This is a genomic window from Streptomyces sp. NPDC006733, assembly GCF_040636125.1.
In the GTDB taxonomy this organism is placed as follows: domain Bacteria; phylum Actinomycetota; class Actinomycetes; order Streptomycetales; family Streptomycetaceae; genus Actinacidiphila.
In genome coordinates, this window is sequence record NZ_JBEYJD010000018.1 from 1 (window position 1) to 115,343 (window position 115,343).

Genomic DNA, 115,343 nt, shown 5'->3' on the forward strand with positions numbered 1-115,343 from the left:
GCTTCCTTCGGTGCCGTTTCACCGGCGCCCTCCGGGCTTCCCTTCGTGTTTCCGACTCTATCAGACGCTTTCGTGTCCGATTCCCAGTCAGCGGGAGTTGTGCATTTCCTGCTCCAGCGTTTCCGCCTTTCGGCTTTCCCGCTGCACCCGACTTTAGCAGAAGCTTTCCATCGGGTTTACCAGCCAATTCGACTCCGACCTGGAAACAAACGTTTCCGCGGCACTCGTCGAGGCGGTTGTGACAACGTACTGGAGCGGGGCACCCGGATGCAAATCGGTTGCCCCGCCCCGGTGACTGTGCATCAGGTCCGTGCTCAGACCTCGACGACGACCGGCAGGATCATCGGCCGGCGGCGGTAGGTGTCGGACACCCACTTGCCGATCGCACGGCGGATGAGCTGCTGCAACTGCCGTACCTCGACGACGCCGTCGGAGGCCGACCGCGCCATCGCTTCCTCGATCTTCGGGACGACCGCGGAGAACGCGTCGTCATCGATGCCGGAGCCCCGGGCGTGGATGTACGGGCCGCCCACGAGCTTGCCGGTGTTGCTGTCCATGACCACGGTCACGGAGACGATGCCCTCTTCGCCGAGGATGCGGCGGTCCTTGAGGGAGGACTCCGTGACGTCGCCGACCGACAGGCCGTCGACGTACACGTAACCGGCCTGCACCTTGCCCGCGATCTTCGCGACACCGTCGATGAGGTCGACGACGACGCCGTCCTCGGCGATGACGCAGCGGTTCTTGGGAATGCCCGTGAGCTGTCCCAGCTCGGCGTTGGCCCGCAGGTGGCGCCATTCGCCGTGCACCGGCATCAGGTTCTTCGGCTTGCAGATGTTGTAGAAGTACAACAGCTCGCCGGCCGAGGCGTGGCCCGAGACGTGGACCTTCGCGTTGCCCTTGTGGACGACGTTGGCGCCCCAGCGGGTCAGACCGTTGATGACGCGGTAGATCGCGGTCTCGTTGCCCGGGATGAGCGACGAGGCCAGGACGACGGTGTCGCCCTCGACGATCCGGATCTGGTGGTCGCGGTTGGCCATCCGGGACAGGGCGGCCATCGGCTCGCCCTGCGAGCCCGTGCAGACCAGGACGACCTTGTTGTCCGGCAGGTCGTCGAGCTGCTTGACGTCCACGATCAGGCCCTGCGGGACCTTGAGGTAGCCGAGGTCACGGGCGATGCCCATGTTGCGGACCATGGAGCGGCCCACGAAGGCGACCTTGCGGCCACGCTGCTGCGCGCAGTCCAGCACCTGCTGGATGCGGTGGATGTGGCTGGCGAAGCTCGCCAGGATGATCCGCTTCTCCGCCTTGGCGAAGACCTGCTCCAGCGCCGCCGAGATGTCGCGCTCCGGCGGGATGAAGCCGGGGACCTCGGCGTTGGTGGAGTCGGAGAGCAGCAGGTCGATGCCCTCGTCGGCCAGCCGCGCGAAGGCGTGCAGGTCGGTGAGCCGGCCGTCGAGCGGCAGCTGGTCCATCTTGAAGTCGCCGGTGTGCACGACCATGCCCGCGGGGGTGCGGATGGCGACCGCGAGGGCGTCCGGGATGGAGTGGTTGACCGCGATGAACTCGCAGTCGAAGGGGCCGATGCGCTCGCGCTGGCCTTCGGCCACCTCGAGGATGTACGGCCGGATGCGGTGCTCCTGGAGCTTCGCCTCGATGAAGGCGAGCGTCAGCTTCGATCCGATGAGCGGGATGTCGTCCCGCTCGCGGAGCAGGAACGGGACGGCGCCGATGTGGTCCTCGTGGCCGTGGGTCAGCACGATGCCGACGATGTCGTCCAGCCGGTCCCGGATCGACGAGAAGTCGGGGAGGATCAGGTCGATACCGGGCTGCTCGTCCTCGGGGAAGAGGACACCACAGTCGACGATCAGCAGTTTCCCGTTGAATTCGAAGACCGTCATGTTGCGGCCGATTTCACCGAGGCCGCCGAGCGGTGTGATGCGCAGGCCGCCTTCGGGCAGCGCGCGGGGCAGGCCGAGCTCGGGGTGCGGGTGGCTCAAAGTTTCTCCTCACCACGCGCGCCGGGGTCCGGTGGACCACTGGCGCGCGTGACATTTCGTTGTCTGTCGGTTTGCGTGATGCGTGTACGTGGTGCTTGTGCGTGGTGCGTATGCGTGCGTATTCAGTTGTGAAGTCTGTGATGGTGAAGTCCGCGGGGGTGAGTCCGCGGGCCGCGAGCCCGGGGCTGCGGAAGTCTGCGACGAGAAGTCTGTGACTACAGGTGTACCCCGCCGGCGGCCAGATCCTTCTTCAGCTGCGCCGTCTCACTGCCGGACAGCTCCACGAGAGGCAGCCGCAGCGGCCCCGCGGGCAGTCCCAGCAGCTGGAGGGCGGCCTTGGTGGTCATGACGCCCTGCGTCCTGAACATTCCCGTGAAGACGGGGAGCAGGCGCTGGTGGATCTCGGCGGCCTTGGTGTTGTCCCCGGCCAGGTGGGCCTGGAGCAGGGCGCGCAGCTCCGGGGTGACCACGTGGCCGACGACGGAGACGAAGCCGACCGCGCCGATGGAGAGCAGCGGCAGGTTGAGCATGTCGTCGCCGGAGTACCAGGCGAGTCCGCTGCGGGCGATGGCCCAGCTCGCCGCGCCCAGGTCGCCCTTGGCGTCCTTGTTGGCGACGATGCGGGGGTGTTCGCCCAGTCGGACGAGGGTCTCGGTGTCGATCGGCACGCCGCTGCGGCCGGGGATGTCGTAGAGCATCACCGGCAGGCCGGTGGCGTCGGCGATGACCGTGAAGTTCTGGTACAGCCCCTCCTGCGAGGGCTTGCTGTAGTACGGCGTCACGGTGAGCAGTCCGTGCGCGCCGGCCTGCTCGGCCTGGCGCGCGAGCTCGACGCTGTGCCGCGTGTCGTTGGTCCCGACTCCTGCGATGACGAAGGCGCGGTCCCCCACGGCTTCCAGGACAGCCCGTACGAGCTGGCCTTTCTCCACGTTGCTGGTGGTCGGCGACTCGCCGGTGGTGCCGTTGACGACCAGGCCGTCATTGCCTGCGTCGACCAGGTGGGCGGCCAGTCGCTGCGCGCCGTCGAGGTCGAGCGCGCCGTCCGCGGTGAACGGCGTGACCATTGCGGTCAGGACCCGCCCGAAGGGGGTCGTCGGTGTGGAGGTCGGAGCCATGGGTCCAACGCTACTCGTTGTATGTCGGCGCGTGTCGCCTCGGGACCTGCGGAAAGGACTCCGGCGGCGCCTGCTCGGGGGTTCAGGCACTGCCGGAGTCCGTTTCCGCAGCCTAGATGAACTTCACGAATGCCTGCAATCGGGACACTTCAGACAATCGGCTGTGACGATCGCTACGGGGCGATGCGCCCGTTGCCGTTGAAGGCCGCGTGGGTCAGCGGCATGAGCTTCGCCCACTCGGCTTCCATCTTCTCGCCGACCATCTCGATCTCGCGCTGCGGGAAGGACGGAACGGCCGCCAGCTCGTGCTGGGTACGGAGTCCGAGGAAGTGCATGAGAGAGCGCGCGTTGCAAGTCGCGTACATCGACGAGAAGAGACCCACCGGGAGGACCGCACGGGCCACCTCACGGGCGATTCCGGCGGCCAGCATCTCCTGGTACGCCTCGTACGCCTGGCGGTACGAGGCCTCCATGGCCTCGGTGGTCAGCGCGTGCTGCTGGTCCGTGCCGTCCACGAACTCGTACTTGCCCGGACGGCCCTGCTGGACGAGCTTGCGCTCCTGCGCGGGCACGTAGAAGACCGGCTGCAGCTCGCGGTAGCGGCCGGACTCCTCGTTGTACGACCAGCCGACGCGGTGCCGCATGAACTCGCGGAAGACGAAGATCGGGGCGCTGATGAAGAACGTCATCGAATTGTGCTCGAACGGGCTGCCGTGCCGGTCGCGCATCAAGTAGTTGATCAGGCCCTTGGACCGTTCGGGGTCCTTGGTCAGCTCTTCCAGGGACTGCTCCCCCGCGGTGGACACGCGCGCCGCCCACAGCACATCCGAGTCCGCGGCGCTGTGCTTGACCAGATCGACGGTCACCTCACCGCGGAACTGGACGGCGGTCTCGGTGGAGGTCTCGGTCACCGTGGGTCCTATCTGTCGTCTCAAGGGGCGCGCCCAGCCTAGACGCTGGCACCGACAGGCCCGCTCACCGCCACAAACCCCACCCCGCCCACCGAATGGCGGACGAGGGTTGTTAGATTGGGAGACTTCCAGCAATTCGGACAGACGTCCGGACAGCCATCGGACAGTGGAGTGCCGCATGTTCCGCCGGGGAGAGCCCGTCCCGTTCGCCTTCATAGCCGAGGCGGAGAGCTTCCAGAGCAACGTCGCTCCCCCGCCCAGAACGCGTCCGAGCCGGCTCCGCGTCGCGGGACGCGCGCTGGGGACCGTGCTGGTGCTCGCCGGGCTGGTCGCCGCCGCTCTGCTCGGCGGTCCCGCGCTCGATCCGCACCAGCAGGGCTCGGTCGGCTCGCAACACGAAGAGGCCGCCAGGACCCGCTGAACTGGTCAGCGCGTCGGTCGGCCGATAACCTCACCGGTCAGAGCCCCACCTCTGCCGGTAAAGGACCACGCGCGTGCCCCTGCCCTTCCTCGCCACCGACGGCGTCCACGACCAGCGTGGGGAGTCCACCGCCCTGCCGCACACCCCGCAGGACCGCTGGATGCGCCCGTACCGCCCCGGCCCGTGGCGGGTCGCGACGGCCGCGCTGCTGCTGGTGCTCGCCTCGTACGTGCTCTTCGCCGCGCTGATCATCGCGGCCACCGGCGCGCTGCCCGCCGCCGGGCTCTGCCTGGCAGGCGGAAGCCTGGTGATCGTCAGCGCGCTGCGGCTGCTGCGCGTGGGCTTCTGGGTCAGCGGGCGCGGGCTGCGGCAGTCGGGCCTCTTCTACACGATCACCGTGCCGTGGGACGGCGTGGGCAGTGTGCGCACCGTGCAGCAGCCGGTGAAGGTGCTGGGGCTGCCGCGTACCGTCCAGGGCCAGGCGCTCGTCGTCACGCGCCGCAACGGCGAGGCGCTGCGGCCGCTGATGACCGACCACAACGCCGACTTCCTCGGGCGCACCGAGGCCTTCGACATGGCCGCCGACGCCATAGAGGGCTGGGCCACCGAACTGCGCTGAGACGCCCGCCAGGCACCGCGGCGAACCGTTTCAGCTCTTCCGTACCGGCTTGTCAGCTCGTACGGACAGGCTTGCCGTCGCGCAGCGCGATCGCGCGCTGCATGGCCTTGCGGGCCCGCGGGGTGTCGCGGGCGTCGAAGTAGGCGATGGCGAGCCGGAACCAGCTGCGCCAGTCGTCGGGCGACGCCTCCGTCTCGGCCTGGCGCTTCGCGAAGACCGCGTCGGCCGAGTCGCGGTCGATACGGCCGCTGGGGGTGCGGACGAGCTCGTCCACCGGCAGGCCGCCCTCGGCGTCCAGTTCCCGCGACAGCCGGTTGGCGTGCCGGGCGAACTGGGTGGTCTGCCACAGGAACCAGGCCCCGATGAACGGCAGCACCAGGACGGCGATGCCGAAGGGCACGGTGATCCACGTGCCCTCCTCCAGGAGCAGCACTCCCCGGCTGCCGACCAGGACGAAGTAGCAGACCAGCGCCCCGGCCAGCACGAAGTAGGTCACTTTGGCGCGCACGGCGATCAGTCCAGGTCCAGGAAGTGCTCAAGCCCGACGGTCAGCCCCGGGGTTCCGGTGACCTTCCGGGCGGCGAGCAGGATGCCCGGCATGAAGCTGCTGTGGTGCAGCGAGTCGTGCCGGATGGTGAGGGTCTCGCCCGTGTCGCCGAACAGGACCTCCTGGTGGGCGAGGAGGCCGCGCAGCCGCACCGAGTGCACCGGCACCCCGTCGACGTCCGCGCCGCGCGCGCCGTCCAGGCCGTGGGTGGTCGGGTCCTGCTGGCGGGGCAGCCCGGCGGTGTCGCGGGCTGCCGCGATCAGCTGGGCCGTCCGGGTGGCGGTGCCGCTGGGGGCGTCCGCCTTCCGGTTGTGGTGCAGCTCGATGACCTCGACGGTCTCGAAGTAGCGGGCCGCCTGCTGCGCGAAGCGCATCGTCAGGACGGCGCCGATGGAGAAGTTCGGGGCGATGAGCACTCCGGTGGCCGGGGAGCCCGCCAGCCAGCCGTTCAGCGCCGCCAGGCGCTCCTCGGTCCAGCCGGTGGTCCCGACGACGCCGTGGATGCCGTTGCGGACGCAGAACTCCAGGTTCGCCATCACGGCGTCCGGGTGCGTCAGCTCGACGGCGACCTGCGCGCCGGCGTCGGTCAGCGCCGTCAGCGGGTCCTTGCTGCCGAGCGCGGCGACCAGTTCCAGGTCGTCGGCCGCCTCGACGGCCCGCACGGCCTCGGCGCCGATCCGGCCGGTTGCGCCGATGACGGCCACACGGAGCTTGCTCATGCTGATCCGTTCCTCCGGTTGTGCGCCGCGGTCGCGTGCTGCGACCGCGGCGGTGAACGACCTGCCGGCCGCGGCTACGCGACCGACTCGTGCAGGCGCGAGGCCTGCTTGTCCTTCAGCGGGCCGATGACGGCCAGTGAGGGACGCTGTCCCAGTACATCGCGGGCGACCGCGCGCACGTCGTCCGGGGTGACGGCGGCGATGCGCTCCAGCATCGTGTCCACCGACATCTGCTCGCCCCAGCACAGCTCGCTCTTGCCGAGGCGGTTCATCAGCGCCCCGGTGTCCTCCAGGCCCAGCACCGTCGAGCCGGAGAGCTGGCCGATGGCCCGCCGCAGCTCCTCGTCGGTCAGACCGTGCTCGGAGACGTTGTTCAGCTCGTCCCGGCAGATCTTGAGCACCTCGGGCACCCGGCGCGGCTGGCAGCCCGCGTAGACGCCGAACAGGCCGCAGTCCGCGAACGACGAGGTGTACGAGTACACCGAGTACGCCAGGCCGCGCTTCTCACGGACCTCCTGGAACAGCCGCGAGCTCATGCCGCCGCCCAGCGCCGTGTTGAGCACGCCGAGCGCCCAGCGGCGCTCGTCGGTACGGGCCAGGCCCGGCATGCCGAGCACCACGTGTGCCTGCTCGGTCCTGCGGTCCAGCAGCTCGACGCGGCCGGCGGTGCGCAGCGTGCGGGCGCCGGAGCGCGGGTCCATCGGGACGGCGTCGGTGTCGCGCAGGGCGCCGGCGCTCTCGAACGCCTTGCGGACCTGGCGGACGACCGTCGCGTGGTCGACGTTCCCGGCCGCGGCGACGACGAGGTGCGTCGGGTCGTAGTGCCGCTTGTAGAAGCGGGCGACCTGGTCGCGGGTGAGGGCGTTGATGGTCTCGACGGTGCCGAGGACCGGGCGGCCCAGCGGGGAGTCGCCGAGCATCGCCGTGGTGAACAGGTCGTGGACCTGGTCGCCCGGATCGTCCTCGGTCATCGCGATCTCCTCGAGGACGACGCCGCGCTCGGCGTCGATGTCCTCCTGGCGGATCAGCGAGCCGGTGAGCATGTCGCACACGACGTCGATGGCGAGCGGCAGGTCGTTGTCGAGGACGCGTGCGTAGTAGCACGTGTACTCCTTGGCGGTGAACGCGTTCATCTCGCCGCCGACCGCGTCGATCACCGAGGAGATGTCGAGTGCGCTGCGTCGCTTCGTGCCCTTGAAGAGCAGGTGCTCCAGGTAGTGGGTGGCGCCGTTCAGCGCCGGGGTCTCGTCGCGGGAGCCGACGTTGACCCAGATGCCGAAGGTCGCGGAGCGGACCGTCGGCAGGGTCTCGGTGACGACGCGCAAGCCCCCGGGGAGCACGGTCCTGCGCACGGTGCCGATGCCGTCGGTGCCGGGAATCAGGGTCTGTGTGCGGACGGCCCGCCCCTTGGTGGAGGGGCGGGCCGTCACGACAGTGGTGCGAGAGGTCACGAGCCGGACTCGTCCTCGGGGTCGCCCGCTTCTTCACCCTCGATGACCGGGATCAGCGAGAGCTTGCCACGAGCGTCGATCTCGGCGATCTCGACCTGGACCTTGGAGCCCACGGCGAGGACGTCCTCGACGTTCTCGACGCGCTTGCCGCCGGCGAGCTTGCGGATCTGCGAGATGTGCAGCAGACCGTCCTTGCCCGGCATGAGCGAGACGAAGGCACCGAAGGTGGTGGTCTTCACGACGGTGCCGAGGTAGCGCTCGCCGACCTCGGGCATCGTCGGGTTGGCGATCTGGTTGATCACCGCGCGCGCGGCCTCGGCCTGGGAGCCTTCGGTCGCGCCGATGAGGACCGTACCGTCATCTTCGATGGAGATGTCGGCGCCCGTGTCCTCCTGGATCTGGTTGATCATCTTGCCCTTGGGGCCGATGACCTCGCCGATCTTGTCCACGGGGATCTTGATGCTGATGATCCGCGGGGCGTTCGGGGACATCTCGTCCGGAACGTCGATCGCCTCGTTCATCACATCGAGGATGTGGAGGCGGGCGTCGCGGGCCTGCTTCAGCGCGGCGGCCAGGACCGAGGCGGGGATGCCGTCGAGCTTGGTGTCGAGCTGCAGCGCGGTGACGAAGGTCTTCGTGCCGGCGACCTTGAAGTCCATGTCGCCGAACGCGTCCTCGGCACCGAGGATGTCGGTGAGGGCGACGTAGTGCGTCTTGCCGTCGATCTCCTCGGAGATCAGACCCATGGCGATACCGGCGACGGGGGCCTTGAGCGGCACACCGGCGTTCAGCAGCGACATGGTCGAGGCGCAGACCGAGCCCATGGACGTCGAGCCGTTGGAGCTCAGCGCCTCGGAGACCTGGCGGATCGCGTACGGGAAGTCCTCGCGGGACGGCAGCACGGGCAGGATCGCCCGCTCGGCCAGCGCGCCGTGACCGATCTCGCGGCGCTTCGGCGAACCGACGCGGCCCGTCTCACCGACGGAGTACGGCGGGAAGTTGTAGTTGTGCATGTAGCGCTTGCGCGTCTCGGGCGCCAGCGTGTCCATCTGCTGCTCCATGCGGAGCATGTTCAGCGTGGTGACACCCAGGATCTGGGTCTCGCCGCGCTCGAACAGGGCGGAACCGTGGACGCGCGGGATGGCCTCGACCTCGGCGGCCAGCGTACGGATGTCCGTCACGCCGCGGCCGTCGATGCGGACCTTGTCCTTGATGACGCGCTCGCGGACCAGCTTCTTGGTCAGCGAGCGGTACGCGGCGGAGATCTCCTTCTCGCGGCCTTCGAACTTCGGGAGAAGCTTCTCGGCGGCGATGGCCTTGACGCGGTCCAGCTCGGCCTCGCGGGCCTGCTTGCCGGGGATCGTCAGGGCCTGGGCGAGCTCACCGGTGACGGCCTCGGACAGGGCGGCGAAGACGTCGTCCTGGTAGTCGAGGTAGCGCGGGAACTCGGCGGTCGGCTTCGCGGCCTTGGCCGCCAGCTCGGACTGCGCCTTGCACAGGGCCTTGATGAAGGGCTTCGAGGCTTCGAGGCCGGCGGCCACGATCTCCTCGGTCGGCGCCTCGGCGCCACCCTCGACGAGCGCGATCGTGCGGGCGGTGGCCTCGGCCTCCACCATCATGATCGCGACGTCGCCGTCCTCGAGGGCGCGGCCGGCCACGACCATGTCGAAGACGGCGTCCTCGAGCTGGCTGTGGCGCGGGAAGGCCACCCACTGGCCCTTGATCAGCGCGACGCGGACGCCGCCGATCGGGCCGGAGAAGGGGAGGCCGGCGAGCTGCGTCGAGGCGGAGGCGGCGTTGATCGCGACCACGTCGTACAGGTCATCGGGGTTGAGCGCCATGATCGTGCAGACGACCTGGATCTCGTTGCGCAGGCCCTTGGCGAAGGACGGGCGCAGCGGGCGGTCGATCAGGCGGCAGGTGAGGATCGCGTCCTCGGAGGGGCGCCCTTCGCGGCGGAAGAACGAGCCGGGGATCCGGCCGGCCGCGTACATGCGCTCCTCGACGTCCACCGTGAGGGGGAAGAAGTCGAGGTTCTCCTTGGGGTGCTTCGAAGCACTGGTGGCCGACAGCACCATGGTGTCGTCGTCCAGGTAGGCCACGGCGGAGCCGGCGGCCTGACGGGCCAGACGGCCGGTCTCGAAGCGGATGGTGCGGGTGCCGAAGGAACCGTTGTCGATAACGGCCTCGGCGTAGTGGGTCTCGTTCTCCACTATGGGGATTCTCCTCATTCATGTCCCAGGGCGTATCCCGGGGACCTTCGGTGAGGGGAAGCGTCCCGCCAGGGGCCGGTCTTCGATCGAAGCCTTCGGGGAGTCCTGCTGCCCGGAGGCCACTACCGAGGACCGGCGTTCGTGGCTCATTAGGAGGACGCTCCTCCTCGTGTGTTACAGCGTGCTCACACCAGACTACAAAGAATCGCCGGTCGAGTACGCAAAGGGAGCGGCTCCCGGGTGGGAACCGCTCCCCCGTACAACGTCTTACTTGGCGCCGGCCGCACCACGGCGGATGCCGAGGCGCTCGACCAGGGCGCGGAAGCGCGTGATGTCCTTCTTGGCCAGGTACTGCAGCAGGCGGCGGCGCTGGCCGACGAGCAGCAGGAGGCCACGACGGGAGTGGTGGTCGTGCTTGTGCAGCTTGAGGTGCTCGGTGAGGTCCGAGATACGGCGCGAGAGCATCGCGACCTGCACCTCGGGGGAGCCCGTGTCGCCCTCCTTGGCACCGAACTCGGCGATGATCTGCTTCTTCGTCGCGGCGTCGAGCGGCATACGAACTCCTCAGGTGTTGGTTTGCCTCCGAGTGCCCCTGGACTGGAATCACAGGCGATCTTCGATAACTCTGGAGGCGAGGACGCGGTTCTTACACACACGTCCGTCGGCCAGGATACCAGCAGCGGAGGCACCGGTTCGCCGCGGCTGTGCGGGGCCTCGGCCGCCGCTGCGCGGGGGCGCACAGCGGGGGCGGGCCTGCCGGGGAACTGGCGCCGATGATTAGGGTGTCCCTGAGAGCGGCAGGAGCAGAAGAGGGCGTACAGCCCGAGTGGGGCAAGGCAAGGCTACTGCGGCACGCGGGGGAGGGATCGACGATGTCGACGATGAGGCACGCCGGGACGCCCGGTCGCGTCCGTGGCGTCCGTCGCGGGGACTGTCACGCGTCCGTCGACCGGTTCTGCGTCGAGTTCCGTGACGGGTGCCGTGACCGGTTCCGTGTTCCGTTCCGTGATCAGTTCCGGTTCCCAGCGGGCGGCCCGGGCCCCGCCGACCGTCCGTCCCTGCCGTTCGGATGCGTGTCAGAGATACACCAGGAGGCATTGTGAGCAGCGATCGGGACGAGAACCGCGAGGGCGGGGCCGCCCCTGTGGGGGAGCGAGGCGAAGCCGACTACACCGGCGAGTTCACCTTCGACTACACGCCGCCTGCCTGGTACATGCAGAACGCCGGTGGGGACGACAGCACTGACAGTGCCGACGGCGACGACGTCAGCGAGGGCGAGGGCGACGCTGACGGCGAGGAATCGGGCGGGACGCCCGCTCCCGCCGTGGCGGATGAGCCGGAGGAGCCGGATGAGCCGGAGGCTCCGAGCGAGCCGTCCTGGTCCGCGACGTCGGTGCCGGTCGTTCCGGCCCCGGCCCCTGCCTCCGCCCCTACCGCGGAGCCGGAGCCGGCTCCGGTGGCCGCCACTCCCGCCGTTCCGGCGTTCCCGACGCTGAAGCCCGCGGCCAAGCCCGAGCAGGACGACGACGAGCTGCCGGGCGCGGTACGGAGTGAGTCGACGGCACGGATCACGCCGGGCTCGCTGCGCCAGCGGCCGGGCACGTCCCGGCCCGAGAGCGCCCCCGCACCCGTGGAGCCGGACCCGACTCCGGAGCCGGAGCTGGACGCTCCCCCGCCCTCCACCGGTCCCGTGTGGGTGCCCACGTCGCCGCAGCCGCCGGTCGCACCGTGGTCCCCCGCCCCGCCGCAGAGCGCGATCCCGCCGCTGCCGCCGCAGTTCCAGGCCGCGGACGCACCCGCGAGCGCGCCCGGCGCGGACTACGCGTTCGCTCCCCCGGCCCCGCAGCGGTCCCCCGAGAGCGACCACAGCTCCCCGGCGGCGGTTCCGCCTCCGGCGGTCCAGCCCGCCGCACAGGGCGGCTCCGCCTTCCCGCAGCCCGCCGCCGACGCCCCGGCACCGGCACCGGCCGCCGCGGACCGTCAGGCCGACCCCGTTCCGGCGCCGCGACCGGCAGCACAGCAGCCCCCGCTCGCACCCGCGGCGACTCCGGCTCCGGCCCCCTCTCAGGCGGACCAGCCCGCAGCGCAGGGCGGCTACGGCTTCCCGCGCCCGGCGATCGACGCCCCGGCACCCGCACCGGCCGACCAGCCCGCCGCGCAGCGCCCGCCGCTCGCCCAGGAGGGCTACGGCTTCCCCCGGCCCTCCGACGCGCCCGCGCCCGTCCGGGAGGACGACACGCCCCCGCCGCCCGCGCAGGGCGGATACGGGTTCCCGCGCCCCGGCACCGAGGCGCCGGCACCGGCGCCCGCGGACCGTCAGGACGAGGTGCCCGCCCCGCGGCCCCCGCTCGCCCAGGGCGGCCCCGGCTTCCCGCCCCCGGCGAGCGACGCGCCCGCACCGCAGGGCGGCTACGGCTTCCCCCGCCCGGCGAGCGAGACCCCGGCACCGGCACTGGCACCGATGGACCAGCCCGCCGCACAGCGCCCGCCGCTCCCCCACGAGGGTTACGGCTTCCCCCGACCGGCGATCGACGCCCCGGCACCCGCACCGGCCGACCAGGCCCCCGCACAGCGCCCGCCGCTCCCCCACGAGGGTTACGGCTTCCCCCGCTCCACCGCCGACGCTCCGGCGCCCGCTCCGGCCGCTCAGCCGGCACCGCAGGGGGGCTACGGGTTCCCGCAGCCCGCCGCTGACGCGCCGGAGGACCGGCCCGCGACGCAGCGCCCGCCGCTCGCCCCAGGCGGATACGCGGTCCCGCGGCCCGCCATCGACGCACCCGCACCCGCACCCGCGGATCAGCCCGTGCCGCAGGCCGGCTACGGCTTCCCCCGACCGGCGATCGACGCCCCGGCACCCGCACCGGCCGACCAGGCCCCCGCGCAGCGCCCGCCGCTCGCCCACGAGGGGTACGGCTTCCCCCAGCCCGCCGCCGCTGACGCGCCGGCGCCCACACCGCAGGACGCCGTCCCGGCCCCGCAGGACCGGACGCCGCAGCCCGCGCCCTGGCCCGCGCCCCAGCCCCAGCCCCAGCAGCCCCAGCAGCAGTACGGGTTCCCGCCCGCCGGGCCGCAGCCGCAGCCTCCGCAGGCGCAGGCGCCGTGGCCGAGCCACGACCCGGCGGCTCAGCCGCAGGCGCAGCCGCAGCCGGGGGCGTTCGCGGCGCTGCCGCAGCCCGTGCCGGAGGAGCGTGCCGCTCCGCCCGCCGGGGCGCCCTGGTCCGGCAATCCGGCGCTGCCGCCGGCTCCGCAGGCCGGTTACGGTTTCCCGCCGCCCGCCGGGCCCGCGGCGCCGCTGCCGCCGGAGGCCAACCCCGGGGCGGCGTTGCAGCCGCTGCCGCCGCACGGCGGCTACGGCTTCCCGCCGCAGGGACAGCAGCAGCCCCAGGCCCAGCCGCAGCACCAGCCGCCGCCCCCGCAGTACGCGCAGCCGCAGGCGACCCCCTCCGAGGAGGCGTCCGCGGATCCGCGGACCGGCGGGTGGCCGACCGTGACGCCGGACCAGCGGCAGCGTTCCGTGCAGGGGGGCGCGCCGCTCGGCTACACCGCGGCCGTCGAGCTGTCGTCGGACCGGCTGCTGAAGAACCAGCCGAAGCCGAAGCGGCCGGGCGCCAACGCGACGCCGTCGCGCTTCAAGATCGGCGGCAAGAAGGAGGAGGCGGAGCGTCAGCGCAAGCTGGAGCTGATCCGCACTCCGGTGCTGTCCTGCTACCGCATCGCGGTGATCAGCCTCAAGGGCGGTGTCGGCAAGACCACGACGACCACCGCGCTGGGCTCGACGCTGGCGACCGAGCGCCAGGACAAGATCCTCGCGATCGACGCCAACCCGGACGCCGGCACGCTCGGCCGCCGGGTCCGCCGGGAGACCGGTGCGACCATCCGCGACCTGGTGCAGGCGATCCCGTACCTCAACAGCTACATGGACATCCGCCGGTTCACCTCGCAGGCGTCCTCCGGGCTGGAGATCATCGCCAACGACGTGGACCCGGCCGTGTCGACCGCGTTCAACGACGAGGACTACCGCCGCGTCCTGGACGTGCTGGGCAAGCAGTACCCGATCATCCTCACGGACTCCGGCACCGGCCTGCTCTACAGCGCGATGCGCGGTGTGCTCGACCTCGCCGACCAGCTGATCATCGTGTCCACGCCGTCCGTCGACGGCGCGAGCAGCGCCAGCACGACGCTGGACTGGCTGTCGGCGCACGGCTACGCCGAGCTGGTGCAGCGCAGCATCACGGTCATCTCGGGGGTCCGCGAGACCGGCAAGATGATCAAGGTGGACGACATCGTCGCGCACTTCCGGACGCGCTGCCGCGGGGTGATGGTCGTCCCGTTCGACGAGCACCTGGCCGCGGGCGCCGAGGTGGACCTCGACATGATGCGTCCCAAGACCCGGGAGGCGTACTTCAACCTCTCGGCCCTGGTCGCCGAGGACTTCGTCCGCGCGCAGCAGGCGCAGGGGCTGTGGACCGCCGACGGGAACCCGCCGCCGCACCTGGCACCGCCGGTCCCCGGCCAGCAGCAGCCGCCGCAGTACCAGCAGCCCCCGCAGCAGCAGTACCAGCAGCAACCGCCGCCGCAGGGACAGCCGCAGTACCAGCAGCAGCCGCCCCAGCCCGGGTTCCACGGCCACCCGCCGCAGGGTCCGGGACAGCCGCCGCAGGCACCGCAGCCCCCGCAGCAGTACCAGCCGCAGGCCCCGCAGCCGTACCAGCCGCAGCCCCAGCAGGGCTGGCCGCAGCAGCCGCCGCAGCAGGCACCGCCCGAGCAGCCGCCGGGCTACGGCTACCCGCCGCCGCCCCCGCAGCAGTAGCCGCGGCCGCAGCACTCGAAGGGCCCCGCCGCACCCGCGGCGGGGCCCTTTCGCGCGCCCGTGCGGAGCCGCGCGGTACATCGCCCGGTGTACCGCCGTTCCACCCCGGGTTGCAGCCGGGCGGGCGGGAGTTCCGCCTCCGGTCTGTCGTATCCGCCCTGGTCGGCGGCCTAGCGTGAAGGGACACCGCACACCCCGACCGCTACCGGCCACAGGGACGTTCCGATGATCGAAGCCCACGCACTCACCAAGCGCTACGGCGAGCGCACCGCCGTCGCCGACCTCAGCTTCACCGTGCGCCCGGGCGTCGTCACCGGGTTCCTCGGGCCCAACGGCGCCGGGAAGTCGACCACGATGCGGATGATCCTGGGCCTGGACGCCCCGTCGTCGGGCCGGGTCACGGTGAACGGCCGGCACTACGCGGACCACCGGGCCCCGCTGCACGAGGTCGGCGCGATGCTGGAGGCCCGCGCCATCCACACCGGGCGTACGGCGTACCACCACCTCCTGGCGCTGGCCGCGACGACGGGCATCCCGCGCCGCCGGGTCGACGAGGTGATCGACGTCGTGGGCCTGCGCGAGGTCGCGAGGAAGCGCGCGGGCGGCTTCTCGCTCGGCATGGGGCAGCGCCTGGGCATCGCGAGCGCGCTGCTCGGCGATCCCGCGACGGTCGTCCTGGACGAGCCGGTGAACGGCCTCGATCCGGAGGGCATCCTGTGGATCCGCAACCTGCTGCGGAGGCTGGCCGCCGAGGGCCGTACGGTCCTGGTCTCGTCGCACCTGATGTCCGAGATGGCGCTCACCGCCGAGCACCTGATCGTGATCGGCCGCGGCCGGCTCATCGCCGACACCTCGGTGGAGGAGTTCGTGCGTGCCGCGGCGGGCAGCTCGGTACGGGTGCGGACCGACGACGCGGACCGGCTGCGCGGGCTGCTGGCGGGCCCCGAGGTGACCGTGGGGTCGGAGGCGGCCGGGGTGCTGGAGGTGACCGGCCTGAGCAGCGACCGCATCGGCAGGATCGCCGCCGACCACGGCATCGCGCTCGGGGAGCTGACCCCGCGACAGGCCTCCCTGGAGGAGGCGTTCATGGAACTCACCCGGGACGCCGTGGAGTACCAGGCGCCCGTCGGCGCGCACCACGGCACCGAACCGCTCCGCGAAGGAAGTGCGGCATGACCACCCTCCTCGACCACCCGCCCGCCGCGGGCGCCCCCGCCGGCCGCGGCCACGTCACCCAGCTCCGCGTGCTGCACTCCGAGTGGATCAAGCTGCGCACCCTGCGGTCCACGATCGTCACGCTGGCCGCCGCCGTGGTCGTGATGATCGGCCTCGGGCTGCTCTTCTGCGCGGTCAGCGCGGACCGCTGGCCGCAGATGGACCGGGGCGAGCAGCTGCGGTTCAGCGCGGCAGGGGTGAGCGTGCGGGGCTTCCTGCTCGCGCAGCTCGCCGTCGGGGTCCTCGGCGTCCTCGTGGTCTCCGGCGAGTACGCGACGGGCATGATCCGCGCGACGCTCGCCGCCGTGCCGCGGCGCCTCCCCGTGCTGTGGGCCAAGGCCGCCGTGTACACGGCGGTGACGTTCGTCGCGATGACGGCCGCGTCGCTCGTCGCGTTCCTGGCCGGCCAGGCGATCCTGTCGTCCGAGCACATCGACGTGACGCTCGGCTCGCCCGGCGCCGCCCGCATGGTGTTCGGCGCCGGTCTGTACCTCACTGTCGTGGGCCTGCTGAGCGTGGCGATCGGCGCCCTCGTGCGGAGTACGGCGGGCGGCGTCGCCACCGTCTTCGGGCTGCTCCTGGTGCTGCCGCTGCTCGCCGACACGCTGCCGTCCACCTGGTCCGTCAGCGAGTACCTGCCGAGCAACGCGGGGCAGGCCCTGCTCGTGGCCAACCCGGAGCCGCATATCTTGGCCCCATGGACCGGGTTCGCAGTCTTCTGCCTCTACACGGTGGTCGCGCTGGCAGCGGCGGCGGTGGCGCTCAGGCGCCGGGACGCGTGAGGCCGTGACGCGGCTGCGGCAGACGGTGCGCGCCTGGGGCAACGCCCTGGGGCGCGTCCGGCTGCTGGTGCGCGGGAAGCTGCCGCCGTTCGCGGTCGACGCGGCGCTCACCGCGGCGCTGCTGTTCGCGACGGCGGGGCTCTCCCACCGCGATCTGGTCCACTCGACGTCCCTGGTGGTCTTCCAGTGGCTGCTGCTGGTCCCGCTGGTGTGGCGGCGGCGCGCCCCGCTGACCGTGTTCGGCGTCCTGGCGGCGGTCGCGTTCCTCCAGTGGCTGACCGGTGCGGCGCTGCCGGCCGACGTCGCCCTGCTCATCGCGATGTACACGGTGGCCGCGCACTCCACCCGGCGCCGGACGCTGCTGGCCTTCGCCGTGCTCGAACTCGGCACGCTGCTGGCCGCGTCGACCTGGGCGACGCACGGACGCACCACGCAGTCGTTCGTCGCGCTGTCGGCGATCGTGGTCGCCACCACGGTCATCGGCGTCAACATGCGCACCCGGCGCGCGTACCTCGCCGCGCTGGAGGACCGCGCCGGGCGGCTGGAGCGGGAGCGCGACCAGCGGGCGCAGCTGGCGGTGGCCGGCGAACGGGCCAGGATCGCCCGCGAGATGCACGACATCGTCACGCACAACCTGTCGGTGATGGTCGCGCTCGCCGACGGAGCGGTCTTCGCGCAGGAGCGGCATCCGGAGAAGGCGGTGGCCGCGATGCGGCAGGTCTCCGGGACCGGTCGGCAGGCCATCACCGACATGCGCCGCTTCCTCGGCGTGCTGCGCGCCGACGAACCCGACGCGCTGCGCCATCCCATGCCCGGCATCGCCCAGTTGGAACCGCTCGCGGAGCAGGTCCGCGCGGCCGGGCTGCCGACCCGCCTCAGCGTCGGCGGCGACCCGGACGTCGCCAACGCGGCGGCCCAACTCACCGTCTACCGACTGGTACAGGAAGCCTTGACCAACACCCTCAAGCACGCCCCGGCCGGCACCCGTGCCGACGTCCGGGTGCGCTGCTCCCCCGCCTCCGTCCACGTGGACATCACCGACGACGGCCCCGTCACGGCCGCGCCCGCGGCGCCCGCCGGGCACGGGATGGCCGGGATGCGCGAACGGGCGGCCGCGTACGGCGGGCAGCTGGAGGCGGGCCCGCTGCCGGACGGCGGCTGGCGGGTCTCGGCCGTGCTCGCCCTGGTCCCGCGCCAGGACGGGGCCGCACCCGACGGCGAGGGCGCGGTCCGGGCCGGGGACGGTGCCCTGTGACGATCCGGGTGCTCCTGGTCGACGACGAACCGCTGCTGCGGATGGCCTTCACGATGGTCCTCGACGCCCAGCCCGACATGGAACCGGTCGGCGAGGCCGCCGACGGCGCCGAGGCCGTCCGCCTCACGCGCGCGCTGCGGCCCGACGTGGTGCTGATGGACGTCCGGATGCCCGGCACGGACGGGATCGAGGCCACCGCGCGGATCGTCGGGACCTGCCCGGAGACCCGGGTGCTGATCCTGACCACGTTCGATCTGGACGAGTACGCGTTCGCCGGGCTGCGGGCGGGCGCGTCCGGCTTCCTGCTCAAGAACGCGCTGCCCGAGGAGCTGCTCGGCGCGATCCGGTCGGTGGCCGCGGGCGACGCCGTCGTCGCGCCCCGGATCACCCGGCGCCTGCTGGAGCACTTCGCCCACCAGCTCCCGGCCGGGACGGGCGCGGCGGACGGTGACGAGCGGCTGGGCCGGCTCACCGCCCGCGAGCGCGAGGTGCTGGTCGAGGTCGGCCGCGGGCTGTCCAACACGGAGATCGCCGCGGGGCTGCACCTCGCCGAGGCGACCGTGAAGACCCATCTGAGCCGGATCCTGGTCAAGCTGGAGCTGCGCGACCGTGTGCAGGCCGTCGTCTTCGCCTACGAGACGCGGCTGATCCGGCCCTCCTGAGGGCCGGCAGCCGACGGTCGGCAGCCCCGCCGGTCAGGGCCCCGCCCGTCAGGAGGCGGGCGTCGTCGCGTCGCCGATCAGTTCGCGGGACTGCTTGACGTCCTCGGCCATCCGGACCAGCAGCGCGTCGATCGACTCGAACTTCTCCATCCCCCGCAGGTACGCGAGGAAGTCGACGGCCACGTGCAGCCCGTACAGGTCGAGTCCGACGCGGTCGATCGCGTACGCCTCGACCGTGCGCGCCGTGCCGTCGAAGGTCGGGTTGGTGCCGACGGAGATGGCGGCGGGCATCGCCTCGCCGTCCACGTGCAGCCAGCCCGCGTACACGCCGTCCGCGGGGATCGCGGTGTGCGGCAGCGTCTCGACGTTCGCCGTCGGGAAGCCCAGCTCGCGGCCGCGCTGCGCGCCCCGCACGACGACGCCCTCGACGCGGTGCGGACGGCCCAGGATCTCCATGGCGCCCGCCACGTCGCCCTCGGCGACCAGCCGGCGCGTCATCGTGGACGAGAACGGCTCGCCGCCGCCCGCGGCGCCGCGCACGTACAGGTCCACGACGTCGACCTCGTAGTCGTACTTCAGGCCCATCGCGGAGAGGAACTCGACGTCGCCCGCGGCCTTGTGCCCGAACCGGAAGTTCGGGCCCTCCACGACGAGCTTCGCGTGCAGCGCGTCGACCAGCACCGTCCGGACGAAATCGCCGGGCGACAGCTTCGAGAACTCCGCGGTAAAGGGGAGGATGAGCAGCGCGTCGACGCCCAGGCCCGCCATCAGCTCGGCGCGGCGGTGGTGCGCGGACAGCAGCGGCGGGTGGCTGCCCGGCCGCACGACCTCGCTGGGGTGCGGATCGAACGTGACGACCACCGATCGGACGCCCAGTTCACGGGCGCGGTCGACGGCCTGCCCGATGATCAGCTGATGCCCCCTGTGCACACCGTCGTAGGAGCCGATGGTGACGACGCTGCGTCCCCAGTCCCCGGGAACGTCCTCCAAGCCCCGCCAGCGCTGCACCTTGACGCTCCGCTTCCTCGTCGTACCGAATAGCTGTGTATGCCTGTACGGGTCCAAGCCTGCCATGTCCCCGTCCCCCGCTCAGCCACCGGCCCCGCCGCCGCGCCCCCGGCAGGGGCTCCGACCGGCGGCCGGACGCCGGCGGCTAGGCGGTGGGGACGGAGAGTTGCTCGCACAGGCGGCGGGCGCTGGGGCCGATCACGGCGTCCCAGGCGCCGTCGGAGTCCAGCCAGCCGCGCACCAGCCGGGCGAAGCACGGCGAGGCGGCGGCCAGCTGCACCAGGCGCCGGTCGAAGTGCGACGCGCCTTCCGGGGTGCGCCCGAGGAGCAGGCCGAGGCGGTGCACGAGGTCGCGGGTGAGCAGCGGAGGACGGCGGGCGCAGCCGTCCGCGGCGGCGGCCAGCAGCGCGTCCAGCACGTCAAGGTCCCGTTCGTGCTCCAGCGCCACGTCGAGCAGCTCCTGGCGCATCGGCCGCGAGATGTGGCTGCCGGGGGCGGCGAGCACCGGGGCCAGCGCGCGCCGCACCTCCGGCGGGTGCTCCCGCAGCAACTCCACGACCAGCGGGAACAGCACCGCGCGGGCCGAGCCGCCCTGCTCCAGGCGCAGGTCGAGGAACTCGGCCGCGTGCACGGCGCCCTCCGGCCGCTGCCGCAGGTGGTCCCGGACGAGGCCGGCCGCGCGGCGGGCCAGCGCGGGGGTGCTCACCGCCGTCAGCTCGCGCAGCACCTCGGCGGCGCCGGCACCCGGCTCCCGCAGCCGCGCCTGGAACGCGGCGAGCACCGGCTCCGGGTGCGAGGCGAGCGCGGCGGCGAGGGCGCCCGCCGGGAACTGCGGGTCGCCCGCGGCGAAGTGCGTGAGCGCGGCCGGCAGGTGCCGCGAGCGGGTCGCCGGGTCCCGGACGAGGAGGGCCAGCGCCGCTCCGTGCAGCGTGCAGTCCGCGGTGCGGGCGAGCATCGCGAGCGCCGCGTACCGCAGCAGCTCGCGGTCGGCGTCGGAGCGTACGCAGGGTGCGGCACGCAGCCCGTACGCGGCCGCGGCGACGTGCCGGGCGGGCCGCTCGTCGTGCGCCCAGCGGTCGACGGCGCGGCAGACCGCCGACGGTTCGTCCTCCGCGAGGGCCCCCAGCAGCTCGTCGGCCCCGGGGTGGGCGGCCGTGACCAGCGCCTCCATCAGATCGTCCACGGCATGGTGGCGGTGGGTGTGCAGCAGGGCCTGGACGGCGGCGGCCACGGTCGGGCGCGGGCCGTCGAGGGACCGGTCCGACTGCAGCGGGCGGTCGTCGCCGAACCAGCCGCAGACCACGGGCAGCACCTCGCGCGGCGCGGCACAGAACAGGTCGCCGACGGTCGTCAGGAACCGCTCGGGGGGACCGGAGGGGCCGTGCGGACCCGGGGCCTGCTGCGGGCTCTGCGCGTGCTGCCCGTTCTGCGAGCTGTGCGGGCTGTGCGGGGGCGGTCCGTCGGCGGGCAGCAGGAGGCGCAGCAGGTCCAGCCGGTCCTCCTGCGGCAGGGCCAACCGCCGCCAGAACCACGGGCCGAACTCCGCCAGCCCGCCGAGCCCCTGGGGACCGAACCCGCCCCGTTCGATCGAGCGCACGGTGATGCGCTCCGCGAGCAGCCGCAGCACGCCCCGGTACCGGCTTGCGTCCGGCACCCGCAGCAGGACCTCACCCAGCAGGTGCGCGGCCCACCACACCGCGTCCGCCCGCCGCGCCGCCTCCGGCGCGGGTACGGGCGCCGGCACCACCGGCGGGTTCGGCGGCCTCGGCGGGCAGGGGTCCCCGGTCCCTCCTTCAGGAGCCTCCTCCGCCACCGAGCTCCGCGGCGGCGGCACCGTCGTCCGTCCGGCGACGGGCCGCCGGTTCGGGACCGTGTCGGCATCGAGATCGGCGTAGCCATCGGCATCGGCGTCGGCATCGACCGGATCGGCGCCGCCGCCGAAGGCGCGGTCCATCAGGCGGTCCGTGAGGGACGGGCCCGGGGCCGTCGGGTCCGCCGGTGTCCCGGGCGGGGACGGGGACGGCGACGGGGCCGGGTGCTCGTCCGGCTGCGGTGCGGGGGCGGGGGGCGCGGCGGCCCGCACCGGCGGCGCCGGGGGCGCCAGGCGGCTCGGCTCCGCGGCCTGCTGGTCGAGGGCGTGGACCAGCGTCTCCAGGTGCCGGGTGAGGACGTCAGGGCCGGACTGGCGGGTGGCGAGCAGCAGCGACTGGATGACGGGGCCGATGCGGTGCCGGGGCACCGGGAGGGCGTGCGGGGCGGCGGCCGGGCCGACCGGCGGGGCGGGCGGGACGGTCTGCCCGGGGGCGTGCCCGGCGCGGGCGCCCGGGCGCGACGGCAGCCGCACGGGGGCCTCGGCCGCGCCCGCCGGGGCGGCGAACCACCGGTGGACGAGGGCGAACAGCGCCTCGTCCAGGTCCAGGTGCAGTCCTTGCAGCCAGTCGGCGAACTCCTCGTGCGCGAAGCGGTAGCCGGACCCCGCCGGGACGAGGAGGCCCTCGGTGAGGACCGCGGAGGCCCATCCGGTACGCCAGGGGAAGAGGTCCTCGAAGGACTCGCGGTCCAGCTCGCCCTGCCCCGGCCCCAGGCAGCGGCGCGCCGCCTCGTGCACCTGCCCGGCCACCCGGGCGGCCAGCCGCCGGACGGCGGTCCCCCGGGCGGGGCTGTCGGCGCCCGCGGTCAGCCGGACGGCGATCCGCAGGCACACCAGGTCCAGATAGCCGGAGAAGATCTCCGTCCGGTCCGGCACGGCCGCTCCCGTACCGGGCGCGCCCGGCGCCTCGGCCTCCGGGAAGGCGGCGCGGATCTCGGCGAACAGCCGCAGGGCCAGCGGATGGGCGGCGTCGGCGTCGGCCAGCGCCCCGGGCGCGATGCCGTACCGGGTCCTGGCGCGGACGGCCTGCCGCTCCGGGAGGTCGCCGAGGCGGACGCAGGACGGCAGCGCGCGGGCCGGGGCGCCCGGCGGTACGGCCGGCGCCGCCTCGGGCGCGTGCAGCATCCCCGCGGGGAACAGGGCGCCGGCCTGCTCCCAGTACTCGGGGCGGCACGCCACGACCAGCCGGACGCCGCAGGCCCGCAGCCAACTCGCGGTACCGGCCGTCCAGTCGGGCAGCGCGTGCGCCAGCACGGGCGGCATCTCCTCGGGGCCGTCGAGCAGGACGACCAGCGGGCGGCCCGCGGAGCGCGCCAGGTCCGCGACCGCGTCCGGGGAGGCGACGGGCGCCTCCCCGCGGCCGTCGCCCGTCGCGGCCGAGACGATCCGCGCGGCGGTGCGCAGCGAGCGCTCCACCGCGTCCTTCAACCCGCCGTCGCCCGGCCGCAGTTCGGCGCCGCGCAGCCACACCGTGGGGGCGGGCTCGGCGCCCCGGGCGCGGCGGGCGGCCAGGGCCGCCAGTTCGGTGGTGCGCCCGCAGCCGGGGTCGGCGACCAGGCCCAGCACGAGCGGTCCGCGGTCCCCTCCCCCGTCGAGGAAGGCGCGCAGCTCGTCCTCCGTCTCCGGCCGGGCGACCGGCTCGCGCCATTCGCGCGGCACGGCCGCGGAGCCGACCGACGTGGCCGTCAGCTGCAGCGCTCCGGCGAGGTTCAGGTGCGGCCCGTAGGCGGGCACGGTGGCGGCGTTGCGGGCGAGCAGCTCGGCCAGCGGCCCCCGTTCGGCCCGCAGCGGGACGGCGAAGCCTGCGGCGCGGTGCCCGGCGTGCAGCGCGGTGGCGATGACGGCGAGCACCGCGCCGGTCTCGGCGTCGATCACGGGGCTGCCGGACGCCTGCGGGTGGACCCGCAGCACGTCCGGGGCGTCGAGGGCCAGTTCGTAGACCTCGTCCAGGAGGTGGAAGCGGTCGGTCGCGGTGTAGGTCACGGCGGCGGTGCCGACGACCACGGCGTCCGTCCAGCCGCCGGCGCGCAGCCGCACCCGGTGCTCCCGGTGCGCGGGTCCGGTGGCGGCGACCGGCAGCGGCCGCAGGGTGAGGCCTTCGGTGGCGACGAGCGCGAGTCCCAGTTCGGGCAGCGGCGTCACGGCGTCAGCGGCGACCAGGCAGACCTGGTCGCCGGGAGCGTGCAGCACCAGCCGGGCGAGGCCGTCGACCGCCTCGTGGCTCGTCAGGAGGGTGCCGCCGAGGTCCGCGAGGAACCCCGTGCCGCGCGGCCGTCCGGCCAGATCACACACGCGCACCAACGCGTCGTCACCGTCGCAGGGCCGCACCGCCATTCGCGTACCTCTCCGCTGGTCAACCGCCTTCCACGGTATGCCCACGATGATCGTCCGCTACGGGTCCGGCACCCAATGCGCCCCCGTACACCCCCGCGATTCACTCCGAGCGCCCGCCCATTGGGGTGAATTCGGGGTGCGGGGCGGATAGGTATACAGGGAGGAGGGGGATTGTGGAGCGGCCGTCCGCGCGGGGACGCGGACGCCCGCTCCACGATGACGGGAGCGGGCGTGGCGGGACGTGCCGGGGAGGTGCGTCAGACGAGGACGGCGAGGATCTTCGCCTGGCCCTCGCGGTCCTCGACCAGGGCCAGGAAGCGGCCGTCGGGGTCGAAGGCGGCGTGGGCGCCGGGGCCCATACCCGCGGACTTGATGCGCACGCCGTTGACGAGCAGGCGCGCCTGGTCCGCGTCCACGTCCCAGCGGGGGAACGCGGCGGCAGCGGCGTCACCGATCGGCAGGACCTGGAAGGCCTCCGCGCCGTCGGCCTGGTACGTCGCCTCCAGCTCGTCCACGGTGCGGGCGCCGCTGAGGTCGTACGGCCCGACCCGGGTCCGCCGCAGGGCGGTCAGGTGGCCGCCGGTGCCCAGGCCCGCGCCGAGATCGCGGGCCAGGGCCCGGATGTAGGTGCCGGAGGTGCACTCGACGGTGACGTCCAGGTCCAGGACGGCGGTGCCGTCCTCCGCCGTCGCGGTGCGGTGCTCGTGCAGCACGAACGCGGAGATCGTCACCGGCCGGGAGGCCAGCTCGAACTCCTCGCCCTCGCGCACCCGGGTGTACGACCGGACGCCGTTGACCTTGATCGCGCTGACCTTCGACGGCACCTGCAGGATGTCGCCGCTCAGCTCCGCGATCCCGGCCTGGACGGCCGCGAGTTCCACGCCGGCGGCGCCGGCGCTCTCGGTGACCTCGCCCTCGGCGTCGTCCGTCACGGTGCTCTGGCCGAGCCGGATCGTGGCGACGTACTCCTTGCGGGTGAGCGCGAGGTGGCCGAGGAGGCGGGTGGCCTTCTCGACGCCGATGACCAGCACGCCGGTCGCCATCGGGTCCAGCGTGCCCGCGTGGCCGACGCGCCGGGTGCCCGCGAAACGGCGGATGCGGGCGACCACGGCGTGCGAGGTGAGCCCGGCCGGCTTGTCGACGATCACCAGGCCGTCCGGGCCCTGCCCTTTGCGCTTCATGCGGTCGCGGAGCCCTTGCCGTCGTCGGCGGCGGGCGCTTCGTCCTCGTCGTCGTCGAGGTCCAGGTCGTCCTCGTCCTCGGCCGGCTTGCGGTACGGGTCCGCGTCGCCCGCGTACGAGGCGTCGGTGGCGGCCTTGCGCACCTGCTCGTCCGCGGCGCGGGCCCGGGCCAGCAGGTCGTCGATGGTCTTGGCGTTCTCCGGGAGGGCGTCCGCGACGAACGTCAGCGTCGGGGTGAAGCGCACCCCGAGCTGGCGACCGACCTCGGAGCGCAGGATGCCCTTGGCGCTCTCCAGGGCGGCGGCGGAGGCCGCGCGGTCCTCGTCGTCGCCGTAGACCGTGTAGAACACCGTCGCGTCCTGCAGGTCACCCGTGACCCGGGTGTCCGTGATCGTCACGTAACCGAGCCGCGGGTCCTTGATCCGCCGCTGCAGGGTTTCCGCGACCACGACCCGGATGCGGTCGGCCAGCTTGCGCGCCCGCGAGGTGTCGGTCACTTGTCCGTCTCCTTCTTCGTTACTGCTCTGGTCTTCCAGGCGCCGGCCGACCGCCGATCGGTCAGTCGTCGTCGCCGTGGATCCGCTGCCGTGCCGACAGCAGTTCCACCTCGGGCCGGGCGATCATCCATCGCTCGCACCGGTCGAGTACGTCCTTTATGTGCCCCAGATCCCCGGACACGACCGCGATGCCGATCTCGGCCCTGCGGTGAAGGTCCTGCTCGCCGGTCTCCGCCACGCTGACCGCGAACTTGCGGTGCAGCTCGGCGACGATCGGGCGGACGACGGACCTCTTCTCCTTCAGCGAATGTACGTCGCCGAGGAGGAGGTCGAAGGACAGCGTTCCTGCATACATGGGCGACAGGGCTAGCCGCCCTGGGGGGCCTCGTCGTGACGCCCCTGGTGACAGGGGCGATCCATGATGTGAACGGTACACGCAACGGCCGGGGCCGATCGACGGAATATCTCCGCCGACCGGCCCCGGTGAAATGCACTGCCCGTGCGCAGCACGGCCCACCAGGGGTGGTGGCCGGGCGGCGGGTGGGCGATCAGCCGCGCGGCTTCTCGCGCATCTCGTACGTCGCGATGACGTCGTCGACCTTGATGTCGTTGTAGCTGCCGAGGTTGATACCGCCCTCGTAGCCTTCGCGAATCTCGGTGACGTCGTCCTTGAACCGGCGCAGACCCTCGATGTTGAGGTTCTCCGCGATGACCTTGCCATCGCGCAGCAGTCGCGCCTTGGTGTTGCGCTTGACCTCGCCCGAGCGGATGAGGACACCGGCGATGTTGCCCAGCTTGGAGGAGCGGAAGACGTCGCGGATCTCGGCGGTGCCGAGCTCGACCTCCTCGTACTCCGGCTTGAGCATGCCCTTCAGGGCCGCCTCGATCTCATCGATGACCTGGTAGATCACCGAGTAGTACCGGACGTCGACACCCTCGCGCTCGGCCAACTGCGTGGCGCGGCCTTCGGCGCGCACGTTGAAGCCGATGACGATGGCGTCGGAACCCGATGCCAGGTTGATGTCCGACTCGGTGACCGCACCCACACCGCGGTGCAGGATGCGCAGGTCGACCTCGGCACCGACGTCCAGCTGCATGAGCGAGGACTCGAGCGCTTCGACCGAACCGGACGCGTCGCCCTTGATGATGAGGTTGAGCTGCTGCACCAGGCCGGCCTGCAGGGCCTCGTCCAGGTTCTCCAGGGAGAACCGGACACCCTTGCGGGCGAACGCCGCGTTCCGCTCACGGGCGGCACGCTTCTCGGCGATCTGCCGGGCCGTGCGGTCGTCGTCGACAACGAGGAAGTTGTCGCCGGCGCCAGGCACGTTGGTGAGGCCGAGCACCATGACCGGAGTCGAGGGGCCCGCTTCTTCCAGGTTGTTGCCACGGTCGTCGAGCATCGCGCGGACTCGGCCGTACGCGTCGCCGACCACCATGGTGTCGCCGATGCGCAGGGTGCCGCGCTGCACGAGCACGGTCGCCACGGCGCCGCGGCCGCGGTCGAGGTGGGCCTCGATCGCGATGCCCTGTGCGTCCTGCTCCGGGTTGGCCCGCAGGTCGAGCGAGGCGTCCGCGGTGAGGACCACGGCCTCCAGCAGGCTGTCGATGTGCAGGCCCTGCTTGGCGGAGATGTCGACGAACATGGTGTCGCCGCCGTACTCCTCGGCCACGAGGCCGAACTCGGTCAGCTGACCGCGCACCTTGACGGGGTCGGCGCCCTCGACGTCGATCTTGTTGACCGCGACCACGATCGGCACACCGGCCGCCTTGGCGTGGTTCAGCGCCTCGATCGTCTGCGGCATGACACCGTCGTTGGCCGCCACCACGAGGATCGCGATGTCGGTCGACTTGGCACCACGGGCACGCATGGCGGTGAACGCCTCGTGACCGGGGGTGTCAATGAAGGTGATCTTGCGGTCCTCGCCGTTGACCTCGGCCGCGACCTGGTAGGCACCGATGTGCTGGGTGATGCCACCGGCCTCGCCGGCCACGACGTTGGTCTTGCGGATCGCGTCGAGGAGGCGGGTCTTACCGTGGTCGACGTGACCCATGACGGTCACGACCGGCGGACGGGAGACGAGCTCTTCCTCGCCGCCCTCGTCCTCGCCGAACTCGATGTCGAAGGACTCGAGCAGCTCGCGGTCCTCCTCCTCCGGGCTGACGATCTCCAGGACGTAGTTCATCTCGTCGGCGAGCAGCTGCAGCGTCGCGTCGGGGACCGACTGCGTCGCCGTGACCATCTCGCCGAGGTTCAACATCACCTGGACGAGCGACGCCGGGTTGGCGTTGATCTTCTCGGCGAAGTCGGTGAGCGAGGAGCCGCGACGCAGGCGTACGGCGGCACCGTTGCCGCGGGGCAGCAGCACGCCGCCCACGGACGGGGCCTGCATGCTCTCGTACTCCTGGCGACGCTGGCGCTTCGACTTGCGCCCACGGGCCGGACGGCCGTTCGGGCCGCGGCCGAAGGCGCCCTGCGTGCCACCACGGGCGTTGGGGCCGCCGGGGCGACCGCCGAACCCACCGGGACGGGGGCCGAAGCCGCCGCCACCGCCGGGAGCACCGCCGGGACGCGGGCCGCCGAAGCCGCCGGGACGCGCACCGGGACCGGCCGGACGGCCGGCGAAGCCGCCGCCGCCACCACCGGGACGGGCACCGGGACCACCGCTGCCGCCACCGGGACGGGCACCGGGACCGCCACCGGGACGGGCGCCGGGACCGCCGGAGCGGCCGCCGGGACCACCGGACGGGGCGGGACGCTGCGGCATCATGCCCGGGTTCGGGCGCGGGCCCGCGCTCTGCGGGCGGGGCATGCCACCGGGAGCCGGACGACCGGGACCACCGGGAGCGCCACCGGGACGCGGGGTGCCGCCGGGACGCGGAGCGCCACCGGGACCGCCCGTGCCGGCGGGGCGAGCGGGACGCTCGCCGCCGGGGGCACCCTGGCCGCCACCGCCGGGACGCGGGGCGCCACCGGGGCGCTGCATCCCGGTGGAGCCACCGGAGGTGAAGGGGTTGTTGCCCGGACGGGGACCCGCCGGACGGGCGCCACCGGGACGGGGGGCGCCACCGGGCGCACCCTGGCCGGCCGGACGGGCCGGACGGTCGCCACGGGGGGCGGCGTCACGCTGACCGCCGTCACGGCGCTCTTCGCGCTGTGCCGGGGCCGGACGTGCCGGGCGGGGGCCGGGAGTGGCACCCGCCGGGCGCGGCGCGGCGGCCGGGGCCGCCGGGGCGGAGGCCGCCGGGGCCTGGGGCGCCTGCTGCGTCTGCTGGGCCGGAGCCGGGGCGGAGAACTCCGCGACCGGGACCGGAGCCGCCGGGGCGGGCTTGACCGGGGCCGGCTTCGGACCCGGACGGGGGCCGGCCGGCGTGGAGCCGGTGCCCGTGGCGGCCGGAGCCGCCGGGGTTACGGGGGCGTCCGCGGCCGGCTTGGGAGCCGGCGCAGCGGGACGGGCCGGCGCACCCGGGGTGGGGGCGCCAGGCTTGGCAGGCGTCGCCTTGCGGGGCGCGCCGGGCTTGGCAGCGGGCTTCGCGGCGTTTCCGCCACCGGGCCCCTGCAAAGCGTCAGTCAACTTGCGAACAACCGGCGCCTCGATCGTCGAGGACGCCGAACGTACGAATTCACCAAGTTCTTGGAGCTTGGCCATGACGACCTTGCTCTCAACTCCGAACTCCTTGGCGAGTTCGTATACCCGGACCTTAGCCACTTCGCTCCTTTTAGGTCCGGGGTGATCGTCCGCCGGACCGTCGCTACTTCATGCTCGTACTCATCGCGTACTCATCGAGTGGTGCTCATCGCAATCTCGACCTACTTCCGACTCGCGAGGTACCTGACCGCACGGATACCCGTGCCGTTCACTTACGGTGCCGCCACTTCGACGGGCTTGGTGTGCTGCTCGACGTACCGGCGGAGTTCCGCGGTGTCGAACGTCTCCTGGGTCCTGAAGGCCCTGGAGAAGGCCCGGCGGCGAACCGCCAGGTCAAAACAGACCAGGTCAGGGTGCAGGTGAGCACCCCGACCGGGCAGCGTACCGCGAAGATCGGGGACGCACGCGTCACCGCTCACCGCCACACGCAGCAGATCGTTCTTGGCCACCCGTTCCCGGCAACCCACACAGGTTCGCTCAGGGCACGCAAGGGAACGCGTCCGGCCAGACACTGCTAAGTCTACCTCCCCGCGCCGACCTCACCCCTTCGGGTTAATCGACACACGGTTGTTCGGTCAGTCGTGAGTTGACGTTCAGCCCTGCGGATCGTCCGTTTCGCCGGGCTTGGCGGCGTCCTCGGGCTCGACGTCGGGACGGATGTCGATCCGCCAGCCGGTCAGCCGGGCGGCGAGGCGGGCGTTCTGCCCCTCCTTGCCGATGGCGAGCGACAGCTGGTAGTCCGGCACGGTCACCCGGGCGGAACGGGCCGCCAGGTCGACGACCTCGACGCGGGAGACCCGGGCCGGCGACAGGGCGTTCGCCACCATGTCGGCCGGATCGTCCGACCAGTCCACGATATCGATCTTCTCACCCTGCAGCTCCGCCATGACCGCCCGCACGCGGGAGCCCATCGGGCCGATGCAGGCGCCCTTGGCGTTCAGCCCCGAGCGGGTGGAGCGCACCGCCATCTTCGTCCGGTGGCCGGCCTCGCGGGCGATCGCCTCGATGACGACCGAGCCGTCCGCGATCTCCGGGACCTCCATCTTGAACAGGGCGCGCACCAGGTTCGGGTGCGAGCGCGACAGCGTCACCGACGGGCCGCGCACGCCCTTGGCGACGCGGACGACGTAGGAGCGCAGCCGCACGCCGTGCTTGTAGTCCTCGCCCGGCACCTGCTCCTGCACCGGGAGGATGGCCTCCATCTTGCCGATGTCGACCAGCACGTTCTTGGCGTCCATGCCCTGCTGGACCACACCGGAGACGATGTCGCCCTCACGGCCGGCGTACTCGCCGAACGTGATGTCGTCCTCCGCGTCCCGCAGCCGCTGCAGGATGACCTGCTTCGCGGTGGAGGCCGCGATCCGGCCGAACCCGGAGGGGGTGTCGTCGAACTCGCGGGGCTCGGCGCCCTCGGCGACCTCGGACGGGTCCTCCTTCGCCCACACCGTGACGTGACCCGACGTCTTGTCGAGCTCCACCCGTGCGCGGCGGTGGCTGCCCGGCTCCCGGTGGTAGGCGATGAGGAGCGCCGACTCGATCGCCCCGACCAGCAGGTCGAACGAAATCTGCCTCTCCTGCACCAAACCCCGCAGGGCCTTCATGTCGATGTCCACGGCTACGCCTCCTCAATGCTCTCGTCGCTGTCGGTGTCGGCGTCGGCCGTATCCGCTGCGTCGACGTCGTCGTCCTTGTTCTTGCGGTTGAACTCGATCTCGACCCGGGCCTTCGCGATCTCCGCGAACTCCACCCGGCGCGGCTTGGGCTTGCGCCCCTTGACGCCCGGGACCTCCAGGTCGAGGCCCGTCTCGTCCAGCGTCATGATCCGCGCGATCAGTTCCTCGTGGTTGTTCAGGGTCAGCTTGACCAGCCGGCCCTCGTTGCGGCGGAAGTGCCGCGGCGTGGTCAGCGGCCGGTCGGTGCCCGGGGAGCTGACCTCCAGGACGTACTCGCCCTGGCCCATCGCGTCCGTGTCGTCGAGCACCTGGGCGATCTCGCGGCTCAGCTCGGCGACCGCGTCGAGGTGCACACCGTCGTCGGAGTCCACCACGACCATCAGCTGGCGCCGGCTGCCCGCGGAGGTCACGGTGACCTCTTCCAGATCCAGACCCGTCTTGGCGACGAGCGGCTCCAGCAATCCGCGCAGCCTCTCGCTCTGGGTGGTGCTCATCCCGGGTGACTCCTCGGCCGCGTGTGCTGTTGTATGGAAGGTCGCGTGTCGCCCCAAAGCCTATCTGTTCCGGCACCGGAACGACGATTCGGCGTGCGCCGCCCCCGGTGCCCGGACCGTGCCCGGCGCCGGGGCGGGCACGGGACGGAACGCCCGGTCCGGCCGGTACGCTCAGGTCGGTGATCAGGGGAGGGGGCGCGGTGACTGGCAGAGCGACGCCGGGCAGACGAACGGTACTGGCCTCGGCCGCGGGAGTGCCGCTGGCGGTCGGCGCGGGCGGGCTGGCGACGCTGGCCGGGCTCGCCACCGGCTGTTCGGGCGGGACCCCGGCCGCGGCGGACACCGCGCACCCCACTCCCCCGGCCGTACCGGGTGCGGCGCTGCGGGCGCGCGCCGCCGCGGACAGCACCGCGCTCCTCGCGCGCTACGACGGCCTCATCGCGTCCCGCCCGGAGCTGACCGCGCGGCTGGCGCCGCTGCGGGCCGAAGTCGCCCGGCACGCCCAGGCGTTCGGCGCCCCGGCGCCGAAGCCCGCCCCGGCCGGCACGACCGTCACCACCGTCCCGCCCACCCTCGGCACCCTCGCCGACGCCGAGCGCCGGCTAGCGGACGCCCGCGCGACCGCGCTGCTCGACGCGCCGCCGGAGCTGGCGCGGCTGCTGGCCTCGGTGGCCGCCGCCGGGGCCGCGCACGTGCTCCTGCTGACGGGGAAGGGCTGAGCAGATGGCGCAGCAGACGCTGGACGCGCTCCAGGCCGCGCTCGCGGCGGAACACGCCGCCGTGTACGCCTACGGGGTGATAGGCGCGCGGGTCGCGAAGCCGCGCACCGCCGACGCCCGCGCCGCCCACACCTCGCACCGCGCGCGCCGCGACGCGCTGAGCCGCACCGTGCGGGACCTGGGCGCGGAGCCGGTGCCGGCCGACGCCGGGTACGCGCTGCCGTTCCCGGTGACCGACAGCGCCGCGGCCGTGCGGCTGGCCGCCGTGATCGAGGACCGGGTCGCCGGCGTCTACGGTGATCTGGTCCGCGCGGCCACCGGGCAGGCCCGCCGGGACGCGGCGGGAGCCCTGCGCGAGGCGGCGGTGCGTGCCGTGCGGTGGCGCGGCGGCAGCGTAGCCTTCCCCGGGTTGGCCGAGCGGAGCGCACCCTGACAGCCGCCCCGTAAAGGGCCGCGCGTGGGCTGTACGGCCCGGCAGAACGGGAAGGCATCTCCGTGCGGGGAGGCTCGCCCGCGAAAGATCCACGGAGGGACAGCACGACCATGGCTTCAGCACCGCAGCCCGGCGGCCCCGGCACCGTTCCGCTGGATCCGCCCGACCGGCTGGTCCACACGATCGGCACCTGGGAGGGCGACGCGGGCCGGAAGTGGCTCGCGGAGCTGCCGGACCGGGTGGCCGGAACGCTGGAGCGGTGGGAGCTGCGGCCGGAGCGGGTTTTCACCCCCGGCGGCCGGATCAGCATGATCGTGCTGGTCAGGACGGCGGACGACACCCCCGCCGTGCTGAAGCTGGGCCTGGTCACCGCCGAGACGGAACACGAGCACGCCGCGCTGGCCCACTGGGACGGCCGCGGCGCGGTCCGGCTGCTGCGCGCGGAGCCCGCGCAGGGCGCGATGCTGCTGGAGCGGGCGCAGGGCGAAGTGTCGCTGCGCTCCCTGCCGGAGCCCAAGGCGATGCTCGAGGCGACGGCGACCCTGCAGCGGCTGTGGGTGGCGCCGGCCGACGGCCATCCGTTCACCTCGGTCGCCGACCACACCGCCGGTCTCGCCGACCGGCTGCGGGAGCTCGGTGAGGAGCCCTGGGCGGCGGAGGTGCGCCCGCTGGTCGACGAGGCGCTGGCGCTGCGCGAGCAGCTGCTGGCCACGGCGGTGGAGGACGTGCTGCTGCACGGCGACTACCAGCATGGCAACGTGCTGGCCGCCGAGCGCAGCCCGTGGCTGGCCATCGACCCCAAGCCGCTGGTCGGCGACCGGGCGTACGACCTGGCCTGGCTGGTCAGGGACCGGTTGGAGACGCTGGCCGCCGCTCCCGGGCCGCAGGCCGCCGCCCGCCGCCGGGTCGCGAAGCTCGCCGCCGCGCTCGACGTGGACCCGGAGCGGCTGCGCGGCTGGAGCTGCTTCCGGGCGGTCGACGCGGGCGTCAGGTCGCTGTCGGCAGGCGACCGCCAGACCGGCGAACTCCTGCTGGAGTTCGCCGGCTGGCTGTAGCCCGCACCGGCCGGCCGGGCCGCGTCAGCCGGTCAGCCGGGCCAGCGCCTCGTCGACCGTCAGCTCGACCCGCTCGCCCGACCGGCGGTCCTTCAGCTCCACGACGCCCTCGGCGGCGCGGCGCCCGACGACGAGGATCTGCGGCACGCCGATGAGCTCCGCGTCGGTGAACTTCACGCCGGGCGACACCCCGGCCCGGTCGTCGAGCAGCACCCGCACGCCCGCCGCGTGCAGCTTCTCCGCGACGTCGAGCGCCAGCTCGGTCTGCAGGGCCTTGCCCGCCGCGACGAGGTGCACGTCGGCGGGGGCCACCTCCCGGGGCCAGCACAGGCCCTGGTCGTCGGCGGTCTGCTCGGCGAGGGCGGCGACCGCGCGGGAGACGCCGATGCCGTAGGAGCCCATGGTCACCCGCACCGGCTTGCCCTGCTGCCCGAGCACGTCGAGCTGGAAGGCGTCGGCGTACTTGCGGCCGAGCTGGAAGATGTGACCGATCTCGATCGCCCGGTCCAGCCGCAGCCCCGCCCCGCAGCGCGGGCAGGGGTCGCCGGGCCGCACGGTGACGACGTCGAGGTAGCGGTCGACCTCGAAGTCGCGGCCGCAGACGACGTTGCGCGCGTGCTTGCCCGGGGCGTTGGCGCCGGTGATCCAGGCGGTGCCCCGGGCGATGCGCGGGTCGGCGAGGTACTCGATGCCGTGCAGGCCCTGCGGGCCCACGTAGCCGCGGACCAGCTCGGGGCGGCCCTCGAAGTCCTCGGCCGTGACCAGTTCGACGACGGCCGGGGCGAGGTGCTCGCCGAGCTTGCCGAGGTCGACCTCGCGGTCACCGGGGACGCCGACCGCGGTGATCTTGCCGTCGACCTTCACCAGCAGGTTCTTCAGCGTCGCGGACGCCGGGACGCCCAGGTGCGCGGCGAGCGTCTCGATGGTCGGGGTGTCGGGGGTGTCCAGCTCCTCGACGGGGCCGTGCTCCGCGCCCTCGACGGGCGGCACGACCGTGGTGACGGCCTCGGTGTTCGCCGCGTACTCGCAGGCCGGGCAGTCCACGAAGGTGTCCTCGCCGGCCTCGGCGGGGGCGAGGAACTCCTCGGAGGCGGAGCCGCCCATCGCGCCGGAGACCGCCGAGACGATCCGGTAGTCGAAGCCGAGCCGGGTGAAGATCCGGATATACGCGTCGCGGTGCGCCCGGTACGCCTCGGCCAGCCCCTCGTCCGTGGTGTCGAAGGAGTACGAGTCCTTCATCTGGAACTCGCGGCCGCGCAGCACGCCGGAGCGCGGGCGGGCCTCGTCCCGGTACTTCGTCTGGATCTGGTAGAGGATCACCGGCAGGTCCTTGTAGGACGTGCACTGGTCCTTCACCACCTGGGTGAAGATCTCCTCGTGGGTCGGGCCGAGGACGTAGTCCGCGCCCTTGCGGTCCTTGAGCTGGAAGAGCAGGTCGCCGTACTCGCCCGCGCGGCCGGTCGTCTCGTAGTGCTCGCGCGGCAGCAGGGCCGGCAGCAGCACCTCCTGGCCGCCGATGGCGTCCATCTCCTCGCGGACGACGCGGGAGACGTTCTCCAGGACCCGCTTGCCGAGCGGCAGCCAGATCCAGACGCCGGCCGAGGAGCGGCGGACGAAGCCGGCGCGGACCAGCAGCTTGTGGCTGGCGGTCTCGGCGTCGGCCGGGTCGTCGCGCAGCGTCTTGAGCATCAGACGGGACATGCGCAGGACCATGGTGGCTCTCCAAGGGGGCTTGACGGGGATTCCCGCGAGGATATCCAGCCCGCCCGCCGGCACGGAAACGCGTTACGCGGCGCCCCGGGGCCGGTCGGGCCGGCGCAGCGGCAGGGGCGCGCCCATCACCGCGTACGGGCTCGTCGCGCTGGGGAAGTGCACGGGGCGGGCCAGGTCCTGGTAGCCCAGCGCCCGGTAGAGGTGGCGGGCGGGGCTCTCCACGTCGATCGCGGAGAGGATGCTGCGCGGCTCGGCGGCCGTGTCGGTGATGGTGGTGATCAGCTGCCGTCCGATGCCCAGGCCCTGGAAGGCGGGCAGCACGTGCAGCTCTGTGATGACGAAGGAGCCGTCGAGCCACTGCTCGGTGCCGCGTTGGCGCATGTACGGCTGGACGACGGTGGACCACCAGTGCGCCCGGTCGTTGGGCATGCCGTAGACGAAGCCGACGAGCCGCCCGTCCTCGGTGGTGGCGCCCAGCGAGCGGGCGCCGGGGCAGGCGAGGTGGCGCAGCACGATCTGGCGGCGGATGGCGATCTCGTCGGCGTCGAGACCGAAGGCGAGGGCCTGTACGGCGAGGGCTTCGTCGACCCGTTCCCCGAGGTCGAGACGGCCGACCGCGACAGCTTCCATGGGACGCGACATTACGTCAGAACAGCACGCTCATGAAGGCTCCGACCTCGGTGAATCCCACCCTGCGGTAGGAAGCGCGGGCGGGTGCGTTGAAGTCGTTGACGTACAGGCTCGCGACCGGGGCCACGTCCCGCAGCGCGTAGTGCAGCACCGCGGCCATCCCGGCCTCCGACAGGCCCTGCCCGCGGTACTCCGGGGCCACCCAGACGCCCTGGATCTGGCAGGCGTGCCGGGTGACGGCGCCGATCTCGGCCTTGAAGACCACCCGGCCGTTCTCGATGCGGGCGAACGACCGGCCGGCGGTGACCAGCTCCGCGACCCGGGCCTGGTAGAGCAGCCCGCCGTCCCCCGCGAGCGGGGAGACGCCGACCTCCTCGGTGAACATCGACACGCACGCGGGCATGATCACGTCCATCTCGTCGCGCCGGACGCGGCGGACGAGGGGGTCGGGCGCGATGCCGGCGGGCAGCGCCCGGGTGGTCATCAGGGGCTGCCGGCCGCGGATCTCCCGGGCGGGGCCCCAGCTGGGTTCGAGCAGCGACCACAGCTCGGTGGTGGGCTCGGCGGGACCGACGATCGACGAGCAGCGGCGGCCCGCCCGGCGGGCCCGCTCGGCGAAGGCGCGGACGGCCTCGGGCCCCGCGCAGATGGGCACCAGGTTGGCGCCGGCGTAGCACAGGGAGGTGAGCCGGCCGCCGGAGTACCAGCCCCACATCTCGCCGCCGAGGCGCCAGGGGTCCAGGCCCGCGACGTTGACGCGGGAGGCGACGAACGCGTTGGACACGGGGTCGCGGTCGAGCACTTCGAGGGCGGCGTCGAGTTCGCCGGCCTCCAGGACCTTCGCGGTCGTCGTCGTCAACACGTGTGCGCCTCACCTACAGGCCGCGGGGGGCGGGGGCACCCCCGGCCGCGCGGCCGGGGGGAGATCTTCGCACTTTACCCCGCGGCGGCCGGTTTCGCGGAGGTGGCCTCCGGCCCTTTCCCCGCTCAGCTCACGTTGACCTGGGGTTCGCCGGACGCGATGCCGTCCGCCTCCATCTGCTCGGCGATCTTCATCGCCTCCTCGATGAGGGTCTCCACGATCTTGGACTCGGGGACGGTCTTGATGACCTCGCCCTTGACGAAGATCTGGCCCTTGCCGTTGCCGGACGCGACACCGAGGTCGGCCTCGCGGGCCTCGCCGGGGCCGTTGACGACGCAGCCCATGACGGCGACGCGGAGCGGGACCTCCATGCCCTCCAGGCCCGCGGAGACCTGGTCGGCGAGCTTGTAGACGTCGACCTGGGCGCGGCCGCAGGACGGGCAGGAGACGATCTCCAGGCGGCGCTGCTTGAGGTTCAGCGACTCGAGGATCTGCAGGCCGACCTTGATCTCCTCGACCGGCGGCGCCGAGAGCGAGACGCGGATCGTGTCGCCGATCCCCTCGGAGAGCAGCGCGCCGAACGCGACGGCGGACTTGATGGTGCCCTGGAACGCCGGTCCGGCCTCGGTCACGCCGAGGTGGAGCGGGTAGTCGCACTTGCTCGCGAGCAGCCGGTAGGCGTTGACCATGACGACCGGGTCGTTGTGCTTGACCGAGATCTTGATGTCCCGGAAGCCGTGCTCCTCGAACAGCGAGCACTCCCACAGCGCGGACTCGACCAGCGCCTCGGGGGTGGCCTTGCCGTACTTCTCCATCAGCCGGCGGTCCAGCGAGCCCGCGTTGACGCCGATCCGGATCGGGGTGCCGACCGAGGCCGCCGCCTTCGCGATCTCCTTGACCTTGTCGTCGAACTGCTTGATGTTGCCGGGGTTGACGCGGACGGCCGCGCAGCCCGCGTCCAGGGCCGCGAAGACGTACTTCGGCTGGAAGTGGATGTCCGCGATCACCGGGATCTGCGACTTCTTGGCGATGGTGGCCAGCGCGTCCGCGTCGTCCTGCGTCGGGCAGGCCACCCGCACGATCTGGCAGCCCGAAGCCGTCAGCTCGGCGATCTGCTGGAGCGTCGCCCCGATGTCGGCCGTCACCGTCGTCGTCATCGACTGGACCGAAACCGGCGCGTCGCCGCCCACCGCGACCGACCCGACCTGGATCTGGCGGCTCTTGCGGCGTTCGGCGAGCTTGATCGGAACGTCGGGCATTCCGAGCGAAATCGCGGTCATGTTCTTGGCATCCCCAAGGCTGTGGAACAAGGTCCCGGCGTGGGCGGGCTCCGGACACCGAGGTTACGGCACCCCGCCCACGTCTCCCGCATCCGTCAGGAGAGCGTCACCGGATTGACGACATCCGCCACGAGCACCAGGGCCGTGAAGCAGATGAAGATGCCCGCGACGACGTAGGCGACCGGCATGAGCTTGGCCACGTCGAAGGGGCCGGGGTCCGGGCGCTTGGTCAGCTTGGCGAGCCTGCGGCGCACGGACTCCCACAGCGCGCCGGCGATGTGACCGCCGTCGAGCGGGAGCAGGGGCAGCATGTTGAACAGGAAGAGCGAGAGGTTCACGCCGGCCAGCAGCGTGATGAAGAACGCCAGCGCCTGCGTCGCGGGGATGTCGGACGAGAAGATCTCGCCGCTGATCCGCGCCACGCCGTACATCCCGACGGGCTGGTCCGGGGTGCGCTCCTTGCCCTGGAACGCCGAGCCCCACAGCGCCGGGATCTTCGACGGGATGTCGCCGATGCCCTCGATGCTGCGCTTGGTCATGGTGACCATGGTGTCCGCGGACTCCGACAGCGAGAGCGTCTGCACCTGGCTGTCCGGGGAGAAGCCGAGGAAGCCGGCCTTGGTGTACTTGTCACGCACGTAGTTGCCGTCACCGTCCCGCTGCACGACGGTGTTCTCGACGAGGTTCGCGTGCAGGGTGAGGGTCTTGCCGCCGCGGACGACCTCGATGGTGGCCGGGCCGATCGTGTCGCGGATCCGGTCCGAGAGCTGGTCCCACTGGGTGACCTTGACCCCGTTGAACGACACGATCCGGTCGCCGGCCAGCAGGCCCGCCGTCTTCGCGGGCGGCGGCTTGGCGCCCTTGGGGCAGACGTCGGACTTGGCGGAGGCCGCGACCACGCACTCGCCGACGCTGCTGACGGTGGTGGTCGCCCGCAGCTGGCCGAATCCCATCAACGAGACCCCGAAGAGCACGACGGCCAGGATCAGGTTCATGAACGGCCCGGCGAACATCACGATGACGCGCTTCCACGGCTTGCGCGTGTAGAACATCCGCGTCTCGTCGCCCGGCTGCAGCTCCTCGTACGCGGCCGAGCGGGCGTCTTCTATCATGCTGCGCCACGGCGAGGTGGAGCGTGCGCTGACCTTGCCGTCCGCGCCGGGCGGGAACATCCCGATCATGCGGATGTAGCCGCCGAGCGGGATCGCCTTGATGCCGTACTCGGTCTCGCCCCGGTGCCGCGACCAGATCGTCGGGCCGAAGCCGACCATGTACTGCGGCACGCGGATCTTGAAGAGCTTGGCGGTGGAGAGGTGGCCGAGCTCGTGCCAGGCGATGGAGAAGAGCAGGCCGACGACGAAGATGACGATTCCGACGCCCCACATGAGTGCCGTCATACCCGTGCTGCCTCCGTAGCCAGTTCCCTCGCGCGGGCCCGTGCCCACGCTTCCGCCTCAAGGACGTCCTCGACGGTCAGTCGAGTTCCCGGATCGGGGTGGCCGTGTTCCTCGACCACCCTTGCGACGGTGTCCACGATCCCCGTGAAGGGAAGCCGGCCGGCGAGGAAGGCATCGACGCACTCCTCGTTGGCCGCGTTGAACACCGCGGGTGCGGTGCCCCCGAGGCTACCCACATGTCGCGCCAATGCCACCGCTGGGAACGCGTCGTCGTCGAGCGGGAAGAATTCCCACGTCGACGCCTTCGTCCAGTCGCACGCGGGTGCGGAGTCCGGGACCCGCCGGGGCCAGCCGAGGCCGAGGGCGATGGGCATGCGCATGTCCGGCGGGCTCGCCTGGGCCAGCGTCGAGCCGTCGGTGAACTCCACCATCGAGTGAATGTACGACTGCGGGTGGACCACGACCTCGATCCGGTCGAAGGGGATGTCGTAGAGCAGGTGCGCCTCGATGACCTCCAGACCCTTGTTGACCAGGGTCGCGGAGTTGATCGTCACGACCGGGCCCATGTCCCAGGTCGGGTGCGCGAGCGCGTCCTTCGGGGTGACGTCGGCCAGCTCCTCCCGGGTGCGGCCGCGGAACGGGCCGCCGGAGGCGGTCACCACGAGCTTGCGGACCTCGTCGCGGGTGCCGCCCATCAGCGCCTGGAAGAGCGCGGAGTGCTCGGAGTCCACGGGGACGATCTGGCCGGGCTTGGCGAGCGCCTTCACCAGCGGGCCGCCCACGATCAGCGACTCCTTGTTGGCGAGGATCAGCACCCGGCCGGCCTCCAGGGTCGCCAGCGTCGGGCGCAGCCCGATCGAACCGGTGATGCCGTTGAGCACCGAGTGGCACTCGCTCGCGGCGAGCCGCGTCGCGGCGTCGGGCCCGGACAGGATCTCGGGCAGCGGCTCGCCGGCGCCGTAGTGCCGTCCGAGCGCCTGCCGCAGCGGCTCGACGGCGGCCTCGTCCGCCACGGCCACGGTCCGTACCCGCAGCTGGTGGGCCTGCTCGGCGAGCAGTTCGATCCGGCCGCCGGCGGCGGACAGCGCCACCACGCGGAAGCGGTCGGGATTGCGCAGCACCACGTCGATGGCCTGGGTGCCGATCGATCCGGTGGACCCGAGGATCACGATGTCCCGGGGTCCTCCGGTCTCGGCGGCGGCCGCGAATGCGCCGTGGTGCGGGTCTGCGAGGGAGTCCGTCATCCTCCCATTGTGGCCGCATCCCCTGTCGGTTCCGACAGGGGATGCGGGTGTCGGTCCGGGGCCGTGCCGGCCCGGGTCAGCGGATGGGGCGGTGGACGTTGTCGGTCCTGGCGGGGCCGGGGGTGGCGTCGCCGATCCAGGCGCCGTCGCCGCTGGGGTCGACGATGCCGGACTCCAGCCACGTGTAGGCGCCGCCGAGCACCCCGTCGACGACCTTGCGGTCCAGGTCGTCGGTGTTGGACCAGAGCCGGGTGAAGAGCTCCTCGACGCGCAGCCGGGACTGCCGGCAGAACGCGTCGGCGAGCTGGTAGGCGGCCCGCCCCTCCTCGCCCTGCGAGCGCAGCATCTCGGCGCGCACGCAGGTCGCGCTGATCGCGAACAGCTCCGCTCCGATGTCGACGATGCGGCCGAGGAAGCCCTGCTTGGTCTCCATCCGGCCCTGCCAGCGCGCCATCGCCAGGAACGTCGAGCGGGCGAGCTTGCGCGCGCTGCGCTCGGTGTACCGCAGGTGGACGGCCAGGTCCGGATAGCCGTCGGGGTGGAACTCGGGGTACGACGTGGGCAGTTGGCCGGGTCCCGCGACGAGCTTGGGGAGCCAGCGGGCGTAGAAGCCGCCGGCCTTCGCGCCGGCCTTCGCCTTGTGGCCGAGGGTCTTGTCGGGGTCGATGAGGTCGCCGGCGACGGACAGGTGCGCGTCGACGGCCTCCCGGGCGATCAGCAGGTGCATGATCTCCGTCGAGCCCTCGAAGATGCGGTTGATGCGCAGGTCGCGCAGCACCTGCTCGGCGGGGACGGCGCGCTCGCCGCGGGCGGCGAGGGAGGCGGCGGTCTCGAAGCCGCGCCCGCCGCGGATCTGCACCAGCTCGTCGGCCATCAGGCAGCCCATCTCGCTGCCGTAGAGCTTGGCGAGGGCGGCCTCGATGCGGATGTCGTTGCGGTCCTCGTCGGCCATCTGCGACGACAGGTCCACGATCGCCTCCAGCGCGAACGTGGTCGCCGCGATGAAGGAGATCTTCGAGCCGACCGCCTCGTGCTTCGCGATGGACTTGCCCCACTGCTCGCGTTCCAGGGACCACTCGCGGGCGATCTTCAGGCACCACTTGCCGGCCCCGACGCACATCGCGGGCAGCGACAGGCGGCCGGTGTTCAGCGTGGTCAGGGCGATCTTCAGACCGGCGCCCTCGGGGCCGATGCGGTTGCCCGCGGGGACGGTGACCCGGTGGAAGCGCGTGACGCCGTTCTCCAGGCCGCGCAGCCCCATGAACGCGTTGCGGTGCTCGACGGTGACGCCCTCGGAGGCCGCCTCGACGACGAAGGCGGTGATGCCGCCCCTGTGCCCCTCGGACTTCGGCACCCGGGCCATCACCACCAGCAGGTCGGCGACGACGCCGTTGGTCGTCCAGAGCTTGACGCCGTCCAGGACGTACGCGGAGCCGTCCTCGGTCGGCACCGCGCTGGTCGCCAGCCGGGCCGGGTCCGAGCCGACGTCGGGTTCGGTGAGCAGGAAGGCGCTGATGTCGGTGCGCGCGCAGCGCGGCAGGAAGGCCTCCTTCTGCTCCGGGGTGCCGAACATCTTGAGCGGCTGCGGGACGCCGATGGACTGGTGCGCGGAGAGCAGCGCGCCGATCGCCGCGTTGGCGGAGCCGACGAGCGCCAGGGCCTTGTTGTAGTAGACCTGCGTGAGGCCGAGGCCGCCGTACTTCGTGTCGATCTTCATGCCGAGGGCACCGAGCTCCTTGAGCCCGTTGATGACCTCGTCGGGGATCTGCGCCTCCCGTTCGATCAGCGCGCTGTCGATCTTCGTCTCGCAGAAGTCCTGGAGTTTGGCGAGGAATTCCTCGCCGCGCTGGACGTCGCCGGGCGCCGGCTGGGGATGCGGGTGGATCAGATCGAGCCGGAAGCGGCCCAGGAACAGCTCCTTGGCGAAGCTGGGCTTCCGCCAGTCCTGTTCGCGGGCGGCCTCGGCCACCTGCCGGGCCTCGCGCTCAGAAACGTTGTGTGCGGATGGTGCGGTCAAGAGGGTCACCTCGCCGCGGAGTCGGGATGTACGGGCGCGGTCGGCCACCGGGGAACCCGTGCTGCCGAGCAACCGGGGATACCGAGTTACCGATCGGTGCTACTTGCCCGTATCTACCCCAAATCCCGGGCGTCCACCACCCCCAGGGGCCTACGGACGGGGCGTGCGGCCCGGTCCGCTCACCCGATCGGGTGACGGAACCAATCCGGTTCCCGGTCCGCTCCGAATGCCCGGTGTGACAAGGAACTGGAAGCGCGGGCTGCTGCTCGGCGCGTTGAGCGGAGAACTGGCGGCAGCCGTCTCACTCGCCGCCGCCGAGCTGGTGGCGATCGCGGTCGGACCGCAGGCGTCGCCGGTGACGGCGATCGGCGGGACGGCCATCGACGCGACTCCGGTCGAGGTCAAGAACTGGGCGATCCGGCACTTCGGCACCTCGGACAAGCTGGTGCTGCAGTTGGGCATCGTGGCGACCCTGGCGCTGTTCGCCGCGGTCGTCGGCGTGATCGCGGTGCGGAACCGTCCGGCGGGCGTCATCGGAGTGGCGCTCTTCGGCGTGGTCGGCGCGGTGGCGGCGGTCCGGCGGCCGGTCGGTGTCGGGTCGGACGCGTTCCCCTCGCTCGTCGGCGCGGTGGCCGGGGCGGCGGTCCTGTGGCTGCTGGCCGGGCTGGTCCGCGGGCGGGCCCGGCCCGCGGCGGACGGCGCCGAGGACGGGGCCGAGGATCCCGGCGAACCGGCCGGGGCCTTCGACCGGCGCGGGTTCCTGATCGCCGCCTCCGCGGCGGCCGCCTTCTCCGCCGTCGGCGGCACCGTCGGACGGCGGCTGAACTCCACCAACGCGGCGGCCGTCGCCTCCCGGGACGCCGTCAGACTGCCCGCCCCGCTGTCGGCGGCGGGGCGGGTACCCGCGGGCGCCGACCTGCGGATCCCCGGCATGATGCCGTTCACGACGCCCAACGCGTCCTTCTACCGGGTGGACACCGCGCTCACCGTTCCCCAGGTGAACGCCGACACCTGGCGGCTGCGGATCCACGGCAAGGGCGTCACCAAGCCGCTGGAGTTCACCTATCAGGATCTGCTGCGGCGCCCGCTGATCGAGCGGGACATCACCCTGACCTGCGTCTCCAACGAGGTCGGCGGCCCGTACGTCGGCAACGCCCGGTGGATCGGGGTGCCGCTGGCCGAGCTCCTGAAGGAGGCCGGCGTCCGGCCGCCGTCCGCCGGCGGTCCCGCCGACCAGCTGGTGGCGCGCTCGGTGGACGGGATGCAGCTCGGCAGCCCGGTCGAGACCGTCCTCGACGGCCGGGACGCGATGCTCGCGGTCGGGATGAACGGCGAACCGCTGCCCTTCACCCACGGCTTCCCGGTCCGGATGCTCGTCCCCGGCCTCTACGGCTACGTGTCGGCCTGCAAGTGGCTGACCGACCTGGAGCTGACGACCTTCGCCGACTACGACGCCTACTGGGTCCGGCGCAGCTGGTCCCCGCAGGCCCCCATCAAGACGTCGTCCCGGATCGACACCCCCCGGCCCTTCGCCTCGCTGAAGGCGGGCCCCGTGCCCGTCGCGGGTGTGGCGTGGGCGCAGCACCGGGGTGTCGACCGGGTCGAGGTGCGGATCGACGGCGGTGAGTGGGTGGCCACCAGGCCGGCCGCGGAGGACACCGCCGACACCTGGCGCCAGTGGTCCCACGTCTGGGACGCCAAGCCCGGTTCGCACCGCATCGAGGTCCGCGCGACGGACCGCACCGGCAGTACCCAGACCGAGGACCGCAAGGGCACCGTGCCCGACGGGTCGACGGGCTGGCACTCGGTGGTGGTCACCGTGGAGTGAGTCCCGCCCACCGCACCACCGGCACCCCGTGAACCGCACCACCTCACCGCACCACCCCGGTCCCGCCGGGCACCCCCAAGAGGAGATACCTGTCATGTACACCACCAACCGTATCCGCCGTGTCGCCCTCGCCTCGGCCGCCGCGGCCGTCCTCGCCGTCACCGCGTCCGCCTGCTCCGACAGCGGCAGCGACAAGAGCAGCGCCTCGGACACCACCGCGGCCACGCCGCCCGCCGCGTCCTCCCCCGCCACGACCGACGCGGCCAACGCGTCCGCACCGTTCGGCCCGGCCTGTGCGGGCGTGCCGAAGGACGGCGCGGGCTCGTTCGACGGCATGGCGAAGGACCCGGTGGCCACCGCCGCCTCGCACAACCCGGCGCTGTCCACCCTGGTGACCGCGGTGACGAAGGCCGGTCTCGTCGACACGCTCAACAGCGCGACCAACATCACCGTCTTCGCGCCGACCAACGACGCCTTCGCCAAGATCCCGAAGGCCGACCTGGACAAGGTGCTGAACGACAAGGCGACGCTCACCAAGATCCTGACCTACCACGTCGTGGGCCAGCCGATCACCCCCAACCAGCTCAGCAGCGGTACATTCACCACGCTGGAGAAGCAGTCCCTGACGACCAAGGGCTCGGGCGAGTCGTACAAGGTCAACGACACGGCCAACGTGGTCTGCGGCAACGTCAAGACCGCCAACGCCAACGTCTACATCATCGACACCGTCCTGATGCCGCCGGCCGCCTGATCGAAACGCACCAATCCACCGGGGCGCCGGCTACGAACCAGTGGTGTGACGACCATTGCTCGGAGGTGCGCATGCACGCGGTAGCCCGCGACGACGGACCCGTGGCGCCGGGCCCCGGAAGCCTGGAGACCCTGCTCGAACGGGTCTCCAGGGGCGACAAGGAAGCCTTCAACGGCGTCTACACGGCGGTCGCGGGGTCCGTGCTCGGCCTGGCCCACCGCGTGCTGCGCGATCCCGCGCAGTCCGAGGAGGTCGCCCAGGAAGTGCTGATCGAGGTGTGGCGCAGCGCCGCCCGCTTCGACGCCGGCCGGGGCAGCGCCATGGCGTGGATCATGACGCTCGCCCACCGCCGCGCGGTGGACCGGGTGCGCTCGGCCCAGGCCTCGTCCGACCGGGAGCAGCGGGCCGCGGTCCGCGACCACACTCCCGCGTTCGACGAGGTGTCGGAACAGGTCGAGCGCCGCCTGGAGCGCGAACAGGTGCGCCGCTGCCTGGAGCAGCTGACCGAACTCCAGCGCGAGTCGGTGAACCTGGCCTACTACCGGGGCTACACCTACCGTGAAACCGCCGATGTGCTGGGAACGGCGCTCGGCACTGTCAAGACCCGTCTGCGGGACGGGCTCATTCGCCTGCGGGACTGCTTGGGGGTGACGTCGTGACCGACTCCGCCGATCTGCACACTCTGACCGGCGCCTACGCACTGGACGCGCTGTCGCCCGCGGAGGCGGGCGAGTTCGCCCGCCATCTCTCCGAGTGCCCCGCGTGCGCCCAGGAGGTGCGCGAGTTGCGGGAGACCGCGACCCGGCTGGCCTTCGCGGTGGCGCAGGTGCCGCCGCCGGGGCTGCGGGAGCGCGTCATGTGGGCGCTGCCCGAGGTACGGCAGCTGCCACCGCTGGTCGTGGAGCCCGCCGTGGTGCCGCTGCGCGGCACGCGGTGGCGCCGGCGGCTGCCGCAGCTGGCGATCGCGGCCTCGCTGGCCCTGGCCGTCGGTGCCGGCATCTGGGCCGTGCAGGCCCAGCAGGACGCCGACCGGGCCCGGGACGGGAGCGTCCAGGCCGAACAGCGCGCCTCCGAGCTGGAGACGCTGATGACGGCCCCGGACGCGACGCTGCGGACCGGCTCGATGCGGGGCGGCGGGGCGGCGACCGTGGTCGCCTCCGAGCGGCTCGGACGGGCGGCGTTCGTCTACCACGACCTGCCTCCGCTGGCCGCTTCCCAGGTCTACCAGCTCTGGTACAGCCAGAAGGGCACGATGGTCCCGGCCGGCCTGGTCTCCCAGGGGCGCAGCGACGGCACCCAGCTCCTGGCGGGCGGCCCGAGCGGCTCCGAGGCGGTCGGGGTGACGGTCGAGCCGGCCGGCGGCTCGCGGACCCCGTCGGGCCCGCCGGTCATGGTCGTACCGATCACCTCCTGATCCCGATCGTGTCCCGCTCCCGGCCGGAACCGGCCGCGAGCGGGACACGGGGGAACCGGCCGGGGCGCACCGCACATGCGCCCCGGCCGGTGGAGGGTGGTCGGTCGGGCCCGCCGGCCCGGCCCCGGAGGGCGGGGACCGACGGACCGGGCTCGGATGCCTGGACTCAGAGGTCCAGGCCGGTCAGGACCAGGACCCGCTCGTAGGTGTAGTCGGCCATCGCGTACGAGACGCCCTCGCGGCCGACGCCGGAGTCCTTCACACCGCCGTACGGCATCTGGTCGGCGCGGTACGACGGAGCGTCGCCGATGATCACGCCGCCGACCTCCAGCTCGCGGTGGGCGCGGAAGGCCGTCCGCAGGTCGTGCGTGAACACACCGGTCTGCAGGCCGTAGTTCGAGTCGTTGACGGCCGCGAACGCCTCGTCCGCGCCGTCCACCTTCTGCAGCGACAGGACCGGGCCGAAGACCTCCGCGGTGGCGAGGATCGCGTGCGCGGGGATCCCGGTGAGCACCGTCGGGGCGTACGAGGCGCCCTCGCGGGTGCCGCCGGTGAGCAGCTTGGCGCCCTTGGCGACCGCGTCGTCGACCCACGACTCGACGCGCTTCGCGGCGTTCTCGTCGACCAGCGGGCCCACGTCGGTGGCGTCGTCGGACGGGTCACCGGTGACCTGGGCCGCCACCTTGGCGACGACCTTCTCGGCGAGCACGTCGAAGACCGACGCGTCGGCGATCACCCGCTGCACCGAGATGCAGGACTGGCCGCCCTGGTAGTTGGCGAAGGTGGCGATCCGGGTGGCGGCCCACTCCAGGTCCTCCTCGGAGGACCAGTCGGCGAGCACCACGGCCGCGGCGTTGCCGCCCAGTTCCAGGGTGGTGTGCTTGCGCGGCACCGAGTCCATGATCTGGTAGCCGACCTTGTCGGATCCCGTGAAGGAGATCACCGGCAGGCGCTTGTCCTGCACGAGCGCCGGCATCCGGTCGTTGGGGACCGGCAGGACGCTCCAGGAGCCGGCCGGCAGGCCGGTCTCGGCGAGGATCTCGCCCAGCACCAGCGCCGACAGCGGGGTGGCCGGGGCGGGCTTGAGGATGATCGGCGCGCCGACCGCGATCGCCGGGGCGACCTTGTGGGCGACGAGGTTCAGCGGGAAGTTGAAGGGCGCGATGCCCAGCACCGCACCGCGCGGGAAGCGCCGGGTCAGCGCGAGGCGGCCGACGCCGCCGGCGTCGGTGTCCAGGCGCTGCGCCTCGCCGCTGTTGAAGCGGCGGGCCTCCTCGGCGGCCCAGCGGAAGACCGACACGGCCCGGCCGACCTCGCCGCGCGCCCACTTGATCGGCTTGCCGTTCTCGGCGGTGATCAGCCGGGCGATCTCCTCGGTGCGCTCCGCGAGCCGCTTGGCGACGAGGTCGAGCGCGGCGGACCGCACGTGGGCCGGGGTCGCGGCGAACTCGGCCTGCACGGCCTCGGCGGCCGCGACAGCCTCTTCGACCTGGGCCTCGGTGGGAACGCTGACCGTGCCGACGACCCGGCCGTCCCACGAGTTGGTGACGTCGAAGCTGTCCTCGCCGGTCGCCTTGCGGCCGGCGAGCCAGAATGCGGTGGGGGTGCTCACAGCGGCCCGGCCCTTCCGATGGGGTGGTGATCGATCACGTCCGACCACGGTAGGCCGCGCCGGGGGCGCGGGCGTTTGTCCACGGTGGAGTGCCGCATGTGTCGGACACTCCGTTGTGTCAGGCGTCGGGCGGCAGCGCCTTCATCGCCAGCCACAGCTCCATCCGGACGTCCGGATCGTCCAGCGAGCGGCCGAGGATCTCCTCCACCCGGCGCAGCCGGTAGCGCAGGGTGTGCCGGTGGACGCCGAGGTCGGAGGCGGCCGCGTCCCACTGGCCGTGCCGGGAGAGCCACGCCTGCAGGGAGCGGACGAGATCGCCCCTGCTGGTCGCGTCGTGCTCGCGCAGCGGGCGCAGCAGCCCCTCGGCGAACGCCCGGACGGCGTCGTCGCCGAGCAGCGGGAGAACCGATCCTGCACCGACCTCGCCGTGCTCGACGAGGTTGCGGCCGCGGCGCAGCGCGACGGCCAGCGCCCGCTCCGCCTGCCGCTCGGCGTCCGGCAGCTCCGCCACCGGGACCGCTGCGGAGAGCCCCGCGGCCAGCGCGTCCTCGGACTCCGCGAAGTCGGTGCAGGCCTTGAGCACGGCCGAGTCCTCGGCGGCGAGCACCAGCAGCCGCGGGCCCTCGCGTACGGCGATGACCGGCTCGCCCGACCGGGCGCCGGCCGCCTCGGCCCGCTCGGCCAGCAGCGCCACGGAATCCAGGACCGCCACCGGGCGGCCGGTGCGGACCGTCCTGGCGTCCCCCGCCGCCCGGGAGGCCGCGGAGGAGGCGGCCTGGGCGGCCTTCGGCGCCTTGGCGGGGGGTTCGGCGGGCTCCACCACGAGCAGCCGTACCTGCCCGCTCAGCAGGTCGCCGTAGAGCCGGCCCGCGACGGTGCGCGCGTGCTCGCTCTCCCCCGCCAGCAGCATCCGCAGCACCGCGGCCGCCAGCCGCTGCTCGGTGTCCTGCAGCGCCCTCGACTGCTCCAGCGAGAGCGTCAGCAGGGCGACGGCGGCGTGCACGACGTAGCGGGCCGGGGTGTCGAGGCGCTCCTCGGTGCCGACGGCGAGGTAGCCGCGCGCCCGGCGGGCGGTGCCCAGCGACTGCAGTTCGACCCGGTCCTCGGTGCCCGCGGGACCCGCCACGGCCGCGCTGGCGGGCGCCGGCTTGTCCCGCAGCCGGTCGATCTCGCCGGCCAGCCGGGCGGCGCGGCGGCCCGCCCACTCGGGGGCGGCGGCCAGCACCGCGCCGGAGGCGTCGTAGAGCGCGGCCCAGCCGTTGAGGTGGTGCGCGAGCCGGCCGAGCAGCGCGGAGGTGCCGTCCGGGGCGAGGGCCGCGCGGGTCAGGTCGCGCTGGGCCTCGAACCCGGCGGTGACGGCCTGGTACTGGTCGGCCGCGACCGCCGCCGACACGGCCTTGCTGATCGCGATGAACGGGGTGCGGCGCGGCACTTCGAGCAGCGGCAGGTCCAGCTCCGCCGCCGCGTCCACCAGCGCGGGCGGCACCGTGTCGTGCCCCACGCCGACGCCGAAGCCGAGCCCGACCACTCCGGCGTCCGCCAGCCGCCGTACATAGGAGCGCAGGCTCCCCGGATCGTCGACGGCCAGTTTGAGGCCGGTGGTGAGCAGCAGCTCGCCGCCCTCCAGGTACGGTCCCGGGTCGTCCAGCTCGCTGGTGTGCACCCAGCGCACGGCGGCGTCCAGGTGGCCGCCGCCGGCGAGGACCGCGAGCTTGAGCGCCGAGTGGTGGACGAGAGAGGCGAGGGTGAGGGGCATGACGCGCTGACGCCTCCGGCGAGGTTTTTGGCCGACCGGTAGGGGTCGCCGGTTCCGATTCTGCCTCACCGTCCAGATTCCGGCACCGGACGTCCGATAACAGGCGCCATACGTCCCGCTTCGGTCATCCGGTGTCAGGAGCGGAGATCGACCAGTATCGGCGGGGCGTGCTCGCCGTCGGTGGCGGTGAGCGAGAGCACGGCGTGCCCGGCCGGCACCGAATGGGCCAGCTCGGACGCGGACCAGCGCTCCCGCTCGACGCTGCGGACGGTGACCGACTCGGTGGTGACCGCCTCCCCGGTGAACAGCCGCCGCACCCCCCGGTTGAGCCGGCGCAGCGTGCCGCCGGACTGGTCGGGCGTGCGCGTCACGTCCCGCGTCTCCACCCACGTGGTGCCCCACGCCTCCGCGAACCGCTTCCCGTCCCAGGTGGTGATCCCCGACAGCGCCATCCGGCAGCCGACCGCGCCGAGCAGCGGGGTGCGCAGCGCCTCGGGCACGTCGTCGAGCGTGCGCAGCGCCAGCACCGCCCCGGCGTTGGCGGACCGCAGCCGCTGCAGCCCGCGCACCGACTCGCCGGTGATGGTGTGCGCCGCGTCGTCCAGGACCAGGCAGGCGAAGAGCGACCGGTCGCGGCGGCCGGTGACCGCCGCGGTGAACTGCGCCAGCACCAGCCGGGCGAGGATCCGCGACGCCTCGGTGTGGCCGCGCTCCGGCAGGTCGATGCGGACCCGCAGCGGGTGCTCCAGGGTGTGCATGGAGAACGGCCGGGTCCGGCCGGTGACGTCGAAGAAGCCCGCGAAGGCGGGCCGGTCGAGCAGGGCGATCCGGTCGGCGAGCAGCGTGCCGATGTCGTCGGCCCGCCCCGCCTGCCGCTGCCGGGCCTCCAGCTCACGGACCGGTCCCGGCTCCCCCGCCAGGTCCAGCGCGCCGCGCAGCGCGGCGAAGGCGTGCGGGATGCCGTCGAGCAGCTCGCGCAGCTCGGTGACGGCGGGGAACCGGCCGTGGGCGGCCCGGTAGGGGCCGAGCAGTTGGGAGAGCGCGGTGGCGGCCCGCCGGATGTCGGCCTCGTGCGTGGGGCCGTCGTCGATGAGCGCCTCGGCGAGGGTGCTGCCCGCCGCGTCCGGGTCGGGGCTGCCGCCGTACAGGTCCAGGTCGTAGCGCGAGGAGGGGTCGCCGAGCGAGATCACGACGTCGAACGCGTCCGCCGGTCCCAGGTCGCTGCCCGCGGAGGCCACGGCGATGACGGCGGCGGCGCCGGACAGCGCCCGCAGGCACAGCGACTCCACGACCGGCCGGACCAGCTGCCGGGTCTTGCCCGAGCCGGGCGGGCCGACCGCGACCAGCCCGGTGCCGAGCAGCGACGGATCGAGCGCGATCCCGGCACCCCGGTGCTGGTACGGGTTGCGGATCTCGTCCGGCGCCTGGCCGATCCGCACCTGGCCGCCGAGCAGATCGTGCCGCGCCGAGCGGAACGGCAGGTCGCGCGCGCCGGAGGGGTGCAGGCACGCCGCGGCGCCCTGCCGCAGCACGGTGTCGACGAAGGCGTCGAGCTGCCGCGGCTCCGCCCGCGCCACCGTCCAGGCGCGCTGGATCCGGGTGTAGTCCACGTCGTTCATCCGCCCGCCGCGGATCTCGCCCGCGAGCCGGTCCGCCACCGCGTGCTGCCCGGCGGCCCGCAGCTCGGGCCACTGGACGGGGTCCTCCTCGACGGGCTGCCCGTCGGGCCGTGCCCCCGGGTGCGCCGGCTCGTCCCACAGCTTGCCGAGGGCGGGGGCGGCGTACCGGCGCCACACCTGCGGCCAGTGGCCGGCCCGGCCGAAGACGTAGGCCAGCAGGCAGACCCAGATCAGGTAGTAGGTGTTGGAGGCGACGGTGTAGGCGACGCGGTCGCCCGTGTAGGCCCAGCTGTCCGGGATGAGCCAGAACATCGGCTTGAGCCAGAGGCTGCCGAAGTAGTTCCACAGCAGCGACCACACCAGCAGCCCGCACAGCAGCGACAGCAGCGCGCCGCCGATCAGCCGCCGGCCGGCGAGCCGTCCCGGGTCCTCCGGCGGCCGCGGGACGTGCCCGTAGGCGAAGATGCCCGGGGCGTCGTGGTGCCGCGGTGCGCGCAGCCAGGTCTCCAGCGCGGACACCGGCGGCGCCTGCGGCATCGGCGGCGGTCCGGCCGGTCTCGGCACCGGGGTCGCGGGCGCGGCCTTCCGGTATCCCTGCGTACCCTCGATATCCACTACCGGCCGCCCCTCAGCCTCGTCGCCAGCGACGGAACTCAATGTAGTGGAGCGGACACCGGTCCATAAGGATCATGGCGCTTCGCGAGGCGCAGGTGCCGAAATCGCCCGCCGGGACTACGGTCTGCCGGGAAGCGGACTGTCCGCCGTGTCGAACGGCCACCCGCCACCGCGCCCAATCGGCGTAAGCGGCTCCGCACGGCCCCCGCTTAGCCTGCGGGAAAAGCCCGTGGACATATAAGAGGAGTACGCCCGCCATGACCGAACTGTCCCAGGAGCGCCGGCTCGTCACCTCGATCCCCGGACCGAAGTCGCAGGAGCTGATGGCCCGCAAGGTCGCGGCCGTCCCCAGCGGCATCGGCGTCACCCTTCCCGTCTTCGTGACGCGCGCCGGCGGCGGCGTGCTCGAGGACGTGGACGGCAACTCGCTCATCGACTTCGGCTCCGGCATCGCGGTGACCTCGGTCGGCAACAGCGCCGAGGCCGTGGTGCGGCGGGCCACCGCGCAGCTCGCGGACTTCACCCACACCTGTTTCATGGTGACCCCGTACGAGGGGTACGTCGAGGTCGCCGAGCAGCTCAACGAGCTGACCCCCGGCGACCACGAGAAGCGCACCGCGCTGTTCAACTCCGGCGCCGAGGCCGTCGAGAACGCGGTGAAGATCGCCCGCTCGTACACCAAGCGCACCGCGGTCGTCGTCTTCGACCACGGCTACCACGGCCGCACCAACCTGACGATGGCGCTCACCGCCAAGAACATGCCGTACAAGGAGGGCTTCGGGCCGTTCGCGCCCGAGGTCTACCGCGTCCCGCTCGCCTACGGCTACCGCTGGCTGACCGGTGAGGAGAACTGCGCCGAGGAGGCCGCGGCCCAGGCGATCGACATGATCTCAAAGCAGGTCGGCGCCGAGAACGTGGCCGCGATCGTGATCGAGCCGATCGCGGGCGAGGGCGGCTTCATCGAGCCGGCCAAGGGCTTCCTGCCGAGGATCGCCGAGTTCGCGAAGGCGAACGGCATCGTCTTCGTCGCGGACGAGATCCAGACCGGCTTCTGCCGCACCGGCCAGTGGTTCGCGTGTGAGGACGAGGGCGTCGTCCCCGACCTGATCACCACCGCCAAGGGCATCGCGGGCGGCCTGCCGCTCGCCGCCGTCACGGGCCGCGCCGAGATCATGGACGCCGCGCACGCGGGCGGCCTCGGCGGCACCTACGGCGGCAACCCGGTGGCCTGCGCCGCGGCGCTCGGCGCGATCGAGACCATGAAGGAGCTCGACCTCAACGCGAAGGCACGGCGCATCGAGGAGGTCATGAAGGGCCGCCTGCGCACGATGCAGGAGAAGTTCCCCGTGATCGGCGAGGTCCGCGGGCGCGGCGGCATGATCGCCGTCGAGCTCGTCGAGCCGGGCACCAAGAACCCGAACGCCGCGGCGACCGCCGCGCTGGCGAAGGCCTGCCACGCCGAAGGACTGGTCGTGCTGACCTGCGGCACCTACGGCAACGTGCTGCGTTTCCTGCCGCCGCTGGTCATCGGCGAGGATCTTCTCAACGAGGGCCTCGACATCATCGAGGAGGCCCTCACCCGGGTGTGACTCCCGGTGTAACTCTGGGTAAGGGGGCGGCATCGGTGAAGAAGGTGTGCGGGCCTGATGGCGGAGGGGTAATCGCTCTCCCGGGAGCGTCGTCGGTGACGTACGGTTTCGGCAGATACACCGCACCACCCCGCTCGTGGGAGACCACGGGCGACACCGCGTCGGCGACCCCCCATTGCCGGCACAGCAGTGCCCTCGCGCACAACAGCGTCGAAACCTCGCGTTTCGGCACTCTTCGCCGATCCATCGACCGTTCGTCCCAAACCCCCCGGGACGAACGGCACGGAGATCGCCCTGGCCGCCTCGGAACTCTCCCCCCTGTTCCGGGGCGGCCGATTTTTGCCCTGAACCCGTTCCTGACCGCCGTGGTCGCCGGCCTGCTGCTCTTCGCCCTGGTCACCTGGCAGGTCGTCGCCAAGGGCCCGCTGGTCGACGCGGACTGGTGGCTGCTGCGCCGCGTCCAGCACGCCGCCGGACGGTATCCGGGCCTGCGCGGCGTCGGGCAGTTCTTCTGCGACCTCGGCAACGCGCAGATCGCCGTGCCGCTCCTCGCGGCCGCCATCGGCGGCGTCGCGTGGCACGGGCGACGGGCCGGAGCGGCCCGGTGGTGGGCGCGCCCGCTGGCCGCGGCGCTGGCCATGGTCGCCGTCCCGCTGCTGGTGAACATCGTCAAGACGGCCGTCGCCCGCCCCTCCCCCGGCCACCGCCGCCTCGGCCCCGGCTCCTACCCCGGCTTCTTCCCGTCCGGGCACACGGCGTCGGCGTCGGTCGCCATCGGCGCCGCCGCCCTCCTCGTGCTCCCCCTGCTGGGCGGCGCCGCGCTCCGCAGGCTGCTGGCCGCCGGCGTCCTGCTGGTACTGGCGGCCGTCGGGGTGTCGCTGGTGTGGTGCGGGTACCACTGGCCGCTGGACGTCCTGGGCAGCTGGTGCCTGAGTACCGCGCTGCTGGCGGGGGTGGCCATGACGCCGGCGGCCGGGCCCGCCGGCGGCGGCGCCGGGCAGGCCCGGGATACGGACCTGCCCGGCGCGGCCGGTGACGGGGTCAGCTGTTCGTCGGGAAGCCCAGGTTGATGCCGCCGTGGCTGGGGTCCAGCCAGCGCTGCGTCACCGCCTTGCCGCGGGTGAAGAACTTCACGCCGTCCTCGCCGTAGGCGTGCGTGTCGCCGAAGAGCGAGCTCTTCCAGCCGCCGAACGAGTAGTAGGCGACGGGGACCGGGATCGGGACGTTGATGCCGACCATGCCGACCTCGACCTCGTACTGGAAGCGGCGGGCCGCGCCCCCGTCGTTGGTGAAGATCGCGGTGCCGTTGCCGTACGGGCTGTTGTTGATGAGCTCCAGGCCCGCGTCGTACGAGTCGACCCGCACCACGGAGAGCACCGGGCCGAAGATTTCGTCGTCGTACACGGACATGCCCGGCGTGACGTTGTCGAAGATCGTCGGACCGAGCCAGAAGCCGTCGGCGGTGCCCTCGCCCGAGATCGGGTGCTTGCGGCCGTCGACGGTGAGGGTGGCGCCGTCGGCGACCCCCGCGTCGAGGTACGAGGTGACCTTGTCGCGGTGCACGCCGGTGACCAGCGGTCCCATCTCGGAGTCGCCATTGCAGCCGGGGCCGACCTTCAGGCCGGCGATGCGCTCCTTGATCTTCTCGACGAGCTCGTCACCGACCGGGTCGACCGCGACGAGGACGGAGATGGCCATGCAGCGCTCACCGGCCGCGCCGAAGCCGGCGTTGACGGCGGCGTCGGCCGCGAGGTCGAGGTCCGCGTCCGGCAGCACGAGCATGTGGTTCTTGGCGCCGCCGAGCGCCTGGACGCGCTTGCCGTACCGGGTGCCGGTCTCGTAGACGTAGCGGGCGATCGGCGTGGAGCCGACGAAGGAGACGGCCTTGACGTCCGGGTGCTCCAGGAGGCGGTCGACGGAGACCTTGTCGCCGTGCACGACGTTGAAGACGCCGTCCGGCAGACCGGCCTCCTTCCACAGCTCCGCGATGAAGTTCGCGGCCGACGGGTCCTTCTCCGAGGGCTTGAGGACCACCGTGTTGCCCGCGGCGATGGCGATGGGGAAGAACCACATCGGCACCATGGCCGGGAAGTTGAACGGGGAGATGATCGCCACCGGGCCGAGCGGCTGGCGGATGGAGTAGACGTCGACGCCGGTGGAGGCCTGCTCGGTGAAGCCGCCCTTCGTCAGCTGCGGGATGCCGCACGCGTACTCGACGACCTCGATGCCGCGGGCGATCTCGCCGAGCGCGTCCGAGTGCACTTTGCCGTGCTCGGAGACGATGATCGAGGCCAGCTCGTCGCGGCGGGAGTTGAGCAGCTCGCGGAAGGCGAAGAGCACCTGGCTGCGCTTGGCGACCGAGGCGCCGCGCCAGCCGGCGAACGCCTCGACGGCGGCGCTGACGGCCTGGTCGACCTCGCGGATCGACGCGAAGTCCACCTGTCCGGTGACCGCCCCGGTGGCCGGGTCGTACACATCGCCGCGCCGCTCCGCGGTTCCGGTCCATGCCTGGCCGGCGATCCAGTGGGTGATGTTCTTGGTGGACACGGGGGGGACCCTTCTCTCGTAAGCCTTCCGCCAGTCTCGCGAGGGCGTGGCGGCGGGTACAAGCGACAAGGTGTCGGCGGCGCGTCGCGGAGCCTTACAGACCGTCGGCCAACCCGGTTCCGCCGTTGCCCGCGAGGCGCGCGACGGCCTCGTGCATGGCCAGCTCCAGGATCACCGGATCGGTGAGGTGCCCGGTGCCGTCCGGCGGCACGAGCCAGCGGACGCCGCCGGTGGCGCGGCCGGGGTAGGGGACGACGATCCAGGTGCCGCGGCCCGCGCCGCGCACCCCGGTGGCGATCCAGCGGGCCGCCGTCCCCGGGGGGACGAAGAAGCCCATCCGGGAGTCCCCGAAGTCGGACAGGACCGGCCCCGGGCGGTCCACCAGCCGGTTGAGCACGTCCAGGGTCGGGTACCCCAGCTCCCCCGTCAGGATCAGGACGTCCCAGAGCCTGCCGGCGGGCAGCAACGTCACCCCGAGGGGGCTGCGTTCCCAGTCCCACCGGCAGCCCTCGGGATCGGGTGCCGCGGACACCAGCCACTCGACCGCACTCTTCGCACCGGCGCCACCCATGCCGGTTCCTCCGTTCCGTGAATCCGATGGTGCTGACACGGAAGAGAGGGCCGGGCGGGCGAATCATTACGCGGGTTCTGCTACTGATTGGTAGTGAGGCGGCTCACGGCCTGCCGGCGGAGGTGCGCCCGGGGGGCGCGCGGCGCACACGGCGAGTACTCCGGGCGCACCCCCGAGGAGCGCGGCGGGCCCGGCAGGCCCTCGGCCGGGACGTCGCGATCCCTAGCTGTCGAAGCCCAGGCCCGCCTTGTCCATCGCCTTCAGCCACAGGTTGCGCCGGCCGCCGTTGCGGTCCGCGCGGTCCAGGGACCACTTGGTGAGGCCGATCCCGACCGAGGTGAACGGTTCCGGCGGGAACGGCATCGGCTTGCTGCGGACCATCTTCAGCTCGGTGCGCTCGGTGCGCTCACCGGAGAGCAGGTCGAGCATGACGTCCGCGCCGAACCGGGTGGCCCCGACGCCGAGGCCGGTGTATCCCGCCGCGTAGGACACCTTTCCGCCGTGGGCGGTTCCGAAGAACGCCGAGAACCGCGAGCAGGTGTCGATCGCGCCGCCCCAGGTGTGGGTGAAGCGCACGCCCTCCAACTGCGGGAAGCAGCGGAAGAAATGCCGCGCGAGCTTGAGGTTGGTCTCCGGGCGCTGGTCGCGCTCGGCCGCGACCCGGCCGCCGTAGGGGTAGATCGCGTCGTAGCCGCCCCACAGGATCCGGTTGTCGGCGGAGAGCCGGAAGTAGTGGAACTGGTTGGCGCTGTCGCCCAGTCCCTGCCGGTTCCGCCAGCCCACGGACGCGAGCTGCTCCGCGCTGAGCGGCTCCGTCATCAGCGCGTAGTCGTACACCGGGACGATGTACGGGCGCACCCGCTTGACCAGCGAAGGAAAGACGTTGGTGCCGAGGGCGACCTGCCGGGCGAAGACCCGGCCGTACGGGGTGCGCACCGCCATGCCGGCGCCGTTCGCGGCGAGCCCGGTGGCGCGGGTGTGCTCGTGGATGCGGACGCCGAGGGAGAGGCAGGCGCGCTTGAGCCCCCAGGCGAGCTTGGCCGGGTGCACCATCGCGACGCCGGTGCGGTCCCACAGCCCGCCGAGGAACGTCGGCGAGTCGACCTCCGCGCGGACCTGGTCGCGGTCGAGCACGTCGAGGGCGACGCCGTGCTCCTTCGCCTGCGCCGCGGCCTCGTGCAACTCCTCCAGCTGGTGCGGCTCGGTGGCCACGTCGATCTCACCGGTGCGCTCGAACTCGCAGTCCAGGGAGTAGCGGGCGACCGCCGCCTCGATCGCGTCGAGGTTGCGGTGGCCCAGCTCCTCCAGCCGCGCGAACTCGTCGGGCCAGCGGGTGAGGCCGTTGGACAGCCCGTGGGTGAGGCTGGCGGCGCAGAAGCCGCCGTTGCGCCCGGAGGCGGCCCAGCCGATCTCGTTGCCCTCGATCAGGACGACGTCGCGCGCGGGGTCGCGCTCCTTGGCGAGCAGCGCGGTCCACAGCCCGGAGTAGCCGCCGCCGACCACCAGCAGGTCGCAGTGCTCGTCGCCGGTGAGCGCGGCGAGCGGCTGCGGCCGGCCGGGATCCTCCAGCCAGAAGGGTGTCGGCCGCGCGTCTGCGAGCGAACGGGCTGGGTCCATCTGTTCTCACACCTTTTGGTGATCGGGTCGGTTCGGGTCGAACGGGGGTGTTAGACGCGGGCCTTGCGCCGGCCGCTGAGCAGCTGCCCGGCGACGACGACGAGGACCGCGATCACGAACATCGCGGTGCCGATCACGTTGATCTGCACCGGGGTGCCGCGCTGCGCCGAGCCCCAGACGAACATCGGGAACGTCACCGTCGAGCCGGCGTTGAAGTTCGTGATGATGAAGTCGTCGAAGGACAGGGCGAAGGAGAGCAGCGCGCCGGAGGCGATGCCGGGCGCCGCCAGCGGGAGGGTGACCCGCAGGAACGTCTGCAGCGGGGAGGCGTAGAGGTCCTGCGCGGCCTGCTCCAGGCGGGGGTCCATGCTCATCACGCGGGCCTTGACCGCGGTGACGACGAAGCTCAGGCAGAACATGATGTGCGCGATGAGGATGGTCCAGAAGCCGAACGGGACGCGCATGTTGAGGAAGAGCGTCCCCAGCGAGGCGGCCATCACGACCTCGGGCATCGCCATCGGCAGGAAGATCAGCATGTTGGTCGTGCCGCGCGCCTTGAAGCGGTAGCGGGCGAGCGCGAAGGCGATCATCGTGCCCAGCACCGTCGCGCCGATGGTGGCGTAGAGCGCGATCTGCAGGCTGAGGCCGAGCGAGCCGCACAGGTCGGCGACGTCGCAGGGGTGCTGCCAGGCGTCGGTGGAGAAGCGCGTCCACTCGTAGTTGTAGCGCCCGTTCGGCTTGTTGAACGAGAACACCATGACGACGAGGTTCGGCAGGATCAGGTACGCGAGGCAGAGCACGCCCGCGAAGACCACCAGGTTCTTCCGTATCCAGCGCATCAGACCAGCTCCTCCGTTCCGGCCTTGCGGATGTAGAACATGACCATCGCGAGGATCACCGCCATGAGGATGAAGGACAGGGCGGCGGCCGTCGGGTAGTCGAGCACGCGCAGGAACTGGGACTGGATGACGTTGCCGATCATCTTCTGGTTGGTGGTGCCCAGCAGTTCGGCGTTGATGTAGTCGCCGGTGGCCGGGATGAAGGTGAGCAGGGTGCCCGCGACGACGCCCGGCATGGAGAGCGGGAACGTCACCTTGCGGAAGACGGTGAAGGGCTTGGCGTACAGGTCGCCCGCCGCCTCGTGCAGCCTGCCGTCGATGCGCTCCAGCGAGGTGTAGAGCGGCAGGATCATGAAGGGCAGGAAGTTGTACGTCAGACCGCAGATCACCGCGAGCGGCGTGGCCAGCACGCGCTCGCCCGCGGTGATGCCGAGCGACGACGTCAGGTCCAGCACGTGCAGGGTGTTGAGCGTCTTCACCACGAATCCGCCGTCGGCCAGGATCGTCTCCCAGGCCAGGGTGCGGATCAGGAAGCTGGTGAAGAAGGGCGCGATGACCAGGATCAGGATGAGGTTGCGCCAGCGGCCGGCCCGGAAGGCGATGGTGTAGGCGAGCGGGTAGCCGATCGCCAGGCAGAGCACGGTCGCGATCGCCGAGTACTCGAACGAGCGCAGGAACTGCGGGTAGTACTCGGTCAGCGCGTCCCAGTAGGTCGCGAAGTGCCAGGTGACCTTGAAGCCCGCCTCCAGCGAGCCGGTCTGCACGGACGTGGACGCCTGGTAGACCATCGGCGCCACGAAGAACACCAGCAGCCAGGCGATGCCCGGCAGCAGCAGCAGGTACGGCACCCGGCCCTTGCGCCGGGCGGCCTTGCGCATCCCGGCCGGGACCGGGGCCTCCGGCACGGTGGGCGGTCGTTCGGTGACGGTGCTCATGCGGACTCCACCTCCTGCACGCCGGCGTCGATGTCCTGCGCCGCGTCCAGGCCGAAGGTGTGCGCCGGGTTCCAGTGCAGGACGACGGAGGCGCCGGGCACCAGCCGCGGGTCGCGGTCGACGTTCTGCACGAAGACCTCCAGCTCCGGGCAGACCGGGCTGTCGACCACGAACTGGGTGGAGACGCCGATGAAGCTGGAGTCCACGATGCGTCCCGGTATCCGGTTGCGGCCCTCGGCGATCGCGTCCTCGTCGTCGCGGTGCGCGACGGAGATCTTCTCGGGGCGCACCCCGGCCAGCACCCGGCCGCCCACGGCCGTCTTCGCCGAACATCGCGCGCTGGGCAGCGCCAGCTTCTGGCCGCCCGCGACGAGCAGCAGGTCGTCGCCCGCGGTGCCGGTGACCTCGGCCTCGATGAGGTTGGAGGTGCCGAGGAAGTTGGCGACGAAGGTCGATCCCGGGTTCTCGTACAGGTCGGCGGGGGCGCCGAGCTGCTCGACCCGCCCGCCGTTCATCACCGCGACGGTGTCGGCCATGGTCATGGCCTCCTCCTGGTCGTGGGTGACGTGCACGAAGGTGATGCCGACCTCGGTCTGGATGCGCTTGAGCTCCAGCTGCATCTGGCGGCGCAGCTTGAGGTCCAGGGCGCCGAGCGGCTCGTCGAGCAGCAGCACCTTGGGGTGGTTGATGAGCGCGCGGGCGACGGCGACGCGCTGCTGCTGGCCGCCGGAGAGCTGGTGCGGCTTGCGGCGGGCCATCGTCCCCAGCTCGACGAGCTCCAGCATCTCCTCGACCTGCTTCTTCACCGACTTGATGCCGCGCCGGCGCAGGCCGAAGGCGACGTTCTCGTAGATGTCGAGGTGCGGGAAGAGCGCGTAGTTCTGGAAGACGGTGTTGACGGGACGCTTGTACGGCGGCAGCGCCGTGACGTCCTCGCCGGCCAGCGAGACGGTGCCGGAGGTGGGGTCCTCCAGGCCCGCGATCATCCGCAGGGTGGTGGTCTTGCCGCAGCCCGAGGCGCCGAGCAGGGCGAAGAAGGAGCCCTGCGGGATGGTGAGGTCGAGCGGGTGGACGGCCGTGAAGGAGCCGTACCGCTTGCTGATCCCGGAGAGGATGACCTCGCCGCCGGAGGAGTCGTGTGTCATGGGGTCGCTTCCCGTAAGTCGTCAGTCGTCGTTCGCGCTCAGGCGCCGATGAGTTTGGAGAACTTCTGCTCGTACGCGGTCTCCTCGGCGGAGGACAGGGAGCGGAAGGAGTGGGTCTTCGCGGCCATCGCCGCGTCGGGGATGATCAGCGTGTTGTTCGCGAGCTCCGGGTCGATCTTCGCCAGCTCCTCGCGGACCCCCGCGACGGGGCAGACGTAGTTGATGTAGGCGGAGAGCTGGGCCGCGACCGGCGGCTCGTAGAAGTAGTCGATGAGGTGTTCGGCGTTCTTCTTGTGCCGCGCCTTGTTCGGCACCAGCAGGTTGTCGGTCGACGAGATGTACCCGGCGTCCGGGAAGACGTACTCGATGTCGGGGTTGTCGGCCTTGAGCTGGACGAGGTCGCCCGCCCAGGCCAGGCAGGCCGCCATGTCGCCCTTGCTGAGGTCGGCGGTGTAGTCGTTGCCGGTGAAGCGGCGGATCTGCTGGGAGTCGACGGCCTTCTGGACGCGGGCGATCGCGGCGTCGAAGTCGTCGCCGGTGAACGACTCGGGCTTCTTGCCGAGGTCGAGCAGCGTCATGCCGATCGTGTCGCGCATCTCGGAGAGCATCCCGACCCGGCCCTTGAGCGACTTGTCGTCGAGCAGCTGCGAGACCGAGGTGATCGTCCGGCCGCCGGTCGCCTTCTTGTTGTAGGCGATGACCGTCGCGATGCCCTGCCAGGGGTAGGAGTACGCGCGGCCCGGGTCCCAGTCGGGGCTGCGGAAGCGCTGCTCCAGGTTGGCGTACGCGTGCGGCAGGTTCGACGGGTCGAGCTTCTGCACCCAGCCCAGCCGGATCAGCCGGCCGGCCAGCCAGTCGGTGAGCACCATCAGGTCGCGGCCGGTGTCCTGGCCCGCGGCGAGCTGCGGCTTGACCTTGCCGAAGAACTCAACGTTGTCGTTGATGTCCTCGGTGTACTTCACGGAGATGCCGGTGCGCTTCGTGAACGCGTCGAGCGTCGGACGGTGTTTTCCGTCGTCGGTGACGTCGATGTACTCGGTCCAGTTGGAGAAGTTGACCGACTTCTCGGAGCCCGAGTGGTCCGTCGTCGTGGCGGCGGAGTCCTTCTGGCCCCCCGCGGCCGGGATGCCGCAGCCGGCCAGCCCGGTCAGGCCCGCGGTCGCCACGGCGCCCAGTCCCGCCGCGCGCAGCAGCGACCGGCGGGCGAGGGCACCACGCCCGTTGGCCATGCTGCGCCGTATCGCCGCGAGCTGGGGCGGCGAGAGTGTCTCGTACTGCTCCATGCGCTGTGCCCTTTCACGGGTGGCCGCCGGGGACCGCTGCGGTCCTGCCGGGGGGTCGGAGCCGGTTACCGGTCTCCGAAGATCGTGCGGTGCCAGTCCTTGCGGACGATCGCGGTGTTGTCGTACATGACGTGCTTGACCTGCGTGTACTCCTCGAAGGAGTACGCCGACATGTCCTTGCCGAAGCCGGATGCCTGGTACCCGCCGTGCGGCATCTCGCTGAGGATCGGGATGTGGTCGTTGATCCAGACGCAGCCGGCCCGCATCTCGCGGGTGGCCCGCCCGGCGCGGAAGACGTCGCGGGTCCAGGCGGACGCGGCCAGGCCGTACGGGGTGTCGTTGGCGAGCGCCAGGCCCTCGTCGTCGCTGTCGAAGGGCAGTACGACCAGCACCGGGCCGAAGATCTCGGACTGCACGATCTCGCTGTCCTGCGCGGCGCCGGTGATCAGGGTCGGGCGGTAGTACGCGCCCGCCGCCAGCTTGTCGCCGGGGGCCTCGCCGCCGGTGACGACGGTGGCGTACGCGCGGGAGCGCTCCACGATCGCCGCGACGCGGTCCCGCTGCAGGTGCGAGATGAGCGGGCCGAGGTCGGTCGACGGGTCGAACGGGTCGCCGAGCCGGATGCCCGCGAAGAGGTCGGCCACCCCGGCGACGAACGCGTCGTACAGCGGGCGCTGGACGTAGGCGCGGGTGGCGGCGGTGCAGTCCTGGCCGGTGTTGATCAGGGAGCCGGCGACCGCGCCGTGCACGGCCGCTTCCAGGTCCGCGTCGTCGAAGACCACGAAGGGCGCCTTGCCGCCGAGCTCCAGGTGCAGCCGCTTGACGGTGCGGATGGCGATCTCGGCGACGCGCTTGCCGACGCCGGTCGAGCCGGTGAAGGAGGTCATGGCGACGTCCGGGTGGCCGACGAGGTGCTCGCCGGCCTCCTGGCCCGCGCCGCTGACGATGTTGACCACGCCGTCCGGGATCCCGGCCTCGGTGGCGGCGCGGGCGAACATCAGGGAGGTCAGCGGGGTCAGCTCGGCGGGCTTGAGCACGATGGTGTTGCCCGCGGCGATGGCCGGCAGGACCTTCCAGGCCGCCATCTGCAGCGGGTAGTTCCAGGGCGCGATCGAGCCGACGACGCCGACCGGCTCACGGCGGACGTACGAGGTGTGGTCGGCGGAGTACTCCCCCGCCGCCTTGCCCTCCAGGTGGCGGGCGGCCCCCGCGAAGAACGCGGTGTTGTCGACGGTGCCCGGCACGTCGAACCCGGCGCTCAGCCGCAGCGGCTTGCCGCACTGCAGCGACTCGGCGAAGGCCAGGTCGTCCGCCTGCGCGGCCAGCACCTCGGAGAAGCGGTGCATCGCGGTGGAGCGCTCGCCCGGCGTGGCGCCCGACCAGCCCGGCAGGGCGGCCTTCGCGGCGGCGACGGCGGCGTCCACGTCCGCGGCGCCGGCCAGCTCGTACGTGTACACCGTGTCACCGGTCGCCGGGTCGATCACGGCGTGCTGCCGTCCTGAGGTGCCGGGGCGGGAGGTGCCGGCGATGTACTGGGCCCCGTCCGCGAACCGGTCCTCCACGTCGAAACGGTGGTCCATGGTGTCTCCTCGCATCCGCTTGGCGCCGTGGCCGAAGACTGGATTGGTGGCTGATCCTGGCAGAGTAGCCTTGGGCCAACAAGGGATTCCGTTGTTGCCTTTTGGTTACGCGACGAAATCTGTCTTCCGTGATCTGCCACACAGCGGCTTCTCCGGCGTCCCGAGGCACGATGCCGGAGCGCCGCGCGCGGCGGAACCGTCACACCGCAACCGGTGGCGCGGAGAGCTTTACACTCTGCCCCCGGCAGTGGCGTCAGGCCACGCCGGACGCCGACCCGACCGGAGGTCACACCGTGTTTCCCACCGTCGCCCAGGTCCTGGAACTCGACGCGCTGCGCCGCGGCGCGCCGCGGGTGGTGGCGGGCGCCGCCGGGCTGCACCGGCCGGTGCGCTGGGTGCACATCAGCGAGCTGGCGGACATCGCGGGGATGCTGCAGGGCGGCGAACTGGTGCTGACGACCGGCGTCATGCTCCCCGAGGACAAGGAGTCCCTCGCGCAGTACATCGACGCCCTCGCGGACGTCGACGCGGCCGGGCTGGTGGTGGAGCTGGGCCGGCGGTACGCCGACGTGCTGCCGCGCCCCCTGGTGCGGGCCGCCGAGCGGCGCGGGCTGCCGCTGGTGGCGCTGCGCACCGAGGTGCGCTTCGTGAGCGTCACCCAGGCGGTGCACGCCCACGTGGTGGACGCGCAGCTGACCGAGCTGCGCGTCTCGGAGGCCGTGCACCAGACCTTCAACGAACTGTCGGTGGAGGGCGCCGAGGCCGACGAGGTGGTCCGGGAGGTGGCCCGGATGGCGGGCGCGCCGGTCGTGCTGGAGAACCTCTCGCACCAGGTGCTGGCCTTCGACCCGGCCGGCTCCGACCCCGAGGCGCTGCTGGACGGCTGGGAGCGGCGCTCGCGCGGGGTCGCCCCGGCCGGCAGGACCGGGTACGACCGGCGGGCCGGGTGGCTCGTCACCTCGGTCGGGGCGCGCGGCCGCGACTGGGGCCGGCTCGTCCTGGTCGGCGAGCCGGGCCCGCCGCCGCGCACCTCGGGCGAGGGGCATCAGGTCACCACGAACGGCCCGCACCGGCACGCGGTCCTGCTGGAGCGCGGCGCCGCCACGCTGGCCCTCAACCGGCTGCTGGAGCGCGACCGCGAGTCGCTGGAGCGCCAGACCCACCGGACGCTGCTCTCCGGGATCCTCACCCACGCGCTGACCGTCTCCGACGTCGCGCTGCGCGCACGGGCGCTGGGCGTGCCGCTCGAGGGGCGGCGGCTGGTCGGCGTCATGCTGCGGCTGCGCGGCGGGGCCGCGTCGGCGGCGCTGGAGGCGCAGTCCCGGCTGCGGGACTTCACCGAGAACGTGGCGCTCGCGGTGCGCGAGCGCGGGCTGACCGCGCTGACCGGGGCGCTCGACGACGGCGCGGTCGGCGTCCTGGTGTCGCTGGGCCCGCACGACGAGGAGCACCGGGCGCTGGAGGGGTTCGCCGCCGCGCTGGACCGGATCGTCGACCCGGGCAGCGAGGCGCCCGCGTTCGTGATGGCGGCCGGCTCGTCGGTCGGCTCGCTGCGCGACGCCCGGCGCACCCTGCTGGAGGCGGCGCAGGTCGCCGACGCGGCGCTGCACGGTTCACCGGGCGGCACCGAGCGGCGCCGGGCCGGGACGTACTACCGGCTGCCCGACGTGCGGCTGCGCGGGCTGCTGCACCTGCTGCGCGACGACGCGCGGCTGCAGACCTATGTCGAGCGCGAGCTGGGCCCGCTGCTCGCCCACGACGCGGAGCACGGCTCCGACCTGGTCCGCATCCTCACCGTCTACCTGGACAACGGCCGCAACAAGTCGGCGGCGGCCGACGCCGCGCACCTGTCCCGTCCCTCGTTCTACGACCGGCTGCACCGGGTGGAGCGGATCCTGGGCGTCGATCTGGACCAGGTGGAGTCGTGCCTGTCCCTGCACGTGGCGCTGCTGGCGCTGGAGGCGGTACGGCGCTGACGCCCTAGTCGGCGGGAACGGGGACCGGCAGGTCCCAGTACGCGTAGTCGTAGGAGTCGCCCGGGGACACGTCGACCTCGACGGAGTCCGTGGAGGGGTCGGGGACGACGACGATGAAGTCCAGCGAGCGTTCGGCGCCGGGGGCGAGCTGGCCGCTGAAGCCGTCCTGGCCCGAGATGTCCTTGAGCGGGTTGTCCCCCGCCTCGTCCGCGTACGCCGACACGTCCGCGTAGTCCAGGTTCTCGGTCCTGCTGCCGGTGTTCTTCAGCGTGACGGTGAACTTCATCGCGCTGTCGGAGCCCTCGGTGCTCTTGGGGGCCTGCGCCGGTCCGGGGTCCCGCACGTCGGCGACCGTGACCTGCAGCCCGCCGTCGTACTTCGCGGTCTCGCCGACGGACAGCGGCGAGCCGTACCGGCCCTGGTCGGGTACGCGCATCCCGTCGCCCTCGTCCAGCCAGCCGTTCCCCACGGACACGCCTATGACGACCAGCATCGCGGCGGACAGCACGGTCGCCACGACGCCGAGGATCAGCCCGGCCAGCGCCTGCCCGGGGTTGGTGGACTCCCCGCGCTTGGCGATCCGCCGGCCGACGATGCCGAAGACGATCGCGGCGATCCCCAGCGGGACCCCGAGGACCGCGAAGAAGCACATGACCGACAGCACCGCGCCGACGATGCCCAGCACGAGCGCGGTGAGGCCGTAGCCGTTGCGCGGGCTGGGCGTCCAGCCCCCGTACGGGCCCATCGGGTAGCCGGGGTAGCCCGGGTACCCGCCGCCCGCGCCCGGGAACTGCTCGTACGGCGGGGGCGGATACGCACCACCGGGCGGGGGCGGGTAGGGGCCGCCCGGGGGCGGGCCCTGGTGGCCGTAGAGGAAGCCGTCCGCGTACCGGTCCGTGCCCGGCGCGAGCGGTGGGAGGGGCGGGTCGGTGTCCGCCCCGTCCGACGTTCCCGCTGCCGGCCCGGCCTGCGGCGGGACGTCCGCGGGCGGGGCCCACGGGTTGTGGGGCACGGGGCTGTCGGGCTGGTCGGACATTGCGGCCTTCCTCTGACTACGTCCGGCAATGCTATGGCCTGCGTACGGCAGGGGAAGGCCCTCGCACGGCATGGGTGCCCTCTACGATGGCACCACCGCTGACTTGCTGGAGGATCCGCATGACCGACACCGCAACCGGACGTGTACCCGGCCTCGACACCTTCATCGCCGGGCTGCCCAAGGCCGAGCTGCATGTCCACCATGTCGGGTCCGCGTCACCGAGGATCGTCGCGGAGCTGGCCGCCCGGCACCGCGACTCCCGGGTGCCCACCGATCCCGTCGAGCTCGCCGAGTACTTCACCTTCCGCGACTTCGCCCACTTCATCCAGGTGTACCTCTCCGTCGTGGACCTGATCCGCGACGCCGAGGACGTACGGCTGCTGACCTTCGAGATCGCCCGCGACATGGCCCGGCAGAACATCCGCTACGCCGAGCTGACCGTCACCCCGTACTCCTCGACCAACCGCGGCATCCCGGACCGCGCCTTCGTCGAGGCGATCGAGGACGCCCGCAAGGCCGCCGAGTCCGAGCTCGGCGTCGTGCTGCGCTGGTGCTTCGACATCCCCGGCGAGGCGGGCCTGGCCTCCGCGGAGGAGACCGCGCGCATCGCGACCGAGCTGCGGCCGGACGGGCTGGTCAGCTTCGGGCTCGGCGGCCCCGAGATCGGCGTGCCGCGCCCGCAGTTCAAGCCGTACTTCGACCGGGCCCGCGCGATCGGCCTGCACAGCGTCCCGCACGCCGGGGAGAGCACCGGCCCGGAGACCGTCTGGGACGCGATCAACCTGCTCGGCGCCGAGCGGATCGGGCACGGCACCACGTCGGTCCAGGACCCGCGGCTGCTGGAGCACCTGGCCGAGCACCGCATCGCGCTGGAGGTCTGCCCGACCTCCAACATCGCCACCCGCGTGGTGCGCACACTGGAGGAGCACCCGCTGCGGCAGATGGTCGAGGCCGGGGTGCTGGTCACCATCAACAGCGACGACCCGCCGATGTTCTCCACCGACCTGAACAACGAGTACGCGATCACCGCCCGCCTGCTGGACCTGGACGCGGCCGGTGTCGCCGGGCTGGCGAAGAACGCCGTCGAGGCGTCGTTCCTCGACGCGCCGGGCAAGGCCCGGCTCACCGCCGAGATCGACGCGTACACGGCGGCGTGGCGGTAGCCGTCGCCCATCGCGGCGACCCCTACCGGCACCGGGAGAACACGCTCGCGTCGCTGCGCTCCGCCCTGCGGGCGGGCGCCGACGCGGTGGAGCTCGACGTGCGCCTCACCCGCGACGGCGTCCCGGTGCTCCTGCACGACCCGACGCTGAAGCGGCTGTGGGGCCACCGGGTGCCCGTGGCCGAGCTGACCGCCGAGCGGCTGCGGCAGCTCACGGCCGGCGGCGTACCCACGCTGCACGACGCGCTGACGGCCGCCACGAAGCACGGGACGGGCCGGGTGCTGCTGGACCTGACCGACCCGGACCAGGCCGCCGCGTCGGTGGCCGCGGCGCGGGACGCGGGGGCGGAGTCCCGTACGTACTACTGCGGCGGCGCCGACGCCATGTTCGCGGTGCGGCGGCACGACCCGGCCGCCGAGATCGCCCTGACCTGGACCACCTCGGCGCTGCCCGCGCAGGCGCTGCTCGACGCGGTCCGGCCGCGCTGGATCAACCTGCGGTTCGGCCTGGTCGATCCGGCGCTGGTCGGCTGGGCGCACGAGCGGGACCTGCTCGTCGCGGCCTGGACCGCCGACCTGCGGCGCACCATGGCGCGGCTGCTCGCGCTCGGCGTGGACTCGATCACCACCAACCGCCTGGACGTGCTGCGCGGGCTCCTGGACGGCCCGTCGGCCGCACCGGCGGTCACAGGCCCACGATCAGGTTCCACCGGTCCTCGAACTCCGGGCGCTCCTGCGGAGTGATGTCCCGGGCCACGACGAGGCGCTTGCGCATCTCGTCGTCGGGGAAGATCAGCGGGTCCTCGGCCAGCGCGGCGGTGTCCTCGTCCTTGGACGAGGCGAGCACGTCGCGCGCGGCCGGCACCGGGCAGACGTAGTTGACGTAGGCGGCCAGCTCGGCGGCGACCTCGGGCCGGTAGTAGTAGTCGACGAGCGCCTCGGCGTTGCTCTTGTGCTCGGCCAGGTTCGGGATCATCAGGCTCTCGGCCCACAGCTCGGCGCCCTCCTGGGGCACGACGAACTCGATGTCCGGGTTGTCGGACTGCAGCTGGACGACGTCGCCCGAGTACGCCTGGCAGGCCAGCACGTCGCCCGAGGACAGGTCCTTGGTGTAGTCGTTGCCGGTGAAGCGCCGGATCTGCTTGCTGCGCACCAGGGAGGCGACCTGGTCGGTCATCCGGTGGAAGTCGTCCGCCGTCCACTTCGCGACGTCGACGCCCTGGCCCTGCATGAGCAGCGCGAACGCCTCGTCCATGCCGGACAGCAGCGTCACCTTCCCCTTGAGGTCGGGGGCCCACAGGTCCGACACGTGCTGGATCTCGCGCCCCAGCGCCTTCTTGTTGTAGGCGATGCCGGTGATGCCGGACTGCCACGGCACGGCGAAGCGGCGGCCGCGGTCGAAGGCCGGGTCGCGCAGCAGCGGGTCCAGGTACCTGGTGACGTTGGGCTGCCGGGAGCGGTCCATCTCCTGCACCCAGCCCAGGCGCACGTACCGCGCCGACATCCAGTCGCTGACGACGATCAGGTCGCGGCCGATGTCCTGGTGGTTCATCAGGGCCGGGCTGATCTTTCCGAAGAACTCGTCGTTGTCGTTGATCTCCTCGGTGTACTGGACCTTGATCCCGCTGCGCTCGGTGAACGCGTCGAGCGTCGGCCGCCGCTGCGCGTTCTTCTCGTCGACGTCGATGTAGAGCGGCCAGTTGGCGAAGTTCAGCTTCTTGTCCTGCGCCGAGCGGTCGCGGGCCGCCCGGTCCGCCGCGTCTATGTGCGCCGGCGGTACGCCGCACGCCGAGGCGGCGGCCAGCAGCCCTGCCAGCCCGAATCCACGCAGCACCGAACGACGGGAGAGATCACTCATGCGGCACACCCTCCCTTCCGCGGGCCGCCCGGGGCAACGAGCGATGCGTCAGCCGTACCCCCCACCTGCCTGACACTGTGTCGCGCGGCCGGGACGCGCCGCGGCCCCGGACGCGGGGTGCGCGTCCGGGGCCGGGGTGCCGCTGGAGTTCCGGGGCGGGTCAGCCGTCCAGGGACGTCATGACGTGCTTGATGCGGGTGTAGTCCTCGAAGCCGTACGCGGAGAGGTCCTTGCCGTAGCCGGACTTCTTGAAGCCGCCGTGCGGCATCTCGGCGACGAGCGGGATGTGGGTGTTGATCCACACGCAGCCGAAGTCGAGGCGCTTGGACATCCGCATCGCGCGGCCGTGGTCCTTGGTCCACACCGAGGAGGCGAGGGCGAAGTCGACGCCGTTGGCGTACTCGACGGCCTGGTCCTCGTCGGTGAAGGACTGGACGGTGATGACCGGTCCGAAGACCTCGTTCTGGATGATCTCGTCGTCCTGCTTGAGGCCGGAGACGACGGTCGGGGCGTAGAAGTACCCCTTCTCGCCGACCCGGTGGCCGCCCGCCTCGACCTTGGCGTGCGCGGGCAGCCGCTCGATGAAGCCGCTGACCTGGGCGAGCTGGTTGGCGTTGTTCAGCGGGCCGTAGAGTACGTCCTCGTCGTCCGCGGCGCCGGTCCTGGTGTCGGCGGCGGCCTTGGCGAGCGCGGTGGTGAACTCGTCGTGGATCGACTCGTGGACCAGCACGCGGGTGGCGGCCGTACAGTCCTGGCCTGCGTTGAAGTACCCCGCGACCGCGATGTCCTCGACGGCCTTGGCGATGTCGGCGTCGCCGAAGACCACGACGGGCGCCTTGCCGCCGAGCTCCAGGTGGACGCGCTTGACGTCCTTGGCGGCGCTCTCGGCGACCTGCATGCCGGCGCGGACGGAGCCGGTGATGGAGGCCATCGCAGGGACCTTGTGCTCGACCATGGCGCGGCCGGTGTCGCGGTCGCCGCAGACGACGTTGAAGACGCCCTTGGGCAGCACCTCGCCCAGGATCTCGGCGAGCAGCACCGTCGAGGCGGGGGTGGTGTCGGACGGCTTGAGGACGACGGTGTTGCCCGCGGCGATCGCCGGGGCGAACTTCCACACGGCCATCATCATCGGGTAGTTCCACGGCGCGACCTGCGCGCAGACGCCGACCGGCTCGCGGCGGACGATGGAGGTCATGCCCTCCATGTACTCGCCGGCGGAGCGGCCCTCGAGCATCCGGGCCGCCCCCGCGAAGAAGCGGATCTGGTCGACCATCGGCGGCAGTTCCTCGCTGGCGGTGAGGCCGAGCGGCTTGCCGGTGTTCTCGCTCTCCACGGCGACCAGTTCGTCGGCCCGCGCCTCGATCGCGTCGGCGGCCTTCAGCAGGGCGCGCTGGCGGGCCGCCGGCGTGGCGTCGCGCCAGGCCGGGAAAGCGGCCTCGGCGGCGGCCATCGCGGCGTCGACGTCGGCGGCGGCGGAGAGCGGCGCGGTGGCGTAGACCTCACCGGTGGCCGGATTGACCACGTCCGTGGTCCGCCCGTCGGCGGCGTCGCGGAACTCTCCATTGATGTAGTTGCGCAGACGCTTGAGCTCGCTCACTGCACCTCTCCTGTCCTGTGTCCGATGGGTGAGACGCTTCCAGAGTAGTGGAGCCTAGCCGCACCACTGCCGTGTTCGACATACCCACTCCCCCAGAACGATGGAATCAGTGAGATTCGAGCACCATAACCACGAATTTCATCGTTCAGGGGTTGCGTGACCGTCGACCTCTCCTGCACAGTGGGACTCGTGGCCACTCGTAGTACGGATCCGAAGAACCCCACCGGCCCCGGAGTGCTCGACTCCGTCTCCAAGGCGATCATCGAGCAGCTCCAGGAGGACGGGCGCAGGCCCTACGCCGCGATCGGCAAGGCCGTGGGCCTGTCCGAGGCAGCCGTGCGGCAGCGCGTCCAGAAGCTGCAGGACCAGGGCGTCATGCAGATCGTCGCCGTCACCGACCCGCTCACCGTCGGCTTCCGGCGGCAGGCGATGGTCGGCATCAACGTCGAGGGCGACATAGAGCCGGTCGCCGACGCCCTCGCCGAGATGGGCGAGGTCGAGTACGTCGTCATCACGGCGGGCTCGTTCGATCTGCTGATCGAGATCGTCTGCGAGGACGACGACCACCTGCTGGAAATGATCAACAAGAGGATCCGCGCGCTGCCCGGCGTGCGGACCACCGAGAGCTTCGTTTACCTGAAGCTCCGGAAGCAGACCTACACCTGGGGAACCAGATAGCCATGAACGCGGACCTCTCGAAGACCGCGTACGACCACCTGTGGATGCACTTCACCCGCATGTCGTCGTACGAGAACGCCCCTGTGCCGACCATCGTGCGCGGCGAGGGCACGTACATCTACGACGACAAGGGCAAGAAGTACCTCGACGGCCTCTCCGGGCTGTTCGTGGTCAACGCCGGTCACGGCCGCCACGAGCTCGCCGAGACCGCGTACAAGCAGGCCCAGGAACTGGCCTTCTTCCCCATCTGGTCGTACGCCCACCCCAAGGCCGTGGAACTGGCCGAGCGGCTGGCGAACTACGCGCCCGGCGACCTGAACAAGGTCTTCTTCACCACGGGCGGCGGCGAGGCGGTCGAGACCGCCTGGAAGCTCGCCAAGCAGTACTTCAAGCTCACGGGCGAGCCGACCAAGTACAAGGTCATCTCCCGCGCGGTCGCGTACCACGGCACCCCGCAGGGCGCCCTGTCGATCACCGGCCTGCCGGCCCTCAAGGCCCCGTTCGAGCCGCTGGTCCCCGGTGCGCACAAGGTGGTCAACACCAACATCTACCGCGCCCCGCTCTTCGGCGACGACCCGGTGGCCTACGGCCGCTGGTGCGCCGACCAGATCGAGCAGGAGATCCTGTTCGAGGGCCCGGAGACCGTCGCCTGCGTCTTCCTGGAGCCGGTGCAGAACGCCGGCGGCTGCTTCCCGCCGCCGCCCGGGTACTTCCAGCGGGTCCGCGAGATCTGCGACAAGTACAACGTGCTGCTCGTCTCCGACGAGGTCATCTGCGCCTTCGGCCGCCTCGGCACCATGTTCGCGTGCGACAAGTTCGACTACGTGCCGGACATGATCACCTGCGCCAAGGGCATGACGTCGGGCTACTCCCCGATCGGCGCCTGCATCATCTCCGACAAGCTCGCCGAGCCGTTCTACAAGGGCGAGAACACCTTCCTGCACGGCTACACGTTCGGTGGCCACCCGGTCTCCGCGGCGGTCGGCCTCGCCAACCTCGACATCTTCGAGCGCGAGGGCCTCAACCAGCACGTGCTCGACAACGAGGACGCGTTCTTCAACACGCTGAAGAAGCTGCACGACCTGCCCATCGTCGGCGACGTCCGCGGCAACGGCTTCTTCTACGGCATCGAGCTCGTCAAGGACAAGGTCACCAAGGAGTCCTTCACGGACGAGGAGACCGAGCGCGTCCTGTACGGCTTCCTGTCGAAGGCGCTCTTCGAGAACGGCCTGTACTGCCGGGCCGACGACCGCGGCGACCCGGTCGTCCAGCTCGCCCCGCCGCTGATCTCCAACCAGGAGACCTTCGACGAGATCGAGGGCATCCTGCGCGCCGTCCTCACCGAGGCGTGGACCAAGCTCTGACCGCTGCGCGGTGACGTCCCCGGCGCGCCGGGCGGCCCCTTCGGGGGTGCGGCCCGGCGCGCCGTCGGCTTCTCCCCGCGCGGAGGCCGCCGTGCGGCCTCCACCGTGTGACATCCCCTCCCGCGGCGTTCCCCGCGCGGTGCGGCCGTACGGGCGACCCGGGCGCCGTGGCTCACCGGGCCGGGCCCGGGAAATCCTTAGCCTGCCAACGCAGTGACCGCTCTCCCCCGCATTCGTTGACCGACCCAGGGGGAACGACTCGCGGAGGTAAGCGGCAATGGTGGCCCCGCCCGACAACGACGTGCTCTGGGCCCGCGCCCTGCGCCACTCCTTCCAGGGCTCTCCCGCGCTGCTCGGCGTCTCGCTGGGTGTGCGCAAGGGCGAGATCCTGGGCCTGCTGGGACCGCGCGGTTCCGGCAAGACCACCCTGCTGCGCTGCCTCGCCGGGCAGTTGCTGCCCGACCAGGGCGAGGTGTGGTTCAACAGCGCCCCGGTGCACACCCTGCCGGCCGCCGCGCGCGAACGGCTGCGCCGCGACCGGTTCGGCTGGATCGGCGGCACCCCGCAGCTGCTGCCGGAACTGACCGCCCGGGAGAACGCCGCCCTGCCGCTGCTGCTGCGCGGCGCCTCGCACCGCGCCGCCAAGAGCACCGCGCAGGAGTGGCTCGACCGCCTGGACGTCGGCTCGGTGGCCCGCAAACGGCCCGCGGACCTGCTCCAGGCGCAGCGCCAGCGGGTGGCGATCGCCCGCGCGCTGGTCACCCTCCCCGAGGTGATCTTCGCCGACGAGCCCACCGCGCCGCTGCACCGCGCGGACCGCGCCCAGATCCTGCGGACGCTGACCAGCGCCGCCCGCTCGCACGACATCACCGTGGTGCTCGCCACGATCGATCCCGAGGTCGCCGCCGTGGCCGACCGGATCCTCACCATCGTCGACGGCCGCCCGGCGGCCGGCATGCCCGCCCAGGACCGGGAGGGTGCCGCGTCGTGCTCAGCCTCCGTGTAGCCCGCGGTTCCGTCCCCACGGTCCTGCTCCGCCGGCTGTCCGTGGCCGCCGCGGCCGCGGGCACCGGCTTCCTGCTGCTGGCCGCGCTCGGCTACGCCCTGGGGCACCCCGGCGAGCCGTCGGCGTCCAGCGCCCGGCTCGCCTGGTGCCTGGTCCCGTTCGCCATCGCCCTGCAGCTGTCGGTGGCCGTCTCCCGGGCCGAGCCCAGCGGGCGGCTGCACGCCGGACTCGCCGCCGTCGGACTCGGCCGCAACGGCGTGCCGCTGCTGGCCGCCGCCGCCAGCGCGCTCTCCTGCGGGCTGGGCAGCGCCGTCGCCCTGGTGGCCTTCCTGCGGCTGCGCGGCACGTCCGTCGAAGCGCTCGGCCCGGACCGCCCGCTGCCCTTCGCGGGCGCGCTGACGCTGCTCGCCGCCGTACCGCTGCTCGCCGCGGCCGCCAGCGCCGCCAGCCTGTGGCCGCGCGGGGCCGCCCCCTCGGGCCCCGCGTCGGCCGACGCCGACGACCCGGACGCGCCCTCCGCGGTCAGCGCCCCCGCGGGTCTGCCGTGGGGCGTCGCGCTCACGGCCATCGGCCTCGCCATCGAGGTGACCGCCGACGACCTGAGCCGCTCCACCGCGACCGACCTGATGCCGCTGCCCGGCGGCCTCGGCAACACCGCCCCCACCGTCCTGGCCGGCTGGGCGCTGATCGCGGCCGGCATGGTGCTGGCGGGTCCCGCGCTCGTCCACGCCTGCGGACGCCTGCTGGCCGCCGTGCGGCCCGGCGCCCTGCGGCTGCTCGCCGGCCGCGCCCTCCAGGAGGAGGCGGGCCGGATCGGCAGGCCGGTCGGCGTGCTGTGCGCCATCGCCGCCGGGGGGCTCGCCGCGCTGCAGCTCTACGGCACCGGCGACCGGAAGCTCGGCCCGCTCACCGGCTTCGCCGCCGCCCTGATCGTCCTGTCCGCGCTCGCGACCGTGCTCACCGCCGCGCTGGAGGCCCGGCGCAGCCGCGAGCACCGCACCGCCGCCCTCGTCCAGCTCGGCGCCCCCGCGAGCCTGCTGCGCACGGCCGTCGGGCTGCGCTGCGCGATGGTGCTGGCGGTCGTCGTCCCCCTGACCGTCCTGATCGCCCAGCTCGCGGCGTCACCCCTGGGGGTCTGAGGTTCCCGGAGGCCCCGAGCGGCGCCCCGGGCGGCGCTAGGGTGCAGCGGTGCTCACCGACTCCACGCCGCACGGCGGCGCCCACGACCGCGAGATCGAAACACCCGAGGAGTTCGACCGGGCGGCCGCCACCGGCTCGCTCGCCGGATACCGCCTGCAGGCCGTCGAACTGACGGGCCGCACGGCCGCGCTGCTGGCCCTGGACCCGGCGGATGCCGTGTTCCTCGGCTGCCCCATGGCGCCCGAGGCCCTGGCCCACGTACGGGCCGGCGGGGCGATGGTGTTCCCGCCGGTCCCGTACCTGCCGTTCGACCCCTACCGCGGCACCCTCTACACGCCCGAGGCGCTCTACGACGGGCTGGCCGCGGGGTACGCCTCGACACCCGACGCCCTCGCCTACGACTGGTTCCGGCGCACCCGGGCCGACGGCGACATACTCGCGTCGATGCTGCGGAGCATCCACGACGACGCCGTCTCGGACGCCCTCGACGAGACGCTCGCCGGCGAGCGGGTGGTCGGCGTCATGGGCGGCCACGCCATGGAGCGCGGCAACGACGCGTACGCGGGCGCGGCCCTCCTCGGCCGGACGCTCGCCCGCTCGGGGCTGACCGTCGCCACCGGCGGCGGGCCGGGCGCCATGGAGGCGGCCAACCTGGGCGCCTACTGCGCCCCGTTCGCGGACCGGGTGCTCGGCGAGGCGCTGCGCACGGTGGCGAAGGCGCCCCTGTTCACGCCGTCGATCGGCGACTGGGCGGCGGCCGCGTTCGCGGTCCGCGAGCGCTGGCCGGACGGCGGCCCGTCCGTCGGCATCCCGACGTGGTTCTACGGCCACGAGCCGCCGAACGCGTTCGCCTCGCACATCGCCAAGTACTTCGCCAACGCGGTCCGCGAGGACGGCCTGCTGGCCCGCTGCACCGCCGGCGTGATCTTCCTGCCGGGCGCGGCCGGCACCGTCCAGGAGATCTTCGACAACGCGACGCCGAACTACTACGGGTCACGGGGCGAGCCGACCCCCATGGTGCTGGTCAACCGCGAGCACTGGACCCGCGACCTGCCCACCTGGCCGCTGCTCGAAGCGCTGGCAAGGGACCGTCCCATGGCGGGGCGCATCGCGCTGGTCGACTCCGTGGACGAGGCCCCGGAGGCACTGGCCCGGCTCACCGCCGCCGCTACGGCTACCGCTACCGTTACCGCTACCGGCTGAGGACCACGACGTCCTCGGCGGTGAACGCGACGCCCACCTCGGTGCCGGCCTCCGGCGCGTCCCGCAGCGAGCAGGCCGCCTCCAGCGGCGGGCCGTCCGCCGGACGCAGCAGCAGGGTGACCAGGTCGCCGCGGAATGTCCTGGCCGTCACCGTGCAGGGCAGCCCGTCGCGCACGCCCGTCAGCCGTACCCCGGCGGGGCGGACCAGCAGCCGGCACGGCCCCTGCGGCGCGCCGGGCTGCACCGGCACCTTGCCCCACGGGGTGTCGGCCGCCTCGCCGAGCACGGTGGCCCCGACGACGTTGTCGAAGCCGAGGAAGCGGGCGACGAACTCGGAGGCGGGCCGCCGCCACACCTCCAGCGGCGTGCCGCTCTGTGCGATCAGGCCGTCGCGCATGACCACGACCCGGTCGGCGAGCGCGAACGCCTCGCCCTGGTCGTGGGTGACGGCCAGCACGGTCGTGCCGAGCCGCCCGAACAGCTCGCGCAGCTCCACGACGAGCCGCTCGCGCAGCCCCCGGTCGAGCTGCCCGAGCGGCTCGTCGAGCATCAGCAGCTTCGGCTCGGGCGCCAGCGCGCGGGCCAGCGCCACGCGCTGCTGCTCGCCGCCGGAGAGCGCGGCGATCGCGCGCCGCTGCGCGCCCGGCAGGCCCACCATGTCGAGCAGCCGCGCGACCGTGCGCTCCGCCTCGTCGCGCCGGGTCCCGCGCATCCGCAGTCCGAAGGCGACGTTGCCGCCGACATCGCGCTGCGGGAAGAGCTGGTGGTCCTGGAACATCAGGCCGAGGCCGCGCCGGTGGGTGGGAACGCCCGCCTGGTCGCGCCCGTCGAGCAGCACCCGGCCGGCGTCGACCGCCTGCAGCCCGGCCACCGCGCGCAGCAGGGTGGACTTGCCGCTTCCGCTGGGGCCCAGGACGCACACCGTCTCGTGGGCGGCGACCTCCAGGTCCACGGCGTCGAGCGCCGCGCGCTGCCCGAAGCGGACCGTGACGCCGTCGAGCCGCAGGAGCGGGGTGCGGGATGCCGGGGGTGCCATCTAGAACTCTCCTGATCCTGAACGGTCGGTGCGCAGCCGCTCCAGTGCGAGCAGCGCCGCCGCGCACACCAGCATCAGGACGGTGCTCAGAGCCATCGCCTGCCCGTAGTTCAGCTCCCCGGCCCGCCCCAGCAGGCGGGCCACCGCCACCGGCAGCGTCGGGTTGTCGGGCCGCGCGATGAACACGGTCGCGCCGAACTCGCCGAGCGAGACGGCGAACGCGAAGCCCGCCGCGATCAGCAGCGCGCGGCGCACCAGCGGCAGGTCCACCTCGCGCCAGGCCCGCCAGGGCGAGGCGCCCAGCACCGCCGCCGCCTCGCGCAGCCGCTCGTCGACCGCGCGCAGCACGGGCAGCATCGTGCGGACCACGAACGGCACCCCGACCAGGGCCTGCGCGAGCGGCACCAGCAGCCACGTCGACCGCAGGTCCAGCGGCGGCTCGTCGAGGGTGATCAGGAAGCCGAAGCCGACGGTCACCGCCGACGTGCCCAGCGGCAGCATCAGCAGCGCGTCGAACCCGCGCACCAGGCGGCCCGCCCGCCGGGTCAGCGCGGCGGCGGCGAGGCCCCCGACGACCAGCGCGATGAGCGTGGCCACCGCCGCGTACCGCAGGGAGTTCCCCACCGCCTCGATGGGTGCGACGACGAAGCTCCCGCCGGTCTCGGGGACCGTCAGCAGCGCGCGGTAGAAAGCGAGCCCGTAGCCGTCGGGGCCGTCCAGCGACCGCGCCACCAGGACGCCGAGCGGCACCAGGATCAGCAGGACGACGACGGCCAGCACCGCCCACAGCAGCGCCCACTGGGCCGCGCCGCGCGGACGCCGCGAGGTGTGCGCGGCGTCGACGAGCCGCAGCGTGCTCTCCCGGCGGCGCACCGTCCACGCGTGCAGCGCGAGGATCGTGGCGACCGCCGCGAACTGCACCAGGGTGAGCACGGCGGCCGTCGGCAGGTCGAGGAACTGCGCGGTCTGCTGGTAGATCTCCACTTCGAGCGTGGAGTACTTCGGCCCGCCGAGGATCTGGATCACGCCGAAGGACGTGAAGGTGAAGAGGAAGACCATCAGCGCGGCGGCGGCCACGGCCGGTCCCAGCGCCGGCAGCGTCACCCGGCGCCACGCCTCGAAGCGGCCGGCGCCCAGGACCCGGGCCGCCTCCTCCTGGCGCGGGTCGAGCTGCGACCACAGCCCCCCGACCGAGCGGACGACCACGCCGAAGTTGAAGAAGACGTGGGCGAGCAGGATCGCCCAGACGGTGGTGTCCAGCCGGACGCCCCACAGGTCGTCGAGCACGCCGCCCCGCCCCAGCAGCGCCAGGAACGCCGAGCCGACCACGACCGTCGGCAGCACGAACGGCACCGCCACCACCGCCCGCAACAGCCCCTTGCCGGGGAACGAGAAGCGCGCGAAGACGTACGCCGCCGGGAGCGCGACCAGCAGCGTCAGCCCGGTCGAGACGACCGCCTGCCAGGCGGTGAACCAGAGCACCCGCAGGATCTCCGGGTCGCTCAGCACCTCACCAATCCGGCCGAACCGCCACACGCCGCCGTCACGCAGGCCGCGGGTGACGATGGCGGCCACCGGATAGGCGAAGAAGACCCCGAAGAACGCGGTGGGCACGGCCATCAGGCCGAGCCGCACCGCGGCGGCGCGCGGGAAGCGCCGGGGGGCCGCTCCTGCTACTTCAGAACGAGCGAGGACCATGCCTTGACCCACTGGTCACGGTTCTTGGCGATCTCGTCGGGCGCCACGGTGGGCGGGGTGTCGATCTTCACGCCGTACCGGGTGAACTCGGCGGGCAGCGCCGCGTCCTGCCGGGCCGGGTTCACGAACATCTGCAGCGGCATGTCCTGCTGGAACGTCTTGCTCAGCAGGAAGTCCAGCAGCGCCTTGCCGCCCGCGTCGTTCGTGCCGCCCTTGAGCAGCCCGGCGAACTCGATCTGCCGGAAGCACGTACCGGTCGCGACGCCGGTCGGCCCCTGCGCCGGCAGCGGCTTCACGCCCAGCACCTCGGCGGGCGGGCTGGAGGCGTACGACACGACGAGCGGCTTGTCGCCCTTGCCCTTGCCGCCGGCCGAGCCGGAGAAGCGGTCGTTGTACGCCTGCTCCCAGCCGTCGACGACCTCGACGCCGTTGGCCTTGAGCTTCGTCCAGTACTCCTTCCAGCCGGCGTCGCCGTACTTCGCGATCGTGCCGAGCTGGAAGGCGAGGCCCGGGGAGGACGTCGCGGCGTTCTCGGTGACCAGCAGGTTCTTGTACTCCGGCTTGACCAGGTCGTCGAAGGTGGCCGGCACGGCGAGGTGGTGCTCGGCGAAGTACTTGCGGTCGTAGTTGACGCAGACGTCGCCGGAGTCGACCGGGGTGACCCGGTGCTTCTCCTTGTCGAGCTGGAGCGCGGCCGGGACCTGGTCGAGGCCCTTGGCCTCGTACGGCGTGAACAGGTCGTTGTCGAGGGCCCGCGACAGCAGCGTGTTGTCGACGCCGAAGAAGACGTCGCCCTGCGGGTGCCCCTTCGACAGGATCGCCTGGTTGACGGCCGCCCCCGCGTCGCCGCCGGCCAGCACCTTCACGGTGTAGCCGGTCTGCTGGGTGAACGCCTTGAGCACGGCAGGCGAGGCCGCGAAGGAGTCGTGGCTGACGAGGGTGACGGTCTTCGACGGCGTCGCCTTCGTGCCGTCGGCCTTGTCGTCGGAGCCGCCGCAGGCGGCCAGCGTGGTCGCCCCGAGGGCGGTGGCCAGGACCGCCGTCGCGGCGCGCCGAAGGTTGGTGTTCATGAGCGGTTGACTCCCTACGCCGGCATTACCCGGATCAGGTCCGAGGGTCTGCGGCCGCACCGGCTTCGTTTCGCCGGTGGCCGCACTCTCAGCGCTGGTGCGCTCCCCTGTCGGAAATGTTCAATTGTACGAATCTACGAGCGCCACAGTAGCAGCGCGCCCGCGGTCACTCCCCGGAGGCCGCCAGCTGCCCGCACGCTCCGTCGATCTCGCTGCCGCGGGTGTCCCGGACGGTCACCGGCACCCCGTGCGACTCCAGCATCCGCACGAACGCGCGCTCGTCCTCGGGCCGCGAGGCCGTCCACTTCGAGCCGGGCGTCGGGTTGAGCGGGATGAGGTTGACGTGCACCCGCTTGCCCTTGAGCAGCCGCCCGAGCAGGTCGGCGCGCCACGCCTGGTCGTTGATGTCCTTGATCAGCGCGTACTCGATGGAGATCCGCCGGCCGGACACCTCGGCGTAGTGCCACGCGGCGTCCAGCACCTCGCGCACCTTCCACCGGGTGTTGACCGGCACCAGCGTGTCGCGCAGCTCGTCGTCGGGAGCGTGCAGCGACACCGCGAGCCGGCACTTGAACCCCTCGTCGGCGAACCGCATCATCGCCGGCACCAGCCCGACCGTCGACACGGTGATCCCGCGCTGCGACAGCCCCAGCCCGTCCGGCTCCGGGTCCGTCAGCCGCCGGATCGAGCTGATGACGCGGTTGTAGTTCGCCAGCGGCTCGCCCATGCCCATGAACACGATGTTGCTCAGCCGGGCCGGCCCACCGGGGATCTCGCCGTCGCGCAGCGACTTCATCCCGGCGACGATCTGGTGCACGATCTCGGCCGTCGAGAGGTTCCGGTCGAGCCCCGCCTGCCCGGTCGCACAGAACGGACAGTTCATCCCGCACCCGGCCTGCGAGCTGATGCACATGGTCACCCGGTCCGGGTACCGCATCAGCACGGACTCGACGAGCGTCCCGTCGAACAGCCGCCACAGCGTCTTGCGCGTCGTGTCGTTGTCGCAGCTGATGTGCCGCACGACCGACATCATCTCGGGCAGCAGCCCGTCCGCGAGCTTGTCGCGCGAAGCCGCCGGAATGTCCGTCCAGGCGGCCCGGTCGTCGTCGTAGCGCGCGAAGTAGTGCTGCGACAGCTGCTTGGCACGGAACGGCTTCTCGCCCAGCTCGACGACCGCCTCCCGTCGCTCGGCAGGAGTGAGATCGGCGAGATGCCGCGGGGGCTTCTTGGCCCCACGCGGCACGGCAAAAGTGAGTTCTCCGGGTACAGGCATGGTGCTACCAGTGTCGCAGACGCAGCAGGTAGCTCCACGCCCGACGCCCTCGCCGGGGACGGCCCCACTCCGAGCTCCTCCACCAGGAGCCCCACGGCTGACTGCCTCACCGAACCGGCGGCCGCTTCCGACCCGACGTCCTCCTGGCCGCCCGTCCCGGCGGGAGGCGGTCAGCCGGTTCCCACGAAGATGACCAGCAGCAGCCACACCACCGGCGCTGTCGGCAGGAGGGAGTCCAGGCGGTCCATGATGCCGCCGTGGCCCGGGAGGAGGGTGCCCATGTCCTTGATGCCGAGGTCTCGCTTGATCATGGATTCGCCGAGGTCGCCCAGGGTGGCGCTGACCGCGGTCACCAGGCCCAGGATCAGGCCCTGCCACCACTTGCCGCCGTCGATCAGGTACTGCATCGACAGGGCGCCGGCCGTCATCGCGAAGGCGATGGCGCCGAAGAGGCCGGCGCGGGTCTTGCCGGGGCTGATGCGGGGGGCGAGGAGGCGGCGGCCGAAGCGCCAGCCGACGGCGTAGGCGCCCGTGTCGCTGATCACGGTGAGCAGGAGGAAGACGAGGACCCGCCAGGGGCCGTCGTCCGCGGCGAGCATCATCGACACGAAGGTGGCGAGGAAGGGCACGTAGAAGGCGGCGAAGATGCCCGCGGTGACGTCCCGCAGGTAGTTCTCCGGCGGCTCGGTCATCCGCCACACGAGGATGGCGAGCGACGTGAGGGCCACCGCGACCCACGCGCCCTCGGCGCCGCGCGCGTACCCCGCCACCACCATGGCGACGCCGCCGACCATGAGGGGCACCAGCGGGATGCGGATGGCCTTCTTCTCCGCGAGGCGGGAGGTGAGCTCCCACAGGCCGACGACGACGGCGAGCGCCACCACGCCGACGAAGGCGGCCTTGACGATGAACAGCGAGGCGACGATGACCGCGCCCATGCCGACGCCGACCCCTATCGCGGCCCGCAGGTTGCGGCCTGCGGACTTCTTCACGGGCGGGGTGGGTTCGGGTGACGGCTCGGGCGGCATACGAGGAGTCTGCGCTGCGTCGAGCGCATCCTGCGCGAAACCCGCCGAGCCGTCGCCCGGTCCCCCCGCCGGCGTTTCCCAGTGGCCGGAGCGCGGCGTGGCACTCCAGGAGGAGTCGTTCACTGAGTTTCGCCTCGCGTTGTCGATCAGGACCAGGCGTCCGGCCTGGTGTTCTGGCGGGGGGTGCGGGGGTCACCCCCCGGAAGAGAACGTCGGGTCGGACCGCTCAGCCGCAGCGGTGCGTCAGACCTCGAGCAGCTCGGCTTCCTTGTGCTTGAGCAGCTCGTCGATCTGGGCCGTGTACTTGCTGGTCGTGTCGTCGAGCTCCTTCTCGGCGCGGCGCACGTCGTCCTCACCGGACTCGCCGTCCTTGACGAGCTTGTCGAGGGTCTCCTTGGCCTTGCGGCGGACGGCGCGGATCGAGATCTTCGCGTCCTCGCCCTTGGTCCTGGCGACCTTGATGTAGTCCTTGCGGCGCTCCTCCGTCAGCTGCGGGAACACCACCCGGATGATGCGGCCGTCGTTGCTCGGGTTGACGCCGAGGTCCGAGTTGCGGATCGCCTCTTCGATGTTGCGCAGCGCGCTGACGTCGAACGGGGAGACCACCGCCATCCGGGGCTCCGGCACCGAGAAGGAGGCCAGCTGGTTGATCGGCGTGACGGCGCCGTAGTACTCGGCGACGATCTTGTTGAACATCGCGGGGTGCGCACGGCCGGTGCGGATCGCGGCGAAGTCGTCCTTCGCGACGATGACGGCCTTCTCCATCTTCTCCTCGGCCTCGAGGAGGGTCTCTTCAATCACCATGTGCTCCTGGTTTTCAGAAGGCAGAGCCTGGCCCCTGCGCGCGTCTTTCCTGCACGGTGTCCGACCGGCAGCCTGTTGTCCATCCCCGGTGCGGGCGGTTAGGCCCGCGTGCCCTGGTCGTTGACGAGCGTGCCGATCTTCTCACCCTTTACGGCTCGCGAGATGTTTCCCTCGGCGAGCAGTTCGAAGACGAGGATCGGCAGCTTGTTGTCACGGCACAGGGTGATCGCGGTGGCGTCGGCGACCTTGAGGTCCCGCGAGATGACCTCGCTGTACTCCAAGGCGTCGTACTTGACCGCGTCCGGGTTGTGCTTGGGGTCGGAGTCGTAGACCCCGTCTACCCCGTTCTTGCCCATGAGCAGCGCCTGGGCGTCGATCTCCAGGGCGCGCTGCGCGGCGGTGGTGTCGGTGGAGAAGTACGGCATGCCCATGCCGGCGCCGAAGATGACGACGCGGCCCTTCTCCAGGTGCCGCACGGCGCGCAGCGGGATGTACGGCTCGGCGACCTGGCCCATCGTGATGGCGGTCTGCACGCGGGTCTCGATGCCCTCCTTCTCCAGGAAGTCCTGGAGGGCGAGGCAGTTCATGACGGTGCCGAGCATGCCCATGTAGTCCGAACGGGCCCGGTCCATGCCGCGCTGCTGGAGCTCCGCGCCGCGGAAGAAGTTGCCGCCGCCGATGACGATGGCGATCTCGTAGCCCTCTTGGACGACGGCCGCGATCTCGCGGGCGATCGCGTGGACGACGTCCGGGTCGACGCCCAGTCCGCCGCCTCCGGCGAAAGCCTCGCCGGACAGCTTCAGCAGGTACCGGCTCCGCGGGGCCCCGGCGCCGGGCGCGGTGCCGGTCCGGGAGTCGCTGGCCTTGTCGGCGGCCTTGTCGGCGCCCTCATCCATGGAGATCTCCTCATGCGCGTACGAAGAAGGCCATTGCCGTGGGTCCACGTGGGTTCCCTCTACGGCAATGGCCTCCTCGTCACTACTGCGGTCGGCCGGCGGGCGGCCGACCGCGTCCGACCCTAGCGGGGTCGTCGGTCATTCGCTGGCTGGCTCAGACACCGACGCGGAAACGCGCGAAGCGCTTCAGCGTGACACCGGCCTCGTCCAGGACCTTCTGGACGGTCTTCTTGCTGTCCTTCGCGAAGGACTGCTCAAGGACGGAGTTCTCCTTGACGTAGCCCGTCACACGGCCCTCGACGATGCGGGCGAGCGCGGCCTCCGGCTTGCCCTCCTCGCGCGCGGTGGCCTCGGCCACGCGGCGCTCGTTCTCGAGCACCTCGGCGGGGATGTCCTCGCGGGACAGGAACAGCGGCGAGAACGCGGCGATGTGCTGCGCGACGTCCTTCGCGACCTCGGCGTTCTCCTTGTCCAGCTCGACCAGCACGCCGACCTGCGGGGGCAGGTCCGGGCTGGTGCGGTGCAGGTAGGAGGCGACGTAGCCATCGGTGAACTGCGCGAAGCGGCTCAGCACGATCTTCTCGCCGAGGGTGGCGTTGGCCTCGTCGACGAACGCCTGGACGGTCTGGCCGTCCTTGATCTCGGACGCGAGCAGCGTCTCGAGGTCGGCGGGCTTGGTGGCGGCGACGTGCGCGGCCAGCGCGTCGGCGACGGTGACGAACTTGTCACCCTTCGCGACGAAGTCGGTCTCGCAGTTGAGCTCGAGGAGCACACCCTCGGAAGCGCCCTCGGCGATCAGGGAGACGACGGCACCGTTGGAGGCCGAGCGGCCTTCGCGCTTGGTGACGCCCTTCTGGCCCTTGACGCGGAGGATCTCGACGGCCTTGTCCAGGTCGCCTTCGGCCTCTACGAGAGCGTTCTTGCAGTCCATCATGCCGGCGGCGGTCAGCTCGCGGAGCTTCTTGACGTCAGCGGCGGTGTAGTTCGCCATGGTCGTTGCGTCTCTTCCCGATGAGAGTCGGTTGATCTACGGGTCAACGGCGGGGGCCGAGGCCCCCGCCGTTGTCACACGTACTGGAAGGCGGAGCCTCAGGCCTTGTCGGCCTCGGCGGCCGGAGCCTCGGTGGCCTCGGCGGCGGGCGCCTCGGCGTCGGCGACGGCCTCGGTGACCGTCTCGGCCTCGGCGTCGGCGACAGCCGCGGTCTCGGCACCGGTCTCGACCGGAGCCTCGTCCTTGGCCTTCTCACCCTCGAGGAGCTCGCGCTCCCACTCGGCGAGCGGCTCGGCGGCGCCTTCGGCCTTCTTGTCACCGGTGGCGGCACCGGAGCGGGCGATGAGGCCCTCGGCGACGGCGTCGGCGATCACACGGGTGAGCAGCGTGACGGAGCGGATCGCGTCGTCGTTGCCCGGGATCTTGTAGTCGACCTCGTCGGGGTCGCAGTTGGTGTCGAGGATCGCGACGACCGGGATGCGCAGCTTGCGCGCCTCACCGACGGCGATGTGCTCCTTCTTGGTGTCCACGATCCAGACGGCGCTGGGCACCTTCTGCATCTCGCGGATACCGCCGAGGGTCTTCTCGAGCTTGTCCTTCTCGCGGGAGAGGACGAGGAGCTCCTTCTTGGTGAGGCCGGAGGCGGCCACATCCGTGAAGTCGATCTCCTCGAGCTCCTTCAGGCGCTGCAGGCGCTTGTAGACGGTCGAGAAGTTCGTGAGCATGCCGCCCAGCCACCGCTGGTTGACGTAGGGCATGCCGACGCGCGAGGCCTGCTCGGCGATGGCTTCCTGCGCCTGCTTCTTGGTGCCGATGAACATGATGGAGCCGCCGTGGGCGACGGTCTCGCGGACGAACTCGTAGGCGCGGTCGATGTACGACAGCGACTGGAGCAGGTCGATGATGTAGATGCCGTTGCGCTCCGTGAAGATGAAACGCTTCATCTTCGGGTTCCAACGACGGGTCTGGTGACCGAAGTGGACGCCGCTTTCCAGCAGCTCCCGCATCGTGACGACGGCCATGGCCGCGCTCCTTGAGGTACTCGGTTATCGCGGCGGCCGGACGGCCGTCGCGCCTGACGCCCCGACGCGCCGTGCCACGAGGGACCGAGGGGCGCGGCCACCCTTCACGAGGAAGTCGGTGGCGGGGCGTGCGAAGTCGATCCAGTGACCCGGATCGCCAGGGAAAGTGTACGTGACCGGCGGAGTGCGGAACGACAGCTTCTCGCGCCACAGGTTTATCCACAGGGCGCCCTCATGATCGTCTTTTGCGGCCGGAATACGGGACCGTCGAGGCATGGCTCCCTTCCCCGTCGTACCCCTGGTTCTGCCGCTCTGGCTCTCTCTGCTCGCCGCGCTGGCCCTCGCCGTGCCGCTGCCGGCCACGGGCTCGGGCGGGCCGGGTGGCGGGCTGGGCGGAGGCGCCGGTTCCGGCGCCCGGAGCTGGCCGGTCGGCGGGGGTGCGGGCGGTGCGGGGGGCGGGCGACCGGTGGTCGTGCGCGGGTTCGAGCCGCCGGCGTCGCCGTGGGGCGGCGGGCACCGGGGAGTGGATCTCCGCGCCGGGCCGGGCGCCCCGGTGCGGTCAGCCGCGCCGGGGCGGGTGACGTTCGCGGGCCCGGTGGGAGGGGTCGGCGTGGTCTCGGTCCTGCTCCCGGACGGGCGGCGCACGACGTACGAGCCGGTGCGTGCCGCGGTCGCGGTGGGTGACGAGGTGGCCGCGGGCCAGCGGGTGGGGGTGCTGGGGCACGGGCCGTGGCACTGCCCGGCCGGGTGCCTGCACTGGGGGCTGCTGCGCGGGGGCGACTACCTCGACCCGCTGACCCTGCTGCCCGAGTGGATGCGGCACGGCGGCCGGTCCCGGCTGCTCCCGGTCTTCGGCGTCCCCGAGCCGGGGGCGGTGGGGGCCGGCGAGGTTGCGGGGGCTGCGGCTACTGGACGGCGGGAGCGGGCGCCGGGGTGGTGGCCGGGCCCTGCACTCCGCGCAGGGCCATCGCCACGGCGGCCTCGACGATCCGGTCCGGGACCTCGGCGGCGCCCAGCTCGATCCGGCGCACCGCGGCGTCCACGACACCCTGCAGCAGCATGGCCGTCAGGCGCGGCTCCTCGTGCCCGAGATCGCCCAGCGCCTCGACCACCATGGCGATCAGGCCGCCGTGCGCCGCGCGGATCTTCTCGCGGGCTCCGGCGTCCAGCTCGCCCGCCGAGATGGCGACCACGGCGCGGTGCCGCCGGTCTCCGACCAGCGTGAGCTGGCTGCGCACATACGCCTCGATCTTGGCTCCGGCGCCGTCGGCGGCCTGCATCGCCGCCTCGACCTCGGCGGCCCAGACCGGGAAGTCGACGGAGCACAGCTCTTCGACGACGGCCGCCCGGGACCGGAAGTACTCGTAGACGGACGACCGCGCGAGGCCGGTGCGTTCGGCCAGGGCCGGGAAGGTCAGCGCCTCCGTGCCGCCCTCGGTCAGGAGAGATCTTGCGGCGTCCAGCAGGGCGTCGCGCTGCATCGTCCGGTGCTCGGCCACGGAGGCCGCTCGAATCCTGGGCACCCGTCCACTGTAGGCGGTGGCCGGCGTCAGCGGCCGACGTCCGCCAGCTTCGCGCGCAACTGCAGCACCGATTTGGTGTGGATCTGGCTGACCCGGCTCTCCGTGACGCCGAGCACGGAGCCGATCTCGGCGAGCGTGAGCCCCTCGTAGTAGTAGAGGGTCACGACGGTCTTCTCACGCTCCGGGAGCGTGTTCACCGCGCGCGCCAGCAGCCGGCGCAGCTCGCGGTCCTCGGCGACCTCCACCGGGTTGTCGGCGCCGGTGTCCTCCAGGGTGTCGACCAGGCTGAGCCGGTCGCCGCCGTCCCCGCCGACGTGCAGCAGCTCCTCCAGCGCCACCACGTTCGCCAGCGACAGGGCGCTGAACACGCCGTGCAGCTCCTCCAGGGGGACGCCGAGCTCGGCGGCGACCTCGGACTCGCTGGGGGTGCGCCGCAGCGAGGCCTCCAGGGTGGCGTAGGCCCGCTCGACCGCCCGCGCCTTCTGGCGCACGGAGCGCGGGATCCAGTCCAGGGCCCGCAGTTCGTCGATCATGGCGCCGCGGATCCGGGTGATCGCGTACGTCTCGAACTTGATCGCCCGTTCGGGATCGAACTTCTCGATGGCGTCGATGAGCCCGAAGACCCCCGAGGAGACGAAGTCCGCCTGCTCGACGTTGGCCGGCAGGCCGACGCTGACCCGCCCCGCAACGTACTTCACCAGGGGCGAGTAGTGCAGGATCAGCTGCTCCCGGAGCTTCGCGTCCGCCGTGGCCTTGTAGGTCCGCCACAACGCGTCGAGCGCGGTGGGGCCGGCGGGACGGGGGACACTGCGCGCTGCGGTGGCCGCCGTGGCCCGGTCCGGCCCGGAAGGGTGCTGGGGCATGCGTCGTCTTGTGCCGTTCTGCCGAGACGTAGGCGAAAAATGGAATCCATGGGAGCGTAGCGTGACCACAGTGTCGCTCATTGCTACGACTTCCGTGCGGGGCATGCGCAGATACGTTCCGCTGAGGGGTTCGGGAGTGCGACTCCACGGCGAGTCCTCCGCGGGGGAATGTTGGGCAAGCATGCATTCCCCGCACCGGCTCCACACCTCGTCACCCGATTGCCGCAGGTCAACCACCTTCCTTCGGAGTGCTCCGTGTTGACCGGGTCACTCGCCTTGGGGAACCGGCCGGTTCCGGGGGAATCGCGTCAACTGCCATCGGTCTCCGTCCCGTTCCACGAATCCCAGCGCCTGCAATTCGTAGAGGCGTCCGAGCGTGTCGTCCGTTCCGGTGGCCGCGGCGCGGGCCAACTGCTCGACTCCCGCACCGCCCCGGGCGGGCAGCGCCTCCAGCACCCGCACGGCACCGGCCTCCAGCAGATCCCTGGCCAGCACCGGCCCCTGCCGCTCGGGCGCCAGGTCGCCGCCGATCCGGCCGACCATCTCGACGACCTCCGCCGCGTCCGTGACCAGAGCCGCCTCGTTGCGCAGCAGTTCGTGCACGCCGGCCGAGAGGCCCGAGGTGCACGGGCCCGGCACGCCCATCGTCAGCCGCCCCAGCTCGCGGGCGCGCCGCGCGGTGATCAGCGAGCCGCTGCGGTGCTGCGCCTCGACCACCACCGTGCCGCGCGTGAGAGCGGCGATGACGCGGTTGCGGAGCACGAACCTGCTGCGGGTCGGGTGCGAACCCGGGGGCAACTCCCCAACGATCAGACCCCGTTCCGCGATGCGGGAGATCAGGTCGGCATGGCCCCGCGGGTAGGGCACGTCCGCCCCGCAGGCCAGCACCGCGACGGTCCCTCCGGCCGCCGACAGCGCGCCCCGGTGGGCCGCGCCGTCCACGCCGTACGCCGCACCGGAGACCACCACCCAGCCGGCTTCGGCCAGCCCAGCGCCCAGCCGGGCCGCCATATGGGCGCCGTAGTCGGTGCAGGCCCTGGCGCCCACCACCGCGACGGACCGCAGGGCCCACATCCGCAGCTTCGGCCTCCCCCGCACCCACAGGCCGTAGGGCCTCCCGGCGCCGAGGTCGTCGAGCTGCGCCGGCCAGTCGGTGTCGCCCGGACACACGAAACGCCCGCCGAGCGCCTCCACCGCCGCCAGGTCCGCGGCCGGGTCCGGCGCCGCTCCGGCCCGGATCCGGTACCCGGCCGTCCGCTGCTCGCCCGCCCCCGGCAGCGGCCCTCCGGCCCGGAGCTCCGCCACCACCTCCCGCGGGTCGCGGTCCCGCAGCCACGTCCCGACGATCTCGTCGCCGGGATCGGCGATCCGGGTCAGCGCGGCCCGCGCGAGCCGCTCCCCGTCGCCGACGCCGCCCACCGCACCGGCACCGGCTTCGACGTCATCCCTCCCCATCGGCCCCCACCCCCACCGTGGCCGGCACGCCGCGAGCGATCCCGGTGCGCAGTTGCAGGGCCTCCGCCATCTCCGATGGGCCGGGCCGATCGACCCCCGCGAGGTCCGCGATCGTCCAGGCCACCCTCAGGACGCGGTCCAGGCCGCGGGCGGTGAGCAGCCCGCGCTCCATGTCCCGCTCCGCCTCCCGCAGCCCGGCCGGGCCCACCTGCCAGCGGGTGCGCAGCTCGTGGCCCGGCACCTCGCTGTTGGTCCGCCACGGGGTCTCCGCGTACCGCGCCGTCGCCCGGTCCCTCGCCAGCCTCACCCGGTCCGCGACCCGCGCGCTCGGCTCGGCGCCCGTGACCGCCTCGATCAGCTCCGTACGGGTCACCGCCTCGACCTGGACCCGCAGGTCCACCCGGTCCAGCAGCGGCCCGCTCAACCGCGCCTGGTAGCGGCGGACCGCGGCCGGCGAGCAGTCGCACCCCAGCCCCAGCAGCGAATGCCGGCCGCACGGGCAGGGGTTGGCGGCGAGGACGAGCAGGAAGCGAGCGGGCAGCCGCATCACCCCCGCGGAGCGGGCCACCACGACGTGCCCGGACTCCAGCGGCTGGCGCATCGCGTCGAGCACCCGGCCGCTGAACTCGGGCGCCTCGTCCATGAAGAGCACCCCGCGGTGGGCCAGCGAGACCGCGCCCGGCCGGGGCAGGCCGCTGCCGCCGCCGATGATGGAGGGCATCGTCGCCGAATGGTGCGGCGCGCAGTACGGCGGGGTGTCGACCAGGGGCTTGCCCGGCGGCAGGATTCCGGCGACCGAGTGCACCGCCGTGACCTCCAGCGACTCCTGGGCGGTGAGCCGCGGCAGGAGCCCGGCCAGCCGCTCGGCCAGCATCGTCTTCCCCGCGCCCGGCGGGCCCTTCAAGTACAGGTGGTGGCCGCCGGCCGCCGAGATCTCCAGGGCGCGCCGGGCGGTGTGCTGGCCCGCGACGTCCGCCAGGTCCGGGAGCGTCTGCCGGTCGCAGACCCCGGTACCGACGCCGGCGCCGGGCACCGCGAGCCCGGCGAGCAGCGGGTCGGGCCGCCCCTCGCCCCGCTCCTCCGACTCCTCGGGGACCGCCTCGTCGTTGAGGATCGCGATGAGCTGGCGCAGGGTGCGGATGCCAAGCACCGAGACTCCCGGGACGAGCGCGGCCTCGGCCGCCGTGCGTTCCGGCACGACGACCTGCCGGTATCCGGCGTCGGCGGCGGCGAGGACGGCGGGCAGCACGCCGCGGACCGGCCGCACCCGCCCGTCGAGCCCCAGCTCGCCGACCATCACCAGATCGGCGATGGCCGGCGGCGCGATCCGTTCGTTGGCGGCCAGGACGGCGCACGCGACCCCGAGGTCGAAGCCACTGCCGCTCTTGGGGACCGAGGCGGGGCTGAGGCCCACGGTGAGTTTCTTCTGCGGCCACGTCTCGCCGCTGTTCACGATGGCCGCGCGGACGCGGTCGCGGCTCTCGCTCAGGCTCTTGTCGGGCAGGCCGACGAGGGTGAACGCGGCGAGCCCCGGTTCGAGGTCGGCCTGGACCTCGACGACCACGCCCTCCACACCGACCAGGGCGACCGAGCAGGTACGGGCGAAGCCCATCAGGCCACCCCCCGCACATGCTCGACCCGCGCCGCTCCGCGGCCGGGCAGCACCACCCCGACCAGGTCGATCCGCACCCCGCCGGAGGGCGGTCCGCCGTGCTCGCTGAGCCAGTACTCGGCGAGCAGCCGCAGCCGCTCCGCCTTGCGCGGGGTGACGGCCGCCATGGGGTGCTCGTAGCCGCCGTCCGAGCGGGTCTTCACCTCGCACAGCACCAGCGCGTCGCCCTCCGACGCGATGATGTCCACCTCGCCCCGGCGGCACCGCCAGTTCCGCTCCAGAACCCTCAGGCCCGCCGCGGTGAGCCGGCGGGCCGCCAACTCCTCGCCGTACCTGCCCCGGGCTGCTCGTGCGTTCACGCACACCACCTCCGCCACTCACTGTGACGGAGGCGGTGCACATCAGATGATCTTGAAGATATCTGTGGATAACCCGGATCCCGGGCTGCTCCCGGCGTGCCGGCGAGGTCCCGGGCCGGGGCGGATCAGCTGTTGAAGCCCGCTTCGTCGGAGGCGAGGTCGAGGTCCGCCTTGTTCAGCTCCTCGATGTTCACGTCCTTGAATGTGAGGACCCGGACCTGCTTCACGAAGCGGGCCGGCCGGTACATGTCCCACACCCAGGCATCAGCCATGGACACCTCGAAGAAGACCTCGCCCTGAACCGAGTGCACCTGCATCTCGTAATCGTTGGTCAGGTAGAAACGCCGCTCGGTCTCAATCACATATTTGAACAACCCGACGACATCGCGGTACTCCCGGTAGAGCTTCAGCTCCATCTCGGTCTCGTACTTCTCGAGGTCCTCGGCGCTCATCGCATGTTCCCCTTCAGCCGTACGTCCCCCCATTGTGCGTCAGTCACGCTCCGTCCCCAGGGGGATCGGGAATTGTGGGGGTCCTTCGTCGAGCAGCGTACGCAGCAGCTCGGCGAGCCTGATCGGGTACACCGTCTCACGAGAGGAGAGAAGTTCCTCGCAGGTCCACCACCGCAGCCCGGTGACGCTGCGCCGCTCCAGTTCCGTGTGCCCGGCGGTGTCGAACTCGGTGATCCCGGTGCGCGCCAGGTAGTACCACTCGTCCTGCTCCCAGCGGCGTCCGTCGAACGCGAACGAACAGCTCCGCTCCCACAGCACCGGCCCCAGCTCCACCGAGGTCATCCCGGTCTCCTCGGCCAGCTCCCGGCGGGCCGCCGCCTCCAGGCTCTCGCCGTCCTCGACCCCGCCGCCCGGGGTGAACCACCAGGTCATCGAGGGGTCGGCCGGCTCGTGGCCGTGCAGCAGCAGGATGCGGTCGGCGGGATCCAGCAGGACGACGCGGGCCGCGCGGCGCTTGATCACCGGCGGCGGCGCAGTCGGCGGGCGATCGGACCGTGCGCCGCGCCGCCGAGGATCAGCACCATGCCGGCGAAGACCGAGACGGTGATCCAGCGCAGCGGCCCCGGCTCGGAGACGCCGCCGGGCAGCGCGGAGAAGTTCTCGGCCCGGTCCACCATGCCCAGCCGCCCCAGCGGCCACGCCACCGCGTCCACCCGGGCCCGGACCGCGCCGCGCGGCACCGTGCCGGTCTCGCCGCCGGTCATGTGCACGCGGGAGTCCAGCGACTCGGCGCGGTTGTCGCCCAGCAGGAACAGCTGCCCCTTGGGGACCGTGGTCTCGAACGGCGTCATCGACGCGGGGCCGCCGTTGAGGAGGTACTTCTCCTCGACCGGCTTGCCGTTGACCAGCATCCGGCCCTGCTGGTCGCAGCAGGTGATGACGTCGCCGTCCACCCCGACGACGCGCTTGACCAGCGTCGCGCTGCCCCACAGCTGGTCCTGGAAGACCACGATGTCGCCGCGCCGCACCTCGGACCCGTCGACCCGCTGCGCCAGGATCCGGTCCCCCGGCTCCACGGTCGGCTGCATGGACCCGGTCGGGACGGTGTAGGGCCGGTAGACCACCGCGCCCCAGGCGAAGCCGCCCAGGAACAGCACGCACCCGATGGCCACGGCCAGCCCGGACAGTACGCGTCCGAGCCGGCCGTCATCCCTGCGTATCGCGCTGCTGCTCGCGGAAGTGCTGCTCATGGGTCCGCACCCTACCCGGCGGTACCTGCCGGGGTCAGCACTCCGCGGCAGGCCTTTGCGAACCCCATGCGAACCCCACCAGTCCCACGAGAACCGCGGGCCTCAGGAAATCGCCCTCTCGGGCGCCCTCGCTCAGCTCGCGGAGCCCTCGGCGGCCTCGGCGCCCTTGCGGGTCAGCCGACGCCGGCGCATCAGCACCAGCGGAACCGCGCCCACCAGGCCCGCGGCGGCCGGCAGAGCGCCCGTCGCGTTGATCCCCGGCTGGTCGAAGGTGTCGGGGACCGGCAGCATGCCCCAGCGGTTGATGGGCCAGGCCTTCACGAAGGCACGGCCGACCACGTCGTCGAGCGGGACGAACCCGTTACCCGGCTGGTCCATGTGGTACCGGGAGTCCAGGGAGTTCTGGCGGTGGTCGCCCATCACCCAGATGCGGTCCTTGGGGACCGTCACCTTGAACGGCTTGTCCATCGTGCACGGGGTGTTGTCCGGGTAGACGTACGGCTCGACGAGCGCCTTGCCGTTCACCTTGAGCGGACCGGTTCCGTTGCACTCGACGGTGTCGCCGCCCACGCCGATGACCCGCTTGATCAGGTCCTTCTCCTGCGCGGAGGGCATCAGGCCGATGAAGCTGAGGGCCGACTGCAGACCCCGCGACACGGCGTTGCCGCTGGCCGGCGGGTTCTCCGGCAGCCAGCCGCCCGGGTCGTGGAAGACGACGACCTCGCCGCGGTCGGGCTCGGAGCCGAACCACGGGGTCAGCTTGTCCACCAGGACGCGGTCGCCCTCCTGGAGGGTGTTCTGCATCGAGTCCGACGGGATGGAGAACGCCTGCACCAGGAACGTCTTGATCAGCAGCGCCAGGACCAGCGCGATGCCGATGAGCAGTGGCAGCTCCTTCCAGAACGACCGCTGCTTGCGCTCCGGCCTACGGCGTCGGCCCGCCGCACCGTCGTCCTCGCCCGGGCCCTCGCCACCGGACCCCGGGCCGCCGTCCCCCGCGCCGGAGCGCGGCGCCGGTGGCTCGTGTCCGGACTCGTTCTCGTGCCCCGCATCGGGGGCCGCGCCGCCGCCCGCCGTCTTCTGGACAGAGCCCGCCGGGATGTTCCCGTCTTCGGGCTCGCCGGATCCGGATCGTGCGCCGACCGCCAGGTCCCCCACGTTCACTCCTCATTCCACGCTGCCGCCTGCGCCATGACTGACGCAGGCCCACCACTCCCATAACGAGCGGGAGTTCCGCAGGAGTCGGGGGGTGGGTCGTTCCTTGCCCAATGTTGGCCGTGCCCACCTTAGTCGGCGGTTCCAGCGCACTCGCGCCGGTCGGCCGCGCGTCGGGCACCGAGGCATACGTCCCCGGCTCCTCCAGTTTGCGCCAGTGGGCCACCGGCCAGGCGATGACGAAGGCCCTGCCCACCACCAGATCCAGCGGAACCGTCCCCTGACCAGGCTGGTCCATGTGGAAACGGGAATCCGCCGAGTTGGAGCGGTGGTCGCCCATCACCCAAACCCGCCCGACAGGCACCTTGACGCTGAACGCCGAGACCGACGGCGTATCCCCCGGATTGATGTACGGCTCGGTCAACGGCGTCCCGTTGACGGTGATCCGGCCGTCCTTGTCGCAGCACTTGACGGTGTCCCCGCCGACCGCGACCACCCGCTTGATCAGATCCTGCTCGCCCGAGGCCGGGAGCAGTCCGATGAAGGTGAAGAACTCCTTCACCTGCTTGATCCCCACCGGATCCGGCTTCGGCTGGGGCTCGTTGGCCAGCCAGCCGCCCGGGTCCTTGAAGACCACGACGTCACCGCGTTGCGGCGTACTGCCGAACCACGGAGTCAACTTGTCGACCAGCACCCGGTCGCTGATCCGGATCGTCTGCTCCATCGAGCCGGACGGGATGACGAACGCCTGCAGCAGGAACGTCTTCAGCACCAGGGCGATCAGCAGCGCCACGATCAGCAGCAGCGGAATCTCCCGCGCCGCCGACCGGCGCCGCTTGCGCTTGACCTTGCGCGCCAGCTTGCGCCGCTCCGCGCGGGTGCCGCCGCCCCGCGGCCCGGAACCGCCGGAACGACCGGATCCGCCCGAGCTGCCCGAACCGCCCGAACCACCGGAACCGCCCGAGCCACCGGAACCGCTGCCGGACCCGTCGTACCCGCTGCCGGAACCGCCGTACCCGCTGCCGGACCCGTCCCGCGACCCGTCGCCCGCGCCGTCGCCATGGCCGTGCGCCCTGCCTGCGTCGCGCCCCGGCCCCGCGCCGCGGCGGGCCGCCGGGACCGCGCCCGGCCGGTGGTGCCCGTAGCGCGGCCTGCCGCGGTTACCCACGGCACCGGCCCGGTCCGGGTACGGCGGCGAAGATCTCCGGGCGGTCCAGGGACCGCATCCGGCCGATCGGCCAGCCGATCCAGTCGGCCCGGCCGATCACCTCGTCCAGCGGGACGGTGCCGCCGCCGGGTTCGCCGAGGTGGTCGCGGGAATCCCGGGAGTCGTCACGGTGGTCGCCCATCACCCACAGCCTCCCTGCCGGCACTCGGATGTCGAACGGTACCCGGGACGGTGTATTGCCCGGATACAGATAAGCCTCGTCCAACGAATGGCCGTTCACCATGAGTCTGCCCAGCGCGTCGCAACAAGTGACCCGGTCCCCGCCAACACCGATCACCCGCTTCACATAATCGGTCCCGCCGGTCTGGAGGAACGATCCGTCACCGTCGAAGACGACGATGTCGCCCCGCTCCGGAACCCGGCCGAAGCGGTACGCCAGCTTGTTCACCAGCACCCGGTCCCCGACGTGCAGCGTCCCCTCCATCGAACCGCTCGGCACGAGGAACGGCTGCACCAGGAACGCGTTCACGACGAACAGGGCCGCCACGCAGGCCACGGCCGGCACCGCCGTGCGCCACCAGCGGGCCACGGACCACCACGGGGGGACGGAGGACGGGGACACAGCGAAGCGCGACCGCTGCTCCCCCTGCTGTTCAGCAGTGGAAGAGCGATCGCGCTCCGAAGGTCCTGCGTCCGTGTCCATCGAGCGGAGAGCCTATACGGCCCCGCGACGGACTCAGTTGTCGCGCTTCTCCTTGATCTTCGCGGCCTTGCCGCGCAGCTCACGGAGGTAGTACAGCTTGGCGCGACGGACGTCACCGCGGGTCACGATCTCGATCTTCTCGAAGATCGGGCTGTGCACCGGGAAGGTACGCTCGACGCCGACGCTGAAGCTGACCTTGCGGACCGTGAAGGTCTCGCGGACGCCCGCGCCCTGGCGGCGGACGACGACGCCCTTGAACTGCTGCACACGCGAGCGGGTGCCCTCGATGACGCGCACGTGGACGTTGATGGTGTCACCGGGGCGGAACGCCGGGACGTCGTCACGCTTCGACGCGTTGTCGATGGAGTCGAGAATATGCATGAAGATCTTCTGCTTCCTTCGCCCATGCCACAGGTCATCGGCGGAACGGTCGTGATGATGATTCGGAATGCCGCTCCGTCGGGCGAGCGTCGGTCCCCCTGTGGCAGGGGCGCCGCCGGACGTACAGCAGAGCGCTATTCTTCCACGGCCGGGGCCGCGCGCCCAAATCGGCCGTCCGGCAGCTCTTCCCAGCCCAGCTCCGCCAGGAGCGCGCGGTCGGCCTTGTCGAGGGCGGCGGGGTCGCAGCGCTCGATCAGGTCCGGCCGGTTGGCGGTGGTACGGCGGAACGCCTCGTCGCGGCGGAAGCGGGCGACCTTGCCGTGGTGGCCGCTCAGCAGCACCTCGGGCACCTCGCGCTCCCGCCAGACGGGCGGCTTCGTGTAGACCGGCCCCTCCAGGAGGTCGGCCATCGCGCCGGGCGCGAAGGAGTCGTCGCGGTGCGACTCGGCGTTGCCGAGCACGCCGGGCAGCAGCCGGGCCACCGCCTCGACGATCACCAGGACCGGGGCCTCGCCGCCGGCCAGGACGTAGTCGCCGATCGAGACCTCGCGGACGTCGTAACGGTCGGCGTACTCGTCGATGACCCGGCGGTCGATGCCCTCGTAGCGGGCGGGCGTGAAGATCAGCCAGGGCTGCTCGGACAGCTCGACGGCCAGCTCCTGGGTGAACGGCAGACCGCTGGGCGTCGGGACGACCAGCACGGGCCGCCGCTCGGAGACGTCCGCCGCATCGACCGCTTCCGCCCCGTCGACCGCTTCAGCCGTATCCGCCGCATCGGCGCCGGACGCGGTCACCGCGTCCAGCGCCTCGCCCCACGGCTCGGGCTTCATCACCATGCCGGGGCCGCCGCCGAACGGGCTGTCGTCCACGGTGTTGTGCCGGTCGTGCGTCCAGTCGCGCAGGTTGTGGATCCGCACGTCGAGCTGCCCGCGGGCCCGCGCCTTGCCGACCAGCGACACGTTCAGCGGTTCGAGGTACTCGGGGAAGATCGTGATGACGTCGATGCGCATCAGACGGTGCCGTCAGCGCCGTCACGGCCTTCGGGGGCGTCGGCCTCGGCGTCACGACTGCTCGCGACCTCGGCCTCCGCCTCGTTGAGCAGGCCCGGCGGCGGGTCGATCACGGCGCGCTGGTTCTCCAGGTCGATCTCCGGGACGATCTCGCTGACGAACGGGATCATCACCTCGCTGCCGTCGGGGCGCTCGACGATCAGCAGGTCCTGCCCCGGCAGGTGCGAGATCTCCAGGATGCGGCCGACCTCGGTCCCGTCCACGGTCACCACGTCGAGGTCGACCAGCTGGTGGTCGTAGAACTCCTCGGGGTCCTCGGGCAGCTCCGCCGGGTCCACCTCGGCGATCAGCAGGACGTTGCGCAGCGCCTCGGCGGCGTTGCGGTCCCGCACGCCCTCGAAGCGCAGCAGCAGACGGCCGCTGTGCACCTTGCCGGACTCGATGGTCAGCGGGCCGGCGGTGGCCGGGTCCGTGGCCAGCACCGCGCCCGGTCCGAGCCGGATCTCCGGCTCGTCGGTGCGCACCTCGACGGTGACCTCACCCTTGATGCCGTGGGCGCGCCCGATCCGGCCGACTACCAGCTGCACTCTGCTTGCCCTTCACTCACTCGGAACGTCCTGGAACACGACAACGGGCCGGGGCGGCGATTGCCGGCCCCGGCCCGTGCCGGTAATGCATCGGTCTCAGCGGACCTGATCCACGTCGACGAGGTCGACGCGGATGCCACGGCCACCGAGGGCGCCCACGACAGTGCGCAGAGCGCGTGCGGTGCGGCCGTTGCGGCCGATCACCTTGCCGAGGTCGTCCGGGTGCACCCGGACCTCGAGGACGCTCCCGCGGCGCAGGGTCTTCGCGGACACCTGCACATCATCGGGATTGTCGACGATGCCCTTCACGAGGTGCTCGAGAGCCTCCTCGAGCATGCTCAGGCCTCGGTGGTCTCGGCCGGGGCCTCAGCAGCGGCCTCGACGGCGTCATCGGCCTTCTTCTCGGCCTTCTCCGCCTTCTTGGCCTTCGGGGTGATGGCCTCACCCTTGGGCTCGTTGCCGGCGTCCTTGGCAGCGGCCTCGAAGAGGGCGCGCTTGTCGACCTTCGGCTCGGCGACGAGCATCGGGGCCGGGGCCGGCAGGCCCTTGAACTTCTGCCAGTCGCCGGTGACCTTGAGGATGGCCATCACGGGCTCGGTCGGCTGCGCGCCGACACCCAGCCAGTACTGGACACGCTCGGTGTCGACCTCGATGCGCGAGGGGTTCTGCACCGGGTGGTACAGGCCGATCTCCTCGATGGCCCGGCCGTCACGGCGGGTACGGGAGTCGGCGATGACGATGCGGTAGTGAGGCGAACGGATCTTGCCCAGACGCTTCAGCTTGATCTTGACTGCCACGGGAGTGGGTTCTCCTGGAATTGACGAGGTTGGGCACACCGAACACCCACGTGGGGTTGTGGGATTCGTGCGCCCAGCGGACGCGTCAGCCGAAGGAGAGAGGGTTCCTGCACGGCTGTCGAGTTCTCAGCTGGCTATTCTGCCACACGGTGACACGCCCGGCTAACCGGAGTGGCCCGGCAACCTTCCGGGCGGCTCCGGCTCACCTCACCCGACGCCTGCGCCGACGACCTCCGGAATACGGAACGCCTGCCCGCAGGCACCGCACATGATCGGCGCCTGCGCGAGGACCGACGGTACGACGCGGACATTGCGCCCGCAGTCGCACACGGCCTTGACGCGCACTCCCCCGCCGGACGACCCGTGCCGCGCGGCCGGACCGCGGAAACTGCGCGCGGTGTCCGCCGTGGTCGCGACCGTGTGCGCCTTCAGGGCGCGGTGCAGCCGGTCGATGGTGGCTCGATAGCGCTTCTTGGTGTCGGGGCGCAGACCGACCAGGGAGAAGCCGCTGCTGGGATGCGGCTCCTCGGCATGGTCCAGGCCCAGTTCGTCGGCGATCGCCAGAAATCGGCGGTTATGGTAGCGGCCGGCTCGTGACGTGTCACGGACGCCGCGTGCCGCGGCGACTCCGTGCACGGCCTCGTGGAGCAGCCTTTCGAAGGAGAGCTCGATCCCGCAGGCGGACGAGGACTCTCCGATCAGGGACTCTGGCGCGGCCAGATCCGGCAGTTCGGGGTGGTGCCGTTGAATGTCGGCCCACGCGACTGCCAGTTCGGCGGCGAGAACTGGTGGTGTCGTGCTCACGCCGTGACAACGAGCCGGGGTGGCCCAGTGTTCCGATTCCGGGACACCCCAAATAATTTGCACTCATCGGTCAGTTCCGGAGGATGCGTCCGGCGCGGGGCGGGAGCGGAGGATAGTGGAGGATCCGAACACCCGCCCCGAAGTCAGGACGTATCACCGAAAACCTACGCTCACTTCCGGCCAGCTACCTTCGGCTACCGACGGAGAACCGTCAGCGACCGGCGGCAGCGGGCCGGCCCATGAACGCCGTACGCGATCTCAGTACGGGAGCCCGGCGCCGGAGCGCGCGAGCCCCGTACCGGGAATCAGTACGCGCGAGCGACGACCGCGAGCGTGCCCGGGGCGTCGTCCGCGTCCGGGACGGACCCGTCCTCGGCGATCAGGCAGCGCACCGAGACGCTCTGCTGGGCGAGCTTGGCCTCGCCCTCCGGACCGAGGTCCGCCCACGGGATGCGGGCCCAGCCGGTGGCGGCGGCCTCGGCCGCCTCCTCGATGGTGGTCACGTCCACGGTGCGCGACTCGCGGCGCTCGCGGCTCTCGCGCAGCAGCTGCGCCTGGTCCTCTTCGAGGATCTTGGGGATCAGGGCCTCCAGCGCGTCGAGCGCGACCGGCTCCTTGCCCCCGGCGATCCGGCGGGCCAGCATCGCGGTGCCGTTCTCCAGGTCGCGCGGGCCGACCTCGACCCGGACCGGTACGCCCTTGAGCTCCCAGTCCACCGCGCGGCGGCCGAACGGGGTGTCGGTGCGGGCGTCCACCTGGACGCGGATCCCGGCCGCCTTGAGGCGGGCGCCGATCTCGTGCACCTTGTCGACGACCGTGTCGTCACCCTTGATGGCCACCACGACCACCTGGACGGCGGCGAGCCGCGGCGGGACGCGCAGGCCGTTGTCGTCGCCGTGCGACATGATCAGGCCGCCGACCATGCGGGTCGAGACGCCCCACGAGGTCTGCCAGACGTGCTCCTGCTTGCCCTCGCCCGACAGGTACGAGGTGTTGAACGCCTTCGCGAAGTTCTGCCCCAGCTCGTGGCTGGTGCCCATCTGCAGGGCCTTGCCGTCACCCATCATCCCCTCGAGGGTGAGGGTGTTGATGGCGCCGGCGAAGCGCTCCTTGGCGGTCTTGCGGCCGAGCACCACATCGATGCCGAGCACGTTCACCATGAAATCGGCGTACACGTCCTGGTGGATCCGCGCGGCGTAGTCACGCGCGTCTTCGTAGGTGGCGTGGGCGGTGTGGCCCTCCTGCCAGAGGAACTCGGTGGTGCGCAGGAAGACGCGCGGACGCATCTCCCAGCGGACGACGTTCGCCCACTGGTTGATCAGCAGGGGCAGGTCCCGGTAGCTCTGCACCCACTTGGAGAAGTACTCGTTGATGATCGTCTCGGAGGTGGGCCGGACGACGATGGGCTCTTCCAGCTCCTTGCCGCCGCCGTGCGTGACGACCGCCAGCTCGGGGGCGAAGCCCTCCACGTGCTCGGCTTCGCGCGTCAGGTACGACTGCGGGATGAAGAGCGGGAAGTACGCGTTCTGGGCGCCCGCGTCCTTGATGCGCGCGTCCATCTCCTGCTGCATCCGCTCCCAGAGGGCGTATCCGTAGGGCCGGATCACCATCGTGCCGCGCACCGGGCCGTTGTCGGCCAGTTCGGCCTTGTTGACCAGGTCCTGGTACCAGCGGGGGAAGTCGACCGCCTGAGGCGTGAGAACGGGGGGCTTTGCCATGGCGCCGATGTTACGGGGCGATGACCGCCGGACGTGAATCGGGCCGCCCTCTGGACGGGAGCCCAAAACCGGAGTTGTCTGGCTTTCGGGGACATGCACAAAGCACCGGGGGGCACACGAGGACGGCGACTCGGCTGATTGGGGCGGCTCCGATGACAACCACGCTCGTTCGCGGATCCAGGACACGCGCCGACAGCAGGGCACGGGACTGGGCCGAGATACAGGAGCGCATGCTCGTACCGCTCTACGAGGCCGTGTACGACCGGCTCGATGTCGGCCCCGCCACCCGCCTCCTGGGGCTCGGCTGCGGATCGGGGCTCGCGCTGCTGATGGCGTCGGCCCGCGGCGCGACCGTCACCGGTTGCGACGTCGACGAACGGCGCCTCGCGCTGGCCCGTGAGCGGCTGCTCCCCGAACCCCAGTGGGGCGGGCCCGCCCGGCGCCACATCCACGCCGAGTTACGTGCCGGCTGCCCCGACCGCCCGGCGGACCGCCAGGGCGCGCCGTTCACGATGGTGACGGCGCTGGACCCGGCCTCTCCCTGCGACGAGTTGCGGGTGGAGCTGGCGGAAGCGGCCCGGCTCACGGAGCGCGGCAGCCCCGTCGTGCTGGCCGGCTGGGGCCCGTCCGAGCGGTGCGCCACCCACCGCGTGCTGTGCGTCGCCGCCCGGCTGGCGGAACCGCGCGGGCACACGGTCGAGAGCCGGCTGAGCGGGCGCGACGACCTGGAGGAGCTGGCCAGGGACGCCGGGCTGCGGCCGGACGGCTCGGGCCGGGTGGCCTGCCCCTTCGGCTACCCGGACATGGACAGCGCGGTGCGCGGGCTGCTCTCCACCGGCCTGTTCGACACGGCCGCCGAGGCCACCGACCAGCCGCAGGTGGAGAAGGAGCTGGCGGAGACGCTGCACCCCTACCAGCGGCCCGACGGCTCGGTGCGGATGGAGAACGTCTTCCGCTACGTGGTCGCCCGCGTCTGACCGCGTACACCGCCTCGGCCGCCCGCCCGCTGCGGCCCCTTCGCCCGCCCGTCCGCGCCCCCGCACACCGCACCCCGAGCACGCCCGCCCCGCCCGCGCCCGCGGCCCGCCCCGGCAAGGGGATTGGCCGCGGGCGCCGGTGCGCCCCCACTCCGATGCCGCCGCCGCTCGCGCCCTTTCCGGAGTAAATCGTACGATCAGGTCAAAACTGGCACCCAGGCAGGAGTTCTCGACCATGCGGTCCTCCCCCCACGCCCGTGTCTCCGCCGGTCCCGGCGCCGCCCTCGGCGCGCTGCTCGGCCTGCTGCTCGCCCTCTCCGTACCGCTCGCGCAGCAGCGGGCGCACGCCGCGAGCGCGGCGCCGCGCACCATCCCCGCACTCCAGCAGTGGACCGCCGACAGCGGCTCCTTCACCTTCGGCGCCACCGGCCGGGTCGTCACCGACAGCGTCTACGCGTCCGCGCTCGGCACCACCGGGCAGGTCTTCGCGGACGATCTGACGCAGCTCGCCGGCAGGCCCGTCGGCCACGTCACCGGCGCCTCCTCCGACGCGCGGCCCGGGGACCTCTTCCTCACCCTCGGCTCGACGGACACCGGACTGGGCACCGAGGGCTACTCCCTCACCGTGGCCCCGTCCCTCACCGTCAGGGCGCGGACCGACGCCGGGGTCTTCTACGGCACCCGCACGGTGCTGCAGCTCCTCAAGCAGTCCCCCACCGTCCCCGCCGGAACGGCCCGCGACTGGCCCGCCAAGCCCGAGCGCGGGCTGATGGTCGACGTCGGACGCAAGTACTTCACCCTGCCCTGGCTCCAGGGCCAGATCAGGGACCTCGCCTATCTGAAGATGAACTACTTCCACCTGCACCTGTCCGACAACTACGGCTTCCGCCTGGAGAGCACCGGCCACCCGGAGCTCACCTCCGCCGACCACTACACCAAGCGGGAGATCGCCGACCTCGTCGCGTTCGCCGCCCGGTACCACGTCACCGTCGTGCCCGAGATCGACATGCCGGGCCACATGAACACGACCCTGGCCGCCCACCCCGAACTGCGGCTCACCAACAGCGCGGGCACCCCCAGCCCCCAGTACATCGACCTGGCCAACCCGGCGAGCTACACCCTGATCAAGGACCTGATCACCGAGTACCTGCCGCTGTTCCCTGCCCGGTACTGGCACCTGGGCGCCGACGAGTACGTCACCAACTACGCCAACTACCCGCAACTGCTGAGCTACGCCCGCGAGCACTACGGCGCCGACGCCACCGCCAAGGACACCTACTACGGCTTCATCAACTGGGCCGACTCCCTCGTCCGGGCAGGCGGCAAGACGATGCGGATGTGGAACGACGGCATCAAGCCGGGCGACGGAACGATCACCCCGAACGCGGACATCACCGTCGACTACTTCAACGTCTACGGCCTCACCCCGCAGCAGCTCGTCGAGGCGGGCCACACCGTCCAGAACGCCAGCTGGAACCCGACCTACTACGTGTTCGGCGGCGGCCGCCCCAACACCCCGTACATGTACGAGACCTGGAACCCGGACGTCTTCCAGGGCGGCTCCACCATCGCCGACCCGTCCCGCAACCGGGGTTCGAAGCTGCACGTCTGGTGCGACCACCCGGACGCCGAGTCCGAGCAGCAGACGGCCTCCGGGATCATGACCCCGATGCGCGCGCTGTCGCAGCGGACCTGGGGCTCCCCCCTGCTCGTCCCGACGCTCGCGGAGTTCCAGCCGATCGTCACCGCCGTCGGGCGCCCGCCCGGCTGGCCGAGCGACACCGCGACGGGCGATCTGGCCCTCGGCCGCCCGGTGACCGTCTCCAGCGTCGAGACGCCCGCCTACCCGGCGGAGAGCGCCGTGGACGGCAACTACGGCAGCCGCTGGTCCAGCGCCCGCACGGACACGGAGTGGCTGACGGTCGACCTGGGCACCGTCCAGGCGGTCGACCGCGTCAAGCTCACCTGGGAGGCGGCCTACGCCACGGCGTTCCAGGTCCAGCTGTCGGATGACGGCACGGACTGGCGCACGGTCCACTCCACCACCGGCGGCTCCGGCGGCACCCAGAACCTGACCGGCCTCGGCGGCTCCGGACGCTATCTGCGGATCAACCTCACCGAGCGGGGCACCGTCTACGGCTACTCGCTCTGGGAGGTCGAGGCATACCGCGACGACTCCCCCGCGGCAGCCGCACCCCCGGAGGCCGCCCCCTCAGCCGCCGCCCCCGCGGTGGTCGCACCCGAAGCAGTGGCCCCCGCGGCAGCGACCCCTGCGGCTGAGTCTCCCGCGGTGACGCCCGCGGCCCAGCCCCCGGCTGCGGCGCCGACGGCCGCACCCGCGGCGGACAAGACGTAGGCCGGGCGCTTGACCTCAACCTTGGTTCACCTCGCAGGCTGTACCGCACCGGGCACAGCACGCAGCGCCCAGCACGCGAGAACCGATCGAGGAGAGCGTCATGATTCTGGTCACCGGAGCCACCGGCAAGGTCGGCGGGCAGGTCGTGTCCCAGTTGCTGGAGCGGGGCACGGCCTTCCGGGCCCTGACCCGCGACCCGGGCGCGGCCCGGCTGCCCGTCGGGGTCGAGGCCGTGGCCGGGGACCTGGCGGATCCGCAGAGCCTGGACGCGGCGCTCGACGGCGTCGACGCGGTCTTCCTGGTCTGGCCGTTCCTCACCGCCGAGGCGGCGCCCGCCGTCGTGGACCGGATCGCGCGGCAAGCCCGCCAGATCGTGTACCTCTCGATGGCGGGCGTGCGGCAGCGGACGGACGGGCCCGTCGACCCGATCACCGGCTTCCACGGCGAGTTGGAACGGCTCATCGAACGGTCCGGGCTCGCCCGGACCTTCCTGCGCCCGGTCGGCTTCGCGTCCAACACCCTCGGGTGGGCCGAACAGGTCCGCGCCGACGGAGTAGTCCGCGACCTGAACGGGTCGCTGGCCCGGCCGCTGATCCATGAGCGGGACATCGCGGCGGCCGCCGTACGCGTGGTGACGGACGGCCCGGACGGCGGCCACGCGGGTGCCGGGTACGTCCTCACCGGCCCCGCCCTGGTCACCCAGATCGAGCAGGCGCGCGCCATCGGCGAGGCGATCGGCCGTCCGGTGCGCTTCGAGGAGATGGCGGTCGAGGAGAAGCGGCAGCAGATGCTGTCCTGGCTGCCGCCGTCGGGGGTGGACGCCGTCCTGGCGGCCTGGGCCGGCATGGCCGGGGCCGCCGAGCCGGTCACCGGCACCGTCGAGGAGCTGACCGGCTCCGCCCCGCGCACCTTCCGGCAGTGGGCCGCCGACCACGCCGCCGACTTCCGTTGACGGAAGCGGCGGAACGGGGACGGGTCAGGCGCCCGGCCACTCCTCCGCGGTGAGCGCGAAGCGCTCGTGGTCGCGCCAGTCGTCGTTCAGGTAGAGCATGCGCGGCGAGAAGCCCTCGTGGCGGAAGCCGAGCCGCTTGGCCATAGCCAGGGAGCGGCCGTTGTCCGGCTGCACGTTGATCTCCAGCCGGTGCAGCCCGAGGCCGTCCGGGTAGCTGGTGAAGCAGCGGTCGACGACCTGCCGCAGGCCCTCGGTCATCCGGCCGGTGCCCGCGTACGGCAGGTAGCTGTCGTAGCCGAGGGTGCCGTTGCGGAACCGGGCCCGGACGATGTTCGCGACGTTGACCTTGCCGACGATGCCGCCGTCCTCGTCGTTGAGGATCAGGAAGGTGCGCAACGACGGACCCTGTCGGCGCAGCAGTTCGTGGAAGCCGTCCGGATCGACGGGGTTCCACGGGCTCAGGTGGTCGGCGGACCGCAGGACGGCCGCGGCGTACGCGTCGGCGTCGCCCGGACGTGGTTCTCGGATGGATACGCGCATGGCGCCATCATGCCCCGGACGCAGGAGCGCCCCCTGCCGGGGGCGCTCCTCCGCTGTGCTGTGCTATGAGGCGTCAGCCCATGAACTTCTTGAACTCGTCGGGGAGTTCGAAGTTCTGCGCCTCCGGGGCGGCAGCCGCGCCGAAGGGGTTGTCGGCCTGCTCGGCACGGCGGGCGGCCTCGGCCGCCTCCTCCGCCTTGCGCTTCATGGGGTTGCCGCTGCGCTGCTTGCCCTTGGCCTGCTTGACCTGCTTCTTCTTCTTGCCGCCGCCACCCATGCCCGGCATCCCCGGCATACCGGGCATGCCGCCGCCCTGGGCCATCCGCGACATCATCTTGCGGGCCTCGAAGAAGCGCTCCACCAGGTTCTTGACCGCGCTGACCTCGGTGCCGGAACCCTTGGCGACGCGGGCCCGGCGCGACCCGTTGAGGATCGTCGGGTCCTGGCGCTCGGCCGGGGTCATCGACTTGATGATGGCGGCCGTGCGGTCCACGTCGCGCTCGTCCAGGTTGGCGATCTGGTCCTTGATCTGCCCCATGCCCGGCAGCATGCCGAGCAGCTTGGAGATGGAGCCCATCTTGCGGACCTGCTCCATCTGGGACAGGAAGTCGTCGAGCGTGAACTCCTTCGGGCCCTTGGCCAGCTTCTCGGCCATCTTCTGGGCCTCGGCCTGGGAGAAGGTCTGCTCGGCCTTCTCGATCAGGCTGAGCATGTCGCCCATGCCGAGGATGCGCGACGCCATCCGGTCCGGGTGGAAGGTGTCGAACTCGTCGAGCTTCTCGCCGTTGGAGGCGAACATGATCTGCTTGCCGGTCACGTGCGCGATGGAGAGCGCGGCACCACCGCGGGCGTCACCGTCGAGCTTGGACAGGACCACGCCGTCGAAGCCGACGCCGTCGCGGAACGCCTCGGCGGTGTTGACCGCGTCCTGGCCGATCATCGCGTCGACGACGAAGAGGATCTCGTCCGGGCTGACCGCGTCGCGGATGTCGGCGGCCTGCCGCATCAGCTCCTCGTCGACGCCGAGCCGGCCGGCGGTGTCGACGATCACGACGTCGTACTGCTTGGACTTCGCGAACTCGATCGAGTCCTTGGCGACCTTGACCGGGTCGCCGACGCCGTTGCCCGCCTCGGGGGCGAAGACCGCGACGCCCGCGCGCTCCGCGACGACGGAGAGCTGGGTCACGGCGTTCGGGCGCTGGAGGTCGCAGGCGACGAGCAGCGGGGCGTGGCCCTGGCTCTTGAGCCAGAAGCCGAGCTTTCCGGCGAGGGTGGTCTTACCGGCACCCTGCAGACCCGCGAGCATGATGACGGTCGGCGGCTGCTTGGCGAAGCGGACCCTGCGGGTCTCGCCGCCGAGGATGCCGACGAGCTCCTCGTTGACGATCTTGATGACCTGCTGCGCGGGGTTCAGCGCCTGCGAGACCTCGAGGCCGTTCGCGCGGTCCTTGACCTGCTTGATGAACGCCCGCACCACGGGCAGCGCGACGTCCGCTTCGAGAAGCGCGATACGGATCTCGCGCGCGGTGGCGTCGATGTCCGCCTCGGAGAGGCGGCCCCGGCCCCGGAGGTTTTTGAACGTCGCTGCCAAGCGGTCGCTGAGGGTATCGAACACGTCGGTCGCAGATCCTTGCGGTCGGGGGCGGAGTCAATTGCTCTCCAGGGTATCCGGCTCCGACGACAAGATGTCCTCGCCCACCGGATAGGGCGGGCGAGGACACCAGAACCTCCGCTCGCGCGGAGAGCGGTGCGGCCTCCCCGTCGGCCTCCCCGTCGGCCTCGCGGAGCCGGCCGCGATCGCCCCCGCGGCTGCGGGACGCCGGGCTCGACGGCCACGGCGCCCCCCAGGATGCGGGCCACCGCTACCGCAGCGCCCGCTCCACCTCGCGGGCGACCTCCGCCGCCCGGACCTCGCCCAGGGGGGCGCCGTCCGCGCCGACGACGTAGAACGCGTCGACCGCGTTGGCGCCGAGCGTGCTGATGCGGGCGGACCGGACGTCCACGCCGGTCGCGGCCAGGGCGTAGCCGATCCGGTGGAGCAGGCCGGGGGCGTCCTGGGCGCGGACCTCGATCACCGTGGCCACCTGGGAGCTGCCGGCGGCGACCGTCACGCGGGGCGGCGGCGCGGCGAGCGCGCGGCGGCGCGGGTAGGCCGCCTCGCGTTCGGCGAGCCGTGCCTCGATGTCGAGCGAGCCCTCGAAGGCCCGTCCGAGGTCGGCCCGGAGCCGGGCGGCTTCCGGGAGCGCCCCGTACTCGGCGGAGACCCGCCAGTTGAGCAGGGTCACCGGGCCCTCCCCGATCGGGTCGACGGAGCGCAGGTCGGCGGCGCGCACGGTGAGCCGGTGCAGGGCGAGCACACCGGCGGCCTGGGCGAGCAGCCCCGGCCGGTCCGGGACGGCGAGCAGCAGCTCGACGCCGAGGCGCTCGGGGGTGGTCCCCTCGTCGCCCTCGGGGTCGGGTTCCGGGTGGGCGTGCAGGGCGAGCACCGGGCCGCCGGTGCGGGCGGCCTCGACGGCGAGGCGCTCCTCCTCGGCCGTCGGCTCGGTGGCGGCGGGCTCCGGGACCTCGCCGCCCGCGAGGACTTCCGCGACGCGTTTGACGAGGTCGGCGAGGAGCGAGGCGCGCCAGTTGCTCCACGCGGCGGGGCCGGTGGCGAGCGCGTCGGCCTCGGTCAGCGCGTGCAGCAGCTCCAGCGTGCCGCTGTCGCGCACCACGTCGGCGACGCCCTTGACGGTCACCGGGTCGTCGAGGTCGCGGCGGGTCGCGGTGTCGATGAGCAGCAGGTGGTGGCGGACGAGCAGCGCGAGGGTCTCCACGTCGGCGGGGGCGAATCCGATGCGGGTGGCGACGTCGCGGGCGATGACCTCGCCGGCCTCGCTGTGGTCGCCGGGCCAGCCCTTGCCGATGTCGTGCAGCAGGGCCGCCATCAGCAGCAGGTCCGGGCGCCCGACGCGCCGGGTGAGGCGGGACGCGCGGACCGCCGTCTCGACGAGGTGGCGGTCGACCGTCCAGCGGTGGACGGCGTTGCGCTGCGGCCGGCAGCGGACCCGTTCCCAGTCCGGCAGCAGCCGCGTGATGAGCCCTTCGGCCTCCAGCGCCTCCCAGACCTGGACGGTGGCCTCGCCCGCGCCGAGCAGGGTGAGGAGCTGTTCGCGGGCCTCGGCCGGCCAGGGCACCGGCAGCGGGCGGGCGGCGGCGGCCAGCCGGCGTACCGCGTGCAGGCTGAGCGGCAGTCCGGCCTGGGCGGCCGCGGCGGCGGCGCGCAGCGGCAGGACGGGGTCGCGTTCGGGCTTGGCGGCCAGCGCGAGGACGGCCTCGCCCTCGTGCTCGACGACTCCGTCGGCGAGCGGGGTGCGCTCGGCGGGGGCGGCGGCGGCCGGGCCGGAGCGGCCGATGCCGAGCAGGCCGCGGCGGCGCGGGCGCGCCTCGCGGGAGCGCAGCACGCGCCCGACCTCGCGCCAGGTGACGTCGGCGGCGTAGCTGATGGTGCGGGCGGCCTCGTAGACCTGGCGCAGCAGGGCGTCGGCGTCGAGCAGGCCGAGGCTCTCGGCGACCTGGTCCTGCTCCTGGAGGGCGAGCCGGTCGGTGGCGCGGCCGGTGACCAGGTGCAGGGCGTCGCGGGCGTCCAGCAGCCGGGTGCGGGCCCTCTCCAGGCCCTCGCGGGGGGCGTCGGCGAGCCAGGACGCGGCGACGGCGCGCAGCGCGGTGGCGTCGCGCAGCCCGCCCCTGGCCTCCTTGAGGTCGGGTTCCAGCAGGTAGGAGAGCTCCCCCTGGCGTTCGGCCCGTTCCTGGCACAGCTCGTGCAGGGCGGGCAGCCGCTTGGGGGCCTGGTTGCGCCAGTCGGCGAGGGTGGCCGTGCGCAGGTCCGCGGTGAGGGCCGGGTCGCCCGCAAGGTGCCGGGCGTCGAGCAGCCCGAGCTGGACCTTGAGGTCGTCGGCTGCGGTCTCGCGGGCCTCGGCGCCGGTACGGACCGAGTGGTCCAGGTCCAGGCCGAGGTCCCAGACCGGGTACCAGATCCGGTCGGCCAGCGCGGAGACCCGCTCCTTGGCGACGGAGGGGTCGTAGAGCAGCAGCAGGTCCAGGTCGCTGCGCGGGGAGAGTTCGCCGCGCCCGTAGCCGCCGACGGCGACCAGGGCGTAGCCGGCGACCCCGGCCTCCTTCGCCGCGCCGGCGGCGAGCCCGGCCAGCCAGTCGTCGGTGAGTCCCGACAGGGCGGAACGGCGCGGCGGCCCGGACCGCGTCTCCTCGTTGAGGAGGCGCAGCCGGGCCGCCGCGTAGCCGCCGGCACCCTCAGGGGTGCCGGCGGCGGATCCGTCGTCCGCTTTCGCTTCGACGTTGTCCGTCACGTGTGCTCCAGCGCTGGGCGCTTGTCGCGAGATCCGGTCCGCAGGTCGCGAACCGGGTCTAGAGGGCGTCCGGGCCGCGTTCGCCGGTGCGTACGCGGACCGCTGTCTCGACCGGAATGCTCCACACCTTGCCATCACCGATCTTGCCGGTGCGGGCGGCCTTGACGATGACTTCGATCAGCTGGTCGGCGTCACTGTCCTCGACCAGCACCTCGATGCGGATCTTCGGCACGAGGTCGACGGTGTACTCGGCGCCGCGGTAGACCTCGGTGTGGCCGCGCTGGCGGCCGTAGCCGCTGGCCTCGGTGACCGTCAGGCCGTGCACCCCGAAGGCCTGCAGGGCCTCCTTGATCTCGTCCAGCCGGTGCGGCTTCACAACTGCCGTGATGAGCTTCACGCGTCCACCTTCTTGTCGGAGGCGCCGGCCTCGCTGCTCTTGGTGCTGGGAACGGGGGCCGCGGTGGTGCGGACCGTGCCGCCGCCCGCTCCCGCGAAGTCGTACGCCGTCTCGGCGTGTTCGATCTGGTCGATGCCGGTGACCTCGTCGTCCTCGCTGACCCGGAAGCCCATGACCAGGTCGATGAGCTTGGCCAGGACGGCGGAGGCGACCAGGGAGTACCCGAGCACCGCGCCGACGCCGACCGCCTGCTTGCCGAGCTGGTCGACGCCGCCGCCGTAGAACAGGCCCTTGGCGGTCTGGCCGACGCCGCCGGTGGCGAAGAGGCCGATGAGCAGGGAGCCGACGATGCCGCCGACCATGTGGACGCCGACGACGTCCAGGGAGTCGTCGTAGCCGAACTTGTACTTCAGGCCGACCGCGGCGGCGCACAGCACACCGGCGATCAGGCCGACGGCGATCGCGCCGAGCGGGGAGACCGACCCGCAGGCGGGGGTGATCGCGACGAGTCCGGAGACCGCGCCGGAGGCGGCGCCCAGGGTGGTGAAGGAGCCGTGCCGGAGCTTCTCGTAGGCGAGCCAGCCGAGCATCGCGGCGGCGGTGGCGACCTGGGTGTTGGTGAAGGCGACGGCGGCGACGCCGTCCGCGCCGAGCCAGGAGCCGGCGTTGAAGCCGAACCAGCCGAACCACAGCAGGCCCGCGCCGAGCATGACCAGCGGCAGGCTGTGCGGGCGCATCGGGTCCCGCTTGAAGCCGACGCGCTTGCCGATGACGAGGATCACACCGAGGGCGGCGGCGCCCGCGTTGATGTGGACCGCGGTACCACCGGCGAAGTCGATCACGCCGTACTTGAAGAGCCAGCCGTCCGAGGCCCAGACCCAGTGCGCGACGGGGAAGTACACGACCGTCGCCCACAGGGTGATGAACAGCGCCCAGGCGGTGAACTTCACGCGGTCGGCGAGCGCACCGCTTATGAGCGCCGGGGTGATGATCGCGAACATCAGCTGGAAGACGGCGAAGACGTAGACCGGGATGCCGTACCCGGGCCACAGCTCGCCGATGCCGATGTTGCGCATCCCGAGCCAGTCGGTGCCACCCATGAAGCCGTTGCCGGAGTCGAAGGCGAAACTGAATCCGTAGAGCGTCCACAGAATGGTGATGATGCCGAGGCTGATGAAGCTCATCATCAACATGTTCAGCGCGCTCTTGACGCGGACCATGCCCCCGTAGAAGAAGGCCAGGCCCGGCGTCATCACCATGACCAGGGCGGCGCTGAGCAGCATGAACGCCGTATTTCCGGTATCGAGCTTGGGCGCGTCAGCGGCAAGCGTCATGATGGCTGGTGCCATCGGCGTCTCCTCGTCATCCGAGCGGCCCTGCGGGACGGTGCTGGGTGGGCCGGTTATCGCCCAGAGGTTGTCCCAGTCGGGTTTCGCCCGATGCCGCAGGGTGTTTCGACGCGGTGACGAAGAAGTCCCATGTGTTACGTGAAGGTGAACCGCTCCCGGCGGGCGCGGGCGCCGTATACGGGACCGGCCGCGGAAGTCACCCGTTTGACCTGGCGTGGGGGAGCCGAGTCGAGCTGGACGGGTGGACTGCCGCGGCCGGGATCTGAGGGTTTCCGCCGGCTAGGCGGTTTCGGCCACTTCCGGCAGCTCGACCGCCAGCCGCTCGGAGAGGTCGATGACCTCGGCGATGTCTCCGAAGTCGCGCATCGCGGTGTCGGCGGTCTTGCGGATCCGGGTGTTCACCCGCTCCGAGCGCACCTTTCTGGCCACGGAGATCGCCTTCTGCGTCATGTCGGCGGCCTGTTCCGGGTTGCGCTCCAGGAGGTGCACGGTGGCCATGCCGACGAGGTTGAGGGCGTACGCCCGCTGGTGGACGGCGTCCTGGCCGAACAGCTCGACGGCCCGCTCCATCACCGGGTGCGCGAGCGAGGCGTAGGTGGAGCTGCGGCCGGCGACGTAGGCGAGGTCGCGGTAGGAGTGGGCGTTCTCCGCGTTCAGCTCGGCCTCGTTGAAGAAGCTGATCCAGTCCGGGTCCTCGCCCTTGCGGGCGTCGGTGAAGGCGTCCTCGGCCATCCGCACGGCCCGGTGGCACTTGCTGACCTGGCCCATGCTGGCGTAGGCGCGCGCCTCGACGGCGTGCAGCATCGCCTGGGTGGTGGCGGTGGCCGTGTCCCGGCTGCCGTACTGGGCGAGGTGGATGAGCTCCAGCGCGTCGTCCGGCCGGTTCAGGTGGATCATCTGGCGGCTCATGCTGGAGAGGATGAACGCGCCCAGCGGCCGGTCGGCGGCCTCCTTGGCGGCGTGCAGGGCGAGGACGAAGTACTTCTGGGCGGTCGGCTGCAGCCCGACGTCGTAGCTCATCCAGCCGGCCAGCGCCGCGAGGTCGCCGGTGACGCGGTAGAGCCGCTTGGCGACCGCCTCCGGGTGCGACTCCTGCAGCAGGTCGGTCACCTCGTGCAGCTGGCCGACGACCGCCTTGCGGCGCAGGCCGCCACCGCACTGGCTGTCCCAGGTGCGGAACATCACGGTGGTGGTCTCCAGCAGCTGCAGCTCCGGCTCGGAGAGCCGGTTCGGCCGGTTGCCGGTGTCCCGGGGCGCGCCGGCGACGGGCGTCGGG

General features: G+C 72.3%; 98 protein-coding genes, 2 pseudogenes and 1 riboswitch (1 of these 101 running past the window's edge). Of the genes and pseudogenes, 29 read left to right on the forward strand and 71 right to left on the reverse strand.

Translation table 11 applies throughout. The annotated features are described in order from the left end of the window. Positions 1-314: 314 nt before the first annotated feature. From ABZ721_RS17560 to thyX, 3 genes are all read right to left on the reverse strand, one after another. Positions 315-2,000, reverse strand: coding sequence for a ribonuclease J (locus tag ABZ721_RS17560; RefSeq protein WP_358789512.1), 1,686 nt, complete (start codon positions 1,998-2,000; stop codon positions 315-317). 215 nt (positions 2,001-2,215) lie between these two features. Next, the gene (gene dapA, locus ABZ721_RS17565; protein WP_358789513.1) at positions 2,216-3,115 is read right to left on the reverse strand and encodes a 4-hydroxy-tetrahydrodipicolinate synthase; all 900 of its coding nucleotides are present in this window, start codon (positions 3,113-3,115) and stop codon (positions 2,216-2,218) included. Positions 3,116-3,288: 173 nt separating this feature from the next. After that, entirely contained in the window at positions 3,289-4,026 is a 738-nt protein-coding gene (gene thyX / locus ABZ721_RS17570) for an FAD-dependent thymidylate synthase (RefSeq protein WP_358789514.1), read from the reverse strand. Positions 4,027-4,204: 178 nt separating this feature from the next. On the opposite strand from thyX, the gene ABZ721_RS17575 reads away from it, so the two are divergent. Both ABZ721_RS17575 and ABZ721_RS17580 read left to right on the forward strand, forming a co-directional pair. After that, positions 4,205-4,447, forward strand: coding sequence for a hypothetical protein (locus ABZ721_RS17575; RefSeq protein ID WP_358789515.1), 243 nt, complete (start codon positions 4,205-4,207; stop codon positions 4,445-4,447). A 133-nt stretch (positions 4,448-4,580) separates the two neighbouring features. Continuing rightward, positions 4,581-5,066, forward strand: a complete 486-nt coding sequence (locus ABZ721_RS17580; RefSeq protein ID WP_358789626.1) for a hypothetical protein — start codon at positions 4,581-4,583, stop codon at positions 5,064-5,066. 52 nt (positions 5,067-5,118) lie between these two features. Here the strand turns inward: ABZ721_RS17580 and ABZ721_RS17585 are convergent, their stop codons facing one another. From ABZ721_RS17585 to rpsO, 5 genes are all read right to left on the reverse strand, one after another. Further along, positions 5,119-5,574: a tetratricopeptide repeat protein gene (locus tag ABZ721_RS17585; RefSeq protein ID WP_138357426.1), complete on the reverse strand. Its 456-nt coding sequence runs from the start codon at positions 5,572-5,574 to the stop codon at positions 5,119-5,121. Positions 5,575-5,579: 5 nt separating this feature from the next. Then, positions 5,580-6,332 (reverse strand): 4-hydroxy-tetrahydrodipicolinate reductase, encoded by a 753-nt coding sequence (gene dapB / locus ABZ721_RS17590; RefSeq protein WP_358789516.1) that lies wholly within the window; start codon positions 6,330-6,332, stop codon positions 5,580-5,582. A gap of 74 nt (positions 6,333-6,406) precedes the next feature. Beyond that, positions 6,407-7,783, reverse strand: coding sequence for a pitrilysin family protein (locus tag ABZ721_RS17595; protein ID WP_358789517.1), 1,377 nt, complete (start codon positions 7,781-7,783; stop codon positions 6,407-6,409). Beyond that, entirely contained in the window at positions 7,780-9,996 is a 2,217-nt protein-coding gene (locus tag ABZ721_RS17600) for a polyribonucleotide nucleotidyltransferase (RefSeq protein WP_138357423.1), read from the reverse strand. Before ABZ721_RS17600 ends, ABZ721_RS17595 begins: the two co-directional genes overlap by 4 nt. A gap of 267 nt (positions 9,997-10,263) precedes the next feature. After that, a complete protein-coding gene (gene rpsO, locus ABZ721_RS17605) occupies positions 10,264-10,551 on the reverse strand; it encodes a 30S ribosomal protein S15 (RefSeq protein WP_138357422.1) in 288 nt (95 codons plus the stop codon). Positions 10,552-11,065: 514 nt separating this feature from the next. Between rpsO and ABZ721_RS17610 the strand changes: the two are divergent. The 6 genes and pseudogenes from ABZ721_RS17610 to ABZ721_RS17635 all read left to right on the forward strand — a co-directional run. Further along, positions 11,066-11,212: pseudogene (locus tag ABZ721_RS17610) on the forward strand (SCO5717 family growth-regulating ATPase); the annotation flags it as partial. Between the two features lie 900 nt (positions 11,213-12,112). After that, a complete protein-coding gene (locus tag ABZ721_RS17615) occupies positions 12,113-14,806 on the forward strand; it encodes an AAA family ATPase (RefSeq protein WP_358789627.1) in 2,694 nt (897 codons plus the stop codon). Between the two features lie 225 nt (positions 14,807-15,031). Next, positions 15,032-15,982 (forward strand): ABC transporter ATP-binding protein, encoded by a 951-nt coding sequence (locus ABZ721_RS17620; RefSeq protein WP_358789518.1) that lies wholly within the window; start codon positions 15,032-15,034, stop codon positions 15,980-15,982. Further along, positions 15,979-16,803, forward strand: a complete 825-nt coding sequence (locus tag ABZ721_RS17625) for an ABC transporter permease (protein ID WP_358789519.1) — start codon at positions 15,979-15,981, stop codon at positions 16,801-16,803. Before ABZ721_RS17620 ends, ABZ721_RS17625 begins: the two co-directional genes overlap by 4 nt. A 13-nt stretch (positions 16,804-16,816) precedes the next feature. Then, positions 16,817-18,058 (forward strand): histidine kinase, encoded by a 1,242-nt coding sequence (locus ABZ721_RS17630; protein ID WP_358789628.1) that lies wholly within the window; start codon positions 16,817-16,819, stop codon positions 18,056-18,058. After that, on the forward strand, positions 18,055-18,720 hold the full coding sequence (locus ABZ721_RS17635) for a response regulator transcription factor (RefSeq protein WP_358789520.1): 666 nt from the start codon (positions 18,055-18,057) through the stop codon (positions 18,718-18,720). The genes ABZ721_RS17630 and ABZ721_RS17635 overlap by 4 nt, the downstream gene beginning before the upstream one ends. A gap of 48 nt (positions 18,721-18,768) precedes the next feature. Here the strand turns inward: ABZ721_RS17635 and ABZ721_RS17640 are convergent, their stop codons facing one another. From ABZ721_RS17640 to rimP, 9 genes are all read right to left on the reverse strand, one after another. After that, positions 18,769-19,728: a bifunctional riboflavin kinase/FAD synthetase gene (locus tag ABZ721_RS17640; RefSeq protein WP_358789521.1), complete on the reverse strand. Its 960-nt coding sequence runs from the start codon at positions 19,726-19,728 to the stop codon at positions 18,769-18,771. 145 nt (positions 19,729-19,873) lie between these two features. Then, on the reverse strand, positions 19,874-23,932 hold the full coding sequence (locus ABZ721_RS17645; RefSeq protein ID WP_358789522.1) for a serine protease: 4,059 nt from the start codon (positions 23,930-23,932) through the stop codon (positions 19,874-19,876). 257 nt (positions 23,933-24,189) lie between these two features. Beyond that, positions 24,190-25,113, reverse strand: coding sequence for a tRNA pseudouridine(55) synthase TruB (truB, locus tag ABZ721_RS17650; protein ID WP_358789523.1), 924 nt, complete (start codon positions 25,111-25,113; stop codon positions 24,190-24,192). Then, positions 25,110-25,610 carry a 30S ribosome-binding factor RbfA gene (gene rbfA, locus ABZ721_RS17655; RefSeq protein ID WP_358789524.1) on the reverse strand — a complete coding sequence of 167 codons (501 nt, stop codon included), beginning with the start codon at positions 25,608-25,610 and terminating at the stop codon, positions 25,110-25,112. The genes truB and rbfA overlap by 4 nt, the downstream gene beginning before the upstream one ends. A gap of 61 nt (positions 25,611-25,671) precedes the next feature. Continuing rightward, the gene (locus ABZ721_RS17660; RefSeq protein ID WP_358789525.1) at positions 25,672-25,965 is read right to left on the reverse strand and encodes a DUF503 domain-containing protein; all 294 of its coding nucleotides are present in this window, start codon (positions 25,963-25,965) and stop codon (positions 25,672-25,674) included. Between the two features lie 193 nt (positions 25,966-26,158). After that, positions 26,159-29,317, reverse strand: coding sequence for a translation initiation factor IF-2 (infB, locus tag ABZ721_RS17665; protein ID WP_358789526.1), 3,159 nt, complete (start codon positions 29,315-29,317; stop codon positions 26,159-26,161). A 152-nt stretch (positions 29,318-29,469) separates the two neighbouring features. Next, a complete protein-coding gene (locus ABZ721_RS17670) occupies positions 29,470-29,769 on the reverse strand; it encodes a YlxR family protein (RefSeq protein ID WP_358789527.1) in 300 nt (99 codons plus the stop codon). A gap of 81 nt (positions 29,770-29,850) precedes the next feature. After that, positions 29,851-30,870, reverse strand: a complete 1,020-nt coding sequence (nusA, locus tag ABZ721_RS17675) for a transcription termination factor NusA (RefSeq protein WP_358789528.1) — start codon at positions 30,868-30,870, stop codon at positions 29,851-29,853. A gap of 2 nt (positions 30,871-30,872) precedes the next feature. Further along, the gene (gene rimP, locus ABZ721_RS17680; protein WP_358789529.1) at positions 30,873-31,424 is read right to left on the reverse strand and encodes a ribosome maturation factor RimP; all 552 of its coding nucleotides are present in this window, start codon (positions 31,422-31,424) and stop codon (positions 30,873-30,875) included. 200 nt (positions 31,425-31,624) lie between these two features. Here rimP and ABZ721_RS17685 point away from each other — a divergent pair, with 200 nt between their 5' ends. The 3 genes from ABZ721_RS17685 (at position 31,625) to ABZ721_RS17695 (ending at position 33,631) form a co-directional block, all read left to right on the forward strand. Continuing rightward, entirely contained in the window at positions 31,625-32,143 is a 519-nt protein-coding gene (locus ABZ721_RS17685; RefSeq protein WP_358789530.1) for a hypothetical protein, read from the forward strand. Between the two features lie 4 nt (positions 32,144-32,147). After that, positions 32,148-32,576, forward strand: coding sequence for a ferritin-like domain-containing protein (locus ABZ721_RS17690; RefSeq protein ID WP_358789531.1), 429 nt, complete (start codon positions 32,148-32,150; stop codon positions 32,574-32,576). Positions 32,577-32,686: 110 nt separating this feature from the next. Next, positions 32,687-33,631 (forward strand): aminoglycoside phosphotransferase family protein, encoded by a 945-nt coding sequence (locus ABZ721_RS17695; RefSeq protein WP_358789532.1) that lies wholly within the window; start codon positions 32,687-32,689, stop codon positions 33,629-33,631. A 24-nt stretch (positions 33,632-33,655) separates the two neighbouring features. On the opposite strand, the gene ABZ721_RS17700 is transcribed toward ABZ721_RS17695, so the two are convergent. From ABZ721_RS17700 to ABZ721_RS17730, 7 genes are all read right to left on the reverse strand, one after another. Continuing rightward, the gene (locus ABZ721_RS17700; RefSeq protein ID WP_358789533.1) at positions 33,656-35,344 is read right to left on the reverse strand and encodes a proline--tRNA ligase; all 1,689 of its coding nucleotides are present in this window, start codon (positions 35,342-35,344) and stop codon (positions 33,656-33,658) included. A gap of 72 nt (positions 35,345-35,416) precedes the next feature. Then, complete coding sequence (locus tag ABZ721_RS17705) at positions 35,417-35,974, reverse strand: GNAT family N-acetyltransferase (protein ID WP_358789534.1); 558 nt, start codon at positions 35,972-35,974, stop codon at positions 35,417-35,419. Positions 35,975-35,990: 16 nt separating this feature from the next. After that, positions 35,991-36,836, reverse strand: coding sequence for a GNAT family N-acetyltransferase (locus tag ABZ721_RS17710; RefSeq protein ID WP_358789535.1), 846 nt, complete (start codon positions 36,834-36,836; stop codon positions 35,991-35,993). A 125-nt stretch (positions 36,837-36,961) separates the two neighbouring features. Then, positions 36,962-38,116: a flavodoxin-dependent (E)-4-hydroxy-3-methylbut-2-enyl-diphosphate synthase gene (gene ispG / locus ABZ721_RS17715; RefSeq protein WP_358789536.1), complete on the reverse strand. Its 1,155-nt coding sequence runs from the start codon at positions 38,114-38,116 to the stop codon at positions 36,962-36,964. Positions 38,117-38,211: 95 nt separating this feature from the next. After that, the gene (locus ABZ721_RS17720) at positions 38,212-39,513 is read right to left on the reverse strand and encodes a site-2 protease family protein (RefSeq protein WP_358789537.1); all 1,302 of its coding nucleotides are present in this window, start codon (positions 39,511-39,513) and stop codon (positions 38,212-38,214) included. After that, positions 39,510-40,757, reverse strand: coding sequence for a 1-deoxy-D-xylulose-5-phosphate reductoisomerase (gene dxr / locus ABZ721_RS17725; RefSeq protein ID WP_358789538.1), 1,248 nt, complete (start codon positions 40,755-40,757; stop codon positions 39,510-39,512). The genes ABZ721_RS17720 and dxr overlap by 4 nt, the downstream gene beginning before the upstream one ends. A gap of 76 nt (positions 40,758-40,833) precedes the next feature. Beyond that, positions 40,834-42,783, reverse strand: a complete 1,950-nt coding sequence (locus ABZ721_RS17730) for an acyl-CoA dehydrogenase family protein (RefSeq protein ID WP_358789539.1) — start codon at positions 42,781-42,783, stop codon at positions 40,834-40,836. 226 nt (positions 42,784-43,009) lie between these two features. Here ABZ721_RS17730 and ABZ721_RS17735 point away from each other — a divergent pair, with 226 nt between their 5' ends. The 4 genes from ABZ721_RS17735 (at position 43,010) to ABZ721_RS17750 (ending at position 46,767) form a co-directional block, all read left to right on the forward strand. After that, positions 43,010-44,602 carry a molybdopterin-dependent oxidoreductase gene (locus tag ABZ721_RS17735; protein ID WP_358789540.1) on the forward strand — a complete coding sequence of 531 codons (1,593 nt, stop codon included), beginning with the start codon at positions 43,010-43,012 and terminating at the stop codon, positions 44,600-44,602. 94 nt (positions 44,603-44,696) lie between these two features. Further along, positions 44,697-45,353 carry a fasciclin domain-containing protein gene (locus tag ABZ721_RS17740; protein WP_358789541.1) on the forward strand — a complete coding sequence of 219 codons (657 nt, stop codon included), beginning with the start codon at positions 44,697-44,699 and terminating at the stop codon, positions 45,351-45,353. Positions 45,354-45,424: 71 nt separating this feature from the next. Continuing rightward, positions 45,425-46,012 (forward strand): sigma-70 family RNA polymerase sigma factor, encoded by a 588-nt coding sequence (locus ABZ721_RS17745; RefSeq protein WP_358789542.1) that lies wholly within the window; start codon positions 45,425-45,427, stop codon positions 46,010-46,012. Beyond that, complete coding sequence (locus ABZ721_RS17750; RefSeq protein ID WP_358789543.1) at positions 46,009-46,767, forward strand: anti-sigma factor; 759 nt, start codon at positions 46,009-46,011, stop codon at positions 46,765-46,767. The genes ABZ721_RS17745 and ABZ721_RS17750 overlap by 4 nt, the downstream gene beginning before the upstream one ends. 166 nt (positions 46,768-46,933) lie before the next feature. Here ABZ721_RS17750 and ABZ721_RS17755 read toward each other — a convergent pair whose 3' ends face one another. From ABZ721_RS17755 to ABZ721_RS17765, 3 genes are all read right to left on the reverse strand, one after another. After that, positions 46,934-48,379 carry an aldehyde dehydrogenase family protein gene (locus ABZ721_RS17755; RefSeq protein ID WP_358789544.1) on the reverse strand — a complete coding sequence of 482 codons (1,446 nt, stop codon included), beginning with the start codon at positions 48,377-48,379 and terminating at the stop codon, positions 46,934-46,936. Positions 48,380-48,497: 118 nt separating this feature from the next. Continuing rightward, positions 48,498-50,135 carry a PucR family transcriptional regulator gene (locus ABZ721_RS17760; RefSeq protein ID WP_358789545.1) on the reverse strand — a complete coding sequence of 546 codons (1,638 nt, stop codon included), beginning with the start codon at positions 50,133-50,135 and terminating at the stop codon, positions 48,498-48,500. A gap of 134 nt (positions 50,136-50,269) precedes the next feature. Beyond that, positions 50,270-52,291, reverse strand: coding sequence for an ATP-binding protein (locus tag ABZ721_RS17765; protein WP_358789629.1), 2,022 nt, complete (start codon positions 52,289-52,291; stop codon positions 50,270-50,272). 335 nt (positions 52,292-52,626) lie between these two features. On the opposite strand from ABZ721_RS17765, the gene gabT reads away from it, so the two are divergent. Then, positions 52,627-53,958, forward strand: a complete 1,332-nt coding sequence (gene gabT, locus ABZ721_RS17770) for a 4-aminobutyrate--2-oxoglutarate transaminase (protein WP_358789546.1) — start codon at positions 52,627-52,629, stop codon at positions 53,956-53,958. 365 nt (positions 53,959-54,323) lie between these two features. Then, a complete protein-coding gene (locus tag ABZ721_RS17775; protein ID WP_358789547.1) occupies positions 54,324-55,028 on the forward strand; it encodes a phosphatase PAP2 family protein in 705 nt (234 codons plus the stop codon). On the opposite strand, the gene ABZ721_RS17780 is transcribed toward ABZ721_RS17775, so the two are convergent. The 8 genes from ABZ721_RS17780 to ABZ721_RS17815 form a co-directional block, all read right to left on the reverse strand. After that, positions 55,000-56,505, reverse strand: coding sequence for a CoA-acylating methylmalonate-semialdehyde dehydrogenase (locus tag ABZ721_RS17780; protein WP_358789548.1), 1,506 nt, complete (start codon positions 56,503-56,505; stop codon positions 55,000-55,002). The two genes, ABZ721_RS17775 and ABZ721_RS17780, sit on opposite strands and share 29 nt — an antisense overlap. 94 nt (positions 56,506-56,599) lie before the next feature. Further along, positions 56,600-57,076 (reverse strand): hypothetical protein, encoded by a 477-nt coding sequence (locus ABZ721_RS17785; protein ID WP_358789549.1) that lies wholly within the window; start codon positions 57,074-57,076, stop codon positions 56,600-56,602. A gap of 222 nt (positions 57,077-57,298) precedes the next feature. Then, positions 57,299-58,693 (reverse strand): FAD-dependent oxidoreductase, encoded by a 1,395-nt coding sequence (locus tag ABZ721_RS17790; protein ID WP_358789550.1) that lies wholly within the window; start codon positions 58,691-58,693, stop codon positions 57,299-57,301. Positions 58,694-58,743: 50 nt separating this feature from the next. Beyond that, the gene (locus ABZ721_RS17795; RefSeq protein WP_358789551.1) at positions 58,744-59,532 is read right to left on the reverse strand and encodes an ABC transporter permease; all 789 of its coding nucleotides are present in this window, start codon (positions 59,530-59,532) and stop codon (positions 58,744-58,746) included. After that, entirely contained in the window at positions 59,532-60,467 is a 936-nt protein-coding gene (locus ABZ721_RS17800) for an ABC transporter permease (protein WP_358789552.1), read from the reverse strand. Before ABZ721_RS17800 ends, ABZ721_RS17795 begins: the two co-directional genes overlap by 1 nt. Further along, entirely contained in the window at positions 60,464-61,612 is a 1,149-nt protein-coding gene (locus ABZ721_RS17805) for an ABC transporter ATP-binding protein (RefSeq protein ID WP_358789553.1), read from the reverse strand. The genes ABZ721_RS17800 and ABZ721_RS17805 overlap by 4 nt, the downstream gene beginning before the upstream one ends. 38 nt (positions 61,613-61,650) lie before the next feature. Next, positions 61,651-62,895, reverse strand: a complete 1,245-nt coding sequence (locus tag ABZ721_RS17810) for an extracellular solute-binding protein (RefSeq protein WP_358789554.1) — start codon at positions 62,893-62,895, stop codon at positions 61,651-61,653. Positions 62,896-62,960: 65 nt separating this feature from the next. Next, positions 62,961-64,475 (reverse strand): gamma-aminobutyraldehyde dehydrogenase, encoded by a 1,515-nt coding sequence (locus ABZ721_RS17815; RefSeq protein ID WP_358789555.1) that lies wholly within the window; start codon positions 64,473-64,475, stop codon positions 62,961-62,963. A 293-nt stretch (positions 64,476-64,768) separates the two neighbouring features. Here ABZ721_RS17815 and ABZ721_RS17820 point away from each other — a divergent pair, with 293 nt between their 5' ends. Beyond that, entirely contained in the window at positions 64,769-66,451 is a 1,683-nt protein-coding gene (locus ABZ721_RS17820) for a PucR family transcriptional regulator ligand-binding domain-containing protein (protein ID WP_358789556.1), read from the forward strand. A 4-nt stretch (positions 66,452-66,455) separates the two neighbouring features. Here the strand turns inward: ABZ721_RS17820 and ABZ721_RS17825 are convergent, their stop codons facing one another. Next, on the reverse strand, positions 66,456-67,487 hold the full coding sequence (locus ABZ721_RS17825; RefSeq protein WP_358789557.1) for a DUF4190 domain-containing protein: 1,032 nt from the start codon (positions 67,485-67,487) through the stop codon (positions 66,456-66,458). A 119-nt stretch (positions 67,488-67,606) separates the two neighbouring features. Between ABZ721_RS17825 and ABZ721_RS17830 the strand changes: the two genes are divergently transcribed. Further along, complete coding sequence (locus ABZ721_RS17830) at positions 67,607-68,650, forward strand: adenosine deaminase (RefSeq protein WP_358789558.1); 1,044 nt, start codon at positions 67,607-67,609, stop codon at positions 68,648-68,650. Then, positions 68,641-69,393, forward strand: coding sequence for a glycerophosphodiester phosphodiesterase (locus ABZ721_RS17835; protein ID WP_358789559.1), 753 nt, complete (start codon positions 68,641-68,643; stop codon positions 69,391-69,393). Before ABZ721_RS17830 ends, ABZ721_RS17835 begins: the two co-directional genes overlap by 10 nt. Here the strand turns inward: ABZ721_RS17835 and ABZ721_RS17840 are convergent. Together ABZ721_RS17840 and ABZ721_RS17845 are read right to left on the reverse strand one after the other, a co-directional pair. Continuing rightward, entirely contained in the window at positions 69,335-70,507 is a 1,173-nt protein-coding gene (locus ABZ721_RS17840) for a spermidine/putrescine ABC transporter substrate-binding protein (protein WP_358789560.1), read from the reverse strand. The genes ABZ721_RS17835 and ABZ721_RS17840 overlap by 59 nt on opposite strands. A gap of 160 nt (positions 70,508-70,667) precedes the next feature. Beyond that, entirely contained in the window at positions 70,668-72,104 is a 1,437-nt protein-coding gene (locus ABZ721_RS17845; protein WP_358789561.1) for a gamma-aminobutyraldehyde dehydrogenase, read from the reverse strand. Between the two features lie 189 nt (positions 72,105-72,293). On the opposite strand from ABZ721_RS17845, the gene ABZ721_RS17850 reads away from it, so the two are divergent. From ABZ721_RS17850 to ABZ721_RS17870, 5 genes are all read left to right on the forward strand, one after another. Next, positions 72,294-72,782 carry an Lrp/AsnC family transcriptional regulator gene (locus tag ABZ721_RS17850; RefSeq protein ID WP_358789562.1) on the forward strand — a complete coding sequence of 163 codons (489 nt, stop codon included), beginning with the start codon at positions 72,294-72,296 and terminating at the stop codon, positions 72,780-72,782. A 2-nt stretch (positions 72,783-72,784) separates the two neighbouring features. Then, positions 72,785-74,146 (forward strand): aspartate aminotransferase family protein, encoded by a 1,362-nt coding sequence (locus ABZ721_RS17855; RefSeq protein WP_358789563.1) that lies wholly within the window; start codon positions 72,785-72,787, stop codon positions 74,144-74,146. 277 nt (positions 74,147-74,423) lie between these two features. Beyond that, a complete protein-coding gene (locus ABZ721_RS17860; protein WP_358789564.1) occupies positions 74,424-75,152 on the forward strand; it encodes an ATP-binding cassette domain-containing protein in 729 nt (242 codons plus the stop codon). Then, on the forward strand, positions 75,134-76,291 hold the full coding sequence (locus tag ABZ721_RS17865) for a hypothetical protein (RefSeq protein WP_358789565.1): 1,158 nt from the start codon (positions 75,134-75,136) through the stop codon (positions 76,289-76,291). Before ABZ721_RS17860 ends, ABZ721_RS17865 begins: the two co-directional genes overlap by 19 nt. 49 nt (positions 76,292-76,340) lie before the next feature. Further along, positions 76,341-77,495, forward strand: a complete 1,155-nt coding sequence (locus ABZ721_RS17870; protein ID WP_358789566.1) for a Rossmann fold nucleotide-binding protein — start codon at positions 76,341-76,343, stop codon at positions 77,493-77,495. Here ABZ721_RS17870 and ABZ721_RS17875 read toward each other — a convergent pair. The 9 genes from ABZ721_RS17875 to rpsB form a co-directional block, all read right to left on the reverse strand. Beyond that, positions 77,485-78,531, reverse strand: coding sequence for an ABC transporter ATP-binding protein (locus ABZ721_RS17875; protein WP_358789567.1), 1,047 nt, complete (start codon positions 78,529-78,531; stop codon positions 77,485-77,487). The two genes, ABZ721_RS17870 and ABZ721_RS17875, sit on opposite strands and share 11 nt — an antisense overlap. Then, complete coding sequence (locus tag ABZ721_RS17880) at positions 78,532-80,151, reverse strand: iron ABC transporter permease (protein WP_358789630.1); 1,620 nt, start codon at positions 80,149-80,151, stop codon at positions 78,532-78,534. Positions 80,152-80,204: 53 nt separating this feature from the next. Continuing rightward, the gene (locus ABZ721_RS17885; RefSeq protein ID WP_358789568.1) at positions 80,205-81,299 is read right to left on the reverse strand and encodes a thiamine ABC transporter substrate-binding protein; all 1,095 of its coding nucleotides are present in this window, start codon (positions 81,297-81,299) and stop codon (positions 80,205-80,207) included. Beyond that, positions 81,294-81,418: riboswitch (TPP riboswitch) on the reverse strand. It overlaps the preceding gene by 6 nt. Positions 81,419-81,465: 47 nt before the next feature. After that, the gene (gene rlmN / locus ABZ721_RS17890) at positions 81,466-82,572 is read right to left on the reverse strand and encodes a 23S rRNA (adenine(2503)-C(2))-methyltransferase RlmN (protein WP_358789569.1); all 1,107 of its coding nucleotides are present in this window, start codon (positions 82,570-82,572) and stop codon (positions 81,466-81,468) included. A gap of 170 nt (positions 82,573-82,742) precedes the next feature. Continuing rightward, positions 82,743-83,723, reverse strand: coding sequence for a phosphatidate cytidylyltransferase (locus ABZ721_RS17895; RefSeq protein WP_358789570.1), 981 nt, complete (start codon positions 83,721-83,723; stop codon positions 82,743-82,745). 120 nt (positions 83,724-83,843) lie between these two features. Next, a complete protein-coding gene (gene frr, locus ABZ721_RS17900; RefSeq protein ID WP_358789631.1) occupies positions 83,844-84,401 on the reverse strand; it encodes a ribosome recycling factor in 558 nt (185 codons plus the stop codon). Between the two features lie 101 nt (positions 84,402-84,502). Next, positions 84,503-85,300 (reverse strand): UMP kinase, encoded by a 798-nt coding sequence (gene pyrH / locus ABZ721_RS17905; RefSeq protein WP_358789571.1) that lies wholly within the window; start codon positions 85,298-85,300, stop codon positions 84,503-84,505. Positions 85,301-85,454: 154 nt separating this feature from the next. Next, a complete protein-coding gene (gene tsf, locus ABZ721_RS17910) occupies positions 85,455-86,291 on the reverse strand; it encodes a translation elongation factor Ts (RefSeq protein ID WP_358789572.1) in 837 nt (278 codons plus the stop codon). 98 nt (positions 86,292-86,389) lie between these two features. Beyond that, positions 86,390-87,313, reverse strand: coding sequence for a 30S ribosomal protein S2 (gene rpsB, locus ABZ721_RS17915; RefSeq protein WP_358789573.1), 924 nt, complete (start codon positions 87,311-87,313; stop codon positions 86,390-86,392). Between the two features lie 274 nt (positions 87,314-87,587). Between rpsB and ABZ721_RS17920 the strand changes: the two are divergent. After that, positions 87,588-88,190 (forward strand): annotated as a pseudogene (locus tag ABZ721_RS17920) (M23 family metallopeptidase); the annotation flags it as partial. A gap of 28 nt (positions 88,191-88,218) precedes the next feature. On the opposite strand, the gene ABZ721_RS17925 reads toward ABZ721_RS17920, so the two are convergent. From ABZ721_RS17925 to proS, 18 genes are all read right to left on the reverse strand, one after another. After that, positions 88,219-88,812, reverse strand: coding sequence for a helix-turn-helix domain-containing protein (locus ABZ721_RS17925; RefSeq protein ID WP_358789632.1), 594 nt, complete (start codon positions 88,810-88,812; stop codon positions 88,219-88,221). Positions 88,813-88,862: 50 nt separating this feature from the next. Continuing rightward, positions 88,863-89,699, reverse strand: coding sequence for an RNA polymerase sigma factor WhiG (gene whiG / locus ABZ721_RS17930; RefSeq protein ID WP_358789574.1), 837 nt, complete (start codon positions 89,697-89,699; stop codon positions 88,863-88,865). Positions 89,700-89,966: 267 nt separating this feature from the next. After that, a complete protein-coding gene (gene dprA, locus ABZ721_RS17935) occupies positions 89,967-91,154 on the reverse strand; it encodes a DNA-processing protein DprA (RefSeq protein WP_358789575.1) in 1,188 nt (395 codons plus the stop codon). After that, complete coding sequence (locus tag ABZ721_RS17940) at positions 91,141-92,766, reverse strand: YifB family Mg chelatase-like AAA ATPase (RefSeq protein WP_358789576.1); 1,626 nt, start codon at positions 92,764-92,766, stop codon at positions 91,141-91,143. The genes dprA and ABZ721_RS17940 overlap by 14 nt, the downstream gene beginning before the upstream one ends. Continuing rightward, positions 92,766-93,125, reverse strand: a complete 360-nt coding sequence (locus tag ABZ721_RS17945; RefSeq protein WP_358789577.1) for a YraN family protein — start codon at positions 93,123-93,125, stop codon at positions 92,766-92,768. Before ABZ721_RS17945 ends, ABZ721_RS17940 begins: the two co-directional genes overlap by 1 nt. Positions 93,126-93,250: 125 nt before the next feature. Then, positions 93,251-93,577 (reverse strand): DUF2469 domain-containing protein, encoded by a 327-nt coding sequence (locus ABZ721_RS17950; protein ID WP_250977965.1) that lies wholly within the window; start codon positions 93,575-93,577, stop codon positions 93,251-93,253. A gap of 39 nt (positions 93,578-93,616) precedes the next feature. Next, on the reverse strand, positions 93,617-94,096 hold the full coding sequence (locus ABZ721_RS17955) for an NUDIX hydrolase (RefSeq protein ID WP_358789633.1): 480 nt from the start codon (positions 94,094-94,096) through the stop codon (positions 93,617-93,619). Beyond that, positions 94,096-94,827 (reverse strand): signal peptidase I, encoded by a 732-nt coding sequence (gene lepB, locus ABZ721_RS17960; RefSeq protein ID WP_358789578.1) that lies wholly within the window; start codon positions 94,825-94,827, stop codon positions 94,096-94,098. Before lepB (ABZ721_RS17960) ends, ABZ721_RS17955 begins: the two co-directional genes overlap by 1 nt. Before the next feature lie 132 nt (positions 94,828-94,959). Then, complete coding sequence (lepB, locus tag ABZ721_RS17965) at positions 94,960-95,718, reverse strand: signal peptidase I (RefSeq protein WP_358789634.1); 759 nt, start codon at positions 95,716-95,718, stop codon at positions 94,960-94,962. A 34-nt stretch (positions 95,719-95,752) separates the two neighbouring features. After that, positions 95,753-97,150: a signal peptidase I gene (lepB, locus tag ABZ721_RS17970; protein WP_358789579.1), complete on the reverse strand. Its 1,398-nt coding sequence runs from the start codon at positions 97,148-97,150 to the stop codon at positions 95,753-95,755. Beyond that, on the reverse strand, positions 97,143-97,853 hold the full coding sequence (gene lepB / locus ABZ721_RS17975; RefSeq protein ID WP_358789580.1) for a signal peptidase I: 711 nt from the start codon (positions 97,851-97,853) through the stop codon (positions 97,143-97,145). Before lepB (ABZ721_RS17975) ends, lepB (ABZ721_RS17970) begins: the two co-directional genes overlap by 8 nt. A gap of 33 nt (positions 97,854-97,886) precedes the next feature. Then, complete coding sequence (gene rplS / locus ABZ721_RS17980; protein WP_277440330.1) at positions 97,887-98,234, reverse strand: 50S ribosomal protein L19; 348 nt, start codon at positions 98,232-98,234, stop codon at positions 97,887-97,889. 134 nt (positions 98,235-98,368) lie between these two features. Continuing rightward, positions 98,369-99,244: a tRNA (guanosine(37)-N1)-methyltransferase TrmD gene (gene trmD / locus ABZ721_RS17985; protein WP_358789581.1), complete on the reverse strand. Its 876-nt coding sequence runs from the start codon at positions 99,242-99,244 to the stop codon at positions 98,369-98,371. After that, a complete protein-coding gene (gene rimM, locus ABZ721_RS17990) occupies positions 99,244-99,831 on the reverse strand; it encodes a ribosome maturation factor RimM (protein ID WP_358789582.1) in 588 nt (195 codons plus the stop codon). The genes trmD and rimM overlap by 1 nt, the downstream gene beginning before the upstream one ends. Before the next feature lie 96 nt (positions 99,832-99,927). Beyond that, positions 99,928-100,167: an RNA-binding protein gene (locus ABZ721_RS17995; protein ID WP_269273729.1), complete on the reverse strand. Its 240-nt coding sequence runs from the start codon at positions 100,165-100,167 to the stop codon at positions 99,928-99,930. A 2-nt stretch (positions 100,168-100,169) separates the two neighbouring features. Continuing rightward, positions 100,170-100,628 carry a 30S ribosomal protein S16 gene (gene rpsP, locus ABZ721_RS18000; RefSeq protein WP_358789583.1) on the reverse strand — a complete coding sequence of 153 codons (459 nt, stop codon included), beginning with the start codon at positions 100,626-100,628 and terminating at the stop codon, positions 100,170-100,172. A 207-nt stretch (positions 100,629-100,835) separates the two neighbouring features. Beyond that, entirely contained in the window at positions 100,836-101,432 is a 597-nt protein-coding gene (locus ABZ721_RS18005; protein ID WP_358789584.1) for a hypothetical protein, read from the reverse strand. A 305-nt stretch (positions 101,433-101,737) separates the two neighbouring features. After that, positions 101,738-103,150, reverse strand: coding sequence for a proline--tRNA ligase (proS, locus tag ABZ721_RS18010; RefSeq protein ID WP_358789585.1), 1,413 nt, complete (start codon positions 103,148-103,150; stop codon positions 101,738-101,740). A 152-nt stretch (positions 103,151-103,302) separates the two neighbouring features. On the opposite strand from proS, the gene ABZ721_RS18015 reads away from it, so the two are divergent. The 3 genes from ABZ721_RS18015 (at position 103,303) to ABZ721_RS18025 (ending at position 107,435) form a co-directional block, all read left to right on the forward strand. Further along, complete coding sequence (locus tag ABZ721_RS18015) at positions 103,303-104,127, forward strand: methyltransferase domain-containing protein (RefSeq protein WP_358789586.1); 825 nt, start codon at positions 103,303-103,305, stop codon at positions 104,125-104,127. Positions 104,128-104,362: 235 nt separating this feature from the next. After that, a complete protein-coding gene (locus ABZ721_RS18020) occupies positions 104,363-106,483 on the forward strand; it encodes a family 20 glycosylhydrolase (RefSeq protein WP_358789587.1) in 2,121 nt (706 codons plus the stop codon). A gap of 100 nt (positions 106,484-106,583) precedes the next feature. Next, complete coding sequence (locus tag ABZ721_RS18025; protein ID WP_358789588.1) at positions 106,584-107,435, forward strand: NmrA family NAD(P)-binding protein; 852 nt, start codon at positions 106,584-106,586, stop codon at positions 107,433-107,435. Between the two features lie 24 nt (positions 107,436-107,459). On the opposite strand, the gene ABZ721_RS18030 is transcribed toward ABZ721_RS18025, so the two are convergent. The 6 genes from ABZ721_RS18030 to ABZ721_RS18055 form a co-directional block, all read right to left on the reverse strand. After that, the gene (locus ABZ721_RS18030; protein WP_358789589.1) at positions 107,460-107,975 is read right to left on the reverse strand and encodes a GNAT family protein; all 516 of its coding nucleotides are present in this window, start codon (positions 107,973-107,975) and stop codon (positions 107,460-107,462) included. Positions 107,976-108,048: 73 nt separating this feature from the next. After that, positions 108,049-109,590 carry a signal recognition particle protein gene (gene ffh, locus ABZ721_RS18035; protein ID WP_358789590.1) on the reverse strand — a complete coding sequence of 514 codons (1,542 nt, stop codon included), beginning with the start codon at positions 109,588-109,590 and terminating at the stop codon, positions 108,049-108,051. A 247-nt stretch (positions 109,591-109,837) separates the two neighbouring features. Next, a complete protein-coding gene (locus ABZ721_RS18040; protein WP_358789635.1) occupies positions 109,838-112,237 on the reverse strand; it encodes a [protein-PII] uridylyltransferase in 2,400 nt (799 codons plus the stop codon). A gap of 142 nt (positions 112,238-112,379) precedes the next feature. Further along, the gene (locus tag ABZ721_RS18045; protein ID WP_269273744.1) at positions 112,380-112,718 is read right to left on the reverse strand and encodes a P-II family nitrogen regulator; all 339 of its coding nucleotides are present in this window, start codon (positions 112,716-112,718) and stop codon (positions 112,380-112,382) included. Continuing rightward, entirely contained in the window at positions 112,715-114,067 is a 1,353-nt protein-coding gene (locus ABZ721_RS18050; protein ID WP_358789591.1) for an ammonium transporter, read from the reverse strand. Before ABZ721_RS18050 ends, ABZ721_RS18045 begins: the two co-directional genes overlap by 4 nt. Positions 114,068-114,346: 279 nt before the next feature. Next, positions 114,347-115,343 carry the 3' portion of a hypothetical protein gene (locus tag ABZ721_RS18055; protein ID WP_358789592.1) on the reverse strand. 464 nt of this gene lie beyond the right edge of the window, so only the last 997 of its 1,461 coding nucleotides appear in the window; its start codon lies off the right edge, out of view; it ends in the stop codon at positions 114,347-114,349.

Bases quoted from the DNA above. Each gene is read 5' to 3' on its own strand.
- dapA (WP_358789513.1), bottom strand. From the start codon at position 3,115: ATGGCTCCGACCTCCACACCGACGACCCCCTTCGGGCGGGTCCTGACC.
- ABZ721_RS17575 (WP_358789515.1), top strand. From the start codon at position 4,205: ATGTTCCGCCGGGGAGAGCCCGTCCCGTTCGCCTTCATAGCCGAGGCG.
- dapB (WP_358789516.1), bottom strand. From the start codon at position 6,332: ATGAGCAAGCTCCGTGTGGCCGTCATCGGCGCAACCGGCCGGATCGGC.
- rpsO (WP_138357422.1), bottom strand. From the start codon at position 10,551: ATGCCGCTCGACGCCGCGACGAAGAAGCAGATCATCGCCGAGTTCGGT.
- ABZ721_RS17620 (WP_358789518.1), top strand. From the start codon at position 15,032: ATGATCGAAGCCCACGCACTCACCAAGCGCTACGGCGAGCGCACCGCC.
- ABZ721_RS17625 (WP_358789519.1), top strand. From the start codon at position 15,979: ATGACCACCCTCCTCGACCACCCGCCCGCCGCGGGCGCCCCCGCCGGC.
- ABZ721_RS17645 (WP_358789522.1), bottom strand. From the start codon at position 23,932: ATGGCGGTGCGGCCCTGCGACGGTGACGACGCGTTGGTGCGCGTGTGT.
- truB (WP_358789523.1), bottom strand. From the start codon at position 25,113: ATGAAGCGCAAAGGGCAGGGCCCGGACGGCCTGGTGATCGTCGACAAG.
- ABZ721_RS17660 (WP_358789525.1), bottom strand. From the start codon at position 25,965: ATGTATGCAGGAACGCTGTCCTTCGACCTCCTCCTCGGCGACGTACAT.
- rimP (WP_358789529.1), bottom strand. From the start codon at position 31,424: ATGAGCACCACCCAGAGCGAGAGGCTGCGCGGATTGCTGGAGCCGCTC.
- ABZ721_RS17690 (WP_358789531.1), top strand. From the start codon at position 32,148: ATGGCGCAGCAGACGCTGGACGCGCTCCAGGCCGCGCTCGCGGCGGAA.
- ABZ721_RS17695 (WP_358789532.1), top strand. From the start codon at position 32,687: ATGGCTTCAGCACCGCAGCCCGGCGGCCCCGGCACCGTTCCGCTGGAT.
- ABZ721_RS17700 (WP_358789533.1), bottom strand. From the start codon at position 35,344: ATGGTCCTGCGCATGTCCCGTCTGATGCTCAAGACGCTGCGCGACGAC.
- ABZ721_RS17705 (WP_358789534.1), bottom strand. From the start codon at position 35,974: ATGGAAGCTGTCGCGGTCGGCCGTCTCGACCTCGGGGAACGGGTCGAC.
- ispG (WP_358789536.1), bottom strand. From the start codon at position 38,116: ATGACCGCGATTTCGCTCGGAATGCCCGACGTTCCGATCAAGCTCGCC.
- ABZ721_RS17720 (WP_358789537.1), bottom strand. From the start codon at position 39,513: ATGACGGCACTCATGTGGGGCGTCGGAATCGTCATCTTCGTCGTCGGC.
- dxr (WP_358789538.1), bottom strand. From the start codon at position 40,757: ATGACGGACTCCCTCGCAGACCCGCACCACGGCGCATTCGCGGCCGCC.
- ABZ721_RS17740 (WP_358789541.1), top strand. From the start codon at position 44,697: ATGTACACCACCAACCGTATCCGCCGTGTCGCCCTCGCCTCGGCCGCC.
- ABZ721_RS17745 (WP_358789542.1), top strand. From the start codon at position 45,425: ATGCACGCGGTAGCCCGCGACGACGGACCCGTGGCGCCGGGCCCCGGA.
- ABZ721_RS17760 (WP_358789545.1), bottom strand. From the start codon at position 50,135: ATGCCCCTCACCCTCGCCTCTCTCGTCCACCACTCGGCGCTCAAGCTC.
- ABZ721_RS17765 (WP_358789629.1), bottom strand. From the start codon at position 52,291: ATGCCGCAGGCGCCGCCGGTGTCCGCGCTGGAGACCTGGCTGCGCGCA.
- gabT (WP_358789546.1), top strand. From the start codon at position 52,627: ATGACCGAACTGTCCCAGGAGCGCCGGCTCGTCACCTCGATCCCCGGA.
- ABZ721_RS17785 (WP_358789549.1), bottom strand. From the start codon at position 57,076: ATGGGTGGCGCCGGTGCGAAGAGTGCGGTCGAGTGGCTGGTGTCCGCG.
- ABZ721_RS17790 (WP_358789550.1), bottom strand. From the start codon at position 58,693: ATGGACCCAGCCCGTTCGCTCGCAGACGCGCGGCCGACACCCTTCTGG.
- ABZ721_RS17795 (WP_358789551.1), bottom strand. From the start codon at position 59,532: ATGCGCTGGATACGGAAGAACCTGGTGGTCTTCGCGGGCGTGCTCTGC.
- ABZ721_RS17800 (WP_358789552.1), bottom strand. From the start codon at position 60,467: ATGAGCACCGTCACCGAACGACCGCCCACCGTGCCGGAGGCCCCGGTC.
- ABZ721_RS17805 (WP_358789553.1), bottom strand. From the start codon at position 61,612: ATGACACACGACTCCTCCGGCGGCGAGGTCATCCTCTCCGGGATCAGC.
- ABZ721_RS17810 (WP_358789554.1), bottom strand. From the start codon at position 62,895: ATGGAGCAGTACGAGACACTCTCGCCGCCCCAGCTCGCGGCGATACGG.
- ABZ721_RS17815 (WP_358789555.1), bottom strand. From the start codon at position 64,475: ATGGACCACCGTTTCGACGTGGAGGACCGGTTCGCGGACGGGGCCCAG.
- ABZ721_RS17825 (WP_358789557.1), bottom strand. From the start codon at position 67,487: ATGTCCGACCAGCCCGACAGCCCCGTGCCCCACAACCCGTGGGCCCCG.
- ABZ721_RS17830 (WP_358789558.1), top strand. From the start codon at position 67,607: ATGACCGACACCGCAACCGGACGTGTACCCGGCCTCGACACCTTCATC.
- ABZ721_RS17840 (WP_358789560.1), bottom strand. From the start codon at position 70,507: ATGAGTGATCTCTCCCGTCGTTCGGTGCTGCGTGGATTCGGGCTGGCA.
- ABZ721_RS17855 (WP_358789563.1), top strand. From the start codon at position 72,785: ATGAACGCGGACCTCTCGAAGACCGCGTACGACCACCTGTGGATGCAC.
- ABZ721_RS17860 (WP_358789564.1), top strand. From the start codon at position 74,424: ATGGTGGCCCCGCCCGACAACGACGTGCTCTGGGCCCGCGCCCTGCGC.
- ABZ721_RS17875 (WP_358789567.1), bottom strand. From the start codon at position 78,531: ATGGCACCCCCGGCATCCCGCACCCCGCTCCTGCGGCTCGACGGCGTC.
- ABZ721_RS17880 (WP_358789630.1), bottom strand. From the start codon at position 80,151: ATGGCCGTGCCCACCGCGTTCTTCGGGGTCTTCTTCGCCTATCCGGTG.
- ABZ721_RS17885 (WP_358789568.1), bottom strand. From the start codon at position 81,299: ATGAACACCAACCTTCGGCGCGCCGCGACGGCGGTCCTGGCCACCGCC.
- rlmN (WP_358789569.1), bottom strand. From the start codon at position 82,572: ATGCCTGTACCCGGAGAACTCACTTTTGCCGTGCCGCGTGGGGCCAAG.
- pyrH (WP_358789571.1), bottom strand. From the start codon at position 85,300: ATGGATGAGGGCGCCGACAAGGCCGCCGACAAGGCCAGCGACTCCCGG.
- tsf (WP_358789572.1), bottom strand. From the start codon at position 86,291: ATGGCGAACTACACCGCCGCTGACGTCAAGAAGCTCCGCGAGCTGACC.
- rpsB (WP_358789573.1), bottom strand. From the start codon at position 87,313: ATGGCCGTCGTCACGATGCGGGAGCTGCTGGAAAGCGGCGTCCACTTC.
- whiG (WP_358789574.1), bottom strand. From the start codon at position 89,699: ATGCCCCAGCACCCTTCCGGGCCGGACCGGGCCACGGCGGCCACCGCA.
- dprA (WP_358789575.1), bottom strand. From the start codon at position 91,154: ATGGGGAGGGATGACGTCGAAGCCGGTGCCGGTGCGGTGGGCGGCGTC.
- ABZ721_RS17940 (WP_358789576.1), bottom strand. From the start codon at position 92,766: ATGGGCTTCGCCCGTACCTGCTCGGTCGCCCTGGTCGGTGTGGAGGGC.
- ABZ721_RS17950 (WP_250977965.1), bottom strand. From the start codon at position 93,577: ATGAGCGCCGAGGACCTCGAGAAGTACGAGACCGAGATGGAGCTGAAG.
- lepB (WP_358789578.1), bottom strand. From the start codon at position 94,827: ATGAGCAGCACTTCCGCGAGCAGCAGCGCGATACGCAGGGATGACGGC.
- lepB (WP_358789580.1), bottom strand. From the start codon at position 97,853: ATGGACACGGACGCAGGACCTTCGGAGCGCGATCGCTCTTCCACTGCT.
- rplS (WP_277440330.1), bottom strand. From the start codon at position 98,234: ATGCATATTCTCGACTCCATCGACAACGCGTCGAAGCGTGACGACGTC.
- trmD (WP_358789581.1), bottom strand. From the start codon at position 99,244: ATGCGCATCGACGTCATCACGATCTTCCCCGAGTACCTCGAACCGCTG.
- ABZ721_RS17995 (WP_269273729.1), bottom strand. From the start codon at position 100,167: ATGCTCGAGGAGGCTCTCGAGCACCTCGTGAAGGGCATCGTCGACAAT.
- proS (WP_358789585.1), bottom strand. From the start codon at position 103,150: ATGGCAAAGCCCCCCGTTCTCACGCCTCAGGCGGTCGACTTCCCCCGC.
- ABZ721_RS18015 (WP_358789586.1), top strand. From the start codon at position 103,303: ATGACAACCACGCTCGTTCGCGGATCCAGGACACGCGCCGACAGCAGG.
- ABZ721_RS18020 (WP_358789587.1), top strand. From the start codon at position 104,363: ATGCGGTCCTCCCCCCACGCCCGTGTCTCCGCCGGTCCCGGCGCCGCC.
- ABZ721_RS18025 (WP_358789588.1), top strand. From the start codon at position 106,584: ATGATTCTGGTCACCGGAGCCACCGGCAAGGTCGGCGGGCAGGTCGTG.
- ABZ721_RS18030 (WP_358789589.1), bottom strand. From the start codon at position 107,975: ATGCGCGTATCCATCCGAGAACCACGTCCGGGCGACGCCGACGCGTAC.
- ABZ721_RS18050 (WP_358789591.1), bottom strand. From the start codon at position 114,067: ATGGCACCAGCCATCATGACGCTTGCCGCTGACGCGCCCAAGCTCGAT.